This window comes from Oscillibacter sp. GMB15532 (genome assembly GCF_041020825.1).
In the GTDB taxonomy this organism is placed as follows: domain Bacteria; phylum Bacillota; class Clostridia; order Oscillospirales; family Oscillospiraceae; genus Oscillibacter.
On record NZ_JBEVTO010000004.1, the window covers coordinates 1 to 115,343 of the forward strand.

General features: G+C 57.3%; 101 protein-coding genes, 1 tRNA gene, 1 riboswitch and 1 other annotated feature (1 of these 104 running past the window's edge). Of the genes, 46 read left to right on the forward strand and 56 right to left on the reverse strand.

The window, feature by feature from the left end:
- Positions 1–257: 257 nt before the first annotated feature.
- From ABVS15_RS05755 to ABVS15_RS05770, 4 genes are all read right to left on the reverse strand, one after another.
- Positions 258–1,238, reverse strand: a complete 981-nt coding sequence (locus ABVS15_RS05755) for a 2-keto-3-deoxygluconate permease (RefSeq protein ID WP_369282789.1) — start codon at positions 1,236–1,238, stop codon at positions 258–260.
- A 151-nt stretch (positions 1,239–1,389) separates the two neighbouring features.
- Positions 1,390–2,319 (reverse strand): 3-hydroxyacyl-CoA dehydrogenase family protein, encoded by a 930-nt coding sequence (locus ABVS15_RS05760; protein WP_369282790.1) that lies wholly within the window; start codon positions 2,317–2,319, stop codon positions 1,390–1,392.
- 74 nt (positions 2,320–2,393) lie between these two features.
- A complete protein-coding gene (locus ABVS15_RS05765; protein ID WP_369282791.1) occupies positions 2,394–3,581 on the reverse strand; it encodes a UxaA family hydrolase in 1,188 nt (395 codons plus the stop codon).
- Positions 3,582–3,613: 32 nt separating this feature from the next.
- Positions 3,614–3,883 carry a UxaA family hydrolase gene (locus tag ABVS15_RS05770; protein WP_369282792.1) on the reverse strand — a complete coding sequence of 90 codons (270 nt, stop codon included), beginning with the start codon at positions 3,881–3,883 and terminating at the stop codon, positions 3,614–3,616.
- 349 nt (positions 3,884–4,232) lie between these two features.
- Between ABVS15_RS05770 and ABVS15_RS05775 the strand changes: the two genes are divergently transcribed.
- Both ABVS15_RS05775 and ABVS15_RS05780 read left to right on the forward strand, forming a co-directional pair.
- Positions 4,233–6,041, forward strand: a complete 1,809-nt coding sequence (locus ABVS15_RS05775) for a PrpR N-terminal domain-containing protein (protein ID WP_369282793.1) — start codon at positions 4,233–4,235, stop codon at positions 6,039–6,041.
- A gap of 547 nt (positions 6,042–6,588) precedes the next feature.
- Entirely contained in the window at positions 6,589–6,918 is a 330-nt protein-coding gene (locus ABVS15_RS05780) for a hypothetical protein (RefSeq protein ID WP_369282794.1), read from the forward strand.
- 256 nt (positions 6,919–7,174) lie between these two features.
- On the opposite strand, the gene ABVS15_RS05785 is transcribed toward ABVS15_RS05780, so the two are convergent.
- The 4 genes from ABVS15_RS05785 to ABVS15_RS05800 all read right to left on the reverse strand — a co-directional run bounded on the left by ABVS15_RS05785 (position 7,175) and on the right by ABVS15_RS05800 (position 11,751).
- On the reverse strand, positions 7,175–9,178 hold the full coding sequence (locus ABVS15_RS05785; protein ID WP_369282795.1) for an ABC transporter permease: 2,004 nt from the start codon (positions 9,176–9,178) through the stop codon (positions 7,175–7,177).
- Positions 9,171–9,938, reverse strand: coding sequence for an ABC transporter ATP-binding protein (locus ABVS15_RS05790; RefSeq protein WP_369282796.1), 768 nt, complete (start codon positions 9,936–9,938; stop codon positions 9,171–9,173). Before ABVS15_RS05790 ends, ABVS15_RS05785 begins: the two co-directional genes overlap by 8 nt.
- Positions 9,939–10,084: 146 nt before the next feature.
- Positions 10,085–11,068 (reverse strand): sensor histidine kinase, encoded by a 984-nt coding sequence (locus ABVS15_RS05795; protein ID WP_369282797.1) that lies wholly within the window; start codon positions 11,066–11,068, stop codon positions 10,085–10,087.
- Between the two features lie 2 nt (positions 11,069–11,070).
- Complete coding sequence (locus ABVS15_RS05800) at positions 11,071–11,751, reverse strand: response regulator transcription factor (protein ID WP_369282798.1); 681 nt, start codon at positions 11,749–11,751, stop codon at positions 11,071–11,073.
- A gap of 244 nt (positions 11,752–11,995) precedes the next feature.
- Positions 11,996–12,161: riboswitch (Lysine riboswitch) on the forward strand.
- Positions 12,162–12,271: 110 nt separating this feature from the next.
- On the opposite strand from ABVS15_RS05800, the gene dapA reads away from it, so the two are divergent.
- From dapA to ABVS15_RS05820, 4 genes are all read left to right on the forward strand, one after another.
- Positions 12,272–13,159, forward strand: a complete 888-nt coding sequence (gene dapA / locus ABVS15_RS05805; RefSeq protein ID WP_369282799.1) for a 4-hydroxy-tetrahydrodipicolinate synthase — start codon at positions 12,272–12,274, stop codon at positions 13,157–13,159.
- Positions 13,156–13,869: a 4-hydroxy-tetrahydrodipicolinate reductase gene (dapB, locus tag ABVS15_RS05810; protein WP_369282800.1), complete on the forward strand. Its 714-nt coding sequence runs from the start codon at positions 13,156–13,158 to the stop codon at positions 13,867–13,869. The genes dapA and dapB overlap by 4 nt, the downstream gene beginning before the upstream one ends.
- 75 nt (positions 13,870–13,944) lie before the next feature.
- A complete protein-coding gene (gene dapD / locus ABVS15_RS05815) occupies positions 13,945–14,640 on the forward strand; it encodes a 2,3,4,5-tetrahydropyridine-2,6-dicarboxylate N-acetyltransferase (protein ID WP_369282801.1) in 696 nt (231 codons plus the stop codon).
- Between the two features lie 145 nt (positions 14,641–14,785).
- Positions 14,786–16,318, forward strand: coding sequence for a sodium/proline symporter (locus ABVS15_RS05820; RefSeq protein ID WP_369282802.1), 1,533 nt, complete (start codon positions 14,786–14,788; stop codon positions 16,316–16,318).
- A gap of 138 nt (positions 16,319–16,456) precedes the next feature.
- Here the strand turns inward: ABVS15_RS05820 and ABVS15_RS05825 are convergent, their stop codons facing one another.
- From ABVS15_RS05825 to glnA, 5 genes are all read right to left on the reverse strand, one after another.
- Positions 16,457–18,214, reverse strand: a complete 1,758-nt coding sequence (locus ABVS15_RS05825; RefSeq protein ID WP_369282803.1) for an ammonium transporter — start codon at positions 18,212–18,214, stop codon at positions 16,457–16,459.
- 178 nt (positions 18,215–18,392) lie between these two features.
- The gene (locus ABVS15_RS05830) at positions 18,393–19,796 is read right to left on the reverse strand and encodes a glutamate synthase subunit beta (RefSeq protein ID WP_369282804.1); all 1,404 of its coding nucleotides are present in this window, start codon (positions 19,794–19,796) and stop codon (positions 18,393–18,395) included.
- A gap of 13 nt (positions 19,797–19,809) precedes the next feature.
- The gene (gene gltB, locus ABVS15_RS05835; RefSeq protein WP_369282805.1) at positions 19,810–24,342 is read right to left on the reverse strand and encodes a glutamate synthase large subunit; all 4,533 of its coding nucleotides are present in this window, start codon (positions 24,340–24,342) and stop codon (positions 19,810–19,812) included.
- 121 nt (positions 24,343–24,463) lie between these two features.
- Entirely contained in the window at positions 24,464–25,012 is a 549-nt protein-coding gene (locus ABVS15_RS05840; protein ID WP_369282806.1) for an ANTAR domain-containing response regulator, read from the reverse strand.
- 133 nt (positions 25,013–25,145) lie between these two features.
- The gene (glnA, locus tag ABVS15_RS05845) at positions 25,146–26,477 is read right to left on the reverse strand and encodes a type I glutamate--ammonia ligase (RefSeq protein WP_369282807.1); all 1,332 of its coding nucleotides are present in this window, start codon (positions 26,475–26,477) and stop codon (positions 25,146–25,148) included.
- A gap of 608 nt (positions 26,478–27,085) precedes the next feature.
- On the opposite strand from glnA, the gene ABVS15_RS05850 reads away from it, so the two are divergent.
- Positions 27,086–27,673 carry an FMN-dependent NADH-azoreductase gene (locus tag ABVS15_RS05850; protein ID WP_369282808.1) on the forward strand — a complete coding sequence of 196 codons (588 nt, stop codon included), beginning with the start codon at positions 27,086–27,088 and terminating at the stop codon, positions 27,671–27,673.
- A gap of 143 nt (positions 27,674–27,816) precedes the next feature.
- Here the strand turns inward: ABVS15_RS05850 and ABVS15_RS05855 are convergent, their stop codons facing one another.
- Positions 27,817–28,500 carry a FadR/GntR family transcriptional regulator gene (locus tag ABVS15_RS05855; RefSeq protein ID WP_369282809.1) on the reverse strand — a complete coding sequence of 228 codons (684 nt, stop codon included), beginning with the start codon at positions 28,498–28,500 and terminating at the stop codon, positions 27,817–27,819.
- A gap of 231 nt (positions 28,501–28,731) precedes the next feature.
- Between ABVS15_RS05855 and ABVS15_RS05860 the strand changes: the two genes are divergently transcribed.
- The 6 genes from ABVS15_RS05860 to ABVS15_RS05885 all read left to right on the forward strand — a co-directional run bounded on the left by ABVS15_RS05860 (position 28,732) and on the right by ABVS15_RS05885 (position 33,577).
- Complete coding sequence (locus tag ABVS15_RS05860; protein ID WP_369282810.1) at positions 28,732–29,421, forward strand: hypothetical protein; 690 nt, start codon at positions 28,732–28,734, stop codon at positions 29,419–29,421.
- Positions 29,422–29,459: 38 nt separating this feature from the next.
- A complete protein-coding gene (locus tag ABVS15_RS05865) occupies positions 29,460–29,672 on the forward strand; it encodes a 4Fe-4S dicluster domain-containing protein (protein WP_293010505.1) in 213 nt (70 codons plus the stop codon).
- 19 nt (positions 29,673–29,691) lie between these two features.
- Entirely contained in the window at positions 29,692–30,762 is a 1,071-nt protein-coding gene (locus ABVS15_RS05870; protein WP_369282811.1) for a 3-methyl-2-oxobutanoate dehydrogenase subunit VorB, read from the forward strand.
- A gap of 1 nt (position 30,763) precedes the next feature.
- Complete coding sequence (locus ABVS15_RS05875; RefSeq protein WP_369282812.1) at positions 30,764–31,513, forward strand: thiamine pyrophosphate-dependent enzyme; 750 nt, start codon at positions 30,764–30,766, stop codon at positions 31,511–31,513.
- Between the two features lies 1 nt (position 31,514).
- Entirely contained in the window at positions 31,515–32,051 is a 537-nt protein-coding gene (locus tag ABVS15_RS05880) for a 2-oxoacid:acceptor oxidoreductase family protein (RefSeq protein ID WP_369282813.1), read from the forward strand.
- 440 nt (positions 32,052–32,491) lie between these two features.
- A complete protein-coding gene (locus ABVS15_RS05885; protein WP_369282814.1) occupies positions 32,492–33,577 on the forward strand; it encodes a branched-chain amino acid aminotransferase in 1,086 nt (361 codons plus the stop codon).
- A 78-nt stretch (positions 33,578–33,655) separates the two neighbouring features.
- On the opposite strand, the gene fabG is transcribed toward ABVS15_RS05885, so the two are convergent.
- Positions 33,656–34,393 (reverse strand): 3-oxoacyl-ACP reductase FabG, encoded by a 738-nt coding sequence (gene fabG, locus ABVS15_RS05890; protein ID WP_369282815.1) that lies wholly within the window; start codon positions 34,391–34,393, stop codon positions 33,656–33,658.
- Between the two features lie 282 nt (positions 34,394–34,675).
- Between fabG and ABVS15_RS05895 the strand changes: the two genes are divergently transcribed.
- Positions 34,676–34,752: transfer RNA gene (locus ABVS15_RS05895), tRNA-Arg, on the forward strand.
- A 186-nt stretch (positions 34,753–34,938) separates the two neighbouring features.
- Here ABVS15_RS05895 and ABVS15_RS05900 read toward each other — a convergent pair.
- On the reverse strand, positions 34,939–36,399 hold the full coding sequence (locus ABVS15_RS05900) for a sigma-54 interaction domain-containing protein (protein WP_369282816.1): 1,461 nt from the start codon (positions 36,397–36,399) through the stop codon (positions 34,939–34,941).
- 457 nt (positions 36,400–36,856) lie between these two features.
- Between ABVS15_RS05900 and ABVS15_RS05905 the strand changes: the two genes are divergently transcribed.
- From ABVS15_RS05905 to ABVS15_RS05940, 8 genes are all read left to right on the forward strand, one after another.
- Positions 36,857–37,933 carry a TRAP transporter substrate-binding protein gene (locus ABVS15_RS05905; RefSeq protein ID WP_369282817.1) on the forward strand — a complete coding sequence of 359 codons (1,077 nt, stop codon included), beginning with the start codon at positions 36,857–36,859 and terminating at the stop codon, positions 37,931–37,933.
- A 136-nt stretch (positions 37,934–38,069) separates the two neighbouring features.
- Positions 38,070–38,570 carry a TRAP transporter small permease gene (locus tag ABVS15_RS05910; protein ID WP_369282818.1) on the forward strand — a complete coding sequence of 167 codons (501 nt, stop codon included), beginning with the start codon at positions 38,070–38,072 and terminating at the stop codon, positions 38,568–38,570.
- The gene (locus ABVS15_RS05915) at positions 38,567–39,850 is read left to right on the forward strand and encodes a TRAP transporter large permease (protein WP_369282819.1); all 1,284 of its coding nucleotides are present in this window, start codon (positions 38,567–38,569) and stop codon (positions 39,848–39,850) included. The genes ABVS15_RS05910 and ABVS15_RS05915 overlap by 4 nt, the downstream gene beginning before the upstream one ends.
- Before the next feature lie 29 nt (positions 39,851–39,879).
- Positions 39,880–40,605: an SDR family oxidoreductase gene (locus ABVS15_RS05920; RefSeq protein ID WP_369282820.1), complete on the forward strand. Its 726-nt coding sequence runs from the start codon at positions 39,880–39,882 to the stop codon at positions 40,603–40,605.
- A gap of 12 nt (positions 40,606–40,617) precedes the next feature.
- Complete coding sequence (locus ABVS15_RS05925; protein WP_369282821.1) at positions 40,618–42,183, forward strand: acyl CoA:acetate/3-ketoacid CoA transferase; 1,566 nt, start codon at positions 40,618–40,620, stop codon at positions 42,181–42,183.
- Positions 42,184–42,224: 41 nt separating this feature from the next.
- Positions 42,225–43,244 carry a zinc-binding alcohol dehydrogenase family protein gene (locus ABVS15_RS05930; RefSeq protein ID WP_369282822.1) on the forward strand — a complete coding sequence of 340 codons (1,020 nt, stop codon included), beginning with the start codon at positions 42,225–42,227 and terminating at the stop codon, positions 43,242–43,244.
- A 19-nt stretch (positions 43,245–43,263) separates the two neighbouring features.
- Entirely contained in the window at positions 43,264–44,394 is a 1,131-nt protein-coding gene (iolN, locus tag ABVS15_RS05935; RefSeq protein ID WP_369282823.1) for a 3-dehydro-scyllo-inosose hydrolase, read from the forward strand.
- A 68-nt stretch (positions 44,395–44,462) separates the two neighbouring features.
- Complete coding sequence (locus tag ABVS15_RS05940) at positions 44,463–45,683, forward strand: acetyl-CoA C-acyltransferase (RefSeq protein ID WP_369282824.1); 1,221 nt, start codon at positions 44,463–44,465, stop codon at positions 45,681–45,683.
- A 94-nt stretch (positions 45,684–45,777) separates the two neighbouring features.
- Here the strand turns inward: ABVS15_RS05940 and ABVS15_RS05945 are convergent, their stop codons facing one another.
- Together ABVS15_RS05945 and ABVS15_RS05950 are read right to left on the reverse strand one after the other, a co-directional pair.
- The gene (locus ABVS15_RS05945; RefSeq protein ID WP_369283018.1) at positions 45,778–47,049 is read right to left on the reverse strand and encodes a sensor histidine kinase; all 1,272 of its coding nucleotides are present in this window, start codon (positions 47,047–47,049) and stop codon (positions 45,778–45,780) included.
- A gap of 22 nt (positions 47,050–47,071) precedes the next feature.
- Positions 47,072–47,797: a LytR/AlgR family response regulator transcription factor gene (locus ABVS15_RS05950; protein WP_369282825.1), complete on the reverse strand. Its 726-nt coding sequence runs from the start codon at positions 47,795–47,797 to the stop codon at positions 47,072–47,074.
- 467 nt (positions 47,798–48,264) lie between these two features.
- On the opposite strand from ABVS15_RS05950, the gene ABVS15_RS05955 reads away from it, so the two are divergent.
- The 12 genes from ABVS15_RS05955 to ABVS15_RS06010 all read left to right on the forward strand — a co-directional run bounded on the left by ABVS15_RS05955 (position 48,265) and on the right by ABVS15_RS06010 (position 59,877).
- On the forward strand, positions 48,265–49,791 hold the full coding sequence (locus ABVS15_RS05955; RefSeq protein WP_369282826.1) for a DUF2207 domain-containing protein: 1,527 nt from the start codon (positions 48,265–48,267) through the stop codon (positions 49,789–49,791).
- A gap of 28 nt (positions 49,792–49,819) precedes the next feature.
- Positions 49,820–50,722, forward strand: coding sequence for a DUF4428 domain-containing protein (locus ABVS15_RS05960; protein ID WP_369282827.1), 903 nt, complete (start codon positions 49,820–49,822; stop codon positions 50,720–50,722).
- A gap of 183 nt (positions 50,723–50,905) precedes the next feature.
- Positions 50,906–51,211: a thioredoxin gene (trxA, locus tag ABVS15_RS05965; protein ID WP_369282828.1), complete on the forward strand. Its 306-nt coding sequence runs from the start codon at positions 50,906–50,908 to the stop codon at positions 51,209–51,211.
- Between the two features lie 12 nt (positions 51,212–51,223).
- A complete protein-coding gene (locus ABVS15_RS05970; protein ID WP_369282829.1) occupies positions 51,224–51,544 on the forward strand; it encodes a rhodanese-like domain-containing protein in 321 nt (106 codons plus the stop codon).
- Between the two features lie 4 nt (positions 51,545–51,548).
- Positions 51,549–53,243: an FAD-dependent oxidoreductase gene (locus tag ABVS15_RS05975; RefSeq protein ID WP_369282830.1), complete on the forward strand. Its 1,695-nt coding sequence runs from the start codon at positions 51,549–51,551 to the stop codon at positions 53,241–53,243.
- Positions 53,244–53,517: 274 nt separating this feature from the next.
- Positions 53,518–54,420, forward strand: coding sequence for a substrate-binding domain-containing protein (locus tag ABVS15_RS05980; RefSeq protein WP_369282831.1), 903 nt, complete (start codon positions 53,518–53,520; stop codon positions 54,418–54,420).
- Positions 54,421–54,446: 26 nt separating this feature from the next.
- Complete coding sequence (pstC, locus tag ABVS15_RS05985; protein ID WP_369282832.1) at positions 54,447–55,280, forward strand: phosphate ABC transporter permease subunit PstC; 834 nt, start codon at positions 54,447–54,449, stop codon at positions 55,278–55,280.
- The gene (gene pstA, locus ABVS15_RS05990) at positions 55,277–56,185 is read left to right on the forward strand and encodes a phosphate ABC transporter permease PstA (protein WP_369282833.1); all 909 of its coding nucleotides are present in this window, start codon (positions 55,277–55,279) and stop codon (positions 56,183–56,185) included. The genes pstC and pstA overlap by 4 nt, the downstream gene beginning before the upstream one ends.
- Before the next feature lie 5 nt (positions 56,186–56,190).
- A complete protein-coding gene (gene pstB, locus ABVS15_RS05995) occupies positions 56,191–56,940 on the forward strand; it encodes a phosphate ABC transporter ATP-binding protein PstB (protein WP_369282834.1) in 750 nt (249 codons plus the stop codon).
- Positions 56,940–57,602, forward strand: coding sequence for a phosphate signaling complex protein PhoU (phoU, locus tag ABVS15_RS06000; protein WP_369282835.1), 663 nt, complete (start codon positions 56,940–56,942; stop codon positions 57,600–57,602). Before pstB ends, phoU begins: the two co-directional genes overlap by 1 nt.
- Before the next feature lie 3 nt (positions 57,603–57,605).
- Entirely contained in the window at positions 57,606–58,289 is a 684-nt protein-coding gene (locus ABVS15_RS06005; protein WP_369282836.1) for a response regulator transcription factor, read from the forward strand.
- Positions 58,290–58,293: 4 nt separating this feature from the next.
- Entirely contained in the window at positions 58,294–59,877 is a 1,584-nt protein-coding gene (locus ABVS15_RS06010; RefSeq protein ID WP_369282837.1) for an ATP-binding protein, read from the forward strand.
- A gap of 169 nt (positions 59,878–60,046) precedes the next feature.
- On the opposite strand, the gene ABVS15_RS06015 is transcribed toward ABVS15_RS06010, so the two are convergent.
- Both ABVS15_RS06015 and ABVS15_RS06020 read right to left on the reverse strand, forming a co-directional pair.
- Complete coding sequence (locus ABVS15_RS06015; protein ID WP_369282838.1) at positions 60,047–61,012, reverse strand: 2-hydroxyacid dehydrogenase; 966 nt, start codon at positions 61,010–61,012, stop codon at positions 60,047–60,049.
- A 16-nt stretch (positions 61,013–61,028) separates the two neighbouring features.
- On the reverse strand, positions 61,029–62,030 hold the full coding sequence (locus ABVS15_RS06020) for a 4-hydroxy-2-oxovalerate aldolase (RefSeq protein WP_369282839.1): 1,002 nt from the start codon (positions 62,028–62,030) through the stop codon (positions 61,029–61,031).
- Between the two features lie 152 nt (positions 62,031–62,182).
- Between ABVS15_RS06020 and ABVS15_RS06025 the strand changes: the two genes are divergently transcribed.
- Positions 62,183–63,169, forward strand: coding sequence for a LysR family transcriptional regulator (locus tag ABVS15_RS06025; protein WP_369282840.1), 987 nt, complete (start codon positions 62,183–62,185; stop codon positions 63,167–63,169).
- A gap of 15 nt (positions 63,170–63,184) precedes the next feature.
- Here ABVS15_RS06025 and ABVS15_RS06030 read toward each other — a convergent pair whose 3' ends face one another.
- The 14 genes from ABVS15_RS06030 to ABVS15_RS06095 form a co-directional block, all read right to left on the reverse strand.
- Positions 63,185–64,681 carry a tripartite tricarboxylate transporter permease gene (locus ABVS15_RS06030; RefSeq protein WP_369282841.1) on the reverse strand — a complete coding sequence of 499 codons (1,497 nt, stop codon included), beginning with the start codon at positions 64,679–64,681 and terminating at the stop codon, positions 63,185–63,187.
- A 32-nt stretch (positions 64,682–64,713) separates the two neighbouring features.
- The gene (locus tag ABVS15_RS06035) at positions 64,714–65,148 is read right to left on the reverse strand and encodes a tripartite tricarboxylate transporter TctB family protein (RefSeq protein ID WP_369282842.1); all 435 of its coding nucleotides are present in this window, start codon (positions 65,146–65,148) and stop codon (positions 64,714–64,716) included.
- Between the two features lie 87 nt (positions 65,149–65,235).
- Positions 65,236–66,258 carry a tripartite tricarboxylate transporter substrate binding protein gene (locus tag ABVS15_RS06040; protein ID WP_369282843.1) on the reverse strand — a complete coding sequence of 341 codons (1,023 nt, stop codon included), beginning with the start codon at positions 66,256–66,258 and terminating at the stop codon, positions 65,236–65,238.
- 66 nt (positions 66,259–66,324) lie between these two features.
- The gene (locus tag ABVS15_RS06045; protein ID WP_369282844.1) at positions 66,325–67,353 is read right to left on the reverse strand and encodes an Ldh family oxidoreductase; all 1,029 of its coding nucleotides are present in this window, start codon (positions 67,351–67,353) and stop codon (positions 66,325–66,327) included.
- 1 nt (position 67,354) lies between these two features.
- Complete coding sequence (locus ABVS15_RS06050) at positions 67,355–67,909, reverse strand: HD domain-containing protein (RefSeq protein WP_369282845.1); 555 nt, start codon at positions 67,907–67,909, stop codon at positions 67,355–67,357.
- 450 nt (positions 67,910–68,359) lie between these two features.
- A complete protein-coding gene (gene aroQ, locus ABVS15_RS06055) occupies positions 68,360–68,785 on the reverse strand; it encodes a type II 3-dehydroquinate dehydratase (protein ID WP_369282846.1) in 426 nt (141 codons plus the stop codon).
- Entirely contained in the window at positions 68,757–70,007 is a 1,251-nt protein-coding gene (locus ABVS15_RS06060) for a shikimate kinase (protein ID WP_369282847.1), read from the reverse strand. Before ABVS15_RS06060 ends, aroQ begins: the two co-directional genes overlap by 29 nt.
- Before the next feature lie 3 nt (positions 70,008–70,010).
- The gene (locus ABVS15_RS06065; protein WP_369282848.1) at positions 70,011–71,147 is read right to left on the reverse strand and encodes a bifunctional chorismate mutase/prephenate dehydratase; all 1,137 of its coding nucleotides are present in this window, start codon (positions 71,145–71,147) and stop codon (positions 70,011–70,013) included.
- A gap of 16 nt (positions 71,148–71,163) precedes the next feature.
- Positions 71,164–72,243 (reverse strand): chorismate synthase, encoded by a 1,080-nt coding sequence (gene aroC / locus ABVS15_RS06070; protein WP_369282849.1) that lies wholly within the window; start codon positions 72,241–72,243, stop codon positions 71,164–71,166.
- On the reverse strand, positions 72,233–73,456 hold the full coding sequence (aroA, locus tag ABVS15_RS06075) for a 3-phosphoshikimate 1-carboxyvinyltransferase (RefSeq protein WP_369282850.1): 1,224 nt from the start codon (positions 73,454–73,456) through the stop codon (positions 72,233–72,235). Before aroA ends, aroC begins: the two co-directional genes overlap by 11 nt.
- Before the next feature lies 1 nt (position 73,457).
- Positions 73,458–74,531, reverse strand: a complete 1,074-nt coding sequence (gene aroB / locus ABVS15_RS06080; RefSeq protein WP_369282851.1) for a 3-dehydroquinate synthase — start codon at positions 74,529–74,531, stop codon at positions 73,458–73,460.
- A 94-nt stretch (positions 74,532–74,625) separates the two neighbouring features.
- Positions 74,626–75,462: a prephenate dehydrogenase gene (locus ABVS15_RS06085; protein ID WP_369282852.1), complete on the reverse strand. Its 837-nt coding sequence runs from the start codon at positions 75,460–75,462 to the stop codon at positions 74,626–74,628.
- Positions 75,463–75,467: 5 nt separating this feature from the next.
- Entirely contained in the window at positions 75,468–76,481 is a 1,014-nt protein-coding gene (aroF, locus tag ABVS15_RS06090; protein ID WP_369282853.1) for a 3-deoxy-7-phosphoheptulonate synthase, read from the reverse strand.
- A 311-nt stretch (positions 76,482–76,792) separates the two neighbouring features.
- On the reverse strand, positions 76,793–77,389 hold the full coding sequence (locus tag ABVS15_RS06095; RefSeq protein WP_369282854.1) for a zinc dependent phospholipase C family protein: 597 nt from the start codon (positions 77,387–77,389) through the stop codon (positions 76,793–76,795).
- Positions 77,390–77,677: 288 nt separating this feature from the next.
- Between ABVS15_RS06095 and ABVS15_RS06100 the strand changes: the two genes are divergently transcribed.
- From ABVS15_RS06100 to ABVS15_RS06130, 7 genes are all read left to right on the forward strand, one after another.
- A complete protein-coding gene (locus tag ABVS15_RS06100; RefSeq protein ID WP_369282855.1) occupies positions 77,678–78,040 on the forward strand; it encodes a CidA/LrgA family protein in 363 nt (120 codons plus the stop codon).
- Positions 78,037–78,726 (forward strand): LrgB family protein, encoded by a 690-nt coding sequence (locus ABVS15_RS06105; protein ID WP_369282856.1) that lies wholly within the window; start codon positions 78,037–78,039, stop codon positions 78,724–78,726. The genes ABVS15_RS06100 and ABVS15_RS06105 overlap by 4 nt, the downstream gene beginning before the upstream one ends.
- A gap of 71 nt (positions 78,727–78,797) precedes the next feature.
- On the forward strand, positions 78,798–80,273 hold the full coding sequence (malQ, locus tag ABVS15_RS06110) for a 4-alpha-glucanotransferase (protein ID WP_369282857.1): 1,476 nt from the start codon (positions 78,798–78,800) through the stop codon (positions 80,271–80,273).
- Positions 80,274–80,509: 236 nt separating this feature from the next.
- The gene (locus ABVS15_RS06115) at positions 80,510–80,776 is read left to right on the forward strand and encodes a TM1266 family iron-only hydrogenase system putative regulator (RefSeq protein WP_369282858.1); all 267 of its coding nucleotides are present in this window, start codon (positions 80,510–80,512) and stop codon (positions 80,774–80,776) included.
- Positions 80,777–80,791: 15 nt separating this feature from the next.
- On the forward strand, positions 80,792–81,814 hold the full coding sequence (locus tag ABVS15_RS06120) for an ABC transporter substrate-binding protein (protein WP_369282859.1): 1,023 nt from the start codon (positions 80,792–80,794) through the stop codon (positions 81,812–81,814).
- 85 nt (positions 81,815–81,899) lie between these two features.
- Positions 81,900–82,616 carry an ABC transporter permease gene (locus tag ABVS15_RS06125; protein WP_369282860.1) on the forward strand — a complete coding sequence of 239 codons (717 nt, stop codon included), beginning with the start codon at positions 81,900–81,902 and terminating at the stop codon, positions 82,614–82,616.
- Positions 82,613–83,185, forward strand: a complete 573-nt coding sequence (locus ABVS15_RS06130; protein ID WP_369282861.1) for an ATP-binding cassette domain-containing protein — start codon at positions 82,613–82,615, stop codon at positions 83,183–83,185. The genes ABVS15_RS06125 and ABVS15_RS06130 overlap by 4 nt, the downstream gene beginning before the upstream one ends.
- A 253-nt stretch (positions 83,186–83,438) precedes the next feature.
- Here ABVS15_RS06130 and argF read toward each other — a convergent pair whose 3' ends face one another.
- From argF to ABVS15_RS06235, 21 genes are all read right to left on the reverse strand, one after another.
- Complete coding sequence (argF, locus tag ABVS15_RS06135) at positions 83,439–84,422, reverse strand: ornithine carbamoyltransferase (protein ID WP_369282862.1); 984 nt, start codon at positions 84,420–84,422, stop codon at positions 83,439–83,441.
- 18 nt (positions 84,423–84,440) lie between these two features.
- Positions 84,441–85,841, reverse strand: a complete 1,401-nt coding sequence (gene argH / locus ABVS15_RS06140) for an argininosuccinate lyase (protein ID WP_369282863.1) — start codon at positions 85,839–85,841, stop codon at positions 84,441–84,443.
- Positions 85,842–86,009: 168 nt separating this feature from the next.
- A complete protein-coding gene (locus ABVS15_RS06145) occupies positions 86,010–87,233 on the reverse strand; it encodes an argininosuccinate synthase (RefSeq protein ID WP_369282864.1) in 1,224 nt (407 codons plus the stop codon).
- 270 nt (positions 87,234–87,503) lie between these two features.
- Entirely contained in the window at positions 87,504–88,226 is a 723-nt protein-coding gene (gene deoD / locus ABVS15_RS06150) for a purine-nucleoside phosphorylase (RefSeq protein WP_369282865.1), read from the reverse strand.
- 83 nt (positions 88,227–88,309) lie between these two features.
- On the reverse strand, positions 88,310–89,380 hold the full coding sequence (gene mtnA / locus ABVS15_RS06155) for an S-methyl-5-thioribose-1-phosphate isomerase (RefSeq protein WP_369282866.1): 1,071 nt from the start codon (positions 89,378–89,380) through the stop codon (positions 88,310–88,312).
- A 265-nt stretch (positions 89,381–89,645) separates the two neighbouring features.
- Entirely contained in the window at positions 89,646–91,361 is a 1,716-nt protein-coding gene (gene ilvD / locus ABVS15_RS06160; protein ID WP_369283019.1) for a dihydroxy-acid dehydratase, read from the reverse strand.
- A gap of 98 nt (positions 91,362–91,459) precedes the next feature.
- Entirely contained in the window at positions 91,460–91,921 is a 462-nt protein-coding gene (locus ABVS15_RS06165) for an HIT family protein (RefSeq protein ID WP_369282867.1), read from the reverse strand.
- Positions 91,922–91,925: 4 nt separating this feature from the next.
- Positions 91,926–92,951 (reverse strand): PfkB family carbohydrate kinase, encoded by a 1,026-nt coding sequence (locus ABVS15_RS06170; protein WP_369282868.1) that lies wholly within the window; start codon positions 92,949–92,951, stop codon positions 91,926–91,928.
- An 18-nt stretch (positions 92,952–92,969) separates the two neighbouring features.
- Positions 92,970–93,926, reverse strand: coding sequence for a bifunctional 4-hydroxy-2-oxoglutarate aldolase/2-dehydro-3-deoxy-phosphogluconate aldolase (locus ABVS15_RS06175; RefSeq protein ID WP_369282869.1), 957 nt, complete (start codon positions 93,924–93,926; stop codon positions 92,970–92,972).
- A 47-nt stretch (positions 93,927–93,973) separates the two neighbouring features.
- Entirely contained in the window at positions 93,974–94,933 is a 960-nt protein-coding gene (locus ABVS15_RS06180; RefSeq protein ID WP_369282870.1) for a C-terminal binding protein, read from the reverse strand.
- A gap of 15 nt (positions 94,934–94,948) precedes the next feature.
- On the reverse strand, positions 94,949–95,716 hold the full coding sequence (locus ABVS15_RS06185; RefSeq protein WP_369282871.1) for an SDR family NAD(P)-dependent oxidoreductase: 768 nt from the start codon (positions 95,714–95,716) through the stop codon (positions 94,949–94,951).
- A 46-nt stretch (positions 95,717–95,762) separates the two neighbouring features.
- Positions 95,763–97,007, reverse strand: a complete 1,245-nt coding sequence (locus tag ABVS15_RS06190) for an enolase C-terminal domain-like protein (protein ID WP_369282872.1) — start codon at positions 97,005–97,007, stop codon at positions 95,763–95,765.
- Positions 97,008–97,775: an SDR family NAD(P)-dependent oxidoreductase gene (locus ABVS15_RS06195; RefSeq protein WP_369282873.1), complete on the reverse strand. Its 768-nt coding sequence runs from the start codon at positions 97,773–97,775 to the stop codon at positions 97,008–97,010.
- Between the two features lie 38 nt (positions 97,776–97,813).
- On the reverse strand, positions 97,814–98,620 hold the full coding sequence (locus tag ABVS15_RS06200) for a 5-deoxy-glucuronate isomerase (RefSeq protein WP_369282874.1): 807 nt from the start codon (positions 98,618–98,620) through the stop codon (positions 97,814–97,816).
- Between the two features lie 161 nt (positions 98,621–98,781).
- Complete coding sequence (locus ABVS15_RS06205) at positions 98,782–100,062, reverse strand: TRAP transporter large permease (RefSeq protein ID WP_369282875.1); 1,281 nt, start codon at positions 100,060–100,062, stop codon at positions 98,782–98,784.
- Positions 100,059–100,571: a TRAP transporter small permease gene (locus tag ABVS15_RS06210; protein WP_369282876.1), complete on the reverse strand. Its 513-nt coding sequence runs from the start codon at positions 100,569–100,571 to the stop codon at positions 100,059–100,061. The genes ABVS15_RS06205 and ABVS15_RS06210 overlap by 4 nt, the downstream gene beginning before the upstream one ends.
- A 117-nt stretch (positions 100,572–100,688) precedes the next feature.
- Positions 100,689–101,750, reverse strand: a complete 1,062-nt coding sequence (locus ABVS15_RS06215) for a TRAP transporter substrate-binding protein (protein WP_369282877.1) — start codon at positions 101,748–101,750, stop codon at positions 100,689–100,691.
- A gap of 265 nt (positions 101,751–102,015) precedes the next feature.
- Entirely contained in the window at positions 102,016–102,723 is a 708-nt protein-coding gene (locus tag ABVS15_RS06220; RefSeq protein ID WP_369282878.1) for a FadR/GntR family transcriptional regulator, read from the reverse strand.
- 397 nt (positions 102,724–103,120) lie between these two features.
- Positions 103,121–103,564, reverse strand: coding sequence for a metallopeptidase family protein (locus ABVS15_RS06225; protein WP_369282879.1), 444 nt, complete (start codon positions 103,562–103,564; stop codon positions 103,121–103,123).
- Between the two features lie 35 nt (positions 103,565–103,599).
- Complete coding sequence (locus ABVS15_RS06230; RefSeq protein WP_369282880.1) at positions 103,600–105,759, reverse strand: Tex family protein; 2,160 nt, start codon at positions 105,757–105,759, stop codon at positions 103,600–103,602.
- A gap of 145 nt (positions 105,760–105,904) precedes the next feature.
- Complete coding sequence (locus tag ABVS15_RS06235; protein WP_369283020.1) at positions 105,905–107,386, reverse strand: DUF1846 domain-containing protein; 1,482 nt, start codon at positions 107,384–107,386, stop codon at positions 105,905–105,907.
- A gap of 477 nt (positions 107,387–107,863) precedes the next feature.
- On the opposite strand from ABVS15_RS06235, the gene ABVS15_RS06240 reads away from it, so the two are divergent.
- The 4 genes from ABVS15_RS06240 to ABVS15_RS06255 all read left to right on the forward strand — a co-directional run bounded on the left by ABVS15_RS06240 (position 107,864) and on the right by ABVS15_RS06255 (position 114,997).
- Positions 107,864–109,138: an adenylosuccinate synthase gene (locus tag ABVS15_RS06240; RefSeq protein ID WP_369282881.1), complete on the forward strand. Its 1,275-nt coding sequence runs from the start codon at positions 107,864–107,866 to the stop codon at positions 109,136–109,138.
- A gap of 97 nt (positions 109,139–109,235) precedes the next feature.
- Positions 109,236–110,654, forward strand: coding sequence for an adenylosuccinate lyase (gene purB / locus ABVS15_RS06245; RefSeq protein ID WP_369282882.1), 1,419 nt, complete (start codon positions 109,236–109,238; stop codon positions 110,652–110,654).
- A gap of 290 nt (positions 110,655–110,944) precedes the next feature.
- Positions 110,945–111,186, forward strand: a binding site (T-box leader).
- Positions 111,187–111,254: 68 nt separating this feature from the next.
- Entirely contained in the window at positions 111,255–112,835 is a 1,581-nt protein-coding gene (asnB, locus tag ABVS15_RS06250) for an asparagine synthase B (RefSeq protein ID WP_369282883.1), read from the forward strand.
- Positions 112,836–112,906: 71 nt separating this feature from the next.
- Positions 112,907–114,997 carry a glutamine synthetase III gene (locus tag ABVS15_RS06255; protein WP_369282884.1) on the forward strand — a complete coding sequence of 697 codons (2,091 nt, stop codon included), beginning with the start codon at positions 112,907–112,909 and terminating at the stop codon, positions 114,995–114,997.
- 57 nt (positions 114,998–115,054) lie between these two features.
- Here the strand turns inward: ABVS15_RS06255 and ABVS15_RS06260 are convergent, their stop codons facing one another.
- On the reverse strand, positions 115,055–115,343 hold the final stretch of the coding sequence (locus ABVS15_RS06260; RefSeq protein ID WP_369282885.1) for a stage V sporulation T C-terminal domain-containing protein. 1,910 nt of this gene lie beyond the right edge of the window; the window shows 289 of its 2,199 coding nt (coding positions 1,911–2,199); its start codon lies off the right edge, out of view; it ends in the stop codon at positions 115,055–115,057.

Genomic DNA, 115,343 nt, shown 5'->3' on the forward strand with positions numbered 1-115,343 from the left:
CCACTCCCACTTTTAACTGGATGCACGCATGGTGATAAGACGGATGATGCGGCCATTCATTTCATGTTCCTTGGCGGCCGCCTACTGGATTCTCATTCGGCGGCAGCATGGTTCGGAGCGCAGGCTGCTTAATCAATCCTGCCTGCTCATAACAATGCCCCCCTGATGTAGTTCTGTTATCTACATCAGGGGGGTGCTGCCTATTGCGCGTCTTTTCCGAAGAAATTCACGGCTTGGCAGGTATAAGGGGAGACTTGTTAATGGCCTGTCTTGGCACCGATCTTTTTGGCTTCCCACTCTGCGGAGGTGCCCCATTTTTTTGCGGCCCAGGAGGTCATCAGGGGAACCAAAATTACGGTTACAATTACAGCTGCGGCGCACTGAACAGTTGCCGCTTCGGCATAAGGCGCCAGAGAGGGAGCTGCCAAGGCGACTGCCGCGGGCGTTGCAACACAGTTGCCGGCGGCTGTGGCGATTGCAGCGCCGGCATAGCCCGGACGCTTGAGGATGAACTTATCGGCAAGGATGCAGACAAAGCCGGACCATCCCACGGTAATGAGGCCCAGAATGACCCCGGGAATGCCGCCCTTGATCAGATTGGACAGATTGATACCGGTGCCTAAGCAGAAAGCGAAGAAGGGGATGAGGACATTCAGGCCGGGCTTCAGGAACTCGGAAATGTCCTTGTCCAGGTTGCCCAGAATCATGCCAAGCAGGATGGGGGCAATGGCGCATGCCAGGCTTTGCAGAGGAATGTCTGCCATGCCGGAGGCGCCCACGGCGACTAAGGTCAGGAAAGGACCGTCGTTAATGTTCAAAATAGCCTGAGAAGCAGTATCCGTGTCATCGCCAAAGGTTCCAACCAGAGACATGAACAAGCCGCCGTTGGAATTGGTGACCGCACTGATGATGGCCAGAGTAGAGAGGCCCAGAATGCCTGCGGGGCCAAAGAAGGCGCCCACGGCCCAGCCGAGAACCGCGCCGGACAAAAACTTGGCAATCAGCAGGACAATGCCGCGTTTCAGGACTTGTCCGCCGTTTCTCAGTTGAATCTGCGAGCCGACGCAGAACAGGAATATTCCGATTGAGGTGTTGGTGCCGGCGCTGGACCACACGGCGGTGATGTAGCCGCCGGCCTGCAGCACCTGAGGCGCCACGGTGTTCATAATAACGCCCAGCAGCAGGGGAATGACCATCATTCCGCCGGGAACCTTTTGGACGGTTTTCAGAATTTTCATTACACAATCCTCCTAAATTGATTGACTTGGAAGGGGTCCGGTGAATTGCCATGCTTTAACACACTTGAAATGCCGCGCGGCAAAGCTGGTGGACGCGTGCTTCACCGCCTTGGATACAATGCCGGGAACAGTCGGAGCGAAAAACAAATGCTTATTCCGGCATGTCCCACTTGCTGACGGTTCCGAAAAACGGAACCTGCTTGCGGTATCTGTAATCATCAGCATCAATTTTGGACCAATCGTGCAGACCCTTACCTGCGGCCTTGCCCGTGTGCCCATCTTCCATGCATTTCTGGACGTACTGCTGAACATCGGTGGCTGCGCAGAGGTCGGGATAGACGTTTTTGGAAATGCTCGCCTCCAGCGCCAGGCCGACGTCGTCAAAGAATTCCAGCAGGCCAATGGAGGAATACCGCATGCTCAGGCACTGAAGTGCGGTGTCCACATCATCGGCGGTGGTGATTCCCTGCTCGATCAGGTAAATGGATTCACGGTACAGTGCCTGGTGAAAGCGGTTTACAAGGAAACCGGGCATGGTTTTCTTCAGCGTGACGGGCTTGCGGCTGAGCGCTTTGAGCATTGCGTAGGTCCGATCCAGAGTATCCTCTGAGTTCAGAGGATGTGTGACAACCTCTACCAGCGGGACCATATGAGCCGGGTTCAGCGGATGTACCACCAGCAGGTTCTCCGGGCGGGAAACCGTGGCGGCCAAATCGCTGGAGTTCAGAGAGGAGGTGCAGGATACGATGATCGCATTGGGAGCGGCATAGTTCTCAATCTCGGCATACACCTTGCTCTTTTGTGCGATATCCTCGGCTACGGCTTCAAAAATAAAGGTGCAGCCCTCAAGAGCCTCCGGCTTGTTTGTAATGGTCAAAAGGTTCATAGCCGCAGCCTTGTTCTTCTCCGAAGCAAGACCGTTTGCAATCAGGTCGTCCCAGTTTTGTTCCACCGCCTGCCGGCAGCGCTCGAGGCCGGACTCGGAACGCCCGATTACCACACAGGGAATCCCGTGACCGGTGACAAGAGTGGCTTCGCCAATTCCAATAACACCGGCGCCATATACAGCAATCTTTTCCATGATCGAATGACTCTCCCTCAATTAATAGACTTTAAACGAGAATGGTTGTTTACGCCGTGCACTTCCGTGCCAAATCAAAACGGAGATGTAGTGGACCAGACGCACATTGCCCCGCCATATCCGTTGGCCTCGGGACGGGTTTGCTTTCCGTTGCAGACATCCAGAAGGTATTCAATGCACTTTTCTCCCAGTTCCTCGGGAGTCATACCGTCGGTAACGATGGCACCGGCATTGATGTCCATATCGCCTTCGTCTCCGCCGACGGCATAGTAGGTCTTGCTGTTGGAGCAGATCTTGATGACGGGTGCGACCGGGTAGCCCAGCGGGTTGCCCCGGCCGGTGCTGAACATGAACAGCTGTGCTCCGCTGGCAAAGATGCCGGTGACATTGTCCGTGTCGTAGCCGGGACCGTCCATAATAATCAGGCCCTTGCGCTGGCCGACGCGCTCGGCGTAATCAATCACGTCCATCACCGTGGAGGTGCCGCCTTTGTGGACACAGCCGAGGGCCTTTTCCTGAATCGTAGTCAGTCCGCCCACCATGTTTCCGCGAGCCAGGGTCCGGGAGGTGTTGGCTCCCAGCAGGGTGCGGGTCCGCTCCTCCCATTCGTAGATCAGGCTTTTGACCCGCTCTCCCACTTCGGGAGTGATGGAGCGCTTGGCCAAAATCTCTTCCGTGCCGATCAGCTCCGGAATCTCACTGAGAATAGAGGTTCCCCCGTTGGAAACAATCCAGTCGGACACATAGCCGATGGCGGGGTTGGCAGTGATGCCGGAGAATGCGTCGGAGCCGCCGCACTCGGTGGCCAGAACGAGACTGCTGACGGGAGCCTCCTTGCGTTCCACCTTTTCTGCGTCAGCCACAAACTGCTCGGCGGCTTTTACGCACTTTTCAATCACCTTCAGCCCGCCGCCGTCTTCTTGAACGATGGCCGCGAAGACGGGCTTTCCGCCGCTTTCCGCTTCGATGCGCTTTCCAATCTCCTTGGCGTCGTCGGTCTCGCAGCCGACGCCGACCAGAATAGCGGCATAGATGTTGGGGTTGCAGCAAACGCCCACCAGAGTCTCGCGCCAGCGGTCAAACTCGCCCGGAGTGCTGCACCCGTCTGTGTGAATCATGGGAATTACCCCGGGTACGCGGGCGGCAATCTGATTGACAATTCCGTTGGCACAGCTGCAGTTGCCTACGGCAATGACATAGTTGCGGATGCCAACGCGTCCGTCGGGACGATGATATCCCATAAATGTTGTCGCATGAGCCATTGTAAACACCTCTTTCGATTCTTTGCAGAAGCTTACTTCATTAGTTTTTCGGAATCACAGTTGTGATCGTGAACGTGACGGCCCACAGGAATATCCTGCGTGGCATAGCCCATGATCTCACCGTACTTGATGATATAGCTGCCGGCCTCAATATCGACAAGGGCCAGCTTGTGAGGAAGCGCGATGGAATCAAGAGCGGTCACCACCAGGCCGTTGCCAAAATCGACTTCTTCGCCGGCATTCACATCTTGGACGACAACCCCCACGTTGTCTTTTGAGTTCAGACGGATACCTTTTTTCATGTGAATATTCTCCTTGATAAAATCTGATTTGCGTAAGACAAAGCGCTTCCTATCTTGCAGTATGCCCTGTATAGGAAGGAACTTGTGCTTGTGTTTGGGCGCGTCCTCTGCTAGACTATTTTAAATGATTGGTTTTATTATGAAGCTTTCCAAAATTCCTGTTTTATCCAAAAAGTGACGAATTGCTTAATTCAGCTGCTGACATATAACATTTTATCGTCATTTTATATCATTTCAACTTTGAAACAAGTAATATTTGATTCATAATGAAACATATTTAAGATTATTGATTTTTGGATTTTTGATTATTTTGCAAAACGATTCAAATTGCAACGAATGGAGGGGTTGGATGGAGCAGCAAAGGCTGCGTGCTCTGGCGGTGATACCGTACGAGGGGCTGAAAGCTCTGATGCAGAAGGTGTGCGAAACGGAGTTTCCGCAGATTGAACTTACGGTTTTGGTGGGGAATTGGAAAGAGGGAGTTGATCTCGCCCAAAGAAACTTTCATGAGGGATTTGATGTGATTATTTCCCGCGGCGGCACGGCGCTGCTGCTCCAGAATAAAGTGAATCTTCCGGTGATTGAAATACCGCTGACTGCCCTTGATATTTTGCGTGCGCAGCGCCTGACAGACGGACTGTCCAACCGGTATGCGATCGTCGGATTTCCCAATATGGCTCAAAATGCCATTGCACTTAATAAACTTTTCAATCAGGACATGGATATATACGCATACAGCCTTCCGGAGGACCCCAATCAACAGCCGGAGGATCTGTATAAACTGCTGGAACAGCTGCGAGACAAGGGGTACAGGGCAATTCTGGGTGACAAATCAGCTGCGGACGCAGCGCAGGCGCTGGGACTCAATGCCGTGATGCTCTCGTCGGGTATAGAGAGCATACGCGAGGTCTTCAATTCTGCGCTGCAGCTGTGCGGCAGTATCCGGGAGCTCAGGAATGCGAATCAGCTTTTAAAAAAGCTCTTACGAGAGCAGGCATACGAAACTGTGGTATTTGAGCAAAATCAAACCCTGTATTTTTCCACGTTGAGCGGACAGGACAATGAGGCCCTGGAAAATATGCTGCGCATGGAGATGGTAAATGTCCCGCGGACAGGGAGCTGTCGGTTTGCAAAAAATTTAGGCGGGGTGTTATATACAATCAAAGCCCAGTCCCTGCATAGCGGTGCCTCTGATTACACCGCTTTTTATGTAGCATCACGCAGGGTCCGTCCAACCAGTCAGGCTGGAATCCGTCATTGTACGGTAGCAGATTTGCAATCATTCACGCGGGAGAGCTTTTATAACATCATTGAAAACTCCGCGGGTTTACGAAGGGCCATAGAGTATGTGAACCTCTCCGCCTCGCCGGTTTTGCTGACGGGGGAGCATGGGCTGGAGATGGAATCTGCGGCAGCGGCCATTTGCCTTGGCTCCCGGCTAAAGGCCACGCCGGTTACCTTCATCGACTGTGCCCTGCTCAATAACCAGTCCTGGACATATCTTCTTAACCATCACAGCTCTCCGCTTATGTTGACGGGGTGGACGATTTACTTTCAAAATTTTGATGTGCTTTCTTCTGAAAAGCGTACCCAGCTCATTGGCAGCATTGCCAGCGCCAACCTCTGTGGGCGGGACCAGCTGCTGTTTTCCTGTACCTGCCCCCGTGGCGCAACCAATGCCGCGGCAGGGTATGAGGTGATGGAGAAGCTCTCCGCGCAGCTTGTGAATCTGCCGCCCCTGAGGGAGCTGCAAATGCAGCTCCCACAGATGGCAAATCTTTGCCTCGGCCAGCTGAATGCCAATCTTCCGGTGGAAATTTACGGCATAGAGGGGGCTGGAATACAGCTGCTGCAGGAATATGACTGGCCCCATAACCTTATACAGTTCCGCCGTATCCTCTCCACACTTGCGATTGCCGCGCAGGATCAGCTGATTCGCTCCGATGCCGTGGAGCGGCTGCTCAAGGAGGAAAGGCAAGCATCCTCCTTTGGGCAGGAGGTTCGGCACGCACCGCTGGATCTGAACGGAACGCTGGAGAAGATCACGCAGGAGGTGCTGCGGCTGGTTCTGGAGGATACCGGCGGGAATCAGACTGCCGCGGCGAAGCGGTTGGGGATAGCGCGCACGACCCTGTGGAGACTGCTGAAAAACCCATAATGGTTCGCGCCCACATGACGGGGGACGCCGTTTGGGATGCGTACAGGTGTAAAAAATTACTTCTCAAAAATGTGCGCTATTAACGAACTTTATCTTGCATTGTAGAATTTTATTGACAAGTAAACAGCGGATAACTATAATTGAACTAAGAAAAACTTGATGGCGGCTGTGCAGTCATCCCGAAAAAGACGGAATCGGCCGCTTGTGTGCTTTACATGCCAAGAAGGTTGCATAAGGGAGACGTCATGTACTGTGTGGCGGCTCATTTGGTGGTGGCTGGGCCGATATCCGGTGGATTTATACAAAAAGAGGAGGCGGACTGTCTTCTTTTTTTACGGCATATATAAAGAACGGTGTTCGGCAATGCCGAAAATTGGCATATTTGGAACAAGTTAGGATATTGGTGGCCCGATGCTCTTTGCCGTTGTGGGCCAACCGTATTTTAAATAACCAGGTCATGTGCTGTGTCGTGGGCCCTCTGTGCCGCCATGGAAGTTGCGGAGGCGGAGCGGCCGTATGTTGGAACGGATATGGGAAGGAGGCCATGATGAAGCTAAACCTAGTGCAGACAACCGAGCTTTGGATCAATGAAATTACCTTCAGCGGGGAAAATCTTGCCGATATGGCATCGGCGGTAGCCGACACACTGCAACTTGAAAAGGGGAACGTGCAGGTGGTGGACGTAGGCCCGGCACATATCATCTTTGAGGTATTGGCCGCCGGCGTACCCCAGGAAAACATTATTGGCAAGGAGACAGCCATTTTGGAAGCCTTGACCGCCCTGTCCGGGGTGAGCGTGACAGAAGGGACCTGTATCCACTCCAACAGGGTTTTGGGATTTATCTGCGCGGGAACGGAAAGTGCTCATCCGTGCTGAAACGGTCCTGCCGAGTGAAAGCTCAAAAGTTAGACTAATCTTAGCAGATGTTTTCCCCGATCTATGGCAGCACTGTCTTGCTAGTTGCCCATTTGTGTTTACACATAATAATACCCCCTGATGTAGGTTCGTTTTCCTACATCAGGGGGCTTTTTGCGGTTTGTGCGTTTTTGGGGGGCTAATTCACGCTGAATGGGTCTTTTTCATGGATTCCCGGTGACGCCCAAGGAACGCCGGGTGCTTAAAGAACCGGACGTCAGGCGCTGACTAGCTCATAGTAAGCCTTGGCTGTTGCGCGGTAGACCAACGCGTAAATCACCGCGAACACCGCCAGCGTCCCCGCGGTGCACCCCAGCACCAGCGGTCCGTTGTGCAGGGAAAAAAGCGTCAGCAGACGGGTCATGAGACTGAAATCAAACGCCACATGAACCGCCGCCACCGCCAAAGGGGCGAAAAACACCACCAATAGCTGGGAGTTGATGGACCGTCGGACGGTTTTCAGCTCCATCCCTACCTTCTGCATCACAAGATATCGCTCCCGATCCTCATAGCCCTCGGAGATTTGCTTGTAATAAATTATCAGGACGGCGGCCATCAGGAAAATGGTCCCCAAAAACACCCCGAGGAAGAAGAAACCGCCATTGAGCGAATAGTAATCCTGCCCGAAGCTCTCTCTGGTTTCAATGTTCAGCCGGGCCCAGTCTCCCGTGCCGGTGAAATCCAGCGTCTGTTCCAGCTCGTTTGGCTGCACGGCGCCCTCGTCCATAGCCCAAAAGCCGCGCCACTGCATGGGTTCCGTGTCCTGTGCGCCCAGAGAGGCCCGTTGGCCGTCATACAGCGCGTCAAACGTCTCGTCGGATACCACCATGTACAGCACATCCACCGCGGAGGGCTGGAATTCGGGTGGAGCAGGATACTGTGTGTCGGGCTTCGCCGCTGTCAGCGTCAGGTCGTCGGCATCGGAGAAGCGGAAGGTCAGGCTTCGTTTTTGCCCCGCCCCGTCTGCATACAGCAGCATGTCACCGTCGGAAAGCGCCGGAGCCTCCTTGCCGGTGACAGCGGCATAATCAGCGGGAGCCATAGCGCAAATCATGTTGTTGTAGGCAGAATTACCGCTTTTCACCTCCAGCGCACCGTTGTCTTCATGTACGCCGAAAGAGAGATAGCGATAACTGGAAACAGGCTCGACGGAGATTCCCTTTACGCCCAGCTGTTCGGCCATGGTTTTATAAAGTGCCTGCGGGTCAAAGGGATTCTCCTTCAACGGGTCATACTGAATCTCTGCCCGCAGGTTTCCGGGAAACTGCTCCTCCAGCGCCGCCTCGCTTCCCAGATACAGCGACAGCGTGCCCGAAATCATCACCAGCACCATGGTGGAAAGTACGCAGATATTGGCAAGGCCAACGGCGTTGCGCTTCATACGGTACAGCATTCCGGAAACGCCGATGAAATGGTTGATTTGATAGTAATACTGTTTATTGGCCCGCAGGGCCTTTAGCACCGCGATGCTCACGGCGGTAAACAGGCAGTACGTTCCGATGATGACCAGCAGCACCGCCACAAAATACATACCCAGCGCCGCCATGGCGGACCGGGTGGTGATGGCGATGGTATACCCTGCGCCCAGCGCAACAATGCCAATCACCGCCGTGATGACGCGAGTTTTCGGCTCCCGCTCTCCGGCGCTGCTTTCCCGCAGCAGCTCCGTGGGGTTTTGAACATGGATGCGGCGAAGATTGAGCAGCAGATTGAACAGCAATATGATTCCAAGCAGCCCAGCCGTCCCGGCAATTCCCTCGCCGGATACGTAAAAGCCGTATGCAATGTCCATCTGCATCAGGCGGCACAGCAGCAAAACCGCCAGCTTTTGCAGCAGCAGCCCCAGCAGCACGCCGCCCACAATACCTGCGGCGGCGGTATACGCCGTTTCAAGGCCGAGGACAATTGCAATATGCCGCTTGCCCATGCCCAAAACATTGTAAAGGCCCAGCTCCCGCTTGCGTCGCTTCATGAGAAAGCTGTTGGTATACGTCAGAAAAATCACGGCAAACACGGCGATGACAAAGGTGCCGATGCTCATAAACACGGAGAGATACATGTATCGGGAGCTGTTGGGCAAATCGGGTGCGTTTGCAAGGGCCAGCGCGATGTAATATGCCGCCGCCGTCCCGATGACGGTCAAAAGATAGGGGATGTAGAATTTTCCGTTCCGCGCCAGATTGACCAGCGCCATCCGCGGGTAGAAATGCCCCTTACTCATTTGCCTCACCGCCTTGCGCCAGCACCGTCAGCGTGTCGGAGATGCGGCCAAACTGCTGTTCCCGGGTGTTTTCCCCACGATAGAGCTGGTGATAGACCTCCCCGTCCCGCAGAAACAAAACCCGCTGGGCATGGCTGGCGGCCTTGACGGAGTGGGTCACCATTAAAATGGTCTGTCCGCCCCCGTTGATTTCCCCAAACAAATCCAGAAGCCGGTCGGAGGCCCGGGAATCCAAAGCGCCGGTGGGTTCGTCGGCCAGAACGATCTGGGGCTTTGTAATCAGCGCCCGGGCCACGGCGCAGCGCTGCTTTTGCCCGCCGGAAACCTCATAGGGATATTTACTTAAAATGTCCTTGATTCCAAGCTGCTCCGCCAGCGGCTTCAACGCCTTTTCCATCTCGCCGAACTCCTGCCGTGCCAGCACAAGCGGAAGAAAAATGTTATCCTGTAAAGAAAAGGTGTCCAGCAAATTAAAATCCTGAAACACAAAGCCCAGATTTGTCCGGCGAAAGGCCGCCATGTCCCGCTCCCGGATGTCGGAGACGGCCCGGCCTGCCAGCAACACCTCTCCGGAGGTGGGCTTGTCCAGCGCGGCCAGGATATTTAAAAGCGTGGTCTTTCCTGAGCCGGATTCCCCCATGATGGCCACGTATTCTCCCGGTTCCACGGAAAAGCTGACATTTTTCAATGCCTCCACCTGATTTCCGCCAAAGCGGGTGGTATAAATTTTTTGAAGATGAGATACTTCCAGAAGCGACATATGAAATTCCTCCTTTTGATGCTCTCATCTTAACAAGGTTTCCGTGGCCCAGCCATTGAATTCCCTTACAGTTTGGCCCGCAAGCTTACAGTTTTGTAAGTTTGCCCGTTTAAAGTCAATTTGAAGCCGCCAAAATGGGTAAATGACTATTCCTCCACCTGCCGTCCGTCGTGCAGCAGCAGGCGCACAATGGTCCCCACACCGGGCCGGGACACAATGGTAATTCCGTGGCCCAGATTTGTCAAAACCCGCCGGCTGAGATACAGCCCTATCCCCGTGGCTTTCCGGTCCTCCCGGCCATTATAGCCGGTGAAGCCCTTTTCAAATACCCGGGGCAGGTCCTCCGGACGGATACCGATGCCATTGTCCGCGATGGCCAGTGTCTCGCCGTCGGGATAGATGCGGACAGTGCCGCCCTCGGGCGTATATTTGATGGCGTTGGATAAAATCTGTCCCAGCACAAAGCCCAGCCATTTTTCGTCCGTCATAAGCGTCCGATTTGTCTCATGAAATTCCAGCGTCAGTTTTTTCAGGATAAACAGCCGCGCGTACCGGCGCAGACTTGCCCGGATGATTCCGTCCAGTTCGCAGCGGCGCAGAACATAATCCGTTGTGTCGCTGTCCAGCCGCAGATATCCCAGAACCATTTCCACGTATTCCTCAATCTTCAAAAGCTCCGCCGACAGGGCCTCCCGGTCCGTCTCTCCGCCGGACTGAAGCAGAAGCCGTCCGGCGGCAATGGGCGTTTTGATTTGGTGGGCCCACAGGGTATAGTAGTCCAGCAAATCCTGGCGGCTGTTTTCGCTTTGGGTCAAAAGTCGCGCCCGATGGGCACACACGTCGTTTAAAAGCGCCTGATAGTCTGCCTCCAGTGCGCTGCGGGGGCGGGGAAGAGGCAGAACCGTTTCATAAACGGCCTTTTTCAGCAGTTCCAGCTCCTTGTGGCGGTGGAGAAATCCGGCATAGCCCACCGCGAAAAACAGCAGGCCCAGCACGATGCATAAAAGCGCGGCGTACCCCACCGCCTCGGCGGGGTATGCATACAGCGACAAAACCCCGGCAAAAATGGCGGCGGATGCCGCCAGAAACAGCAGCAGCTTATACTGCCGTCTCAGATATTGTAGCAGCATCCTCAGTCCTCCACCAGATAGCCCGCGCCCTTTTTCGTGCGGATCAATGTTCCAAGGCCCGCCGCCTCCAGCTTTTTGCGCAGCCGGGCCACGTTTACCGTCAGGGTATTTTCATCCACAAACGCGTCGGATTCCCACAATCGGGTCATCAGACCCTCGCGGCTGACAATCCGGCCCCGGTTTTCCAAGAGCATCTGCAAAATTTTCAGCTCATTGCGGGTCAGCTCCACCTTCTCCGCCCCGGCGGTCAGCGTTCCGTCGGACAAATTCAGAACCGCCCCGCCGCAGGACAAAAGCTGGGCGGGTTCTCCGAAATCATAGGCCCGGCGCAGCAGCGCCTGCACCTTGGCGGTGAGGACGCTCAAATCAAACGGTTTTGCCAGAAAATCGTCTCCGCCCATGTTCATGGCCATGATCTGGTTCATGTCGTCTCCGGCGGAGGAGATGAACAGAATCGGGACCTTGGATACCCGCCGAATCTCCGTACACCAGTGATACCCGTTGAAAAATGGAAGAGACACATCCAGCAGCACCATCTGCGGCGCGGCGGCGGCAAATTCCGCCATCACATTCTGGAAATCCTTCACCCGGAGGACCCGATATCCCCAGCTTTCAAGATGCGCCTCCATAGCTCCGGAGATCACCGGGTCGTCCTCCACTATTAAAATACGGCAGCCGTTCAAATTCCGTACCTCCCTATGCGCTTGCCCGTCCCGCAGGGATTTTTGGAACGGCAAACCGCTGTGTTTTATGCGACCTAAAGACGCGTTTGCTCAAATACATAGTCTCAGGAGATAGTATAATCTATTTCCAATTTTAGCGCAACGCTTCACTTTTTGTCCGCCTGCCGCAGAATTTTGTGGATTTTTCCTCTCTGGGTCGGAAACTTGCTCTTGAATCCGGGCCGGAAAGATGCTATGATAACCCCAATAGGATAGAGGCGCGAATGAGACGGCGCTGCGGGAGCCGACAGGCAACGATCGCAGCGGAAGCGAATTCGCCGAACTGAATCGGCAGGTATGCCGTTTTGGTGGGTCCGGGGAGAATATCTCCGGGACTGTCCGTGGGAAACCGCGGGTGCGCTATCTGCTCACAGGGTACTTCCGCACGCTTTGTAGATTGGTGTGGGGGCGATTGTCGGTAGAGAGCGTTTTCTCTGCCGATTTTTTGTTGCTTAAACAATCAACGTATGGAGGAAACACTATGAAATTCGATCATGTACAGGGTTCAATCGTGGCCACGGTCACGCCGTTTCACGACGACGGGAGCGTCAATTTTGAGGTTTTGACCCAGCTTTTGGAGCGGCAGATTGCCGCCGGGACGGACGCCATTCTGGTTCTGGGAACCACCGGAGAATCCTCCACCATGACCCACGAGGAGGACGGCGCGGTGGTGGCCCACACGCTGAAAACGGTAAACGGCCGGGTTCCGGTGGTGGTGGGCAGCGGCTCCAACTGCACCGCTACGCAGGTGGAGTACGCAAAGCGCTATCAGGACATGGGGGCCGACGCGCTGCTGCTGATTACCCCCTACTACAATAAGACCAATGCCGAGGGCATGTATCACCACTTCGCCGACGTGGCGGACGCGGTGAATATCCCCTGCATTCTCTACAATGTTCCGGGCCGCACCGGCTGCGCCATCCCCGTGTCCGTGGTGGAGCGGCTGGCAAAGCACCCCAATATCGCCGCCATCAAGGAGGCCTCCGGCGATATGAGCTACGCCATGAAAATTGCCCACTGCATCGGGCCGGATTTTGCCCTCTATTCCGGAAACGACGACATCACTGTCCCCCTGCTTTCCATCGGCGGCAGCGGCGTGATCTCCGTGTACGCCAACGTGATGCCCAAGGAATGCCATGAAATTGTCACGGAATTTCTCCATGGCGACCGGGAAAAGGCGGTTGGGCAGCATCTGCGGTATTTGCAGGTGATGAACGATTTGTTTTTGGAGGTGAACCCCATTCCCGTAAAGACCGCTATGAACCTCATGGGCCTGAATGTAGGTCCCATGCGCCTGCCGCTCTATGAGATGAGCGGGGATGCAAAGCGGAAGCTGGAGGCCACCATGCGGGAGGCGGGTCTGCTGTGAAGCTGGTACTGATCGGACACGGAAAAATGGGGAAGCTGCTGGAGCAGCGGGCAACGGAGTTGGGCCACGAGGTGGTCGCCGCATTGGACCGGGAAAATCTTGCGCAGCTCGCCGCGCTTCCGGGGGCGGATATGGCTGTGGATTTTTCCCGACCGGAGACGCTGGGTGCGGTTGCCGCCTACGTCCGCCGCACCGGCACGCCTTTGCTCTCCGGTACCACGGGCTATACACCGAAGGAAATGGAGGAGCTTCGGGGGCTTGGAAGCGTTGCCCCGGTGCTCCACGCCGCCAATTTTTCTCTTGGCATTGCTGTGTTTCGCAGGGCGCTGGCTCAGGTTTCCGACACGCTGAAGCCTGCCTTTGACATTGAGATCGAGGAAACTCACCACAATCAGAAGGCCGACGCGCCCAGCGGCACGGCGAAGCTGCTTCTCTCCGCCATTGACCCCAACCGGGAATATACCCCCGTCTATGGGCGGGAGGGGAATACCGGTGCGCGGAACAAAAAAGAGATTGGGGTCCACGCCCTGCGGGGCGGCACCGTGGCGGGCACCCACACGGTTTCCTTTTTCGGCCCGGACGAGGAGCTGTCCATTACCCACCGGGCCGCCAGCCGCCTGATTTTTGTAAACGGTGCGCTCCACGCGGCGGGCCTGCTGGCGGGAAGGCCTGCGGGCTTTTATGTCCTTGAAGACCTGCTGTTCGGGTAATAAAAAAATTTTCAACCGGGCGGTGTGCATTTTGTGCAGGCCGCGCGGGAAGCCACTGGAAAGGAACGATAACCAATGAATGCACAGGAGATTATTGATTACATCGCAAATTCTGAAAAAAAGACCCCTGTGAAGGTCTATGTGAATACCTCTGGTCCGGTGGACTTTGGCTCTGCCAAGGTGTTTGGCTCCAACGGGAGCTACACTGTGTTTGGTGACTGGGCGGAGCTTGGCCCAGTTCTGGAGCAAAATAAGGCGAATATCACTGATTTGGTGGTGGAAAGCGACCGGAGAAATTCCGGCGTGCCCCTGCTTGACACCAGAAATATTTCCGCCCGCATCGAGCCCGGATCCATCATCCGCGAAAAGGTGGAGATCGGCGAGGGTGCGGTGATTATGATGGGGGCCATTCTCAACATCGGCGCCATCGTCGGTCCTGGAACCATGATCGACATGGGCGTGGTGCTGGGCGGACGGGCTACGGTGGGTGCGCACTGCCACATCGGGGCCGGCGCGGTGCTGGCCGGGGTGGTGGAGCCTGCCTCCGCAACGCCGGTAATCGTGGAGGACAACGTTCTGGTGGGCGCCAATGCCGTGATAATTGAGGGCATCCGCGTGGGCAAAAACGCGGTGGTGGCCGCCGGTGCGGTGGTGGTGGAGGACGTGCCTGAAAACGCCGTGGTGGCAGGTTGTCCCGCCCGGATTGTCAAAATGAAGGACGAAAAGACCGAGGGGAAGACTGCTCTGGTGGACGCGCTGCGTCGGCTGTGACGGCAGGGGACTTTCCGAATTCGTTCCAATTTAAAATATAGCCGGAATCCCGCATAAAAGCAATTTTGTGCGGGATTCCGTATTCCCTTTTAGAGGAAAATGTGGTATATTATAGAGCACTTGTGTGCAAAGGAGACTGGAAACTATGCTAAATACAGCAAATATCTGCATGATTATCTCGATTCTCGTCTATTTGATTGCGATGGTTGCAATCGGCGCGGCCTGCTCTAAAAAGAACAAGACCACGGACGACTTCTATCTGGGCGGGCGCAAGCTTGGCCCGCTGGTGACGGCCATGAGCGCCGAGGCCTCCGATATGAGCAGCTGGCTTTTGATGGGCCTGCCCGGTGTGGCGTACCTCACCGGCGTGGCCGACGCGGGCTGGACCGCCGTGGGTCTTGCCGTGGGCACCTATCTCAACTGGCTGATTGTGGCCCGGCGTATCCGACTGTATACCCATCGGGTGAACGCCATTACCATTCCGGAGTTTTTCTCCAAGCGCTTTGGGGATGAAAAGCGCCTGCTGACGGGAATTTCCGCTGTGGTGATTCTGATTTTCTTTATTCCCTACACCGCCTCCGGTTTTGCCGCCTGCGGAAAGCTGTTTAACAGCCTGTTCGGCGTGAATTATCTGGCGGCAATGATCATCTCCGGAATTGTAATTGTGGCGTATACCACCATGGGCGGCTTTCTCGCCGCCTCCACCACCGACTTTATTCAGAGCATTGTCATGACCGCTGCCCTGCTGATTGTGCTGCTGTTCGGCGTGAACGCGGCCGGGGGACTGGACGTGGTGATGGACAATGCCCGGGCCCTCCCCGGCTACCTGAGCATGGCGCTGAGCCACAGTCGCGCGGAAAACGCCGCCGTTCCATACAGTCTGATTACCATTATCTCCACCTCGGCCTGGGGCCTTGGGTACTTTGGAATGCCTCACATTCTGCTGCGGTTCATGGCCATTGAGGATGAGCGGAAGCTGAGCCTCAGCCGCCGGGTCGCCACCGTGTGGGTGGTGATTTCCATGGTGGTGGCCATTTTCATCGGCATCGTTGGCTATGGCGTCACCATGGCAGGCGGCATTGGCTTTTTGGAGGGCTCCGCCTCCGAAACCATCGTGGTTCGCCTGTCGGGCCTTTTGTCCACCTTTGGTATTCCGGCGGCTTTGCTCGCCGGTGTGGTGCTGGCGGGAATTTTGGCCAGCACCATGTCTACCGCGGACTCCCAGCTTCTGGCGGCGGCTTCCAGCGTGTCCCAGAATTTGCTGGACGAGTGCTTCCATGTCAAAATGAGCGAGGGCAAAAAAGTGGCCGCCGCCCGACTGACAGTGTTGGGCATTTCGCTGATCTCCATGATTTTGGCGCGGGACCCCAACAGTTCCGTGTTTGGCATCGTGTCCTTTGCGTGGGCGGGCTTCGGCGCGGCCTTTGGTCCCGTGGTGCTGTCCGCCCTGTTCTGGAAGCGGGGCACCTGGCAGGGGGCGCTGGCGGGCATGATTTCCGGCGGAAGCATGGTTTTTGTGTGGAAGTACCTGGTGCGCCCCCTGGGCGGCGCATGGAACATTTACGAGCTGCTTCCTGCATTTTTGACGGCCTGTGTCTTCATCGTCATTGTCAGCCTTGCAACCCGGGCTCCCGGCCACGAGATTACCGACGAATTCGACGCCGTGAAAGCTATGTAATATGTCACCGTTCCCAGCGGACGGAAAGCGGTTTTTGAGGAACCATGAAAAGGCGATTAAACGGCAGCCGCCCGGAGCAATTGCTCCGGGCGGCTGCCGTTTAGAAGGGGGTGTGTGTATATTCCGCGGGGGAAAGGCTCAGCCGACGTCATCCTGCAAAGCGTCGTAGCCCTCCTCACCGGTGCGGACCTTGATGACATTCTCCACATCGTAGATAAAGATTTTACCGTCGCCGATGTGGCCGGTGTACAGCGCCTGCTTGGCGGTGGACACCACGAGGGAGACAGGCAGCTTGCACACCACGATGTCTACCTTCAGCTTTGGCCGGACATTGACCTCCATTTTCACGCCGCGATAGTATTCGCTGGCGCCCCGCTGCTCGCCGCAGCCCATAACATTGGTGCAGGTCATGCCGGTGATGCCGATGTCGAACAGGGCGTTTTTCAGTGCGTCAAATTTGCCCTGATTGCAGAGAATTTCAATTTTGGTAATTTTGACTCCGTTGGGAGCAACCGGGACGGCGTCTCCGGCTGTGGGAGTCACCAGTTCCACGGGGACGGCCTCCCGCACGGGGACGCTGCCCAAGGGGGCATCTTCATCGTAATCGCTGCGGACAACCGTGAAGTCGGCATAGGCGCTGAGCAGGCCGTGCTCAGTGGAATCCAGCCCCTCCAGCTCATCCTGCCGGGGGACGCGCAGGCCGATGGTGTGCTTGATAAGCTGGAACATGCAGGTCATGGTGACAGCCACCCATGCCGCCACGGCCAGAACGCCGATGAACTGCACCAGAAGCTGGGCAAAGCCGCCGCCGTAAACAAGACCCAGCCCCGCGCCGGGGGTCAGAATCTCCGCGTCTGTATAGGGGTCGAAATATGCGAACACGCCCACCAGCAAAGTGCCCACCGCGCCGCAGCAGCCATGAACGCCCACTGCACCCACGGGATCGTCAACCTTCAGCTTCTGGTCAATGAACTCCACGCCGTATACCACGGTGAAGCCTGCGATGATGCCGATGAGGGCCGCACCGGTGACGGTGACGGTGGAGCATCCGGCGGTGATGGCCACAAGACCTGCGAGAGAGCCGTTCAGCGTCATGGACACGTCGGGCTTGCCGTATTTTACCCAGGTAATGCACATGGCGGTCAGGGTTGCGGTGACGGCCGACATGTTGGTGGTGACAAAGATGCGGCCCACGTTCTGGGTCAGCCCGTCAATGGCGAGAGAAGAGGCGGGGTTAAAGCCGAACCAACCGAACCACAAAATAAACACGCCCAGACAGCCCAGCGTGATGGAGTGGCCGGGAATGGCGCGGGACTTGCCGTCCTTGCCGTATTTTCCGATGCGGGGCCCCAGAATCATTGCACCGATAAAGGCGCTGAGCCCGCCCACCAGATGCACGGCGGTGGAACCCGCGAAATCGTGGAAGCCGTATGCCCCAAGGCCGGACAAAAGTCCATCGGGCGTTCCCAGCGTGCTGAGCCAGCCGCCGCCCCAGATCCAATGGCCGGAGACGGGATAGACGAACAGGGAAATGATGACGGAGTAGACGAGATAGCTCTTAAACTTTGTCCGCTCCGCCATGGCTCCGGAGACGATGGTGGCGGCGGTGGCACAGAATACCGTCTGGAAAAAAAGAAAGGTCCAATCCGTGTCTGCCGCCGAGGCCACCCCGGGCGAACCCATCACGCCGGGAATCAGCTCCGCGCCGTACATGATGCCAAAGCCGATCAGCCAGTAGACAATGGTTCCGCAGACAAAATCCATCAGGTTTTTCATGCAGATATTGCCTGCGTTTTTGGCACGGGTAAACCCGGTTTCCACCATGGCGAAGCCGGCCTGCATGAAAAAGACCAGCGTGGCCCCCAGCAGGACCCATAGTGTGTCGATAGCGCTCATAGTTTTTCCTCCTCTGTTTGCACACAACTGCAAAAATTGGCAAAGGCGCCGGAGAGCGGTCAGCTCTCTCCGGCGCCTTTGCCAGTTAAGTTGGTATGACTTTACTACGAAAACGAATGTGCGTCAATTGGCGAATCCCTCAAGAAAATTAGCATACTGCATAAAAAGTTCTGCAATATTATACACTTTGGACAAGGTTTGTGTATCCGCTTAAAAATTGGTCTACCTCTGCGGCAACTGTGCGCCCTTCCGCGATGGCCCAGACCACCAGTGACGCGCCCCGGCGCATATCCCCGGCCACAAAGACCTTTTCCACGTTTGTAGAAAAACGGCGCGCATCCGTGAATGCGGCGTCACTCTTTTCCACGCCGAAGGCACGGCAGATATTTTCTGCACAGCCGGAAAAGCCGGTGGCCCCAATCAGAAGACCGCAGGGAAGCGTGTCGCCCTGCGCGGTGACGACGGCGGTCAGCGCTCCGCCTTCTTCGGTGACAAGGCTTTTTACCTGCGTAGCAAAACGCCGGGGATCTGCCCCGAATACCGCGGCGGCTTCCTCGTGGGCATAGTCCGCGGGAAGACTGCAGTCGGCGGCAAGATAGTCCTCCTTCGGGCGGCGCACCAGTTGGACGACGGATTTGCAGCCCTGCCGCAGGGCAGTTGCCACGCAGTCGGAGGCGGTGTCCCCCGTGCCGATGACCACCACGTCTTTGCCGCTTGCAAGGGCGCTTTCGGAAACTTCCAGATGAAACGCCTGCCGCTCCACGGCGGCTTTTAAATACTCTGTGCCATAGAGAACGCCGGACAACTCCGCTGTGTCAAGGCCGAGGGGGCGGGGCTGCTCCGCGCCGCAGCAGAGAATCACTGCGTCATATTCCTCCGTAAGCCGGCGGGCCGTTTCGGGTTTTGCCGCGTCCACACCGGTGACAAAAGACACGCCCTCGTCGGTCATCAGGCTGACCCGCCGCAGCACCACGGACTTGGGCAGCTTCATGTTGGGGATGCCGTAGGTCAAAAGCCCGCCGGGCTGGGCCTCCCGCTCAATGACGGTGACGGAATGGCCTCGGTGATTGAGCTGGTCGGCCGCCGCCAGCCCGGCGGGGCCGGAGCCCACCACGGCGATTTTCTTCCCGGACCACTGGGGCGGGCGGCGGCGCTTCATGCCACCGGAGGAAAATGCGTCCTCAATCACACACAGCTCGTTGTCCCGGATCGTCACCGCGTCGCCGTACAGTCCGCAGATGCACGCGTCCTCACAGGGGGCGGGGCAGACCCGCCCGGTAAATTCAGGAAAGTTGTTGGTTTTGAGAAGGCGGCTCAGGGCGTGCCCCCGGTTGCCGGACCAGAGCATGTCGTTCCACTCCGGAATCAGGTTGTGGAGTGGGCAGCCGAAGACCGCCCCTTCGTAAAGCATCCCCGCCTGACAGTAAGGCGTGCCGCAGTTCATGCACCGCCCGCCCTGCTGGGCGCGCACGCCGTCGGGCTGGGGGAGGTGAAATTCGTCCCAGTCCTCCGCCCGCTCCAGGGGAGGGCGCTGAGAGTCATTCTGGCGGAGATAGTCTAAAAATCCGGTGATTTTACCCATATGTAGTCTCCCTTCATGCCTGCGTCCGGGCATAGAATGCCTCTATTTCCGCCTGCTGGCGGCTGATGCCCTTTTCCTCCCGCTGAGCGATGGCCCGGAGCATCCGGTCATAGTCGATGGGCATGACCTTTTTAAAGCAGGGAATATAGGACTGGAATGCCGCCAAAATCTTTTTGCCCCGGGGAGAGCCGGTGGCGGCCACGTGCTCCTCGATCAGGGCGCGAAGCTCCTGAATGTCGTGGGCCTCGGTCAGCGTGTCTGTCAGCACCTGCTCTTTGTTCAGACGCAGGTACAAATCGTGCTTTTCATCCAGCACATAGGCCACGCCACCGGACATTCCCGCCGCGAAATTTTTCCCGGTGGGACCGAGAATGACCACGCGGCCCCCGGTCATATATTCACAGCCGTGGTCGCCCACGCCCTCCACCACCGCCACGGCGCCGGAATTGCGTACGCAGAACCGTTCGCCCGCCATACCGTTGATAAACACCCGCCCCGCCGTGGCCCCATAGAGGGCCACGTTGCCGACAATCACGTTTTCTCCGGGCTTGAAAACACTATTTTTAGGGGGATAGAGAATCAGCTTGCCGCCGGAAAGACCCTTTCCGAAGCCGTCGTTGCAGTCGCCCTCCAGTGTCAGCGTCAAACCCATGGGGATAAACGCGCCGAAGGACTGCCCGCCGCCCCCGCGGCAGGTGACGACATAGCTGTCGTCTGGCAGGGAATTGCCGCACCGAGAGGTAATCTCGGAGCCGAAAAGCACGCCGAAGGACCGGTCGGTGGACGACACATTCAGTTCCAGCCGTCCACCGCGCTTGCCCTTCAGGGATTTTCCCAGCTTTTCCATCAGAATGCGCATATCCGCGGTCTTTTCAAGGCCGAAGTCATACACGTCCTCCGGGTTGAAGTGGGGGACCGGGCCGCCGGGAGGATTTGCAAGCAAGCCGCCCAGCTCCAGAGCTTCTGCCCGATGGGTGACAAGCTTTTCCCGCACCTGCAAAAGGTCGCTGCGGCCCACCAGTTCGTCCACGGTGCGCACGCCGAGCCGTGCCATCAGCTCCCGCAGCTCCCGGGCCACAAAGTACATAAAGTTGATTACATATTCCGGCTTTCCGGAGAACCGCTTGCGCAGGACGGGGTTCTGGGTGGCGATGCCTGCGGGGCAGGTGTCCAGATTGCACACCCGCATCATGCAGCAGCCCATGGTTACCAGCGGAGCGGTTGCAAAGCTGAATTCCTCCGCCCCCAGCATACAGGCGATGGCCACGTCCCGGCCGGTCATCAGCTTGCCGTCGGTTTCAATGACCACGCGGCTGCGCAGCCCGTTTTGAATCAGGGCCTGATGCGCCTCCGCAACGCCCAGTTCCCACGGAAGGCCCGCTCCCTGAATGGAGCTTTTGGGAGCCGCGCCCGTGCCACCGTCGTGGCCGGAGATGAGCACCACCTGCGCCCCCGCCTTGGCAACGCCGGAGGCGATGGTTCCAACTCCCGCCTCGGACACCAGCTTCACACTGATACGGGCGCGGCGGTTGGCGTTTTTCAGGTCGTAAATCAGCTGCTCCAAATCCTCAATGGAGTAAATATCGTGGTGGGGCGGGGGAGAGATCAGCGTCACACCCGGGGTGGAGCAGCGGGTCTTGGCAATCCAGGGATAAACCTTGGCCCCAGAGAGGTGGCCGCCCTCGCCGGGCTTGGCTCCCTGCGCCATTTTAATCTGGATTTCCTCCGCGCTGCAAAGGTATTCGCTGGTCACGCCAAACCGGGCGGAGGAAACCTGCTTGATGGCGGAGTTTCGGTCGGTGCCGTAGCGGGCGGAGTCCTCGCCGCCCTCGCCGGAGTTGGACTTTCCGCCAATGCGGTTCATGGCGAGCGCCATGCACTCATGGGCCTCCTGAGAGATGGAGCCGTAGCTCATGGCTCCGGTTTTAAAGCGCCGGACAATAGAGTCCTCGCGCTCCACCTCGTCGATGGGGATACCGCCGCCCTCGTCAAACCGGAAATCCAGCACGCCCCGCAGAGTATGGGGCTTGTCGGCCCGGTCTACCTCGGCGGCGTATTCCTTGAATGTATCGTAGCTTCCCTCCCGCGCGGCCTTTTGCAGCAGCAAAATGGTGCGGGGGTTATACATGTGGTCCTCCTTGTCGGGGCCGGAGCGCAGCTTGAGTGCTCCGGCGGAATCCAGCGTGGTGTCATAGCCAAGGCCCAGAGGGTCAAAGGCCCGGTTGTGGTTCCACTCCACACCCTCGCCAATCTCGGCAAGACCCACGCCCCCCACCCGACTGACGGTGTTGGTGAAATACCGGTCGATGACGGAGCGGTGGATGCCCACGCACTCAAAAATCTGGGCGGACTGGTAGGACTGGATGGTGGAGATTCCCATTTTGGAGGCAATTTTTACGATGCCGTGGAGAATGGCGCTGTTGTAATCGCTGACAGCGGCGCCGGGGTCCTTGTCCAGAAGCCCCACCGTCACCAGCTCCGCCACGCACTCCTGCGCCAGATAGGGATTGACGGCCTGCGCGCCATAGCCCAGCAGCGCGGCAAAATGATGCACGTCCCGCGGTTCCGCACTTTCTAAAATAATAGACAGTGCGGTGCGCTTCTTGGTGCGCACCAGATGCTGCTGAAGCGCCGAAACCGCCAGAAGGGAGGGAATGGCCATGTGGTTTTCATCCACGCCCCGGTCGGAAAGAATCAGGATATTCGCCCCTTGGCGGTAGGCCCGGTCGCAGTTGATAAACAGGCGGTCCAGCGCGTGCTCCAAGGGCATGCCGGGGTAATACAGCAGGGAAAGCGTTTCCACATGAAAGCCGGGGCGGTTCATGTAGCGGATTTTCATTAAGTCCACAGAGGTGAGAATGGGGTTGCGGATTTCCAGCACGGTGCAGTTTTCCGCCTGCTCCTGCAACAGGTTTCCCCCCGCGCCCACATAAACGGTGGTGTCCGTGACGATTTCCTCCCGGATGGCATCCATGGGCGGATTGGTAACCTGCGCGAAAAGCTGCTTGAAATAATTGAACAGGGGCTGGTGCTGTTCGCTGAGCACGGCCAGAGGCGTATCCACGCCCATGGCGCAGGTGGGCTCCGCCCCGTCCCGCGCCATAGGGAGGAGAGAGTCCTTCACCTCTTCATAAGTGTAGCCAAAGGCCTTGTACAGCCGGTCCCGCAGCTCCTGCGGGTGGTGCTCCACCTGCCGGTTGGGAATGGAGATGTCCTTGAGGTAGACCAGATGCTGGTCCAGCCATTCGCCGTAGGGCCGGCGGCGGGCATAATTTCCTTTCAGCTCGGCGTCGTCCACCAGCCGTCCAAGGGTCAAATCCGCCAGCAGCATCCGTCCAGGCTGCAAACGGGACTTTTTCACGATTTTTTCTGCCGGGATGTCCAGAACGCCGACCTCGGAGGAGAGAATCAGCGTCTCGTCGTCCGTCAGATACCAGCGGCAGGGACGAAGACCGTTCCGGTCCAGCACCGCGCCCACTGTGTCCCCGTCGGAAAAGACGATGGCGGCGGGGCCGTCCCAAGGCTCCATCATGGTGGCGTAATAATGGTAAAAGTCCCGCTTTTCCCGGTCCATCCTGCGGTCGTTGGCCCACGGCTCGGGAAGGCACATCATGACCGCCTGAGGCAGAGGAATGCCGTTCATCATGAGAAATTCCAGCGTGTTGTCCAGCATGGAGGAGTCGGACCCGCTCTGGTCCACCACGGGGAGAATTTTGTCCATGTCCTCCTCCAGGACTGACGAGTACATGGTTTCCTCCCGGGCCAGCATCCGGTCCACATTGCCCCGGATGGTGTTGATTTCTCCGTTGTGCATGATATAGCGGTTGGGGTGGGCACGTTCCCAGCTGGGATTTGTGTTGGTGGAAAACCGGGAATGCACCAGCGCGATGGCGCTTTCACAGTCCTGGTCCGAGAGGTCGGGATAAAATTCCCGAAGCTGTCCCACCAGAAACATTCCCTTATAGACAATGGTGCGGCTGGAAAAGGAGGGGACGTAGGCTGCAACGCTGGACTGCTCGAAGACCCGCCGGGCAACATACAGCCTGCGGTCAAAGTCCAGTCCCTGGGCGCAGCCCTCCGGGCGCTTTACAAAGCACTGGCAGATGTGGGGCATGCAGCTTTGGGCCTTTTCACCCAACACGTCCGGGCGGGTGGGAACGTCCCGCCAGCCTAAAAATTCCATGCCCTCCTTGGCGACAATGATCTCCAGCATTTTCTGCGCCTGCGCACGCTTGAGCCGATCTGCGGGGAGAAACAGCATGCCAACGCCGTAATCCCGCTCCTCGCCCAGAGAAAAGCCCTCCTCCAGCGCGGCCTTTGCCAGCAGCCTGTGAGGAACCTGAAGCATCAGGCCCACGCCGTCTCCGGTTTTTCCCGCCGCATCCTTTCCAGCGCGGTGCTCCAGCTTTTCCACGATTTTCAGCGCGTCGTCCACCGTGCGCCAGGTTTTTTCACCCCGCAGGCTGACCACGGCGCCAATGCCGCAGGCATCGTGCTCAACAAGGGGGTCGTAAAGGGGCGTGTGCCGCTGGGTAGGGTCAATCATGGAAAACAGCTCCTATCTGTCGATAAAGTGAGCCGCAGGGTGGATTGCTCCCCCCGCGGCAGTTTACAAAATGCACCTTGGGCGATACCGGGACAGTGTTCGGCGGAGAAAACGCAGGGCTTTAGCCTGGGCCGCGGGTATAGGCTTCTATCATCAGCTGCGCGGTTTCCGCCAGCTTCATGCCTGCATCCATGCTGCGCTTTTGCAGAAAACGGTGGGCCTCGCCCTCCGACATGCGGTTAATATCCATCAAAAGCTCCTTGGCCCGGCGGATGAGCCGCTGCTCCGGTTCGTCCCGCAGCGGGGCGGGATGGCGAAGTTTGGCTGCCCGAAAGGCCAGCAGCAGCTCCAGCGAGGTAAAGAAATCCGCCTTGCGGGCGGGGGAGGCCAGCTTGAACAAGTTTTCCCCCTCGCAAAAATCCAGGTTTGCGGCGGTGGACACCACCAGAAGGGCACTGACGCCCCGGAGGGAGGTTGCCAGATCGTTTGCCGTCATATCCCGCAGGCGAAAGCCGCAGATGATGGACGCTCCGCCGAGCTTTCTGGCGGCGCGGATAGCCTCGGCTCCCGTGGCGCAGCAGGAGGCGGGGGTATAGCCGCCCGATTCCAGCAGCTGCACGGTGCGCCGCTGCGCTTCCTCGTTGGAAAACGCGACGATGATTCCGGACATGGCTTCCATCCCTCCTCTCCCGGGCCGCAGGCCGCGCTGATTTTTTGCCCGACAGGCGCAAATCCTCCGCCGGGGCCGCGTACATGAAAAGCAACTGCCGGTATACCCGGGGTGCTTTACAGGCCGGGGAAAATCAGTAGGTCACGAGATATTTGCCCAGCTCCCAGGCTGTGACCTGCGTGCGGTATTCCGCCCATTCCCGCTGCTTTCCGGCAATATACTGTCCGGTGACGTGAGGCCCCAGCGCGTCGGTGACGACACGATCAGCCTCCATGGCAAAAACGGCCTCCTCCAGTGTGGCGGGGAGATTGGCGATGCCGTGGCGGCGAAGGGAGTCCGCATCCATGGTGTAAAGGTTTTCTACCGTCTCCTCCGGCGGTGTCAGCTCCCGTTCAATTCCGTCCAGTCCCGCTGCCAGACACACGGCCAGCGCCAGATACGGGTTGCAGGAGGGGTCGGGACTGCGCAGCTCCACCCGGGTATCCTGCCCCCGGGGAGACGGAATGCGGACCAGAGCCGAACGGTTGGACGAAGACCACGCAAGGCAGTTGGGAGCCTCGTAGCCGGAAACCAGCCGCTTATAGGAATTGACCAGCGGGTTGGTCACGGCACAAAAGCCATCGGCGTGGGCCAAAAGTCCGGCAATAAAATGATAGGCCAGAGGGGAAAGCTTTCTTGCATCCGTTTCGTCGTAAAACGCGTTTTTCCCGTCACGGAACAGGGACATGTTCACGTGCATGCCGCTGCCCGCCGCGCCGAAAACCGGCTTTGGCATAAAGGTGGCGTGAAGCCCGTTTTTCTGCGCCATGGTCTTTACCGCCAGCTTGAAGGTCATAATCCCGTCGGCGGCTTTCATGGCGTCGGCGTATTTCATGTCAATTTCGTGCTGGCCGGCAGAAACCTCGTGATGACTGGCCTCCACCTCAAGGCCCATTGCCTCCAGCGCCAGACAGATTTCCCGCCGGGTTCCCTCTCCGTGGTCCAAAGGACCCAGATCGAAGTAGCCCGCCTGATCTCCGGTGACGGTGGTGGGGTTGCCCTCACCGTCGGTCTGGAACAGGAAAAACTCCATCTCCGGCCCCACGTTAAAGGTAAAGCCCATATCCGCCGCGCGCTTGACCACCCGCTTTAATACGTTTCGCGGGTCCCCGGAAAACGATGCGCCGTCCGGGTTGTGAACGTCGCAGATCAGCCGGGCCACCTTCCCGTATTGGGGCCGCCAGGGCAGCACCGCGAAGGTGTTGAGGTCCGGCCAGAGACACTGGTCGGATTCCTCAATGCGGACAAAGCCCTCGATAGAGCTGCCGTCCAGCATAATCTGATTGTTCAGCGCCCGCTCAAGCTGGGAGACGGAGACGGCCACGTTTTTCATCTGGCCGAAAATATCCGTAAACTGCATGCGGATGAACTGAACGTCCTCCTCCTGTACCATTCGGAGAATATCTTCCTTGCTGAATCCGCTCATAAAAACAGTCTCCTTTCAACTGAAAGCCTGCATTTTTTACATGGTTCTTCACAATAGCGCAATAAAGTGCGTAATATAAAAAGAACGCGGCAAAACCCCTGAGGGTGCCCCGTTGCGCTCTCTTGGTGGGAATTATAGCGGCGAAACGCCCCTTTGTCAACGATTTTGCCTTGGATGACGGAAAGAAAATGCGCATTTCATGGCTTTTTCTAAAACCGGAAGTTTCCACAAAAAAACTTTGTGCAATTTCATATGCCTTACAGGCTGTTTTTACCAAACGGACATTTATATCCGGACCGCACACGTTTTTCCGGAAAAGTGCTTGGAGGAAGCTTTGAAATTTGTACGGAGCCAAGCAACACGAAACAGGGCGGCGGCGTATTTGGCAGAACAGGGGCAGTGGGAACGGCTGGGCGGGACTTTGCTCCCGCAAGACAGGCCCGCCCGGCTGGAGGAATCCGGGCCGTACCAAGAATTTTTGGCTGCGGCCCGTCGCTCTTGACGGCGCACGCGGGGGACGGTATACTTAAAATAACATACTGTAAAAAGTGGCCTTTCGGCGAGGATGCATACATGCCCTCCCAGAGAGGAACGTCAGGAGGCATTTTGTGAAACAGGCATTGTATATCGACTGCTGCATCCGGGGAGAAGCGTCCCGCACGAGGAAACTGGCGGAGGCATTTTTCGCCGCACTGCCGGAAGCTTGGCAAGTGACTACGGTAAACCTGATGAAAGAGGATTTTCGGCCTTTGTCCGGCGAGTTTTTTGAGCGGCGGGAGACGCTGTTAAAATCCGGGAAAACGGACGATCCCCGGTTTGACCGGGCGCGGGAGCTGGCGGCGGCGGACCTGATCGTAATTGCCGCCCCGTTTTGGGACATGAGTTTTCCCGCGCTGCTGAAGGTCTATATTGAAAACGTGTCGGTGGAGGGCATCACCTTTCGCAGCACGGCGGAGGGATTGAAGGGACTGTGCGCGGCCGAGCGATGTGTGTTTCTCACCACCCGGGGCGGGGCCTATCCCGCCGGGGACCCGTTGGAGCAGGCGGTGCCCTATCTTCGGGCTATTCAGATGTTTTTTGGCATAGGCGATCTGACCTGTGTGGCGGCGGATGGGCTGGACTTGGACGGCGCGGATCCGGAGGCCCTGCTGGCGAACGCCTGCGCAGAGGCGACGGCCCTTGCGCGGACGCTTTAATCCGCGGATTTACCTAAAGGCAAGGCTCTGCAAGAATGTTTAAAAAGGCGAAAGCGCCTGCCCCGGCATTGCCGGGGCAGGCGCCTTTTGCTTGACAGGGAACAGTTGGGGACATGGCTGGCGGAAAATAAGGCTTCTGTCCGTTATACCCGCAGGATCTGAATCAGATGCTTCATGTGGATGCTCATGGCGTAGCGCGCGCCCACGTCGTCCCGGCGCAGCAGAAAATCCACAATCAGCCGGTTGTCCGCCACGGCGGTTTCCTGCATGTGCTTCTGGTTCTCCGAAATCTGCATGATCTCGCTCACCGCGTCGTTGATGATGGGATAAAGGCGGCGCATGTATTCATTGTGGGACGCGCGGATGATGCTCAGGTGGAAGTCCTGATCCGCGGCGGGCCAGTCTCCCCCGGAGGCAGCAATCTGCTCCATCCGCTCCGCCTTGCGGCGGATTTGGTCCAGCTCCTCGTCACTTGCCCTCTGGCAGGCCAGCGCCACCGTAGCTGGCTCAAAAATCAGGCGCATTTCAAACAGGTCCCTTGCTCTGGTCCGGGACCGCAAGTCCGTCAGCGCCGTCATATCTACCGGGAAACGTGGCAGCTCCCGAGCCACAAACGTCCCCTTGCCCCGCTGAATTTCCAGCACGCCCTGCGCCACCAGAAAGGAAATCGCCTCCCGCAGCGTGGTGCGGCTGACGCCTAAAAGCTCGCTCAGCTCGTTTTCATTGGGCAGCTTGCCCCCGGTTTCATAGCGGTGCTCCTCCGCGATCATGTCCATCAGCCGCTCCGCCGCCCGCTGGGACAGCTTTGCCTTTTTCGGTTCCTCCATGAAAGTCCTCCTTCGCCCCTGTGGGGGCGTATTTCGTTTTTTGAAGTGCTGCCGATTTGCCCCAAAGCCTTTCATTTGCATCAAAATTCTGCGAAAGGATCGACAGTAATTCGGCAAAAAGCACAATAACTTCCCTTGACATCTCCGGTTGAATCGGTTATACTGACATCATACAACGCATACGATAATAATACAACTCTTTTTTGAAATATTGAAAGCGAGGGGGCCGTTTTGATTCTGACATCCGATCAGGTCTGCTCCAGCCGCGTCGTGCTCGTCTGCGGGCATTACGGGACGGGAAAGACCGAGTTTGCCGTGAACTATGCGCTGGGGCTGGCCCATGAGGGGCATGCCACCATGCTGGCGGACGTGGACATTGTGAACCCCTACTTCCGCTCCAGAGAGCGGAAAAAGCTTTTGGAGGGGGCGGGGATCCGAGTAATTTCCTCCTCTCAGGCGTGCAGCGACGCGGACGTACCCGCCCTTCCGGCAGAGCTTTTGACCATTTTGGAAAACCGGGAAATCCGGGGCGTGTTGGACGTGGGCGGTGACCCGGTGGGCGCGCGGGTGCTGGCCCGGTTTCAGCCCAAGATCATTGCGGAGGATTACAATCTTCTCTTTGTATTGAACGCCAATCGGCCCGAGGTGCGAACGGCGGAGGCCGCCGTGGCCTATCTTCGCAGCATCGAGGCCGTGACGGGCCTTGTGTGCGGCGGGATTGTGAACAACACCCACCTGTGCAGCGAGACGACACCGGAGGAGATTCTCAGGGGCGCGGAGCTGGCGGAGGCGGTTTCCCGGGAAACCGGCATACCCGTTGTGTGCCATGTGGCGGAGCGGCGATTCACCGACGAGGAGAGTCTCGCGGGCCTTAAGCTGTTTCCCATTGACATCTATATGAAAAAACCGTGGGAGCTGTAAAAGGCTCCCAACAACATGAAGGGAGGCAAATGAGTATCATGGCAGCAAGGGTAACATTTGACCGGGACCGGTGCAAGGGCTGTGAGCTGTGCGTTTCCGTGTGTCCCAAGCACATCGTGGCGATTGACATGGACGTCATCAACCGCAAGGGCTATCACCCCGCCGGGGTCGTGGACATTGCGGCATGCATCGCCTGCGCGAGCTGTGCAAAAATCTGTCCGGATTCCGTGATTACCGTGGAAAAAATCTAACGAAGGAGGTTGAATTTTCGTGGGAAAAGAGCTTTGGAAAGGAAATGAAGCGATTGCAGAGGCCGCCATTCGCGCGGGCTGCGACTGCTTCTTCGGGTACCCCATCACTCCGCAGAGCGAGATTCCGGAATATCTCTCTTTGCACATGCCGCAGCACGGCAAGGTATTCGTTCAGGCGGAGTCCGAGGTGGCCGCCATCAATATGGTGTACGGGGCCGCGGGCGCCGGAATGCGGGCCATGACCTCCTCCTCCTCCCCGGGTATCTCCTTAAAGCAGGAGGGAATTACTTATCTTGCGGGTGCGGAGCTGCCCGCCGTGATTGTCAACTGTATGCGCGGCGGCCCGGGCCTTGGCACCATCCAGCCCGGACAGAGTGACTATTTTCAGGCCACCCGCGGCGGCGGCAACGGCGATTACCGCACAGTGGTGCTGGCCCCCGCCAACATTCAGGAGGCCGTGGACATGGTGCAGGAGGCGTTTGACATCGCCGACCAGTACCGCAATCCCGTGCTGGTGCTGGCGGACGGCATGATCGGCCAGATGATGGAGCCCATCGAGTGGCGTGAGATTCCCAAGCGCAAGCTTGCGCCCAAGGACTGGGCCGCCACCGGCCGCAAGGGCCGGGCGCATCACAACGTCATCAACTCCCTGTACATCGACCCCAACGAGTGCGACGACTTTAACGTGGAGCTTGCAAAGAAGTATCAGGTCATTAAGGAGAACGAAGTCCGCTGGACCGGCAAGGACGCGGAGGATGCCGAACTTCTCATCACGGCCTACGGCACGCCCGCCCGCATTGTCCTCACGGCATTGGAACAGCTTCGCACTCAGGGGATTAAGGCGGGGCTCTTCCGTCCCATTTCGCTGTGGCCCTTCCCGGAGAAGGCACTGCACGATCTGGCCCTGCGGGACAATGTGAAGGCGATTCTGGACGTGGAAATGAGCATCGACGGTCAGATGATCGAGGATGTGCGCCTGAGTGTGGAGGGCCGCAGGCCCATCTCCTATCTGGGCCACGCCGGCGGCGTGATTCCCACTGTGGAGGAAATCGTGGAAGCGGGCAAAAAGGCCCTGAAGGAGGCGGAATAACATGGCGGTTGTCTATCAAAAATCCAAGGGACTGACGGACGTGGAGTTCCACTACTGCCCCGGCTGCACCCACGGCATTATTCACAAGCTGGTGGCCGAGACAATGGAGGAGATGGACCTGCTGGATACAGCCATCGGCGTGTGTCCCGTGGGCTGCTCCGTGTTCGCCTATAAGTATTTTAGCTGCGACATGCAGGAGGCTGCCCACGGACGGGCTCCCGCCGTCGCCACCGGTATCAAGCGCACCCATCCCCACCAGCCGGTGTTTACCTATCAGGGCGATGGGGACCTTGCCTCCATCGGTACGGCGGAAATTGTCCACGCCGCCATGCGGGGCGAGAAATTTACCACCATTTTCATCAACAACGCCATTTACGGCATGACCGGCGGACAGATGGCCCCCACCACCCTCATCGGGCAAAGAGCCACCACCTGCCCTCAGGGCCGCACCCGGGAACAGGCCGGTATGCCCATCCGCATGGCGGAGATGCTCTCCACACTGGACGGCTGCGTCTATGCTGAGCGGGTCTGCGCCACCGATATTCCCAACCTGAACAAGGCGAAGAAGGCCATTAAAAAGGCATTCCAGCTTCAGATGGAGGGCAAGGGCTTTACTTTCGTGGAGGTGCTTGCCACCTGTCCCACCAACTGGGGCATGACACCGCTGAAATCCATGGAGTGGCTGAAGGAGAACATGGTATCCTATTATCCTCTGGGTGTGCTCAAGGATACCGGCACGGAGGTGAAGTGAGATGAAAAAGGAAATTATTATTTCCGGCTTCGGCGGGCAGGGCGGCCTTGCCATCGGCAAAAACCTGGCAGAGGCCGGGATGGCCGAGGGGCTGAACGTGACGTGGGCCCCGTCTTACGGGCCCGAGATGCGCGGCGGCACGGCCAACTGCTCCGTGGTGCTGTCCGACAAACCCGTGGGTTCCCCCGTGTTCAACCATCCCACGGAGCTGATCGCCATGAACGAGCCTTCCCTTGAAAAATTCGAGGCGGGCGTGGTTTCCGGCGGCGCCGTGTTTGTGAACAGCTCCGTGGTCACCGACAAGGTGACTCGCCGAGATTTGACGGCGTATTACATTCCCTGCGGGGAAATTGCCGATCAGGTGGGCAATGCCAAGGTGGGCAACATGGCCATGCTGGGAGCGTATGTGGCCGCCACCAAGATTTTGAGACCCCAGGCCATCGAGGCGATGATTGAGGAGATGTTTACCGGGGCCAAGGCCAAGCTGGTTCCTCTGAACATCGAGGCCTTCCGTCGGGGTATGGCCTGCGTCGGATAACGCGGTTTTGTGTAAAATGAACGTCCCCCGTCCGCTGGGTTTCCGGCGGACGGGTGGGCGGGTATCCCGCCCCGCGCCTGTTCTGTGCATTTTAACAGTTGACTTTCCCCCGCCGGTAGCGTATAAATAATTTAATATTCAAACGCGATGAACGGGAATTGCCGTCAGGAACGCCGCCTTCAGAGAGCTGCCGCACGGTGCGAGGCAGCGGACGCGGCCTGATTGGTCTGGCCCGGAAGCGGCCCGCCCAAAGAAAGGTTTCTCCAGTAGGCGGCGACGGGGCCTCCCGATACAGGGGCGGTGCGCGGAAGCGTACATAAGAGGCCGCGTTGCGGCAAAGAGAGTGGTACCACGGAAGTTTGGCTTTCGCCTCCCTGATTTCAGGGGTGCGAGAGCCTTTTGCTTTATCGGTTCAAAATAAAAGTAAGGGAGAATTTTAAATGCTGAACATCAAGATCACAAAGACAACTTCCCCCAAAGCAAAGCCTGCGGACGAATCCAAGCTGGGCTTCGGAAAGACCTTTTCCGACCACATGTTTATTATGGACTACACCGAGGGCCAGGGCTGGCACGATGCCCGCATTGTGCCTTACGCGCCTCTCTCCCTGGACCCCTCCGCCGTGGTGTTCCACTATGCACAGGAGTGCTTTGAGGGCCTGAAGGCCTATCGTACTACCGAGGGCAAGATTCAGCTCTTTCGCCCGGACTGCAATGCCCGCCGCATGAACAACACGCAGGAGCGCCTGTGCATGCCCACCATCCCCGAGGAGGACTTTGTGGAGGCCATCCGCGCGCTGGTGGAGGTCGAGAAGGACTGGGTTCCCCATTCTGAGGGCGCGTCGCTGTACATCCGTCCCTTTACCATTGCCACCATGGCCCAACTGGGCGTCCACGCATCCACCACCTATCAGTTCATCATCATCTGCGCCCCTTCCGGCGCGTATTACGCGGCGGGGCTGGCTCCTATCGACATCTACGTGGAGGACACCTATGTCCGTGCCTGCCCCGGCGGCACCGGCTTTACCAAGTGCGGCGGAAACTACGCCGTGTCTCTGCTTGCCGCCAAGGTGGCCGAGGAGCGGGGATACAGTCAGGTGCTGTGGCTGGACGGCGTGGAGCGCAAGTATGTTGAGGAAGTGGGCGCCATGAACATCTTCTTCAAGATTGATGGCAAGCTCTATACCGCCGAGGCGCAGGATAAGGACGGCACCGTGCTTCCCGGCGTCACCCGCCGCTCCATCATCGAGCTGCTGAAGGACTGGGGCTATGAGGTTGTGGAGGGCAAGCTGGCCGTTGAGGATCTGATGCAGGCTGCCCACGAGGGCAAGCTGGAGGAGGTCTTCGGCACCGGCACCGCCGCCGTTGTCTCCCCGGTCAAGAAACTGGATTATGAGGACCAGTCTGCGAAGATTGGCCACGGCGAAATCGGTCCCCTGACCCAGAAGCTGTACGACACCCTTACCGGCATTCAGTGGGGCAGAATCCCTGACACAAAGGGCTGGATCGTTCCGGTCTGCGACGCCTGATTTACACTTGATGTCCAAATGTCCCGCCCGGCTGCAAAAGCAGCCGGGCGGAGTGCTTTTGCAGTGTGAAGCCTTTCTCTATCCGGTGAAGCCGCCGTCCACCGTGAGAATCTGTCCGGTGATAAAGGCTGCTTCGTCTCCCGCCAGAAACGCCGTGGCGGCCGCGACATCCTCCGGTGCTCCCAGACGGCCAAGGGGCGTTTGCGCGGCAAGGTCCGCCATTGTCTCCGGTCCGAGGGTGCGGAGCATGTCCGTTTCGATGCAGCCGGGAGCCACTGCGTTTACCCGGATGTTGGACGGAGCCAGCTCCAGCGCCAGTGAGCGTGTAAGTCCGATCACGGCGGCCTTTGTGGCGGCGTAGACCGTCTCGCACGAAGCGCCCCGCAGGCCCCAGATAGAGGAAATGTTGACGATGCTGCCCCGCTTTTCGTGGAGCATATGGGGCAGGGCGCGGCGGATGGCGCTGCGCATTCCTCCCACATTCACGGCAAAGGCCCGGTTCCAGCTTTCGTCGTCTGCGTCCTGAAAAAGCCCTGACGGTGGGGCGATTCCCGCGTTGTTAATCAACGTGCTCACCGGCCCCAGCGTAGTTTCTATGGCGTGGAACATCGCGTCCACCTCGCCGGAATTCGCCATGTCCGCGCCAAACGCGGCGGCGCTGCACCCGGCGCGGCGCAGCTCGTCGGCCAGCGCCTCCGCAGCCGCGCGGCTGTGTTGGTAATTGATGGCCACATTATAGCCCTGCTGCCCAAGCCTTCGGGCGATTGCCTGACCGATTCCTCGGCCGCCTCCTGTCACCAGCGCCACGTTTGTCATGCCTGTTTGCTCCTTTACTCCTGCCCATACGGGAGGCAGGACTGTGGTTTGCGGGCTGGGCGCACTGAAGTGGCGCCTTGTCTGCCTGCCAATATTATAAATGCTTTTTCCCCGGACTGCAACGGCCTTTTGGTCTGGACTTCCGGGCTTTGAAGCTTTTTTTACGGTTTGGACACGGGAAAGGGATGCCAAGCGCGGCAAAATCGTGTCGGGCTTTTCAATTGACAGCGGGGCGGAAATCGGGTAGAATAGCAGGCGGTTCCATTCCTCTGCATTTTATATGTCTCCGTAGCTCAGCCGGATAGAGCATCCGCCTCCTAAGCGGAAGGCCGGCAGTTCGAATCTGCCCGGGGACGCCACGAGCACTGCCGAAAGCCTTGATTTATCAGGAGCTTTCGGCTTTTTTCTTTTGTATTCCCGGAATTTGCGGATACCATTAAATTTTTACAGACAAAATAGTTACCGTGACTATGCTTGTTGGCAGAAAGAGCACGCTCCCACTGGCGGGAGCGTGCTCTTTCTAAATATAAACAAGACTTTCCGTGTTATTCCGGCTTCACGCCGAGGTGCTTAATTTTTCGTAAAATCGTCGGCTGGGAGACGCCCAGCGCTTCCGCCATCTTTCGGCTGGTTCTGTATTTCTTTGCGGCGTTTTCCAGAAGCTGACGCTCGTAAGCGTCCATCATATCCTGTAAATGCGGCATTTCCTTGACCGGGGACACGCGGTCCCCGTTGATGGCCATTTCGATGTCCTCGCCGGTAATTTCACTTTGGTCGCCGATGATCACCAGCCGTTCCACCGTGTGCTCCAAATCCCGCACGTTTCCCGGCCACTCATAGGCCTCCAGACGGGTAATGGCTGAAGGCTCGAAAAATTTGCTGCGCTTGTATTTCTCGTTGGAACGGTTTAAAAACGTGCCTGCCAGCGCAACAATATCCTCCCGCCGCTCCCGCAGGGGCGGGATGTTAATGGACACCACGTTCAAGCGATAGTAAAAATCCCGGCGGAACAGGCCGTCCTCCACCATCTTTTTCAAATCCTTGTTGGAGGTGGCGATGACCCGGATATCAATTTTTACGATTTCGTTTCCGCCCACACGGATAATTTCCTGCTCCTGCAATGCCCGCAAAAGCTTTGCCTGCATGGTGAGCGGCAAATCCTCAATTTCATCCAAAAGAACCGTGCCCTCATTTGCCAGCTCCAGAAGGCCGATTTTGCGGGTGTTCAAGGCGCCGGTAAAGGCGCCCTTTTCATATCCGAACAGCTCCGACTCAAAAAGGGAATCGGGAATTGCGGAGCAGTTAATACGGATATACGGCTTGTCCCGCCGGTTGCTTTTGGAGAAAATGTCCCGGGCGACCACCTCTTTGCCGGTGCCTGTCTCACCGCTGATGAGAATGGTGGCGTCCGAGGAGGCGGCCTGACTGATCAGGTATTTCACCCGCATCATTTCAGGAGAGCTGCCAATGAACGAGGAACCGAACTGCAAGGTTTTAAGATACTCTAAGTCCTGCGCCATTTTGCCCAGCTTGCTTTTCAGCATCATCGTGTCGGTTAAATCCCGCACAATGGAAATTACAAAGTCCAGCGCGCCGCCATCTTTGAAAATGGGGATGCAGACATATAAAACAATTTTTCCGTTGCTGGCAAGCTTATTGATGCCCGTTACCGCGGTTTTCTTTTCGATGGCATACAGGGACAGCCGCGGCGCGTCCTTCACGTTATACTCCTCCAGCCCGTTTTCGTTGAGACTGTGAAGAAGCGTATTCACATCTGTATCATCGTAGCCGAGAAAGACATTGACCTTCTCGTCGAAAATGCCCGCATCCCACAAATCGTCCACGGTTTTTCCAAGTATGTCGTCACGATGAATCCCTAAAATTTCCCGACAGGTGTCATTTGCCTCAACAATCCGTCCGTCAGGCATTACGATGTAGGCTGCGTCGCCGGTGTACTGAAACAGCAGCATACACGCCGCCACCAAGTGCCAATTCGACTCCTGCATAGGAATTTCTCCTCTCGGCGATTTTTTTCTATTCTAAATGATTGGGATTTGTTTTGCAAGACGGCAGGGGTTGAAAATAAAGAGTTGATACGATTTTGTATCAATTGTAATTATAATTCTGATTTACAGTCCTTTCGGAGCTGATGCTTTTTTATTTGATAAATTACAAACCCCTTGAAAATAGGAGAGAAATACATGCTTGTGCAGGCGATGATACATTTCTATATCACCGCCGTCGGCATTTATCATATTTGTTTCGCAGGAAAATCAGCATAACGGCATCTTTGCGCTGTTTTCCTTCCACATATAAAGATGCTTTGTGAGAGATAAACAGAAAGGAACTCCCTTAATTGATATTTTAAACAAAGAAAAAGCCCTGCTCAAAAAGTGGCACAGGCATTGCTGTATCCATTTGCAGAGCAACGCCCCAAATGGAGAAAACAGGAGGAGTTTCAATATGAAAAAGAGAGGCTTAAGTTTCATTCTTGCACTGTGTATGGCGCTTACTCTGGCCGCCTGTGGCAGCGGCAATTCCGGCAGCACTACCCCGTCTTCATCCGGCAATAATGGCCAGACTTCCGTTTCCGGCAGTACAGGCGGCTATCCCAAGTACGAGTGGACTGCCGCAAACGTCTTGGCTGAGGACTCTGTTTACGGCGTCGCACTGCATCAGTTCGCAGACCTGATCAATAAAAAATCCGACGGCGCAATTACCGTAAAAGTATTTGACGCCGGTACGCTGGGCACCGAGAAGGAGTGCATGGAAGGATTGCAAATGGGCACCGTCGACTTTGAAGTGGCTTCCACCGCAACCTGTTCTAACTTTACAGCCTCTCAAACCATCTACGATTTGCCTTACCTGTTCCCCAACTCCATAGTGGCCCGACAGGTTTTGCAGGGCGAAACCTGTCAGGAAATTCTGGCAGAGCTGTCTAATGCTTCTATCAAGGGCCTGACCTATTTTGAAAACGGCATTTATGCCATCATCTCCAAGCAACCCATTCAGGACCTCAGCGACATGAGCGGCAAGAAAATCCGGGCCATTGAATCCAATTTGCAGACGGATACATACGCGGCCCTCGGTGCCACCGGCGTGGCCATTGCATGGGGAGACTGCTACACCTCCCTGCAAACCGGTGTATGCGACGGGATCTCCTCCACCACGATTCCCAATATGTATTCCGCAAAGTTTTATGAAGTTGGCAAGCATATCACCAAAACCAACCATGGATACAGCCCCTGCCTTTTTGCCATGAGCCAGACGCTGTGGGACTCTCTGGATGCGGACACGCAGGCGCTGATTATAGAGTGCGCCAATGAGGCCCGGGACTATCAGTACAGATACATTGACGCGATGCTCACCTCCTTGCAGGATGAGTTGGAAGATGGCGGCGTCACATTCTATGACATCGATACCGCCGCGTGGGGCGATGCCTGCGCACCGATTTATGAAAAGTACGTCGGCACCGGTACCGGCCAGATTAATCCCGATCTGGTTTCCGCAATCCAGAGTGAGGTCGCTGCGATTTCCTGATTGCGGGCCTGTACAGAGTAATGCAGGGTGGGATGTTTCCCGCCTTGCCCGGGTGGAATTTTATAAAAGCAGAAAGAGAGAAATAATTTAAGGAAAGGAGTATTCCCGTTCGGCAAGCGCCGTTCGGGGATGGTGTATGCTTAAAAAAATTGATCGCGCTTTAAACATTGTGGAAAGCGTAATATGCGGCATTATCTGTGGGGCCATGCTGGTGATTACCTGTATGATTGTCATTTGGCGCTACATTCTGGTAGCTCCGCTTCCCTGGGGGGAGGAGGCTGCCAGATACCTGATGATTTGGTTCGTATTCTGGGGCTGTTCCATTGCCGCCAAGGGAGAAAATCACTTGGGCGTAGAGGCATTTGTCTCCATGCTGCCCGCAGCGGCGCAGTGCATTTCTATCAAAATAAAGTATGCCATCACGGTGGTGATCTTTGGCGTTTTGTTTTTGCTCTCCTGCCGGATGTTTGTGCAGTATGGCTCGACTGGGCAGGTTTCCACCATCCTGCGTATCCCCATGAACATAGTCTATTCCTGCGTGCCCATCGGCCTGTTTCTGGGCACCTGGCACTACATCGTTCATTTTCTGATGCACCTGCATGACAGGCCCGAAGACAGGGAGGTGGAGAGCGTATGATTACGGCGGCGTTATTCGGCGGGTTTCTGATCTGCATGTTCTTCAGCGTGCCCATTGCGCTCTGCCTTGCCGGCGGCGGCATTCTGGCGACGATGGTGGGTGGAACCGTGGACCTGTTTGTCTGCGCGCAGAGACTGTTTGCCTCGATCGACAGCTTTACCCTCATGGCAATCCCGTTTTTCATGATTGCGGGCAATCTCATGTCCTCCGGCGGCATATCCAAGCGCCTTTGCGATTTTGCAAACTCCCTGATTGGCTGGCTTCCCGGCGGCCTTGCCTGCGCATCCATTTTGTCCTGCATGATTTTCGGCGCGCTCTCCGGCTCGCCCACGGCGACCACGGCGGCCATCGGCGGCATTTTGGTGCCTGCGCTGATTGAAAACGGCTATTCCAAAAAATTTGCGCTGTCCACCATTGCGGTGGCCGGGCTGCTGGGAACAATTATTCCGCCCAGCACGATTATGATCACCTATTCGTCCTGTACGGATGTGTCCATCGGCTCCATGTTTATGGGAGGCATTCTTCCCGGCGTTGCGCTGGGTATTTGCATGATGGTGATTGCGGTGAGCTACGGCGTAAAGCATAAGGCGGAAATCACTCGGATTCCTTTCAGCGTTCGCCGGGTGGGACGGACCTTCGTTCGTGGCATTGGCGCGTTTTTAATGCCGGTCATTATCCTTGGCGGCATTTATACCGGGATTTTTACACCCACCGAGTCCGCAGCCATCGCCTGCATTTACGGGCTGATTGTCGGTATCTTCTTTTACCGGGAGCTGAAGGTTGAAGACTTGAAGAAGGTGCTTATTGACTCCGCGTCCTCCTCGGCCATGGTCATGATCATCATTGCCTGCGCCGGTATTTTCGGTATGGTCATGACCCGCGAGCAGATTCCGGCCAAGGTGGCGGCTGTGCTGATCAGTGTGGCCGGGAACAAGTATGTATTCCTTCTGTTGGTGAACATTATGCTGCTGATTGTGGGCTGCTTCCTTGAAACTACGGCGGCGATCTTGATTATTGCGCCGGTGCTGCTTCCGGCGGTTGCGGCATTTGGCATCAATCCCATTCATTTCGGCATCATCGTGTGCGTAAACCTGGCAATCGGCTGCGCAACACCGCCTCTGGGGGTAAATCTGTACGTTGCGGTGGGGCTTACCCGCGACAAGGTGGACATGGTGATCAACAGGCACCTGCTGAACTATATTATTGCCTCTGTTTTTGCGCTCTTAATTATTACCTACTGCGAGCCGTTGGTTATGTTCTTTCCGAACATGATGGCTTAAAGCACGGACTTGGAAAGGACATGGCCATTATGGACAGGTTAAAAGGAAAAGTTGTTGTAATTACCGGCGGCGCAAGAGGCGTTGGCTACTGCATGTGCCAGCGCTTCGCGCAGGAAAACCCCGAGATGATTTACTCCGTCGACATGGCGGAGGGCGGCTACAAGCATCCGCTGGTGCGCCCGGTGAAGCTGAGCATTACCGACCGCGCGGCTCTCGCAGCCTTTGCTTTGCAGGTGAGAGAGGAGTTTGGTCATGTGGACGTCCTTATCAATAACGCTGCTATTACCAGAGACGCGATGCTTTATAAAATGACGGAGGAGCAGTGGGATGCGGTCATTAATGTGAATTTGAAGGGGACCTTCAATATTACGCAGGCCCTCGTTCTCTTTATGCGGGAGCAAAAGACGGGCTGTATTCTCTCCATCTCCTCCGGCAGCGGCGTTTACGGCAACATCGGCCAAACCAACTATGCCGCCACAAAGGCGGGCCTGATTGGAATGACCTACTCGTGGGCAAAGGAGCTGAATCTCCACGGGGAGCAGATCCGCTGCAATGTTTTGGCGCCCGATAACATTGAAACCGAAATGGCAAAGACCATTCCGGCAAAGATTTTGGACCCCCTGATTGCCCGCACGCCGCTCAGGCGTATGTGCCAGCCCGTTGAGGTTGCCAACACGGCGCTGTTCCTTGCCAGCGAAGAAGCGTCCTTCATTAACGGGCAGGTGGTTTGCGTAAACGGTGGCCTGCGGCTGTAAGGCGGTACATCCATGCTGAATGAAAAATTTGTATCGGCTGAGCAAGCCGCCGGAGCAATCCCCGACGGGGCCTATGTGGGGATTGGCGGTTTTCTGGGAATCGGCTCGGCGGAGGAAATCAATGTTGCCATTGAAACCCGTTTCCTCGCGGAGGGACACCCCAGAGAGTTGACGCTGCTGCATACCGGCGGCGTCGGAGACGGCAGGGACGCAGGAAACAATCACCTTGCCCACGAGGGACTGGTAAAGCGGCTGATTGGCGGCCACTTTGCAAGAATTCCAAAGCTTGGCGCCATGGTGGAGCAGGAAAGAATCGAGGCATTTAATATTCCGCAGGGCATCCTCTCCCATCTCTATCGCGAAAGTGCGGCTATGCGCCCGCGGCTGATTACCAAGGTGGGGCTTGGAACCTTTGTGGACCCCGATTTGGACGGCGCCAGGGTCAACGGCATTACGACGGGGACCATGGTGGATAAGGTGGAAATCGACGGCGAGGCGTATCTCAGCTACCATGTTCCACCGGTGACGGTTGCAATGATTCGCGGCACCACAGCCGATGAGCAGGGCAACATCTCCTTTGAAAATGAGCCGCTGACACTGGAGGGAATCTCCATTGCCACCGCTGCGAAAAATCATGGCGGCATCGTCATCGTGCAGGTGGAGAAGGTGGTAAAAAAAGGCGCAATCCTGCCCCAGAATGTGCGGATTCCCCACATTCTGGTGGACTACATTGTGGTGACCACGAAGCCGGAGGAATATCATCGGCAAAACTACGGCACATATTTTGACCCCCGTTTTACCCGCAGCGACATTGTTGTAGAGGGAACGGCGGTGCGCACGCCGATGGGGATTCGCAAAATCATCGGACGGAGGGCGGCCATGTGCCTTGACAGGAAGATGCAGGTGGTGAACTTCGGAATTGGCATCCCCGAAACGGTGATGGCCGTTTTAAATGAGGAAGGACAAAGTGGGCGCTTTACCTCCATCATCGAAAGCGGGGCCATCGGCGGCGTTGCCCTGGGCGATATGAATTTCGGCTCGTGCATCTGTCCTGACGCGATTATCGACCAGCCCTATATGTTTGATTTTATTGACGGCGGCGGTCTGGACATGTCGTTTTTGGGGCTTGCCCAGTGCGACGACAGAGGAAACATTAACGTATCCCGCTTTGGCACAATGGTGACCGGCTGCGGCGGCTTCATCGACATTTCCCAAAACGTTAAAAACATGGTCCTTTGCGGCACTTTTACCGCAAAGGGACTGGAAACCAGAATCTCCGAGGCGGGTGAGTTGGTCATTAGGAAAGAGGGAAGCTCCAAAAAGTTCATTCAGTCCTTGCAGCAGATTACCTTCAATGGCGAAATTGCAGCCAAAGACAGGAGAAATATCCTGTTTGTAACAGAGCGGGCGGTTTTAAAGCTGACGCCCGGGGGACTGATGCTCACGGAAATTGCGCCGGGCGTTGACCTTGAACGGGATGTGCTGGGACAGATGGAGTTTGCACCGCTGATTGCACACGACCTTAAAACCATGGACCCGCGGATATTCCGAGAGGAAGCAATGGGTCTGACGTTTTGAGACTGGAGAAAAGAAACTATGAGAAAAGGAGGTGTTAAGGCGTGAAATGCTTACAGGTAACAGCTCCCCATCAGATGCGGATTTTTGAGCGCGAAGTGCCTGCTCCGGCAGAGGGGGAGGCGCTGCTGAAGGTGCTTTACGGCGGTATTTGCGGCAGCGATCTGGGATTATACCGCGGCAGCATGAATGATTACGCCACATACCCCCAAATTCCCGGTCATGAAATTGCGGCGGAAATATTGGAAATCGGCAGGAATGCGCAGGGGCTTGCGCCCGGCATGCTGGTGACGCTGAATCCCTATTTTAACTGCGGAAAATGCTATTCCTGCCGACGCGGCTATGTCAATTGCTGCATGGAAAACCAAACCATGGGCCTTGCTCGTGAGGGGGGCTTTTCCGAATATATCACGATGCCGATAGAACGGCTTTATTCCGGAAACGGACTGGGACCGAGAGCCTTGGCGTTGGTTGAGCCGTTTTGCATCAGCTATCACGCGGTCAAGCGGGGAAGGGTCACACCCGGCGACCGGGTTCTGATTGTAGGTGCGGGGACCATTGGAATGGGTGCCTTGCTGGCGGCAAAGCAATTGGGCGCGGAGGTCTATGTCTGCAATGTCTCGGAAAAAAAGCTGGAGCTTGCGCAACAGTTGGGTGCGGACGGGGTGATTTTCAATAATGATCAGTCCACCTTCCGCGAAAAGGTGGACGCACTCACCAATGGAGACGGCTTTGACGTTGCCATCGAAGCGGCGGGACAGCCCTCCACCATGCTCAACTGTATTGAGGCCGCGGCTCATCGCGGCCGCGTGGTGGAGGTTGGAATTACAAGCAGACCCACGGAGCTGATTTTTAACATCATTGAGAAAAAGGAGCTGGAGATTTACGGCAGCCGCAACGCAACCGCCCGGGAGTTTACGGAGGTGATTTCGCTTGCGTGCACCGGAAAAATCAACCTCGAAACCCTTGTTACCGGTGAATGCACGCTGGAGGAGGCTCCGGTCATGTTTGAAAGTCTGGATAAAAGAGTCGGGTTTAACCTGAAAACTCTTATCAAATTTTAATATAACGGAGGAAACACCTATGTCTACCACTGGAAATCTGAATCCCCAGGGCAAATGGCTCACCACAGAGCTTCCTGAAATTGTGTTCGAGGACACCACGGTTGGCCGCCTGAAAAAGCGCATCTGGGATGCGCCCATGTCCGAGATTGACCGCATCCTGACAGCGGAATACGGTATTCCCGCGCCCTCCGGCTTCGGCACGGCGGGAACCTATATCCAGAATACGCCCCGCTCCAAGGTCTGCGAGCTGCGCAAAAAGAACGACGTGGTCATTGTACCTATCGGCTGCACGGAGAACCACGGCCTGCACGCTAACAGCGGCTTGGATACCTTCATGGTCAGCCAAATCTGCGAGGGCGTAAAGCGGAAGTCTATCAGGGATGGACGCGAGGTGGCGCTGGCCTTCCCGCCCCTGAACTACGGTGGGCATCCCTATCATCATGTGGGTATGGCGGGCACCGTGATCATCCCTCAGCAGACCGTGCAGGAAATGCTGATTTACACCATGCTGGGCCTTTGGGACGACGGCTTCCGCAAAATTATTCTCGTCAACAACCACGGACATCACTGGATGATTGAGGCCGCCATTCAGGAGTTCTTCAAGCGATTCCAGCTTCCCGCGTTTGTCACGCTGGTGGACTGGCACCGCGTTGTCCGTGAGTTCTTTTATGCCCAACCCAATAAGGACGATTTTGTTTCCTCCCAGTTCGTCCATGCGGACGAATCCGAGACTTCCGTGGGCATGCTGCTTTTCCCGGAGATGCTGGACCTTACAAACGCCGTGGATACCGAGCCCAAGAGCCTGATGCTGGCGGGTCACTATGACACCGCCTGCGATGCCTATCGCCGCCCCCACTCCTGGGTGGAGGTGCAGGGCAACAACGCCATGGAGTGCTTCGGCACGCCCGAGGGTGTTGTGGGGTATCCCCGGCGGGCCACCGCAGAAAAGGCCAAGCGCCCTGTGGCCTGTATTTGCGAATACATCACGCTGCTGATGGACGAGGTTTTGGCGGCCTATCCCGCCGGGAAAGTGCCTGAAATGATGACGCTGCGGTCTGCCGAGGAACTGGCCGACTGCTTCAAGGAGCCTTTGAGCGAGGGCTGGAAGTCCGTTCACGCGCTGAAGAAGGTCGGCGTGTTTAACGACTGAGCGGTCTTGGAGAAGACGGGCGCGATACGCGCCCGTCTTTCCTGTTTTACTTGATTAGGAGGAGATTTATGCGAAAGGTATATATCATCGGCGGCAAGCGCACCGCCATCGGAAAATTCCTGGGAAGCCTTTCCACTGTAAAGCCCGGCGACATGACTGCACAGGTGATACGGGCCTTGGTAGAAGAAACCGGCGTGGAGAAAGGGGACATTGATGAGGTGATCATTGCCCATCAGCATTCCGCAGGGCAGGGGCCGTCTATCGCCCGGCGGGCGCAGCTTGAAGCCGGCATCCCTGATTTTGTACCGGCCACAACGGTGAACATGCAGTGCGGAAGCGGTTTGAAGGCACTGATTTTCGGATACAACGCCATTCAGGCGGGGGAAGAACTCGTGCTGTGCGGTGGGGTGGAAAACATGTCGCAGGTTCCGTTTATTCTCACCGACAAGGTGCGCAAGGGCGTGAAAATGGGAAATGCCGCCGTGAGTGTGCAGGATTCCCTTTACTGCGACGGCCTGATTGATCAGTTCAACGGCTATCTCATGGGCATGACGGCGGAAAATGTTGCCGCAAAAAAGGGCGTGACTCGGGAGGAGCAGGACCGCTTTGCCGTGCGCTCGCAAGGACTCGCGCAGCGGGCCATTGAATCCGGACGCTTTAAAGAGGAGATTGTGCCCATCCGCTATCAGGATCACCGGGGCAGGGAATATGTATTTGACACGGACGAGAGTAACACGCCCGATACCGCGTATGAGACGCTGAGTAAGATGCGCCCCGCCTTTAAGAAAAAGGAAGAGGGCGGCACCGTCACAGCGGGAAACGCCTGTCAGTTGAACGATGGCGCGGCTGCAATTCTGCTGGCAAGCGGGGACGCGGTGGAGAAAAACGGCTGGAAGCCCATTGCAGAAATTGTTTCTTCTGCCACGGTTGGCATCGACCCGGCGATTATGGGGCTTGGCCCGGTGAAGGCCGTCATAAAAGCGTTGGAGCAGGCGGGGATAAGTCTGCGGGACGTGGACCTGATAGAGTTGAACGAAGCCTTTGCCGCCCAGTCGGTGGGCTGCATCAGAGAATGGAGCGCCCATTACGGCATGACTGAGGAAGAAATTTTGGAGAAAACCAACGTCAATGGCGGCGCCATCGCACTGGGCCACCCGGTGGCTGCCTCCGGCGCCCGCATTCTTGTTACATTAATGCATGAGCTGAAAAAAAGAACGCGGACCTATGGACTGGCGACACTTTGTGTCGGCGGCGGCATGGGGACGGCAGTGGTAATCAAACGCTGCTGAAAAAACAGGCACTCACCGAACGGATCGTCGGTGAGTGCCTGTTGCTTTTTGCACCCGTGTGCATTGATGGGCGAAACGCCATGCCCCTAAATGCTCATGCAGTTGCCTGAAAGATAAACCATCCATCCTTGACGGAAAACTGAAATACACCGCCATGCTTTTCCACGATATGTACCATGCTTTTTGTGCCGAAGCCGTGCCCCTGCTCTTTTGCAACAGGCAGGCTTTCATAAAAAACCGGCTCTGTTTGATAGCTGTTGCGGATGTCGATGCACAGCTTTGTGTTTTTGGAATATATCCGCAGGCTGATACGGCGCTTGCCGCACTCGGAAATGCTTTCGCAGGCTAGGACGGCGTTTTCCAAGGCGTTTGACAGGAGGGAGCAAAGCTCTGTGTCACTGAAGGGAAGCGCATCGGGCAGATGTGCCTCCACCGTCAGCAGAATCTCCGCATGGGCCGCTCTGGCAGCAAAGGCGGATAAAATCAGGTTGACGGTTTCGTTTTCACAAAAGCGGGTGGGCGTAATGGCATCCATATCGGATTGAGCGGTCCTGAGATATTCTTTGATTTCTTCGATGTGTTCCTCAGCGGCCAACCCTTGTAAAAGGGAGAAATGGTGGCGCATGTCGTGCCGATAGGCGGCGGCATTGTTTTGAAGCTGCCGCAGCGAGGCAAATTCCGTCTGTGCCACCCGAAACTGGGCGTCCAGCATGTCCCGCTCCCTTTGCAGGGCCGCCTGCTTTTGCGTCTCGGCGTAGTAGAGAATGACAAACACAAAATAGAAAATGGAAATCATCGAGGGCATAAACTGCACCGCCCATTCCGCACCGCTGTAAAGCACGTCGGTATAGATGGTGGTGATATAGTCGAACAGATAGTAAAAAAGGGGAACGCCGCCTAAAAGCAGGCAGGATTTGCAGGATTTTTCCATGAGCTGGCGAACGGATCCGGCTACATACGTTTTCAGAAAATAGTAAAACAGGAATATCGCGGCAATATAAAAAATGTGGTCTGCAAGCCTGCTTTTCAAGATGGCGCCTGCAAGGAAGCCCGCCCAGCGCGGCGTCTGACAGCAAAGATAGCCGGAAAGCACGCTGGCGGCGGATATAAGCCAGGGGCGCTTATAGTACAGGGAGAATATCACGATCAAGGGCAGGTGAATGATCACCGGATACAGCTTTGACGTTAAATCCAGGCCAAAAAGCCACCAGCTGGCCGTTTGGCAAACAAGAAAGAGAACGCAGAGAAACACCGTGGAGCGCCTGTTTTCCCTTGTGGGCGATATCCCCGCAAAAAGACTCGACACCGTGATGCCAAAGACCAGGGAAAATCCAAAGCGGAGAAGTCCTATGACCGTTACCACCATGTTAAAACACGCCCCCATTTCCTTATTCTCGCTCCATTTGATAGGACAGATACTGCTGCCTGATTTCCCGGGCCTTTCCTTGGGCAATGGGAACAGAGGAAAGGGACTGCAAGGTTAACCGATGATTTTCAACGGTATCGATGTATTGCATATTCACGAGATAGGAGCGATGGGGCTTTATAAAGCATGTATGCCTCAGCAGCTTATCGCAGACGGCGGAAAAAGGCTCCGTGCATTCGACGACCCTGCCAGAGCGCAGGTGATAAAGCACGCTTCTGCCGAGGACCTCTGCAAAGGCCAGATTGGAGATCAATATTTTTTGAAGCCCCTCGCTGCTCTTTACAATCACCGAGTCCTCTTCTTTTTTCGAATGCAACTGCTCCAGCAGTTCGTCAAAGGTGAAAAACAGTTTTTCCTTTGAGATGGGCTTGAGAACATAATTAATGGCTTTCACCGAGTAGCTCTCCAAGGCAAATTCAGGCGACGAGGTAAAAAACAAAATGGGGGCGGTTTTGTCAAATGCGCGGATTTCCTTTGCTACATCAATGCCTGTAAAGCCCGGCATAATAATATCCAGGCAATATATATCAAACCGTTTGCCCTTTTCAAGAGCCGAAACCAGCTCAAATCCGTTTGGAAAAACGGCATGCTCACAGCTTAAATTTTTGGATGCGCTGTACAGGTTAATCAGCCGGACCATATTGGTCAGCTCGTCGAGGTTGTCGTCACAGATCGAAATTTGCAGCATAAGCATCCCTCTTTTCCTGCGCAATTCTACTTTTCCAAACTGATTCTACCATAAAAATCAAATTTCTGAAACGATGATTCATGTCAAAAAAATCATGTTTCGTGCGCCGATTGGTTTTGTTGGCAAATATTTGATAAATTGGGTGCCGGAAAGCAATCTAAAATACAGGACCCGGAAGAAAGCGGAGAATTTGAAATGAAAAGGGGACCGGTACTTATAATGGCGCTGAGCCTTGCAGCCTGCGGAGAAAGCGTAAATTCTGCTGATAAGCCTGATGCCACAGCCTCGTCAGGCATTCCCGGCTCATCGGATGCCGCCGATTCCGGCAGCATTTCGGAGGACAACATCAAACTTGTAATGTCCACTGTAAAAGCTGAGCAATAGCAACGACCGCAGGCGGGCCGCGGGATGAAGGCGCGTTTATCAAGCCATCAGGCGGAAATACCCGGTATGAAATGAGGTTCCTTATGCGAAAAACAGTATGCACGCTGCTTTTATGCCTTGGCATGTCAGAGGCCTGCCTGGCTCCCGCGTCAGCGGCAAATCAGGTGAATACCATGGATGTTCAGGCGGTTATTGATGAGGCTGGCTCCATGCAGGTGACGCAGGTATGGGAAGGCAAGTCCCATGAGGGAACGGAACACTATATTCCCATGAATGCGCCTGAGTATCTCACAATCAGTGGCTTGCAGGTTTCGGATGCAGGGGGTGCATACAGTGACCGGGATGGGGGCAGCTTTGGATTTGTAAACGACGGAATGAATACCACTCCCACAAATGTGAGAGTTGAAATCCCGCTGGCCGACCGTACCCCCATCACAGATAAAATTGCGGATATCTGGGGCTTTGGATATCGGGGACAGGTGAAGTTTTCAGACGGCGCCATCTTTGCCTATACGGAAAGTTCGCTCTATCCAGAAAACCATGTGACGGTGCCGTTTTCTCTTAAAAAGGGGATATTGTCCCCTGCGCGGAAGGAATCAGGCGGCTTTGAAGCGGTCAAACAGACGGCGCTTGAGGGCAGCGATTATGCTTCTGTTTCTGGTGGCGAGAATGGCGCTCTCTTTGACATGCTTTTAGGCTTCGCGATTCTCGTGTGGGTACCTATTGTGCTTGTGGTATTTTTCCGCCGCCGCAGTAAAAAGGGCAGGGCAAAAAAGCTGAACCAATTTGCAGAGCGATTCGGCTATTTCCGGGACATTCCCAACGGGGGAAATCTAAACGCCGCCTATGCAATGGGGAGACGGTTTGACGCGTGCGAGGACGGCGCGATTCTCGCCACGGGAATGCTGCGCCTGATTCAGCTTGGCTGCCTGGCTCCTTTGGAAACGCAGGAGGTCGGCTTCGTGGGCAAGACGAAAGAAACGGTCAGCCTGCGGCTCGCGGGCGGCAGGCATGACGTCATGAACGAGTATGATGAGTATCTCTATACGATGCTGGAAAGCGCCGCCGGGGTGGACGCTGTTTTACAGGCCAAGGAGCTCACGCGATTTGCGGACCGGAATGACAAGCTTCTGCGGGCCTACCTGCAAAAATGCGCCGCCGCGGGCGAAGCCTATCTAAATGAAAAGCACTGCCTGAAACGGTGGGTCATGCCCGGCAAGCTCACCGATCTGACGCCCGCCGGGGAGCGGGAGCTGGGCGAGCTGCTGGGTTTGAAACGATATTTGACGGATTTTTCACTGGTGGCAGAACGGGGCGTTGGAGAAATCCCGATTTGGCGGGAGCTTTTGACCTATGCCATGCTGTTTGGCATTGCTGATCGGGTGGCCGAGCAGATGAAAGCGCTCTATCCGCAGATTTCCGACCAGTTGACCGAGTACAGCCAAAGCATGACCGCCGCTTATTCCTGCCACTATTTGCTTTACACGACGATGAAAAGAGCCGAGCAGCAGCGAGAGCAGGAAAGACGTGGGGGCGGCGGAGGTGGGTTAGCCTCCCTTGGCGGGGGCGGCGATTCCATCGGCGGCAGTTCGGGTGGCGGGACAAGATAATTATTAATTACATACGGAGGAAATGAATATGGTCTTATTTTCTAAAAGGCCCCCTTGCCCCATCTGTGGGAGTAAAATTCCGCTGATTTTTCCGTGGAAAATTGAGGGGGAGTACGTGTGCAACGCCTGTCATGGCAAGCTGGATATCGACCCGGAGAGGCAAATCAATCTGTCAATGCATGATTTTCGGGAATATTTGATGTTTTACGAGCAGAATCAGCTATTGAAGGACCAGTTCTTGATTGACCAGCGGATTGACTTCGGCCTATGGGACCCCAAGGTGATTTTCGATTTTAAAAATAAGCTGTTCTGCATCAGCGAGGTCCCCGACAAGACTGTTTTTGAGGCCGATCAGCTTAAGTCCTTTGTGATTAAGGAAGACAGAGTACCCCTGTTTGAAGGCTCGGCGACCGGCATTTTGCGGTATCCCAGCACTGTGCCCGGGCGTGCCATGGCGTTGGCGCCGCAGGTTGCTCAATTCATCATAAATAAGCAGATGGCCTGCACCCCTGACCGGATGGACGACGGGAAGGAAAACGGATCGGCGCATACGCAGTATTTTAATATGCAGGAGCCCTTTCGGGCGTTTCATGTGGAACTGCATTTCGAGCATCCCTATTGGTCGGTCCTGAGATGCGACATGGACGGCCCGCGATTTTCAAACGAGCTCCCCGATGTGAGCGACTATCTGTGCGATTACCAGCACAGCGTGGAGGAAATTGAAAAGCTGGTGGCTGCGCTCCAGGCGGTGTCTTTCCCGGACGCAGCCGAGCGGTCCGCCGGGCCCGGCGCGGCGCAGGAAACGCAGGCCGTCCCCGCATCCCCTGCCAATGCAATTGGGGAAATCAGAAAAGACAAGGGACTGATGAAGGACGGCACCATTTCCCAGCAAAATTTTGACGAAAAAAAGCGGCAGCTCATGGGGATTTGACCCCGTCGCATTTAAAAATAATAGCGACCGCGCCCCGCCCCTATTGGGCGGGGCGCGAAGTGCGCTTTTGGGGCCGGGGCCACTGTGGGGCAGAGCGTTTTTGGGAAAGTGATTTAATCACTGAAAGGGATTAAGAAACCTGCTATGATGACACCATAATAAAAAACATAGGGGGAAACAAATATGTCAGTCATGAATATTACGAAAAATAACTTCCAGGAGGAAGTCGTCCGAAGCGATAAGCCCGTTCTGTTGGACTTCTGGGCCACCTGGTGCGGCCCCTGCCGCATGGTAAGCCCTATTGTGGACGAAATTGCAAGTGAGCGAGGCGACCTGAAAATTGGAAAAATCAACATAGACGAACAGCAGGAGCTGGCCTCCGCCTTCCAAATCATGAGCATTCCCACGCTGGTGATGGTGAAGGAGGGCAAGGTGGTCAACCAGATGATCGGCGCCCGGCCCAAGAGCCAGATTCTTTCCATGCTGTAAAGGAGAAGTGTGATGGGATTTTTTGATTTTTTGAAAATGCCGGACATCAATACCGGCGTACAGCAGTTTCACTCCACGCCCAACGCGGTTCTGCTGGACGTGCGCACCCGGGAGGAATATGCCGCAGGCCGGATTCCTGGCAGCAAAAACATTCCGCTGGACCAGCTGCGCATGACGGCAAGGGAAGTAAAGGACCACGAAACGCCGTTGTTTGTATACTGTCTCAGCGGGGCGCGCAGCCGTCAGGCCATTCCTGCCCTCCAGCACATGGGCTATGCAAATCTCACCAATATCGGCGGTATCAACAGCTACCGGGGAACGGTGGAACGGTAAGCCCATGAAGGTTGTAATTATCGGCGGCGTGGCGGGCGGGGCCACAGCTGCGGCCCGCATCCGCCGTCTGGATGAACAGGCCGAAATCGTGGTGTTTGAACGGTCCGGCTATGTGTCCTATGCCAACTGCGGCCTGCCCTACTACGTGGGCGGAATCATCGATGACCCGGAGGAGCTGACGCTGCAAACCCCTGAGAGCTTTTTGGCCCGGTTCCGGGTGGATATGCGGGTACGCCATGAGGTAACTGCGATTCATCCGGAGCGCAAAACCGTCTCCGTCCGCAAGCTGGAAAGCGGAGAGGAATTCGAGGAATCTTACGACAAGCTGCTTCTGGCCCCCGGCGCAAAGCCCACCCGGCCGGAGCTTCCCGGCGTGGGCCTGCGCAAGCTGTTTATCCTGCGCACTGTGGAGGATACGCTGCGTATCCGGGAGTTTGTGGAGCGGGAGGTTCCCAAATCCGTGATTCTCTGCGGCGGCGGCTTCATCAGTTTGGAGCTGGCGGAAAATCTGCGGGAGCTGGGGATGGACGTGACCCTTGTCCAGAGGCCAAAGCAGGTGCTCAATCCGCTGGATGAGGATATGGCGGCGTTTCTCCACGCGGAGCTGCGCAAAAGGGGCGTGAAGCTGCTGTTGGGGCAGACCGTGGAGGGCTTTTCGGAAGCGGACGGCGGTGTAAACGTGCTGCTGAAGGGGGAGGAGCCGCTTCTTGCGGACATGGTGGTGCTGGCCATCGGCGTGACCCCGGACACCCGCCTTGCAAGGGACGCGGGGCTAGAGCTGGGAATGAAGGACAGCATCGCGGTAAACGACCGGATGGAGACTTCCGTCCCGGGGATCTATGCCGTGGGTGACGCGGTGCAGGTGAAGCAGTACATCACGGGAGAACACGCGGTGATCTCTCTGGCGGGTCCCGCCAACAAGCAGGGCCGCATTGCGGCGGACAATATCTGCGGCGGGGACAGCCGGTATTTGGGCGCGCAGAGCTCCTCCGTCCTCAAGCTGTTTGGTTTGACGGCGGCAGTAACCGGCATCAACGAGCGAACGGCAAAAAAGGCCGGGATTGACTGTGACAAGGTGGTGCTCTCTCCGCTGAACCACGCGGGGTATTACCCCGGGGGTACGGTGATGACCGTGAAGGTGGTGTTTGAAAAGGAAACCTATCGGCTGCTGGGTGCCCAGATCGTGGGCTGTGACGGCGTTGACAAACGCATTGACGTGCTGGCCACCGCTATGCACGCTGGGCTGACGGCGCTGCAATTGAAAGACCTGGACCTTGCCTATGCGCCGCCCTATTCCTCCGCCAAGGACCCGGTCAATATGGCAGGCTTTGTGGTTGACAATCTGGCAAGGGGCACGGTAAAGCAGTTTCACTGGGATGAGGTGGACGCACTGCCAAGGGACGGCAGCGTGACCCTGCTGGATACCCGCACGGCGGAGGAATACGCCAGCGGGCACGCGGAGGGCTTTATCAACCTTCCGGTGGATGAGCTGCGGCAGCGGATGGGAGAGCTTCGGCGCGATAAGCCTGTGTATGTTATGTGCCAGACCGGGCTCAGGAGCTATCTCGCCTGTCGGATTCTGAGCCAGAGCGGCTATGACTGCACTAATTTCTCCGGCGGCTATCGGCTGTACGGCGCGGTTATTGGCGACCGTGCCGCCGCCCGGATGGCACACCCCTGCGGAATGGAAAAGCCATAAACAGCCGCCCGCCCCAAATTTGGGGCGGGCGGCTTTCCTGTGAGCTCCGCAGCATGTAAACCGGCAAACCTTGTCCCTGCATAGGGCTAGACCCGCAGGCCTATTTTATCTGCAAAACCGAATACGGACACGCCCCATTTTTTATTTTAAGAAAAAGCGGGGTTTTACATAGTTTTTACATAACGCCGCATTTGCTTTTAACTCCCGCTATGTATGCTTAGGCTGTACTCACAAAGACTAACAATCAAGAATACGCAATATGGAGGAAAGACAGATGAAAAGAACGATTACCATGTTTCTTGCGGCGGCCCTCGCGGCGGTCAGCCTGGCGGGCTGCGGTGGACAGCCTGCGAAAACCGATGGCGGCAGTACGCCCGCCACGGACAACGCGAAAGAGTCCCTTGGTGAAATCACCGTGGTTTCCCGTGAAGACGGCAGCGGAACGAGAGGCGCGTTCATTGAGCTCTTTGGCATCGAGGTGAAGGGCGAGGACGGCACCAAAAAGGATATGACCACCAAGGAAGCCGTCATTGCCAACAAGACCGACGTGATGCTGGGCAATGTGGCGGGCGACCCCGCCGCCATCGGCTACGTTTCTCTGGGGTCCCTGAACGACTCGGTGAAGGCTCTGTCCATCGACGGTACGGTAGCCAGCGCCGAAAATGTGAAAAACGGCACATATTCTATCGCAAGACCCTTTAACATCGCAACCAACGGTGAAGCCACCGGACTTGCCAAGGATTTTATTGACTTCATTCTCTCCGCGGAGGGTCAGCAGGTTGTTTCCGGCAGCTATATCGCCATCGATGCAAACGCGTCTGCCTATGCGGGAACAAAGCCTTCCGGCAAGATCACCGTGGCCGGCTCCTCCTCTGTCACACCGGTGATGGAAAAGCTAAAGGAAGCCTATCTTGCCATCAACTCGGGCGCGGAGATTGAGATTCAAATGACGGACTCCACGGCCGGAATGACCGCCGCTATGGAGGGCGTGTGCGACATCGGCATGGCCAGCCGCGAGCTGAAGCCCGCCGAGCTGGAGAAGCTTACCGGCATCTCTATCGCGCTGGACGGCATCGCTGTGGTGGTGAATCAGGAAAATCCCGCCGACAACATGACCAGCGCGCAGGTGCAGAGCATCTTCACCGGAGAAACCACCTCCTGGGATAACGTAAAATGAAAGGGCAGCGTTTGAGGGAAAGCCTCATGCGGGCAGTATTCATGGTGTCGGCCCTGACCAGCATTCTGGCCGTGGCGCTGATCTGCCTGTTCCTGTTCGCCAACGGAATACCGGCCATTGGAAAAATTGGCTTGCCGGAGTTTATACTGGGGAGGGAGTGGTCGCCCAGCGACACTCCCCCCGTCTTCGGCATTTTCCCCATGATTCTGGGCAGCATCTACGTAACGGCGGGAGCGGTCGCCATTGGCGTGCCCATCGGAATTTTTACCGCCGTGTTTATGGCCAGAATCTGCCCCAGGCCGATTTACAGAGTTTTAAAGCCTGCGGTGGATCTTCTGGCGGGCATCCCGTCGGTCATCTATGGCTTTTTTGGAATGGTGACCGTTGTTCCCCTAGTGCGGGAGCTGTTTGGCGGAAATGGCAAAAGCATCCTGTCTGCCTCCGTGTTGCTGGGGTTGATGATCCTGCCCACCGTCATCGGCATCACGGAGAGTGCCATCCGCGCCGTACCGGAGGAGCTGTATGACGGAGCCGTGGCACTGGGCGCGAACCACCAGAGAGCGGTGTTCCGCGTGCTGCTGCCTGCCGCAAAGTCCGGCGTGCTGGCGGGGGTGGTGCTGGGCATCGGCCGCGCCATCGGCGAGACGATGGCGGTCATTATGGTGGCGGGCAATCAGGCCCGCATGCCCGCAGGCATTTTAAAGGGCATCCGTACCCTGACAGCCAATATTGTGCTTGAAATGGGCTATGCCGAGGGGCTGCACCGGGAAGCGCTGATCGCCACCGGTGTTGTTCTGTTTGTCTTCATACTGCTGATCAACCTGTCGTTCTCGGCGCTGCGGGGGAGGGGTGAGAAATGAGATATACCCTGATTAACCTGTTCTATAAGGTCGGCTCCCCGCTTCGCCAAATGGTGCGCCGCACTATGGCCTTTTTTCGCAGGCTTACCCGCAGGATTGAGGATGCCGTTTTTCGCTTCTTTCCATGGCTGGCGGCCATATTCACTTTCGGCGCGTTGCTGTTTCTCATCGGGCACATTCTGGTCAACGGGATTCCGTATCTCCGGCCGTCCCTATTTGCGTTGAAGTACAACACGGAAAACGTTTCCCTTCTGCCCGCGCTGGTTACAACGGTGTTTATGGTGTTGCTCTCCTTGCTCATTGCCGCGCCTCTGGGGCTGTTCACCGCCATCTATCTGGTGGAATACGCAAAGCGGGGCAGCCGTCTGGTGCGGCTGGTGCGGGTGACGGCCGAGACACTTTCGGGCATTCCCTCCATTGTATACGGCCTGTTCGGTTCGTTGTTCTTCGTGTCGTGGCTTGGCTGGGGATATTCGCTGCTGGCGGGCACCTTAACCCTCTCCATTATGATTTTGCCTCTGATTATGCGCACGGCGGAGGAGAGCCTGAAGGCCGTGCCGGACACATACCGGGAGGGCTCCTTCGGCCTTGGGGCCGGGCGGCTGCGCACGGTGTTTCGAATCGTGCTGCCTGCCGCCGCGCCGGGAATTCTGGCGGGAGTGATTCTTGCCATGGGACGCATCGTGGGTGAAACCGCTGCCCTGATTTACACGGCGGGAAGTGTCGCCCAGATTCCCAACAGCCTCCTGGCCTCCGGACGGACGCTGGCCATTCATATGTACGCTCTTTCCAGCGAGGGGCTGTATACCGGGCAGGCTTACGCCACGGCGGTTGTTCTGCTGGTGCTGGTGGTGGGCATCAACGCGCTGTCGGCCGCGCTGGCAAAAAGAATCGCAAAGGGATGAGAAACATGTTAAAATTTCAACTGGAAGACGTGCAGTTATGGTATAATGACTTTAAAGCGCTTCACGGCGTCAACATGGACATTGAGGAGAAGGAGATTACGGCCTTTATCGGCCCTTCCGGCTGCGGAAAATCCACGCTGCTCAAGTGCCTCAACCGCATGAACGATTTGGTGGAGGGCTGCCGTATTACGGGAAAGCTGTTGCTTGACGGCGAGGATATCAATGCGACGCAGGACGTGAACCGTCTGCGCCGGCGGGTGGGCATGGTGTTTCAAAAGCCCAACCCCTTTCCCATGAGTATTTACGACAATATTGCCTTTGGCCCACGGACCCACGGCGTGACCTCCCGGCTGAAGCTGGACGGCATTGTGGAAAAGGCCCTGCGGGACGCGGCCATCTGGGAGGAAACGAAGGATCGGCTGAAAAAAAGCGCCCTGTCCCTTTCCGGGGGACAGCAGCAGCGGCTGTGCATCGCCCGGGCGCTGGCGGTGGAGCCGGAAGTTCTGCTGATGGACGAGCCCACCTCCGCGCTGGATCCTATCTCCACCTCAAAAATCGAGGAGCTGATGGCGGACCTGAAAAAGAAATACACCGTGGTGATTGTCACCCATAACATGCAGCAGGCCACCCGCATCTCCGACAAGACGGCGTTTTTCCTGCTGGGCGAGCTGATTGAATACGGTGAAACCGAGCAGGTGTTCTCCATGCCGAAAGACCAGAGATGCGAAGACTACATTACGGGGAGGTTTGGATAATGCGCAGCAGATTTGACCGGCAGCTGGAAACCCTTAACACCATGCTCATTGAGATGGGTATGCAGGTGGAAACGGCCATTGCCGCCTCCATCGAGGCGCTGAAAAAGCAGGACACGATTCTTGCGAAAAAGGCGATTGCGGCCGATACGGAAATTGACCAGCAGGAAAAGGACATTGAGGCCATGTGCCTCAAGCTGCTGCTTCAGCAGCAGCCGGTGGCGAAGGATCTACGGCTGATTTCCGCGGCGCTCAAGATGATTACCGATATGGAGCGCATTGGCGATCAGGCGGCGGATATCGCCGAAATCTCCATTTTCCTCTCGCAGGCTCCCTACGTTAAAACCCCCGAGCACATTCCCCAGATGGCGGCGGCCACCGCCAAAATGGTCACTGAGAGCATCGACGCCTTTGTAAAAAAGGATTTGGAGCTTGCAAACCGGGTGATCGCCGATGACGACGTGGTGGATCGGCTGTTCGACGCGGTGAAGGGCGACCTGATCAAGCTCATGAGTGCCGACAGCTCCAGCGGCAGTCAGGCCATTGATTTGCTGATGATTGCGAAATATCTGGAGCGCATCGGCGACCATGCCACAAATATCGCGGAATGGGTGGTGTTTTCCATCACGGGAAAGCACGAGGATGCCGCGGGATCGGAAGGGTAAATCATGCAAACGGTCTTTCTTGTGGAGGATGATGAGGATATCCGCGAGCTGACGGCCTACGCGCTGGAAAACGCTGGCTTTGCCTGCACCGGCTTTGAAGACGGGGACAGCTTTTGGGAGGCGCTTTTAGCGGGTGCCTCCCTTCCGGACATGATTCTGCTGGATATTATGCTTCCCGGGGAGGACGGGCTTTCCATTTTGAAAAAGCTCCGGGACCACCCCCGGTACGAATGCATTCCCGTCATCATGCTCACGGCGAAAAGCGGCGAGGCGGACAAGGTGCGGGGCCTGAATTTTGGCGCGGACGACTATATCGCAAAGCCCTTTGGCGTCACAGAGCTGATTGCCCGCATTCACGCGGTTTTGCGCCGGGCCGCGTCAGCCGAACGGGAAAAGGGCCTGCTGACCTACGAAAATCTTATGCTGGATAACGAGCGGCACACTGTCACGGTGGACAGCGAGGGTGTGGCCCTGACCTTTCTGGAATTTGAACTGCTGCGCTATCTGCTTTTGAATGCGGGGCTGGTTTTAAGCCGGGATAGGCTGATGGACGCGGTGTGGGGCTACGATTACAAGGGCGAGAGCCGGACGGTGGATGTGCACGTCAAATCCCTGCGGCAAAAGCTTGGCCCCGCGGGGGAGCATATCAAAACGGTTCGGAACGTCGGCTATAAACTTGGGGAGTGAGGCTGTGAACAAACGGATATTCCGCTATATGGGCCTGCTCATCATCCTGACGGTGGTGGTGTTCGCCGCGCTTTGGGGGACGATTCTCACAGGCCAGTTCGGCGTCCAGATTAAGGAGGGGCTGCAAACGCTGCGCGTCTCCGTGATCGACCCAAGCGGGACAGTGCTGTTTGATAACATGGCCGACCCGAAGTCCATGGAATCCCACCTGAACCGCCCGGAGGTGGCCGAGGCCCTGGAAACGGGCAGCGGAGAGGACCAGCGGCTTTCGGGTACGCTGGACGAGAAAACCTATTACTACGCCGTGCGGCTGGAGGGCGGAAATATTCTGCGTCTGGCGCTGACCACCGACAGTCTGGCCGTGCTGCTTTTCCGGTTTGTCCCTGTTCTTCTTTTGTGCCTGATTTTAGCCGCGTGCCTTTCCTTTGTGGTGGCAAGGAGACTGACCAGAAGACTGGTGGCTCCCATCAATAATCTTGATCTGGACGCGCCGGACCTCTCCGGCTATGACGAGCTGTTGCCCCTGATGGAAAAAATCGAGACGCAGAAGCAGGAGCTGTCGCTCCAGCTTGCGGAGATTGAAAGCCGCGCCGCCACCATCACGGCCATCACCGGAAACATGCGGGAAGGGCTCCTGCTGCTGAACGCCGAAGGCCGCGTACTGCTGGCAAACGACAGTGCCCTGCGGATTCTCGGCGCGCGGGACGCGGTTCGCAAAAGTCTGATTGAGCTTTGCCGGGACGCGGCTTTTCTGGAGCGGGCAAGCGCCTGTCTGGCGGGAGAAAAGGGGGAAACCTCCCTGCGGCTGGACGGACGGTTTTACAGTGTGTATTTCAATCCCGTTCTGGACGGGGAAGCCCTTGACGGCGCAGTGGTGTTGTTTATCGACGTGACCGAACGGTATGCCTCGGAGCGCCAGCGCAAGGAGTTCTCTGCCAACGTGTCCCACGAGCTGAAAACGCCCCTCACGGCCATTGCCGCCCTGTCCGAACTGATTGCCGACGGCACGGCAAAGGACGCCGACGTGCGGCCCTTTGCAGGGAAAATTCAAAAGCAGGCGCGCCGCCTGATCGACATGATTGAGGATATTATTCGCCTTTCTGAGTTTGACGAGGAGGGCGTTCCCCGGGAATTTACCCGCTTTAACCTATACTCCGCGGCGGAGGCAGTGATCGACAGCCTGGGAGAAAAAGCCGCAGAGCGAAGCATCGCGGTGAAGCTGCTGGGGGACCCGCATATGTCCGTGACTGCCAATCTCCGCATGACGGACGAGCTTTTGTACAATCTGGTGGATAACGCCATCAAATATAACCGTGAGGGCGGCAGCGTGACAGTGGAGCTGTCCGAGGATGTGCAGACTGTGCGCATTTGCGTCCGGGACACGGGCATCGGAATCTCCGAGGAGCATTTAAGGCGGATTTTTGAGCGCTTTTACAGGGTGGATAAGTCCCGCTCTAAAAAGACCGGCGGTACGGGGCTGGGCCTTTCCATTGTCAAGCATGTGGCAGAGCTTCACGAGGGCCGTGTGGAGGTGGAAAGCGAAGAAAGCAAGGGAACTTCCTTTACCTGCGTATTTAAAAAGCCTTGAGGGATAAAAAATGCGGACAGCCAAAGCTGTCCGCCAATAAGCCTGGTTTCATTTGGAGCTTTGCCGCGGGATTTTGAGGTCCCGCGGCAAAGCTTTTTCTCGTAATCTTTTCCGGGAGCGTTCGCAGGGCGGATCGTTGCCTGAGGGAATCCGGGAGAGGGCAGGAAGCTTACGCCAGATATTCTCGGTTAACCACATGTGCCGGTTCCTTGCCGGCTGCAAAACTTAGAATGTCCTTTACCAGCATGGGAATGATGATATCGCCGATATCGGCGGTTCCACCGGCCACATGAGGGGTCACAATAATATTCGGGTCTTTCAAAAGCACGTGATCTCCGGGAAGCGGCTCGTCTTCCACCACATCCAGACCGGCACCGGCCAGCCTTCCGTACTGCACTGCCTCGGCCAGTGCATGGTCATCAATCAATCCCCCGCGGGCAGTGTTGATGATGATGGCCCCGTGCTTCATTCGTTGAATCTCCGCTGCTCCGATTATATGGCGGGTGGATTCCAGAAGCGGAATATGAAGCGAAATAATGTCAGAGGTTTCAAGAAGTGTTTCCAGAGGAACAAAGGTCATATTGTGGGCCTGCTCTGTGGCGCTGGGCAGGCGGAACACATCATAATACTGCACGGTTGCACCAAAGGACTGAACCTTGTCCGAAACCTGCCGACCAATGTTGCCGCCGCCGATAATCCCCACCCGCTTGTTGTTCAGGCAAAAGGAGCTGTTTAAAAAAGTGTTCTTGCTCCACATGCCGCTTTTCAGGCTTTCGGCGTGGCACAACAGCTTACGCCCCACGGCCAGCATCAAGAGAACGGCCAGCTCGGATACGGCGTTGGCGTTTGCCCCGGGCGTGTTGGTAACTAAAATTCCGCGACTGCCTGCTGCTTTGATGTCTACCGAGTCAAATCCTGCGCCCCAGCGCAGAATCATTTTCAATCTGGCATTTCTCCGGATTACTTCTTCGGGGGCCTTGAAGATCCGCAGAATCATAATCTCTGCGTCTGTCATGGCGTCATAGTCTTGCTGGCTGCCCACCGCGCTTAAATTAAACGCATCCTCCGGAAGCAGGGCCCGCAGCGATTCAAAGGTGCCATCCGGATAATTTCCCGCTAAAATTACTTTTATCATGCTACTCCTCTCTGCCTTACTGCAAGCTATTTGCAACCCGGGCAATGACGGCGTCAGAGGGGGCCTTCTGATCAATAAGAGATACCTCCGTAATCAACCGATATAGGTTCACCTGCTTTTCCGCCGCCGCGGCCTGAAACTTCTTCACAAAGCTGGAATGACAGCCTGACAGCCCCAGCGTTAAATCCAGCGGAGAGACGGGATTGTGGTAATGATGCGCCTCCATGGCGGGTTGCAGACGCCGGTCAATGAAGTCCATCATTCCATACAGGTCGATCTCCCGCATCTGACCAAGGCGCTGCATAATTGCCACACACTGTTCGGTCGCCAAGTTGCCCGCGCTGCGCGCCATTCCCATCAGTCCGCAGTCCAGAATGGTGGCCCCGTTTTCATAGGCGGCGATGGCATTCGCCGCAGACAGCCCCAGATTGTTGTGCCCGTGGAACGCCACGGGAATGGATACCGCCTTAACCAGCTCTCTGGTATACGCTGCCGCCTGACTTGGCAGCATGGTCCCCGCGGAATCCATAATGGTGATTTCGTCCAGGCCGGCAGCTTCCAGCTTTTTTCCCTCCTCCGCCAGCTCACCGGGGGTAAGCAGATACGCCTTCATCAGGGAATAGAAGGCCTTCATGCCATAGTTCCGGATTCCTTGAATCGACTGGAGCGCCGCGTCGGCATCTCCGGCGTCCGCACCTACCCGGAGAAAGGACAGGCCGTTTTCCTTGGCCAGTGCCACGCTTTTTTCCCGATAGCGTTTAGCATTGAGGAACATCCCCAGTTGGGAGCCCCGATTCAAATACTTTTTAGCAATCTCCAGATAGGTTTGATCCGTCTCTGCATCGGTAAAGCGGGCCACCTCATAGGCCCCGATTCCACCGGCGTTGCCAAGCTCAATGATGGGAACCCCACAGGCAGTCAGGCCATCCAGCATCATGTCGGTCAATTCAGCAGAAAAACCCTTTCCCACGACGTTAGCCCCGTCGCGCAGGGTACAGTCCATTAAAATTACACTCATGTTCGAGCCTCCCGCTCTTATTTGTAAATACGTTTTCCTTCGGCCTCTTTTCTCCTTTGCAATTTTATGATATGATCCTTATTGAACAAGATTTTCGGTTGATTTATTACAAAATGAACAATAAAAAGATTGTGTCAGGAGGATGGCCGCGCATGAATATCAGAAGTATTGAATATTTTTTAGTGACCACCGAGGAAATGAATTTCACCCGTGCGGCAGAACGGCTTTTTATCAGCCAGCAGGCGCTGAGCAGCCACATCAAACGTCTGGAGGATGAGTATCACGTCCAGCTGTTTGCGCGCCGCCCCACGCTCCACTTGACGCTGGCAGGGCACCAGATGGTTTTTTACGGCAGGCAGATATTGGCCTCAGAGGCCAAACTGCGCGCGGCTTTTTCCGATCTGGATAAAAATTGCCGGGGCACCTTGACAGTTGGAATTTCCCGCTTGAGGGGAGATGTTTTTTTCCCGCCCATCTGGAACTATTACCACCCTTCGCACCCCAATATTTCCATCGAGCTGGTGGACGGCAACAGTGCAAAGCTGGACGAGCTGCTCCAAACAGGAAAAATTGACCTGTACATGGGGGTTGATATTCCCTCCAGTCCAAACCAGTGCCGCATCCAGCTTGCCCGGGAAAAAATGCAGTGCTGCATGGCCCAAACGCTTTTGGAGCAATACCGCCCCGACCAGTGGCGGGAATTTTTAGAGGAGTTCCGTGCAGGCATCGACTTGACCCGGATTGTAGACATGCCCTTCATTACCCTTCGCCGGAACAATCGCCTGCGCAAAGGCTTAGAGCAATTCTTTGCCCACGAGTTCAGTCCCCGCTATGCCTTTGAAAGCGACCAGCAGGAGCTGATCTATGAGCTGGCCAAAAGCGGCGCCGGAGTGGGGCTGGCTTCTCCCGTTATTTTTTACCAGCATATGCGTGAAATCAAAGGGCTGGGGCAGGCATTTCATGTGTTCCCCGTTATCAATAACATTCCGGAAAACATTCTCTATCTGGTTTACCGGAAGGATTTTCCCCTGCCTCAATACGCCATGGACTTTATTCAGGTTGCCTGCATGGTACTCAAAACGTATTCTCACACCATTCTCCACGGCGGCATCGGGGGCGTGGATTGCGAGCTGTCCTGAGTTCACCCGCTGTATTTACCCGTTTTTTTGCTTGCCCCGGATATGGGATGCCAGCGGCCCCGCGATGGACAACACAATCAGCGCCATCAGCACAAGGCAGATGGGACGACCCAAGTAGTAGCCCAGCACGTTCCCCTTAGACATCACCAGAGACAGCATCAGGCCCCTCTCCGCGGTACCGCCCAGAATCAGGCCCAGAATCAGTGCGGCGGAAGACAATTCAAACTTGTTCATGAGGTAACCGAGGAACCCAAAGAAGATGGTGATAAACACATCAAACATGGAGGCGTTAATGGCATAAGCCCCGATCAGTGCCAGAGACACCACCACGGGCATCAGGATAGAGTTTGGAATTTTTGTCACATTGACGACGTAGCGGGCGATTGCCAATCCCACAAATACCATAAGGATGTTGGACAGCGCAAACCCGATGAGAATGGAGTAGGTGGTGGGCGCCTGGGTGGTAAACAGCCGCGCACCCGGAACCAGTCCCTGAATCAAAAGGCCGCCGAGAATGATGGCTGCGTTTGGGCTGCCCGGAATGGACAGCGTCATCAGAGGAATCATGGAGCCGCCGGTTACGGCGTTGTTTCCGGTTTCGCAGGCGGCCAGCCCCTCCATGGACCCGTTCCCAAATTCCTCCTTATGCTTGGAGTGCTTTTTTGCCTGATCATAAGAAATCCAGGAACCAATGTTGCCACCCGCGCCGGGCAGGATCCCTACCACAATGCCGATGACAGAGGATACAATCCACGTCCACGCATAGAGAGGGAGCTCTTTCAGCGTGGGCAGCATCTTTTTGCCCAATGTGACATTGCTTTGCTCAAGGATGGACTTGTTGGCATTTCGATAATCCTCGCAGTTGCTCATGACCTGAGCAATGGTAAACAGACCAATCAGAGCCGGAACCATCTGAATTCCATTCATCAGGCGATCCGAGCCAAAGGTATAGCGCAGAGTACCAGTAACCGCATCCATTCCCACCGTGGCGAGGAACAAACCGACCAACCCCATCAAAAGCCCCTTGAGAATGGAATTTCCGGCAAGGCTTCCAATTACAGTCAGGCCAAAAATGGAAATTAAAAAGCTTTCAGGCTCGCTGAACTTCAGGCTGACCATGGCCAGAGGGGGAGCGATGACCAGCAGCGCAATGGCGCTGGACAGTCCGCCGATGCCGGAGGAGAGCATGGACATGCCCACTGCCTCCAGGCCGCGCCCCTGCTTTGTCAGGGGATATCCCTCGATGGCGGTGGCAGCGTTGGCCGGGGTACCGGGAGTGTGGAGCAGAATCGCGGAGATGGAGCCGCCGGTCATGGCCGATGTATAAATAGCCATCAACATCACCAGCGCAGCCACCGGCTCCATGGAATAAGTAACAGGCAGAAGCAGGGCGATGGCCATACCGCCGCTCAGACCCGGCATGGCGCCGACCACCATGCCGCCAATGACGCCCACAGCCAAGCCAATCCAGACCTGAACGGAGCAAAAATTAGATATGATCTCTTGAATCAAGCGAATTCACCTCATCTTTTTACGTTCGCATATCACGGCATACGAAGCTGCAGCTGGACAACAAACAGGATATAGACAAACAATTCCAGCCCTACGGTTACGCCAAAGATTGCTTTCCAGTTGCGCTGTCCCAGAAAGAACATGCCAAGGGGAAGAAAAATTGCAGTGGAGACGAAATAACCGGTGAAATTCATCAAAACCGCATACAGAACAATTGCCAGAAGGGCGAGCATGGGCCCCGCGAGTCCTTCGGAGAAAATGCGGCTCTGCCCTGTTTTCAACTGCGTCAGCTTCAACCCGTGAACCACCACCATGGCGGACAAAATCAAAATGCCAATCAAAATCGCTTTGGGCCACGTGGCCGCATCCGGGTTGCTGAATTGCCCCGCCATGGCAAAAAAGATCATGGACAGAACGATCAGCACCCCTCCGATCCAAACATCGGCGTGTATATTCTTTAACTTCATGCCTTATCTCCTCTTTTCAGAACAAAAGGCCCCGCCGTATAAACCGTTTTGTTTCATACGGCGGGGCCGTTTTAAAAGGGTAATTGATTAAGACCAGCCCAAAATTTCGGAGAACGTGGCCATTTGCGCTTCCTGCTCCTTGGCGTAGGCGGTGTATTCATCCCCGCCCAAATAGTTTACGGCCTGGCCCAGAACGGCCATTCTTGCTATAAACTCGGGGTTATTGATGCAGTTGTCCATAGCCTGTATCCAGCGGTCATAAACAGCCTGATCCACACCGGCAGGCAGGGCAAAGCCGCGGTCGGAGGGAGAGGTCACATTGTACTCGGGCATTTCTTCATTAAATGTAGGCACGTCCGGCAGCAGGGAGGAGCGCTCCGTGGCAAATACGCACAGGATATCCACCTCGCCGTCCTGATAGGCTTGCAGCGTCTCACCAATGGAGCCCCAGCCCACATCGATGTGTCCGCCCAGCAGGGCCGCATAGGTATCGCTCCAGCCGGACTGATGAACTTCGGTCAGCTGCAATCCGTCAATCTGGCTCATCAGGCTTTCCGCCAGCAGATGCTTGTTGGTGCCCACGCCGTTGTCGCCGGCCAGCAGCTCATTGCTCATGCCGTATTCAATAAAGCTCTTCGTGTCGGTAAAACGGGCGTCTCCCGCCTTTACCACCAGACAGCCCCAGTCACTGATCTCGTTTGCCACCAGCGCAAAGCTGTCCAGATTTTCGTCCCGATTCTGCTGGGGATCCAGATAGCCGGAATAGACGGTTGGAATGTTCATCTGGGCGATGGTGTATCCGTCGGGATCGGCCTTCAGCAGCTCGTTCCAGGCAATCCAGCCATTGGCGCCGGTGGAGTTTACCACGGTGATGCTGACGCCCAGATCTTTTTCAAGATAGGGAGCCAGAGTCCGGACAGCCAGATCCGAGCCGCCCCCTGCGCTCCAGGGTACCAGCATGGTGATGCTCCGGTTTGGCGTCCACTCACCGGGGGCACTGCTTCCACCCGTAGAGCCGGAAGACCCTGAGGTGCCCGACGTGCTGCCACAGCCTGTGAACAGCGCTAGGCAAATTGCCGCCGCTGCGGCCAAGGCAATGATCTTTTTCATGTTTATCTCCTCTTCTTTTTTTGCTTTTTATAAGCAAGGGAAGCCCCTGCAATATAACCGGTTTATTCAGGCTCCGTATTTTTGGTAGTTTTGCTCCAGCGATTCCGCTGTCTGCCGCAGAATCCGAATGGTTGCCCCTGAAGCCGCAAGACAATCTGCCTCGGGCTCCCCGGGAATGTAAATGCGTGAAACGCCGGGACGCTTTCTGCTGCTGCGCAGAGTGTCAAACCATTCCTGCGCCCGGTCGGCAAATTCGTCCGGCGAAAGGAAATGGGCAATGTCAAGGGCGGCGGCAAAATGCCCGGTGCCGGAAGGGCAATCGGAGCGAAACAGAGAGCTGCTCTCGCCGGAAAGAGCTGCGCCAGACAGCAAAGCGCACAGCATGTCCACCACCATCGCCAGCGCATAGCCCTTATGTCCCGCCATGGGCAATAGAATTCCGCGAATTGCAGCATGAGGATCGGTGGTGTCGTGCCCATCCTCGTCCAGTGCCCAGCCCAGAGGAATCGCATCGCCCTTTTGGGCATAAATCCGAATCTTTCCCTTGGCCGCCGCGCTGGTCGCCATATCGGCGCAGAAGGTCATTTCCCTTCCCGGAAAGGCGACTGCAAAGGGGTTTGTCCCAAGAAGCAGGTCCATCCCGCCAAAGGGCGCCATGGTGGGACCGGCTGCGGAAGCCACAAACCCGACGCAGCCTTGCCGGGCCAAGCTTCTGGCATAGTAGGCTGCGGTTCCGAAGTGATTGGAGCGACGGATGGAGGCGATTCCTACGCCGAAGGTTTTGGCCAGCGCCTCACAGGTATCGACCGCTTTGGTCATAACGACCTGCCCCAATCCGTTTCCGCCGTCTATCCGGGCGATGGCGTCCCGGACCGTAACCTGAATCTCAGGCGCCGGAGCAATCGTTCCCTGAACCAGCCGCTCCACATAGGCGTTTAGCCGCATTAGTCCGTGGGACTCCACGCCGCACAGCTCTGCATCCAGCAGTGCGTCCACCGTCTGTGCGGCGTCAGTACCGGGAACCCCCACGCCCATAAGGATTGCCAGGGACTTTTCCTTTACCTCTGCCACCGGAAGTGCTGCCATCTCATTCATCTCAGAGCTTCTCCAGTCCCTTGACTGAGCACTGGAATACAAATATGTCAATGGCACGGACAAACTCTGATTCGGCCGTCTGGTAAGACTTGTCTCCCTCAAAGGAGTGGGTGGCAATCAGGTGGATGATGCGGTCAGGAAGACCCGCTTTCCCTGCAATTAGCGCTCCGGACAGGGGATGGCGCAGCAGGTTGAAATTTGCACTGTGGGACACCGTCCCGTTTTGAATGGAGAATTCGGTCAATTTCCCGATATCGTGGAGCAGTGCTCCCGCCACCACAATGTCCCGGCTGAACGGAACGCCGTGCCGCTCGTGGTATTTGTGCAGCGCATCAAATTCCATGATGCACAGGTTTGTGACATCGTTGACGTGCTCGACCCAGGAGACGTCGCAATCCTTCCAGTTCAGCGTAACCGGACACAGAGAAATCGTGCCCTCACTCCAGCCGCCCTGTTCCATGGCCATACGCATGGCTTCCAGCGATTGTTCCCGCAGCCCCTCATCCGCAATTTCCAAAAAAGGGGGAAATAATGACTTAATCCCTTCGTGGTCCATTTCAGCCTCCTCCGTATGTCTCTCAGATTTGCGTTCGGTTCTCTATAAATTCGGCAAATTATGATTCGGATTTCTTTGCACTTTTGGTTGTTTTTCATGCTATCACTTTCAAACTACAATGTCTAACAAAAAAATTTTTGAAAATTGACAATATAAACATTGTTAATGATACCGCTTTTTATACACTATGCCTGGTTTGCGGGGACCCTGTGTAAGCGAAGGCCTATGACTCTGCGGGTACAGGAAGCCGTATGTTCAAATTTCAAAAAATACATGTAAAAGTGCCCTGCCGAAAAACGGCAGGGCACCCTGAATGATTTACAGCTCAGTCTATGAAGTGCACACCCGCCCTTAAACTCCTGTGCTGATTCGGATAAACGGAATCGCTCTATGGGATCTAATTCCGGAATGGGGGTGTGTTCGGTAACTTTGAACGAAGGTACTTCGATCTTATTTCCCGCAGAGAAAGCGTAGCGCATCCGCATAGCCCCGCATGCCCCGGCCCTTGATTGTTTCGACGCAGGCGGAGCGAATGTAGGAGACGGCGCGAAACGGCTCCCGGGTGTCCGGGTCAGAAATGTGAACCTCCACCGTGGGAATGCCCACGGCCTTTACAGCGTCCAGCAGCGCCACGCTGGTATGGGTATAGGCGCCGGGATTGATGACAATGCCGTCCATCACGCCGTAGGCCCGCTGGATGGCGTCCACCAGTGCTCCTTCGTGATTGGACTGGTAAAATTCCAGCGAAACGCCCAGTGCGTCTGCCTCCTTTTGCAGCATGGAGCAAAGGTCGTCGTAGGTTTCGTGGCCGTAGATTTCCGGCTCACGCACGCCCAGCATATTCAGGTTAGGTCCGTTGAGAATCAGAATCCGCACAAAAATCCCTCCAGATGGCGGCGGCGGACTCCGCCGCGCTGCCGTTATTGTCAATACGTATGTCCCGGAACCGGCGGTATAGCGGTTCCCGCTCCGCCGCCATGGCGGCAAGGTCCGCGCCCTGCGACAGGGGACGGCCTGCCGTGGGCAGCGTTTCAATGGCCCGGTCAAGCTGATAAATGCGGCCGTTCTGGCGGAGAAGTCCGTAATTTTCGGCATCTTTCACAATCCCGCCGCCGCAGATGATAACTTTCCCGCTCTCGGCGCCAAAACGGGCCGCTGCGGTTTGTTCCAGCGCACGGAAGGCTGGCTCCCCGTCCTCGGCAAAGATGGCGGGAATAGATTTCCCGGCGGACTTTACAATCTCCACATCCAAGTCCACCGCTTCCCGTCCTGTCAACTTTGCCAGCGCCCCGCCCACGGTGGATTTGCCGCAGCCCGGCATCCCGATGAGGACCATGTTTTCCATTCTTTGGCGCAGCAGGGCCAAAATTCGCCGATTTTCGGCAGGATCAATGCGCTGGTTGAAGAAAAGTTCCTCCGCTGCGATGGCCTGCGCCACCAGCATGGGCAGTCCGTCGGAGCAGGGAAGGCCCAGCGCCTCCGCCTGAAGCAAAAGGGCAGTCCTGCGGGGGTTATACACCACATCCAGCACGCCCTGGCAGGCGGAAAACCTTTCCAGGTTTACAGGGGCTGCGCCGGTGTTGGGATACATGCCAACAGGCGTGGTGTTTATCACGATTTCCCCGTCGGCGTGGTGGCTGAGGGTTTCATAGTTGCTTGGGCCGCTCCGGGTGATAACTGCAATCTCCCGCGCTCCGGCGGCCCGGGCGGCGGCCTGCGCGGTGAGGGAAGTTCCCCCGCCGCCGAGGATGACCACCTTGCGGCCCTTCAGCTCTACCCCTGCAAGGTCGGCCATGTATAAAAAGCCGGTGATGTCCGTGTTCCATGCGTACAGCTTCCCATCCCGGCGGACGATGGTGTTCACGCTGCCAATTTCCCGGGCCGCGGGGTCAATCACGTCGCACAGGGGCATCACGTCCCGTTTGTAGGGAATGGTGACGTTTAGGCCGCCGATATCGGGACGGGAGAGAAAGCCGGGCAGCTCATGGGGTTCCAGCTCAATGAGGCGATAAGCCCCATTGCCCGCTGCCGCATGGATGGGGACGGACCAGCTATGGCACAGCGTCCGGCCAAGTAAGCCGTAAATCCTCTCGGACATGGCTTACACTTCCGAATAGTTGCCAAGGAAGTGGAAGCTCTGGCTGCTCCGCTCAATCTCCTCCAGCATGGGGAGCACTGCGGGGTCCTTGACCGAGGCCTCCAGCTCGATGAAAAAGATGAACTCAAAGTTCCGGCCCGTCACGGGACAGCTCTCAAGCTTCGTCATGTTGACGCCAAGGGTGGCGGGCTTGGAGAGAATGTCGTACAGCGCGCCGGGCTTGTTCTCGCAGGCAATAATCAGGCTGATGCGGTCGGCCCCGGCGTAAATGGCGGGGTCCTTGGCGATGCAGATGAAGCGGGTGTAGTTATTTTCGCTGTCCTGCACGTCCTCGTTCAAAACGCTCAGGCTGTACAGCTCCGCACAGGCGTGGGAGGACAGGGCCGCCACATGGGGGTCCTTCCGCTCTGCCACCAGCTTGGCGGCGGTGGCGGTGTTGTCGCAGGGAATCACCCGCACGCCGGAAAGGCTCTCCAGAAAATGGCCACATTGGCCCAGGGCCTGCGGGTGGGAATAGATTTCCGTCAGCTCGTCGGTTTTCGCGCCCGGAAGGCCCAGCAGCTCGTGGCGGATGCACAGGCGGGTGCTGCGCACAATGGACAGCCGACGGCGCTGGAGTAAATCGTACACCGCCCGGACGGAGCCATTGGAGCTGTTTTCAATGGGCAGTACGCCGAACCGGCACAGGCCGGACTCCACGGCGGAAACCACCGCTTCAAAGCTCTTTACATAGACGATGGTGCCCCGGGGCAGCAGGTGGTCACAGGCGGCCTGAGAGTTGGCACCCTCCATGCCCTGACAGGCCACAAGACCCGTCTGGGGAAAGATCTCAGCTCCCGCCGCAAGGGACGCGCGCACCTGCGCCGCCACCTGTGTCGGCGCGCTGAGCAGCTCCGCCTGTCGGGCGCGGGAGAGGTGGAACAGCGTGGTGAACAGCTGATGGGCGTAGCGCTCCTTGTCTCCTGCCTCCGCCATTATCCGGGCAAGGATTTCCCGTTCTCTCGTGCGGTTAGAGATAGGCAGTCCCTGCTCGTTCTTGACGGCGGCCACGGATTCGGAAAGCTCCATGCGCTTGAGAAAGAGCTTCAGCAGCGCCTGATCCACCGAGTCAATTTGTTCGCGAATTTCAGAAAGTTCCATATTGAGGGCCTCCTTATTAATTTTGCTCCAGAAGAATGTCCAGCAGTACCGTGGCCACGGCGGCCTCCACTACGGGGACGGCCCGGTGAGCCACGCAAGGGTCGTGCCGTCCCGATATGACCAGCTCCGTCTCCTCCATGCGGTTAAGGTCCACGGTCTGCTGCGGCTTGGAGATGGAGGGGGTAGGCTTGAATGCCGCCCGCACGGACAGGGGCATTCCGTTGGTGATGCCGCCTAAAATTCCGCCGCTGCGGTTGCGGGTGGTTTCCACCCGCCCGTCATGAATACAGAACGGATCGTTATTTACACTGCCCCTGAGTGCGGACGCTTCAAATCCAGCGCCGAATTCCACGCCCTTCACGGCGGGAATGCCGAACAGCACCGCCGCAAGGCGGCTCTCCATTCCGTCAAACATCGGCTCCCCCAGCCCGGCGGGCAGGCCTACGGCGGCGCATTCCACTACACCGCCAACGGAGTCCCCCTCCTGCGCGGCAGCCATAATGGCCCCCTGCATCCGCTGACCCCGTGCGTCGTCCAGCACAGGGAAGGGTTTGGCGGCAATTTCTTTAAACAGGGCCGGCGCGGGCAAAAGCGGAAAGGAAACGTCCGTTTCTCCCTCTACGGAGAAAAGATGCGCCCCAACATAGATGCCTCGCCGGGCCAAAATCTGCTTTGCAATGCCGCCCACGATGCATAAAGGCGCGGTGAGACGGCCCGAAAAGTGGCCCCCGCCCCGCATATCCGCATGACCGGCCCATTTGACCCATGCGGTATAGTCCGCGTGGCCGGGACGGGGTGTATTCGCAAGAGCCGCATAGTCTGAGGAGTGCTGATCTCGATTTTGAATCACGGCGCAAAGGGGAGCGCCGCAGGTCATGCCGTCCTGTAAGCCAGAGAGAAATTCGGGAACGTCTGTCTCCTGCCGGGAGGTGGAAAGGGCGTTTTGTCCGGGCCGTCTCCGGGCCAGAAAGCGGGCAAGCTCCTCCAAATCCACTCGCTCCCCAGCGGGAAGACCATCCGCCACCACGCCGATGGCTTTTCCGTGGGACTGGCCGAAAATGCTTACGTGCAGGCGGTTTCCAAATTCAGACGACATGTGCGTCACCTCCCAGAGCCGAATAATCCTCGAAAAATGAGGGGTAGGATTTGTTCACTGCCTCCGCTCCCAGAATGGTGACGGGCCCGGCACAGCGCGTGGCGGCAATGGCCGCGGCCATGACGATGCGATGGTCGCCCGCTCCGTCCACCGTGCCCCCGGAAAGTCGGGGAACGCCTTGAATCGTGAGACTGTCCGCTCCTTCCGCTGCATCGCCCCCAAGGGCGCGGAGCAGGGCAGCGGTGGTTTTCAGCCGGTCGCTCTCCTTCAGGCGAAGGCGGGCGGCGTTGGTAAATCGGCAGGTTCCCTGCCTCACCGCTGCCATGACCGCCAGCGGCGGCACCAGATCGGGGCAGCCGGACACATCGATCTCCACATCGCCGGGCTGGGAAAGCTGTGCGGCGTATTCCGCCGCGACCCGGTCGCCCTGAGAGGATTTGGGGTCCAGCCCCTCAAGCCGCAGGGTACTGCCCAAGACGTTTGCCGCGTACCAGAAGGCGGCCTGGGACCAGTCGGACTCCACCGTGGCGTCAAAGGAGTGAAACCGTCCGGAGGAGACTGTCCAACGCCGCTGGGTGGGCTGGCTGAGCACGCGGATTCCGGCGGCGCGCAGGGCCTGCACAGTCATGGCAATGTAATCTGCGGATTCTGGCTTTGTGGTGGAGACAATTACGCTGTCCTCCTTCAACAGGGGCAGGGCGAACAGCAGCCCAGTGAAAAATTGGCTGGAGACGTCGCCGGGAAGGCGGTACTCCCCGCTCTCCAAAGTCCCCCCGACGGTTAAGACACCGTCTTGCAGAGAATAAAAAATACCCTTTTCGTCAAACAGATCGAAATACGGCGCTTGGGGCCGCTCCATCAGCCGTCCTCTGCCGGTAAACACGCCGCCCCCGGTCATGGCAAGCGCAATGGGAATGAAAAAGCGGAGGGTGGAGCCGGATTCCCCGCAGTCAAAGCGGGGGGTCCCATCGGTGGGGACAATCGGGCCGCAGCCGTGGATGCGGAGAGAGGAGGACCCGGCCTGTTCCCATGAGCAGCCAAGCGCCTCCATGCAGCGGAGGGTGGCCTCGATATCCTGGGACAGGGCCACGTTGCGAATCACGCTGGTGCCCTCCGCCAAAGCCGCGGAAATCAGCAGACGGTGGGCCATGGACTTGCTGGGGGGCGGCGTAACCGTGCCGCGCAGAAGGGCTGGGGTAATATGCATATCCATTTCAGCAATTCTCCCATCCGGCGGCGAAAATGGACTCCAGTTCCTCCACGGGAACGGATTTCATCTCGCATTTGCCGATTTTTTGAGGGATGACCAGAGAAATCTCTCCGCCCCGGCGCTTTTTGTCCGCAAGAGCCGCCCGGGCCAGCGCGGCGGGGGAATAGTCCGTCCCGGTGGGTAGATTATTTCGCTGTAGGGCGGCGCAAATGCGCGCCGCGCAGGGCTCCTCCGCCCAGCCAAGAGCCTCGGAGGCACGGGCGATGATGGCAAGGCCCGCCGCCACGGCGTGCCCGTGGCGAATGCCGTAATTACTGCATGCCTCGATGGCGTGCCCGGCGGTGTGGCCCAGATTCAGCGTGCGGCGCACACCGTTATCCAGTTCATCCTGTTCCACCACGGTGGCCTTGAACGCCACACACCGGGTAATAATTTCCTTCAGGTTTCTGAAAAGATCGTCCGTATCCGTCAGGCTGAACAACGCCTCGCCGGAGAGTACGCCGGTTTTAATTGCCTCCGCCGCCCCGTCCGCCAGTTCGGTGGGGGAGAGGGTTTGCAGGCAGTCGGTGTCGCACACCACGGCGGAGGGCTGGAGAAACAGTCCCGCCAGATTTTTTCCGTGGCGCAGGTCCACGGCGGTTTTGCCCCCCACGGAGGAATCTACCGCTGAAAGAAATGTGGTGGGCAGCTGGATAAACTTCACGCCCCGGAGATAGCATCCGGCGGCAAAGCCCGCCATGTCGCCGCACACACCGCCTCCAAGAGCCACCACGCAGTCGCTGCGGGTGAGCTGCTCCCCGGCCAGAAATTCCAGAATTTCCGAGAGGGTGGAGAGGTTTTTGTGTTCTTCCCCGGCGGGGAAAACGTGGGCGCAGACGGAAAAGCCCGCCGCCTGAAAATATTCCTCCACCCGGGCAAGGTAGAGTTTCGCCACGGTGCTGTCTGTGACAATGGCGGCGCGGCAGGGGGTCAGCACCCCTGCGGCCAGCTCGCCGCATTGGGCCAGAAGGCCCGGGCCGATAGACACGGTGTATTTTGGCTTGGTATTTACCAAAATGGTTTGGATAGTGGATTCCATAGCGTCCTCCCATGGGGCTGGGCGGTTCCCCTGTAAAAAAGGTAGAGCCGCGCCGTCAGATTTTTCAGCGGACTGAAGCGGGACAGGCTCAGGCTCAGTTCCCACCGGCGGTGGCTTTCAAGTCCCGGCCCTCCCGCAGCAGGTGCGCAAGCTGGTCCGCATCCCGGCTTTTCAGCGCGCCCAGATAGTCATTCAGATGCCCGATGAGAATATCCAGCTCCTCGGTGAGGTAATCGGCATTGTCCATGAACAGCTCGGTCCACATGGCCTCGTCCAGCCGGGCAACGCGGGTCATGTCCCGGAAGCTGCCTGCGGAAAAGCCCCGCCGCTTCTGGGCCTCCGGAGACTTGATATAGGCGCTGGAGGCGATATGGGCAAGCTGGGAGGTGTAGGCGATGATGCGGTCGTGCTCGTCGGGGTCGGAAAAAGTGAGGCTGGCAAAGCCCACGTCCAGAAAAAAGGCTTTCAGTGTCTCCAAAAGCTGCATATCTGTCCGCTTGTCGGGAGTGAGAATCATAGAGGCCCCGTCGTACAGCCGGTCGGAAGAATTTACGAAGCCGCCCCGCTCCAGCCCTGCCATGGGGTGTCCGCCGATATAGGCGAATTCGTATTTTTCCGCAAGAGGCGCGATTTTACCCACAACCGCCCGCTTCACGCCGCAAAGGTCTACTAGAATGGCGGATTTGGAGATGTGCTCTGCGTGGGCTTCCACCCACGCCACCGCCGCACCGGGGCGGACGGCGGCCAGAAGCAAATCGCATTGGGGAATCTTTTCCTCCGTCAGCGTCCCGTCAATCGCGCCGCAAAGACGGGCAAGGGTCATTGTCTCCGAATCCGTATCCAGCCCCCAGACGTTGTGGGCCGTGCGGGCCTTAATGCTTTTGGCCATGGAGCCGCCCATCAGCCCCAGCCCAATGATTCCGACGTTCATGAGGCTCAGCCCTCCAGCTCGGCGCAGAAGGCGTGCATTTTGTGCAGCTTCCGGGCCAGCACGTCAAAGGTGTCCGGCTTGAGGGACTGGGCCCCGTCGCACAGAGCGTGGGCGGGGTCGTTGTGCACCTCAATCAAAAGGCCGTCCGCCCCGGTGGCCACCGCGCCCACGGCAAGGGTGGGCACCAGCCAGCTCTTGCCGGTGGCATGGCTGGGGTCGATGATGATGGGCAGATGGGAAAGCTTGCGCAGCACGGGAATACAGGCCAAATCCAGCGTGTTGCGGGTGTAAGACTCGAAGGTGCGCACGCCCCGCTCGCAGAGAATCACGTTCTGGTTGCCGCTGGCCATCACGTATTCGGCGCTCATCAGCCATTCTTCATAGGTGGCGGACATGCCGCGCTTGATCATAATGGGTTTGTCCAGCTTTCCAACCTCCTTGAGCAGGTTGAAATTCTGCATGTTCCGTGCGCCAATCTGAATCACGTCCACATCCTCGAACAAAGGAATCTGGGAAATGTCCATCAGCTCGGAGACGATGGGCAGGTCTGTTTCCTCACGGGCGGCCTTTAAAATTTCCAGGCCGTCCGCTCCAAGGCCCTGGAAGGAGTAGGGAGAGGTGCGGGGCTTGAACGCGCCGCCCCGGAGCATGGTGGCGCCGCTGGCTTTTACGGCCCGGGCGATGGCAATGACCTGCTCTTCGCTTTCCACGGAGCAGGGACCGGCCATAATGGTCAGGGTGCCGCCGCCGATTTGCGTGTTGCCCACCTTTACCACGGTGTCCTCGGGATGGAATTTTCGGTTTGCGTTTTTGTAGGGCTCCTGCACCCGCTTTACATCCTCTACGATATCCAATGCCGAGAGAAGGTCGATGTCCAGCCGGGAGGTGTCGCCCACCAGGCCCAGAATGGTGTGGGACTCGCCAAGGCTGGTGTGGATGGTGATGCCTTTATCCTGAAGCCAGCTAATGAGATTCTCCAGCTGTTCGCGGTTGGGATTGCTTTTCAGAATGACGATCATGATGGTTTCCTCCTTAAATTGGTACAAAAAAGACCCGCAGCCGATTAGGCTGCGGGTCGTTTATGTACTGATACGGTTCCGACAATATCAGTCACACATACACTCGTTTTCAGCCCAACCAAAATAAGCCTTACCATAAAAGTAGGTAAAGCTAAAGTAGCGGTATTCGGCTGTGAGAGCACGTATAGACATTGATTGTCTCCTTGTTGTCACACTTTAAATTACTGAAAGCATACCACGCTCTTCGCAAAAAGAACAGAGGTAAAATAACCAAACAAATATAAAATATCTGCGGCCATTTGACGGATTAATCAAATTTGGGCCGGGACAGGCTGTGGCAAAGCGCGGATTTCCGGAATGGGCTGGGGCGGAACGCTGGTCATCAGAAGGGTTGTGGCCTGCGTAATGTAGCGCACGTCGCGGCCAAGGTCCGATTCCCGGTCCATGTACTGGCGGTGAAGCTCTTGTAAACAGCCGTTCAGCTCGCATCCGGCGGAAAGCGCGGAGCCAAGGCCCTCCTCACTCAGATAGGCACACAGATATTCCCGCAGCGCATCCTCGTACCGGTGGTGCTCCAGAAGGGAGTCGGGATAGTGCTCGTTATGGGGATAGGTAAACGCGTCCGCCAGATAGTGGGTGAGCTTTCCCAGCGTGTAATACTGCCAGCAGGTCCAGCTTTTTTCGCGGCGCTGAAGACGGACAATACGGCGGGCAATATACAGGTCCGAATTCGTATAATTATGTCCGCGCAGCTTGTGGCTGCGGATGGAGCCCTTGATATAGGAGAGGGGGTTGCAGTCCGGCTGGAAGGAGCCGAACAGAAAGGCAAGCTCAAAGCGCCTGCGCTGAAATCCGTTCCGCGATTCCAGAAGACTTGCGGCCAGAAGCTTGTGGCTGCGTTTTTGCAAAGAGCACCTCCGATCGGGGGACTGCGGCAGTGAGCCGCACCCTCTGAAAAGTGTCTTTACTATATCACGGCAACTGCCGAAATTGCAAGTGTAAAAATATGAAAAACGTGTAAACAACGGGTGCGCCGCGGCCCGTACTGTGTCAAAAGTTACGAAGCGCCGGCCTGAGAAGGCCGCAGGCTGTGCCGTTTGCTGAAAATGGAGCAGGGGGCAGGGTTTTGTTTGACTTTTTTGTGGGCACGGCTGTATGATAAATTCATTGCGATAAAGAACAGAGAGGACAAGAGAATGAAGATATTAAAGCAGGTGGGCATTTTGTTCGGCCTGTGCTGGGCGGGCGTGTTGATTGAAAAGCTGCTGCCCATCACCTTTCCCGCCAGTGTGATCGCGCTGGTACTGCTGCTGGCGCTGCTGCTGGTGGGGGTGGTGCGGGTGGACCATGTGCAGGAAAAGTCTGATTTTCTGCTGGGGAACCTGCCCTTCTTTTTTATTCCTGTGGCTACGGGCATCATGCAATATAAAGATGTGATCCTTGCAAACGGCGTGGCCTTTGTGGTGATTTGCGTGGTGAGCCTGGTCGCCACCTTTGCCGCCACTGTCTGGGCCGTGACGCTGACTATGAAGCTGATTGACAGGAGGAACGGGAAATGATGGAGTTGACCGCGTCTCCGTTTTTTGGTGTGACGCTGAGCATTGCCGCCTATTGGGTGGGCATGTCCATTCAGAAAAAAGTAAACAAGGCCTACTGCAACGGGATGCTGATTGCCGTAACAATGGTGGTTCTCACGCTGTCGGTGTTTCACATACCTTATGAAAACTATTATGTGGGCGGCAGCCTCATCAATCTGTTCCTTGGGCCCGCCACGGCCTGTCTGGCGGTTTCCATCTACACGAAAAAGGAGCTTTTGAAAAAATATTGGCTGCCGGTTCTGGCGGGGTGTACTGCGGGAGCAGTGACCTCGATTGTCTGTATCTACGGGCTTTCCCACCTGTTCGGGCTGAACCGGGAGATGATAATGTCCCTGCTGCCAAAGTCCGTTACCATGCCCATTGCCGCTGCGGTGGCAGAGGGGAACGGAGGCCTTGTCCCCGTGGCGGCAGCGGCGGTGGTGGTCACCGGCATTTTGGGAAATCTCATAGCGCCGCTGTTGATCCGGGTGTTCCGCGTGCGTAATCCGATGGCGGCGGGGCTGGGCATCGGCGCGTGCAGCCATGCGGTGGGCACCGCCAAGGCGCTGGAAATCGGGGAGACAGAGGGAGCCATGAGCGGCCTTGCCATCGGCCTTTGCGGGTTGATTACGTCCCTTTTGTCGCTGCTGTTCGGCCTGCTGCCCTGAAGCAGCGCGCTTGGGCGAAGTATGGCCACCGCAAAAACCGGTGGATTTGAAAAGAAAGCGAGGAATGCTTCATGCCGCAGCGCACCGCAGGCATTCTGCTGCCGATTTTTTCCCTGCCCTCGCCCTACGGTGTGGGATCTCTGGGCGAAAGCGCCCGGGAATTTGTGCGGTTTCTCCACCGCGCGGGCCAGTCCTGGTGGCAGATTCTGCCCGTGGGTCCGGCGGGGAACGGGGACTCTCCCTATCAAAGTGCCTCTGCCCACGCCGGGAACCCCGCGTTCATTGATCTGGAGTTGCTGGCGGGGGAGGGACTGCTGACAGCGGAGGAATTGGCTTCTGCCGTCCGGGGAGACGAGAAAGCGGTGGACTATCCCGCCGTGAATGGGGACCGCAGTCGCTTGCTGCGTCTGGCTTTCTCCCGGGATGGGGCTGGACGGGAAAAGACAGCGGAGTTCGCCGCCCATCAGCCGTGGCTGGAGGACTACGCGGTGTATCAATCCGTGAAGGATGCGCTGGGGAGGCTTCCGTGGTACGAGTGGCCGGAGGAGGGTCTGCGCCGCCACGAAGGGTTGGCCATTGCCCGCTGGCGAGAAATGCACCGGGAGGATTGTGACTATCAAATCTGGGTCCAGCAGGTGTTTTCGGAGCAGTGGAGCGCCCTGAAGTCCTTTGCTAATGGGCTGGGAGTGAAAATCCTTGGCGATCTCCCCATTTACGTGTCCCTGGACTCCGCCGACGTGTGGGCGGAGCGGGAGCAGTTTTTGCTGGACGGAGAGGGCCGCCCTGCCGCCGTTGCGGGGGTTCCGCCGGACTATTTTTCCGTCGAGGGCCAGCTTTGGGGCAACCCGCTGTACGACTGGGCTCACATGCACGCCGACGGCTTCGGCTGGTGGATTCGCCGTGTGGAGCGGGCCGGGGAGCTGTTTGACGCCATTCGAATCGACCATTTTCGGGCGCTGGCAAGCTATTGGGTTGTCCCTGCCGGAGCTGCCTCCGCCAGAGAAGGGCATTGGGAACCGGGACCGGGGATGGCGCTGGTGGGCGTTTTCACGAGCTGGTTTCCCCAGCTTCGGTTTGTGGCGGAGGATTTGGGGATTTTGACCCCGGATGTGGAAACCCTGCTGGCGGAATCTGGCCTTCCGGGGATGCGCGTGCTGGAATTTGCATTTTCCGGTCCGGATAACCGCTATCTGCCCCACAACTGCGTCCCCGGGTGCGTCCTTTACACCGGAACCCATGACAACGCGCCCCTCGCCGGATGGGAGCCAAGTGAAGAAGAGCTGGCCTACGCCAAGCGGTATTTGGGTGCGCAGAGCAGGGAGGACCTGAACCGCAGACTTCTGCTGGCGGGGCAGGCCAGCGTGGCGAATACCTTTATTGCCCAGATGCAGGACTATCTGGGGGACTCGGGCCGGGTCAATGTCCCCGGGACGGGGACGGGAAACTGGCGCTGGCGGCTTGGCCCCGGCGAGGCCTCCGACGCGCTTGCGGACGAGGTTCTCCAAATGACCGAAGACGCGGGCCGATGCCCGTCTCGTCCCTGTTGACGGGAAGAAAAAAGCGTGATATGCTGTGGCTGTAAACGGAAAGATACGTTCTGACCGTCTACCGGATAGAATAATTTTTTCATCTGAGCGGCGAGGATACGTTCCAAGCCGGAAGACGGAGGAAAACGCGCGCGGATTTCCGCGCGCCGTCGTCGTGCGTTCTCCCCTCCGTCTTTGGCGGAGGGGATTTTTTCTGTCTGGTAAGGCGGCACGCATATTGGAAAGGAGCTGGTTTTTTGGAGAGCCGCGTGGCGGTGGTTGCCATTTTGGTTCGGGACCCGGACTCCGTGGAGGCGCTGAACGGTCTGCTCCACGAATTTGGGGAGTATGTAGTGGGGCGTATGGGCGTACCCTATCCTAAACGGGGAGTGAATATCATCTCCGTGGCGGTGGACGCGCCTCAGGCGGTTACGTCCGCCCTGACGGGAAAAATCGGAAGATTGAAGGGCGTCACCGTCAAAACCGTATACGCACCGGTGGAAGAGCCGGGAAATATTGAATAAAAAGGAGCAAAACCAATGAAACAAACAAAGCTTTTTGGACTGCTGCTGTCCGCCGTTCTGTTGCTGGGACTGGCGGCCTGCGGGGAAACGGGCGCGAACTCAGCGGGGTCTTCGGGTGCGGCGTCTTCTCAGGCGGCGGAGCCTGCCGCCTATTCCATTGCCGCACTGAAAGGTCCTACCGCCATGGGCCTTGTAAAGCTGATGAACGATGCGGAAAGCGGCGAAGAGCTTGCCAACGACTATACCTTTTCTCTGGCTGCGTCTCCTGACGAGGTGTCCCCGAAGCTGATTCAGGGGGAACTGGACATGGCCTGCGTCCCGGCGAATCTGGCGGCAGTGCTGTATCAAAAGACCGAGGGGGAAATTGTGACCTTGGCGGTGAACACGCTGGGCGTGCTCTATATTGTGGAAAAGGGCAATGCGGTGCAGTCCCTTGACGATCTGAAAGGCATGACCATTGTATCGGCGGGGAAGGGCGCAAGCCCGGAGCAGGCCCTGCGGTATCTGCTGGATAAAAACGGGGAAAGCCTTGACGGAGACGTGATTGTCGACTGGAAATCCGAGCACAGCGAAAGCGTGGCGGCGCTGGCCTCCGGTGCGGCAACGGTGGCGCTGCTGCCCCAGCCCTTTGTTACCGTGGCCCAGACCAAGGTGGAGGGTCTGCGGGTGGCGCTGGACCTGAATGAAGAGTGGAACAAGCTGGCGGATGACGGCAGCGGCCTTGTCACCGGGGTCATCGTGGCTCGCAAGGATGTGGTAGAGGAAAATCCGGGCGCGGTGAAGGCGTTTTTGCAGGAATACGCCGCGTCTGTTGACTGGGCAAACGAAAATGTTTCCGAAGCGGCGGAGCTGATCGGGTCCTACGGCATTGTGGACGCGGCGGTGGCGGAAAAAGCACTGCCCTATTGCAACATCGTGTGCATCACCGGCGGGGAGATGAAGGAGAAGCTTTCGGGCTATCTTGCCGCCTTGCTGGAGCAGAATCTCCAGTCCGTAGGCGGCGCGCTTCCGGAAGATGCGTTTTATTTCGGCGCGTAAGCGCGCTGCGAAGACCGTGGACTCCCTTCGGGGGCACGGAGAAACATCCGTCCGCCCCCAAGAAAGGGGCGGACGGGTCTGGGCTGTGATTTTCTGGCTGGCGGTGTGGCAGGGGGGGGCCATGGCGCTGGGAGAGCGGCTGCTGCTGCCGTCCCCGGCGGAGGTGCTGGTGTGCCTTGCCCGGCTGGGAATTACGACAGGCTTCTGGCGCTCCGTGGTCTGGTCCGCTGCCCGGATTCTGGGCGGATTTGCGCTGGCCTGCGGGCTGGGAACGCTTTTGGCGGGCCTGTCCGCGCGGTTTGGCTTTATCCGGGCGCTGCTGTGGCCGTTTGTCGCGGCCGTGAAGGCGGTGCCGGTGGTGTCCTTCATCATTCTGGCGCTGGTGTGGCTTCCCTCCCGGCAGTTATCCCTGTTTATCTCCGCGCTGATGGTGTTTCCCACGGTATACTTAAATGTGCTGGAGGGCGTGGACCGCACGGACACGGCACTTCTTGAAATGGCGCGGGTGTTTCGCGTTCCTGCTTCCCGGCGGCTGCGGGATATTTACCTGCCGCAGATTTTGCCGTGGTTTCGCTCCGCCTGCGCGTTGGGACTGGGGCTTTGCTGGAAGTCCGGCGTGGCGGCGGAGGTAATCGGGCTTCCCGCCGGGTCGGTGGGGGAGAAGCTGTACAACGCAAAGGTCTATTTTGAAACGCCGGAGCTGTTTGCATGGACGGCTGTGATTGTGGCCCTTTCCATGCTGTTTGAGCGGCTGGTGCTCCGGCTTCTGGACAGGATTGACGCAAGGAGGGTGAAGGGATGACGGTGGAAATCCGGGACGTTTCCAAATCCTACGGAGATGCGCGGGTATTGCAAAACGTAAGCCTGACGCTGGAACCCGGCGTCACCTGCCTGGCGGCGCCCTCCGGCGCGGGGAAAACTACGCTGGTGCGGATTCTTCTTGGATTGGAGCAGCCGGGCAGCGGCTTTGTCACGGGGCTTGAGGCGGCCCGCCTGTCTGCCGTGTTTCAGGAAGACCGGCTGCTGGACCGGCTGGACGCGGCGGGAAATCTCTGCTTTGTTCTGGGCAGGGACTATGATGAAACACAGGCGGCGGTGCTGCTGGGCGAACTGGGGCTGGGAGATGCGGGCGGCAAGGCCGCCGGGGAGTATTCCGGCGGAATGAAGCGCCGTTTGGCGCTGGCCCGGGCATTGAGCGCCCCCTTTGACTTCCTGGCGCTGGACGAACCGTTTACCGGGCTGGACGGCGAAAACCGCAAACGCGCCATCGACTGCATCCGCCGCCGGACGGCGGGGAAGACGGTGCTGGTGGTGACGCACAATTCCGAGGACGCGGTGGGGCTGGACGCGAGGACTGTGAAACTGGAGTAATCAGGCGCGATTTTTCAAAGACGGAATCTCCTGCCATAGGGGAGATGCGTACCTGCGGGACAGAAAGACCCCTCCGGCGGAAATGAAAATCTCACATAAAAAAGCCGCTCCGCCGCAGTTTCCTCCGGGTAAGAAGTTTCTCTCCGAGGCTCGGCGGACGCTGGAGATGTCACAGAAGAAAGAACATTAAGAATGGCGCGGCCTGAGGGCCGCGCCATTCTCGTATATCCCATAAAATTTTTCCGGAAGGTGCTTATTTCATCAGGAGGTACATGACCGCCTTGATGGTATGGAGGCGGTTTTCCGCCTCGTCGAAGACAATGGACTGGGGGGATTCAAACACCTCGTCGGTGACCTCCAGATCTTTCCGCCCAAACTTTTCGCCGATCTCTTTGCCGATTTTCGTTTTGTGATCGTGATAGGCGGGCAGGCAGTGCATGAATTTGCACTGGGGGCCGGCGTTGTCCATCAGGGCCTGATTGACCTGATAGTTTTCCAGCTCCGAAATGCGCTGGGCCCACTTGGCCTCCGGTTCGCCCATGGACACCCACACATCGGTGTAAATCACGTCCGCGCCCTTGGTGGCCTTTATGGGATCGGCTTCCACCTCGATCACCGCGCCGGTTTCTGCCGCGATTTCTTTGGCCTTTTCCAGCAGCCACGCCTCGGGAAGGTAGTCATCCCGGGCGCAGAGCACCAAATGCATCCCCATTTTCGCGCAGCCGATCAGCATGGAATTACCCATGTTATAGCCCGCGTCACCGATGTACACCAGCTTTACCTTTTTCAGATCGCCAAAATGCTCCTGAACGGTCAGGAAGTCCGCTAGAATCTGGGTAGGGTGGGCCTCGTTGGTCAGTCCGTTGAACACGGGGACCCCGGCGTGCTTCGCCAACTCCTCCACCAGCTCCTGCCCAAAACCGCGGTACTCAATGCCGTCGTACATCCGGCCAAGGACCCGGGCGGTGTCGGCAATGGATTCCTTGGCCCCGATCTGGGACCCGGAGGGGTCCAGATAGGTGGTGCCCATCCCCAAATCCCGCGCCGCCACTTCAAAGGCACAGCGGGTACGGGTAGACGTTTTCTCAAAAATCAGGGCGACGTTTTTCCCCTCCAGATAACGGTGGGGGACCCCGGCCTTTTTCTTGGCCTTCAAGTCGGCTGCGGTGTCCAAAAACTCTTGGATTTCAGCTGGCGTAAAGTCCAGCAGCTTTAAAAAATGAGTGTGTCCTTTCACGGTTCATCTTCCTTTCTTTCATTGCGGTGCGGCGCTTGTGACGGCGTGGGCCTCGACAAAGGCCTCCACCGCCTGTATCTGCCGGGCGGTTTCCTCAGGGGCAGGCCCGCCGTAGCAGGACCGTCGGGACATGCAATTTTCCAGCTTCAGCGCGTCGTACACATCCTCCTCAAATAAGGGCGAGGTGGCTTGCAGCTCCGAAAGTGTCAGTTCCTCCAGTGTGATGCCCCTCTCGGTGCACTGGGACACGAGCTTGCCCGTGACGGTGTACGCGTCCCGGAAGGGCATTCCCTGCTTGGTGAGATAGTCGGCGCAGTCTGTGGCGTTGATGAAGCCCCGGCCTGCCGCCGCCCGCATATTGTCCGGGCGGACGGTCATGGTGTCCAGCATGGCGGCAAATACAGGGAGGCACAGCTCCACCGTGTCAACGGCGTCAAACACCGGTTCCTTATCCTCCTGCATATCCTTGTTATAGGCCAGAGGCAGGCCCTTCATGGCGGTGAGCAGGCCCATCAAATCGCCGTACACCCGCCCGGTTTTTCCTCGGACCAACTCTGCCACGTCGGGATTTTTTTTCTGGGGCATGATGCTGGAGCCGGTGGAATACGCGTCGTCCAGCTCGATGAACTTGAACTCCCAGCTGCACCAGAGAATGACCTCCTCAGAAAAGCGGGAGAGGTGCATCATCAGGATAGACAGAGCCGAGAGTAGTTCCAGCGCATAATCCCTGTCGGAAACGCCGTCTAAAGAGTTGCCCATGGGCGCGTCAAAATCCAGCGCTTTGGCGGTTTGCCAGCGGTCGATGGGATAGGTGGTGCCCGCCAGCGCGCCGGAGCCGAGAGGACACTCGTTCAGGCGCTTGTTGCAGTCCTCCAGCCTCGTTACGTCCCGGGAAAGCATCGCCGCGTAAGCCAGCAGATGGTGGGCAAAGCTGATGGGCTGCGCCCTCTGCAAATGGGTGTATCCGGGCATCACGGTGGTTTGGTGCTCTTTGGCCTGCCGCGCCAGCACCGACTGCAAATTCAGAAGCTCAGCGATGATGACGGGAATCTCGTGCCGGACATACATCCGAAAGTCCAGTGCCACCTGATCGTTGCGGCTGCGGGCGGTATGAAGCCGCTTGCCCGCGTCGCCGATGCGGGCGGTGAGCAAAGCCTCCACATTCATGTGGATGTCCTCGTTGTCGGGGGTAAACGTCACCGTCCCGGCCTCAATATCCGCAAGGATGCTTTTCAGGCCCTCTGCGATGGCGGCTGCGTCCTCGGAGGAGATTACGCCGCAGCTTGCCAGCATCTGCGCGTGGGCAAGGCTTCCGGCGATATCCTCCCGGTAAAGCCGCTGGTCGAAGTGGATGGAGGCATTGAAGTCGTTGACCAGCGTATTGGTTTCTTTTCCGAACCGTCCGGACCAGAGCTTCATAAAGGTTTCTCCTTAATAGAAATCGGGGGGAGGAACAGCTCCCACCCGATTTCAGTAATTTAAGAGGGGTCCGCCGGGCCGGGGGACCGCCCCGGTTGCTCCCGGCGGATATTATTTTTGCCGGGGCAGGCAAAAATAAACGAAAGATTAATCCGCGGGGCGCCCAGCTTACAGCTTGTTCCGCTCCCGCAGCGCCTGCACCGTGTCCGGCAGGCCCCAGAGGTTAATAAAGCCTGTGGCATCGTTCTGGTTGTAGTCGCTCTCCTCGAAGGTCACCAGATTTTCGGAATACAGGCTGTGGGGAGAGGTGATTCCGGCGTTGATAATGTTGCCCTTGTAGAGCTTCAGCTTCACCTCGCCGGTGACATACTCCTGCGTCTTGTCGGCAAAGGCGCTGAGGGCCTCCCGCAGGGGGCTGAACCACTTGCCGTTGTAAACCAAATCCGCGAAGTCCACCGCCAGCTTCGTCTTCATATGGGCGGTGTCCTTATCGACGGTGATGGTTTCCAGTGCCGCGTGGGCATGGTAGAGAATCGCGCCGCCGGGAGTTTCATATACGCCGCGGTCCTTCATGCCAACCAGACGGTTTTCCACGATATCCAAAAGGCCGATGCCGTTTTTGCCGCCCAGCTCGTTGCACTTGCGCACAATGTCGCTGCCCTTCATGTTTACGCCGTCCACGGAGACGGGCACACCCTTTTCAAACCCGATGGTCAGATAGGTGGGTGCGTCCGGCGCCGCTATGGGGCTGACGCTCATCTCCAAAAAGCCCGGCTCGTCGTACTTCGGCTCGCTGGCGGGGTCCTCCAGGTCCAGGCCCTCGTGGCTTAGGTGCCAGAGGTTTTTGTCCTTGGAATAGTTGGTTTCCCGGCTGATTTTCAGGGGGACGTTGTGGGCCTCGGCATAGTCGATTTCCTCATCACGGCCCTTGATGTCCCACTCACGCCACGGGGCAATAATGGGCATTTCCGGAGCAAAGCGCTTGATGGCCAGTTCAAAACGGACCTGATCGTTGCCCTTGCCGGTGCAGCCGTGGCAGATGGCGTCCGCCTGCTCCTTTTCCGCAATCTCCACCAGCCGTTTTGCGATGATGGGGCGGGCAAAGGCGGTACCCAGCAGATACTGCTCGTAATTGGCCCCCATTTTCATGGACGGGAAAATCACCTCATCCACCATCACGTCGGTCAAATCCTCAATGTACAGCTTGGAAGCGCCGGTCTTTTTTGCCTTTTCCTCAAGGCCGTCCAGTTCGCTGCCCTGCCCCACGTCGGCGGAGACGGCAATGACCTCGGCCCCGTTGTAGTTTTCCTTCAGCCAGGGGATGATGATGGATGTGTCCAGACCGCCGGAATAGGCCAGCACAATTTTTTTGATGCTCTGTTTATCTTTCATGACGGAAATCCCTCCATGTATAATGTGAATCGCTTGGTGGATTTATTATACGCCTGAAAAGAATATTTATTCAACTGGCACTCTGCACAAAAATTGCACGCCAGTTGCATACAATTTTAATAATTTACCGTAAAATTTAAAAAAATTTGAATATTAAATGTAGATATACAATAAAAATAAATTTTTATTAAAACGGAAATGAAATAGCATGCGCGGAGGTATGGATTAATCCATACCTCCGCGCATATAAAGTCGAAAGTTTTCCGCCTCTTAGTCCAGGGACCGCCACGCCGTCTCCAGCGCGATTTCCATCATCTCGTGGAAGGAGTCCTGCCGCTCCTGCGCAGACAGGGCTTCTCCCGTGAAAATATGATCCGAGATGGTGAGGATGGACAGCGCCTGCTTTCCCGCCCGCTGGGCAGTCCAGTACAGGCCCGCGGTTTCCATCTCCACAGCCAGAATGCCGAATTTGCGGTATGCATCCCCGGCCGCGGCGTTGTCGTTGTAAAACTGGTCGGCGGTGAACACCTGCCCCACGTCCGTCCGGACGCCCAGCCGTTCCGCTTCCGCCACCGCGTCCTTTAAGAGAGAGAAGCTGGCGGTGGGGGCCAGCTGGCCGGGAAATCCGTATTGGTCGGCAAAATGGGAGTTGGTGGACGCGCCCAGAGCGATCACCACGTCCCGCACACGGACGTTTTCCCCGATGCCCCCGGCGGAGCCGATGCGGATGATGGAGTCCACGTCATACATATGATACAGCTCGTAGGTATAAAGCCCGATGGAAGGCACACCCATGCCGTGGCCCATCACGGAAATACGCTTGCCCTTGTACTCGCCGGTATAGCCCAGCATTCCCCGGACCTCGTTGAAGCACACAGGGTTTTTAAGGTAATGCTCCGCCACGAATTTGGCCCGCAGCGGATCCCCGGGCATCAAAACTGCCTTGGCAATTTCACCGGGGTTCGCCTCGTTACAGGCAGATGGAGTGGCCATAATTGATTCCTCCTTGTATTTAAACTAGAGAATAATTCAATTTGTTGTCAAAAGTCCCCGAATACAGAGGGTTCTTACGCTTTTTAGCGGAAGAGCGCCGCCAGTGACTTTGTGTATGGCGGACGGCAAATGCCCTTTTCCGTCACGATTGCGGTAATCAATTCATGGTCCGTTACGTCAAAGGCAGGGTTATAGCACTTTATTCCCGACGGGGCCATGGGTTTCTCGTACCACAGAGAGCGGATTTCTTCCCCATCCCGCTCCTCAATGGGGATGTGGGCCCCGTCGGGGCAGTCCATGTCTACGGTGGAGGTGGGGCCGAGAACGTAAAAGGGAATCCCGTAATGTTTTGCCAGAATCGCCACGCCGGAGGTACCGATTTTATTGGCGGTGTCGCCATTGGCGGCCACCCGGTCGCAGCCCACAAGGCAGGCGTTCACCCAGCCGTTTTTCATGACAATGGAGGCCATGCTGTCACAAATCAAGGTCACATCCACGCCGGAGCGCTGCAATTCGTAGCTGGTAAGCCGCGCACCCTGCAAAAGCGGGCGGGTTTCATCGGAGAAAACCCGGAAGCGCATGCCCCGCTCTGTCCCCAGCAAAATGGGACCCAATCCCGTTCCGTATCGGGAGGTGGCAAGGGGACCGGCATTACAGTGAGTCAAAAGACCGTCGCCGTCTTTCAGCAGGCTCAGGCCAAATTCCGAGATGGCGTTGCATTTGGAGATATCGTCCTGATGAATCTCCACCGCCTTTTCGTACAGCGCGTCCAGAAGCTGCCCCCGGGGGCTGTCTGCATGCTCCAAGGCAGTGCGGAGCATCTGACGAATGGCCCAGTTGAGATTCACCGCCGTGGGGCGGGAGGCGTTAAGATACACGCCGTAGTCGCTGAGCTTTTTCAAAAATACCTGCCGATCCTCGCCCCGGATGGACTTGGCCAGCACATACATGCAATAGCCTGCGCACACGCCGATGGCGGGCGCGCCCCGGACCTTCAGCGTCCGGATGGCATCGTACATCTCCTCTGCGGTTTGAAGGCGAAGCTCTCGTTCCTCGCCCGGAAGTAAGGTCTGGTCCAAAATGTAAAGGGCTTCCGCTTTTCGGTCGTAGCGGATGTTTGCGGGAATTGTGCCCTGAAACACAGTCTTCTCCATAGATTAAAAATCTTCCTTCCCTCAAGACATCCCGGAATAAGCCGGGTTTTATCAAGCGCCGAAATGCGTGCCCGGCATATGCGGGACACGGCCCACACGGCCGTGTAGACCGTGTGGTTCTACTTGTGAGAATAGCAAAAATAAGAGTAAATGTAAACATAAAAGTGGGCTTCTGCCTATGAGCTGGGATCAAACCGGCGCGTTTAAAAACCGAGGGACGCAGACTGAATTCTGCGCCCCCCGGTTTTTTGTATCCGCATAGCGGTTATTTCATATTGCCGCCCTTCATGGGAGACTGGGCATGCTCGGAAAAAAGACGGAGCACACCGCTTGAATAGCGAGGGGGCATGGGAGTCCATGCCTGTTTGCGGCGCTCCAGAATTTGCTGGATTTCCTCCGCCGGTTTTTTTTCTCCGGCCACGCCCACGATGTCCAGCTTTCGCCCTGCCACGTCAATGTGGATCAGGTCCCCATCCTCCACCAGCGCGATGGGGCCGCCCTCAGCGGCCTCCGGCGAGATGTGGCCGATGGCGGGGCCTCTGGACGCACCGGAAAAGCGTCCGTCGGTCAAAAGGGCGATAGAAGAGGCAAGCTCGGGGTCAGAGGAGATGGCCTCGGTGGTATAGAACATCTCCGGCATCCCGCTGCCCCGGGGGCCCTCATACCGGATGATGACCGCGTCTCCGGGCTGGATTTTATGAGACAAAATGGCCGCGATGGCGTCTTCCTCGCAGTTAAAGGGTCGCGCAGTGAGGACGGTGTCAAACATTTCGGGAGGTGCTGCAGTGTGCTTGATGACCGCACCGTCGGGGCAGAGACTGCCCCGGAGGATGGCGATGCTCCCGTCCCGTCCAAGAGGACGGTCATAGGGGCGGAGGATCTCCTCGCGTTTTACACCCGTTTTTTCAAGCAGCGCGGCACAACGTTCATAATAGCCGTTTGTGCGGCACTCCTCCAGATTTTCGCCCAACGTCTTGCCTGTGACGGTCATGACATCCAGATGGAGCAGCGACTTGATCTCCTCCATGATGGCAGGCACGCCGCCGGCATAGTAAACGTATTGCGCCGGCCAACGGCCGGTGGGGCGGATATCCAGCAGAAAGTGCATGCCCCGGTGGAGCCGGTCAAACGTCTCGGCGTCCATTTCCACGCCAAACTCCTGCGCTATGGCGGGCAGATGCAGCAGCGCGTTGGTGGAGCCGGAGATGGCGGCGTGGACCATCACCGCGTTTTCAAAAGACTTCCGCGTGACGATTTCCCGTGCCTTCAATCCCTGCCGGGCCAGCCAGACAGCCTGCTGGCCCGCTTTGCGGGCGGCCTCCGGAAGGTCGGGACTGGTGGCGGGCAGAAGCGCGGTGCCGGGCAGCATCAGCCCCAGCGATTCCGCCATGATCTGCATGGTGGAGGCGGTGCCCATGAAGGAGCACGCGCCGCAGGAGGGACAGGCGTTTTGTTTATAATAGGTGAATTTCTCCTCGGAGATTTCACCCCGCTCAAACATGGCGCTGTACGTGCCGATTTGCTCCAGGGTCAACAGGTCGGGACCGGCCTCCATTACGCCGCCTGTCACCACAATGGAGGGCAGGTTTATCCGCCCCATGCCCATCAGATGCGCGGGCAGACCCTTGTCGCAGCTTGCGATAAACAGGCCGCCGTCAAACGGCGTGGCGTTGGCGTGAATCTCGATCATGTTGGCGATCATATCCCGGGAGACAAGGGAATAGTTGATTCCGTCGTGTCCCTGCGATTCGCCATCACAGATATCTGTGGTAAAATAGCGGGCGCCAAAGCCGCCGGCTTCGGCAATTCCTGCCCGGGCAGCCTCCACCAGCCCCATCAGGTGGGCGCTGCCGGGGTGGCTGTCGCCGAATGTGCTTTCGATTATGATTTGCGGCTTGGAAAGGTCCTCGGGCTTCCAGCCCGCGCCCAGACGGAGCGGGTCCAGCTCCGGTGCGATTTTCCGAAGCCGCTGGCTTGTCAGTTCACTCATGAATGACCTCCTGGATAGAATTGCGCCCTGTGCGCAGGCGGTCCGGCGAAGTGTTCCGCCGAGCCGCCTGGCACAGGGCGACGAGCATATTAGGCGAAACGGTGCTCCGCCGCCGGAAGTCCGCGCCGTGAGGCGGCGGCATCCAGAGCGGCCAGAAGCGCGCGTCCCGTCTCCTGAAAATCCGAGGAAGAAAGCGTCACTGTGGGAATGGAGTCCGTAAACGGTCCGCCCCACTGAAGCCCATCCCGAATTTTGGGGACCAGATGCACATGGAAATGGCTAACATTGTCGCCGTAAATGGCGTAGTTGATTTTATCGGCCCCGGCATAGTGGGAGACGGCCTCGGCTACTGCCGCAACCTCGGCAAAAAAGCCGTCCCGCTGAGCGTCGGAGAGCTGAAAGATTTCGTCGTGATGCTCCCGGAGCGCCACGATGCAGCGGCCCCGGTGCTTCTGGTCGTTAAACAGATACACATCCGACCAGGTCATTCCGGCGAGAGGGGTCATCAGCGCCAGCAGGCGCTCGTCCTTTTCACAGTAAAAACAGCTCACGGGCTTACCTCTGCACCCGTCCGGTGCCGTCGCCGCCCATCAGCTTCTCCACGTCGGACACGCCCGCGCGGTTGAAATCGCCCAGAATGCTGTGCTTGAGGCAGGAGGCCGCCACGGCGAACTCCAAAGCCTGCTGTCGGTCTTCATAGTGATTCAGACCGTAGAGCAAGCCGCCGGCAAAGCTGTCGCCGCCGCCAACCCGGTCCACAATGCTGCGGATTTCATACTTTTTGGAGACGTAGAAGTTCTTGCCATCGTTCAGGCAGGCGGCCCAGTCGTTCCAGTCGGCGCTGTGGCTCTCCCGCAGGGTAATGGCGATCATCTTCATGTTGGGATATGCGGCCAGGACCTTGTCGCCCAGTGCCCGGTACTTGTCCCGGTCCAGCGCGCCGGACTCCACCACCACGTCGGTGGTGATTTCCAGAGACTTCTGCACGTCCTCCTCGTTGGCCACGGCCACGTCCACGTAATTTGCCAGCTCCCGCATGACTTCTGCGGCACGCTTGCCGTATTTCCAAAGGTTTTTGCGGTAGTTCAGATCACAGGAGATGGTGATTCCGCGCGCACGGGCGGCCTTCACGCTCTCCAGAGACAGCTCCATAGCGCTCTCGGAGATGGCGGGAGTGATGCCGGTGATGTGGAACCAATCCACACCGTCAAACGCACTGTCCCAGTCGATGTCGCCGGGCTTTGCCAGCGCGATGGAGGACTCGGCGCGGTCATACACCACCTTGGAGGGGAGCTGATTTGCGCCGCTTTCCAGATAATAGATGCCCATGCGGCCCGGGCCGCGCTGGATGCGCCCGGTATCCACGCCGAAACGGCGCAGCTCCGCCGCGCAGGCATCGCCGATGGAGTTTTCGGGCAGAACCGTCAAAAAGGCGGCGTCCATGCCGAAGTTGGCAAGGGACACGGCCACGTTTGCCTCGCCGCCGCCGAAGGTGGCCTCCAGAGCCGGAGACTGGAAAAACCGCTCCTGTCCGGGGGCCTTCAGGCGCAGCATAATTTCACCAAATGTCAGAAATTTCATAAACGTTTCCTCCCTGTGTTACTTTTGCAGCAGATGCACGGCGAAGCCGCCGAATTCCTGCTCCAGATATACGGTGACCATCGTCTCACCCTTGTATTTTGCGGTGCTTTCGTTCAGGCGGAAGCCGCGCTTTGAAAGCTCTGCCGCTGCCCGGGAAATGCTGTTGGTACGCACGGCGATATGGCCATTTTTCCCCAGATACATGGACTTCATCACTTCTACGGCAGAACCGGCAAAGTTAGAGCTGTTGCCTTCCTTCACGGCAAAGCCAAAGGCGCTCTCAAACTGCTGGCAGACCTCCAGAGAGGTGTTCGGGTCCTCAGTGTTGACGCCTACATGGGCCAGCTCAAAGCCCAGCGCACCCAGGCGGGCCTCGGCGCACAGGGCGGTGATGCGGTCAAAGCGCCCGGCGGCAATATCCGCCTTGTCGCACAGCCAGCTTCCGCCCACGGCGTGAATGAAGGGAGCTGCCAGATATTCGCCCAGATTCTTTGCGTTTACACCGCCGGTGGGAATGAACCGAATCCCTCCGAAGGGGCCGGACAGGGATTTCATGGCGGGCAGTCCGCCATAGACACTGGCCGGGAAGAACTTGACGACCTTCAGCCCGTGGGCCATAGCCGCCATAATCTCGGTGGGAGTGACGCAGCCCGGGGTGATCGCCACGCCGTTTTCTACGCACCATGCCACGACCTCTTCGCAATAGCCCGGGGCTACGATGAACTGCGCTCCCGCCTCCACGGCGGTTTTGCACTGCTCCAGCGTTACCACCGTGCCCGCGCCCACCAGCATATCCGGGCACTCTTTTGCCACGGCGGCGATGGAGTCCCGCGCGGCGGCGGTGCGGAAGGTGATCTCCATGACATCAATGCCTCCGGCCAGCATGGCTTTTGCGGTGGGAACGGCGTGAGCCGCGTCCTCAAGAACCACTACCGGAACCACGCCGGCCTGATGCAGTCTTTCCAGAATTTCCATAATATCGCGTTCCTTTCTTTCTGAGGCACGTCCTGATGGACGCAGCCTTACAGAGTATTGACGGGGTATCGGGGGGCTTTCCCGGTGAGAACGTCGATGGCGTTTTGCGCAACCTTCGTCTTGAGCTCCTCCACGCCCTCCATGGTGCTGTAAGCAGTGTGGTCGGTCAAAACCACATTGGACAGGCGGCAGAAGGGAGAGTCAGCCCCCAAAGGCTCATGATTGTGGGTATCCAGACCGGCGGAGAGAATCGTCCCGCGCTCCAGCGCGTCCAGCAGGTCCGCGTCGTTTACCAGGGGGCCGCGGCTGACATTGATGAGGATGGCGGTGGGTTTCATCTTTCCAAGTGCCTGAGCGTTGATCATGCCCTCTGTTTCTTTATTGACATGGAGATGGAGAGAGATGATATCAGACTGTGAAAGAACCTCGTCCAGCTCCGCTTTCCGCACGCCCAGCGCTGCCAGTTCCTCTGCGCTTACATAGGGGTCATAGGCCAAAACCTCGCTCAGGCCGAAGCCGGACACCTTTTGAATCAGCGCCCGGGCGATGCGTCCCGCGCCGATGACGCCCAGCGTCTTGCCTTTCAGGCGGAAGCTGGTGCCCTGAAGGTTCCAGGCGCCCTCTCTAATCCGGCGGTCCCGCATGGGGATGTGGCGCAGGCAGGAGAGCATCAGCGCCAGCGCATGGTCGGATACATCCTCCATGCAATAGTCGGGGACATTGGTGACCTGAATTCCGTGGGCGGTGGCTGCGTTCAGGTCCACGTTTTCAAAGCCCACGCCGTAACGGCTGATTATTTTGCAGCGCTTGAGGCCCGCCACAGCTTTGGCGGTCATGGGCGCCAGATCCAGCAATATGGCGTCAGCGTCGGCGCACTGGGAGATTAGATCCTCTTCGGTTTCGCAGTGGCAAAGCCGAAGCTCCGCACCGATTGATGCGAGCATCTTGCGTTCAATTTCATAGCTTGCGTGCCGCTCATCGCTGACACAGACGGTATACGTTGTCATGTGTTCCTCCAATGCTTATTTCACCAGATATCCGCCGTCCACGGGGATGACCGCGCCGTTGAGGTAGTCGGAGGCGCGGGAGGCCAAGAAGATGGCGGTGCCCTTCATATCCTGACCGGTACCCCAGCGGTGGGCGGGAATGCGGTCGGTAATCTCCTGATAGCGGGGGTTTGTGGGATCGGTGAGGGCAGTGTTCATCTCTGTGTCCATATAGCCGGGGGCAATACAGTTGACATTGATGTTCCGCCCTGCCAGCTCGTTGCACATGTCCTTGCTGAACTGCGCCACGCCGCCCTTGGCTGCCGCATAGGCGGGCACGGTGAAGCCGCCGAAGAAGGTCAGCATAGAGGCAATGTTGATGATTTTCCCGGAGGGCTCGGTCTTCTTCAAAAATTCACGAGCCGCCAGCTGGGAAAGGGCAAACGGGGCGGTAAGGTTCACCTCGATCACCGCGTTCCAGTCCTCGGCAGGAAACTGCTCGCAGGGGAAGCGGCGCTGAATGCCTGCCGCGTTAAGCATAATATCCAGTCCGCCAAGAAGCTCCACGGCCTTGTAAAAGCCCTGCTCCCGCTCTTCGGCGTTGGCCAGGTCCACCTTCAGTCCGTGGCAGTTGAAGCCGCGGGTGCGGAATTCCGCAGCAACGGACTCCGCCTTTTCGGAGGAGCCAAAAATCACCACGGAGGCTCCGGCCTCCATCAATCCCTCGGCCATGCCGTGGCCCAGTCCGCGGGTACCGCCGGTGACGATGGCACGACGACCGGTCAGGTCAAATAAATTTGTCATTAAAAACGATCTCCTTTAAAAATCGATTTGTGTTAAAAAAACATTGTCAGGGAGCCTGAAGTGAGCCGTCCCCGCGCCTTGTGCGGGTCCACGTCGTCACTGCCGCCTCGCAGGGAAATTTCTTGGCGGCTTCTTCATCCAGATCAACCCCCAAACCGGGGAGGTCACTGGGATAGACGTATCCGTTGTCCTCCGTCAGCGCGCCCGGGAATACCTCCATCAGCGCATCCTTGGGGCCGCGAAGCTCCTGAATGATAAAGTTGGGGGGCTGTGTGCCGGACCACTCCTGAATGCCGAAGTTCTCGGCGGCAAGGTCCAGATGAATGTTGGCCGCGTGGGCCACAGGAGACATGTCTCCCGGCCCGTGCCATGCGGTGCGCACGCCGAACTGTGATGCAAAAATCTGAAGCTTGCGGGCGGGCGTAATGCCGCCCAGCTGGCTGATGTGACAGCGGATATAGTCGATGAGCTGTTCCGTAATCAGCGGCTTCCATTCGGCAGGATTGTTAAACAGCTCGCCCTGTGCGATGGGCGTGCTGGTCTGCCTGCGAAGCTGGCGCAGCCAATCCGTCTGTTCGGTGGACACCGGGTCCTCCAGATACATCAGATGAGCAGGCTCCAGCAGTTTTGCAAGCCGGATTGCATCAATGGGCTGAATGCGGCTGTGAACGTCGTGAACAAACTGCAAGTCGTCGCCCAGACGCTGCCGCAGAGAAGAGAACAGCTCCACAGTGTTTCGGATATACTGCTCGGCGTTCAGATAAACGCCGTCGGGTGCGCCGTGGGGCGCGGAGGCGGGGGCAGAACCGTATTCGCCGCCATATCCGCCGCACTGACAGCGCAGATGCGTAACGCCCTGCGCGCGGTATTCCGCAATGCGGTCACACAGCTCCTCCAGATCCCGTCCCTCTGCGTGACGGTAGATGGGGATTCCCTCCCGCAGCCTGCCTCCGAAGAGCTGGTAAACAGGCATCTTTGCCAGCTTGCCTTTGATGTCCCACAGAGCCATGTCCACGCCGGAAATGGCGTTGTTACTGATAGGGCCGCTGCGCCAGTATGCGTTATAGTGCATCATCTGCCAGAGCTGGTCGATGTTGGACACGTCCTGCCCCACCAGCAGGGGGCGCAGGTATTCCTCCACCACTGTGCCCACCGCCAGATGGCGGTAGGCAAAGGTGGCACAGCCCAAGCCGTAAAGCTCCGGCTCGGAGGTTTCTACCTTGATGACGACCAGATTAATGCCCTCGGGTGCGGTGTAAATCGTGCGGATATTACGAATGGTAATGGGCATTTACTTCACCAGATATCCGCCGTCCACGGGGATGACCGCGCCGTTGAGATAATCGGAGGCGCGGGAGGACAAAAAGATGGCGGCGCCCTTCATGTCCTCGCCGGTGCCCCAGCGGTGGGCGGGGATGCGGTCGGTAATCTCCTTATAACGGGGGTTTGCGGGATCGGTGAGGGCAGTGTTCATTTCCGTATCCATATAGCCGGGGGCGATGCAGTTGACGTTGATATTTCTCCCCGCCAGCTCGTTGCACATGTCCTTGCTGAACTGCGCCACGCCGCCCTTGGCCGCCGCGTAGGCGGGCACCGTGAAGCCGCCGAAAAACGTAGCCATGGAGGCGATGTTAATGATTTTTCCAGCGGGCTCGGCTTTCTTCAAAAACTCCCGGGCTGCCAGCTGGCTCAGGACGAACGGGGCGGTGAGGTTGACCTCGATTACCTCGTCCCAATCGGCCTTTGGAAACACCTCGCAGGGATGACGACGCTGAATGCCTGCCGCATTGATCAGGATGTCCAGCCCGCCAAGAAGCTCCACGGCCTTATGAAAACCCTGCTCCCGCTCCTCGGCGTTGGCCAGATCCACCTTCAGTCCGTGGCAGTTGAAGCCGCGGCCGCGGAATTCCGCAGCAACGGATTCTGCCTTTTCAGTGGAGCCAAAAATCACCACGGAGGCTCCCGCCTCCATCAATCCCTCGGCCATGCCGTATCCCAGCCCCCGGGTACCCCCGGTGACGATAGCACGGCGGCCGGAAATGTCAAACAGATTGGTCATACTTGAATTTCCTCCTGTTAATTGTTAAATGTGAGAGTTCAGGACTGGAAGTTTTCCAGAGCCGGGTCCAGAACAGCCAGGTCATAGCGGCGGCTGGGCTGAGAAAACGCTGCCAGCACCCAGAAATACGCGTTGCGTGTGCCGGGGCAAGCCACGGTGGGATGATAGCCGGCGGGGGCCTGCACCATCGTGCCGGAGTGGACAGTGTGGGTCACAATGTCCTCCACCCCGCCGCTTTCAAGATAGCTGATATGCAGGCCGAAGTGAGGCAGGGGCATGTCGAAATAACAGTAAACCTCTTCCAGATCCCGCTCGTGCTGGTGCGGAGGCCAGCTGGTCCAGGCACCCTCTCCACCCCAGGTGAGTCCGCAGATCAGCTTGGAGGCAGAATCCTGATGGGACAGGGTAAACATAACCTCCCGACGGCCCACGCCGCTGCCGTGAATCTGGTGAATATCACCGATGGGCAGGCTTAAGTCGAACGACCGGAAAAACGGCGCGCCCACGCCCTCATACTTCGCCGCGGCGATATAGAAAATGCAGTTCTCCAGCGCGGTGATGCGGATGGAGTCGCCGCCGGGAAGGTAAAAGGCGTCGAATTTTTTCATGGTCTGATTCAAAGAGGAATGGTCAGACAACTTTGCGGAGCCGTCAATTAAAACCGGGTTCATTTCCAGAGCCTGTGTCTCCAGTACATAAGAATCTCCGGCGTTGAGATTCAACCGATAAATCTGCGCTTCGCGGCACTCGCAGGTCTCAGGAGTGACAACTGCATGAAAACCAGGGGCCTCGGGGGACTGGACGCTCCAGCGTTCCATCCGCTCCTTATTGGATTGATTGCGCATAATAAAACCTCCATTTTAATTTTACTGCAAAAAATCATCAGACAAATTAAAGAGTTTGTGTTCAAAAAAACAGCCGGTTTACACGCGGCTTTCACAGAGGAACCGACCCTTTACGGCTGCCGCCGTGCTTTATCGCGGCGGCAGCCGTATCGGAATCAGTCTTATATCAGGCAGGTGCTGAACCAGGGGAAGAACACCGTCAGGAAGAAAACGGCGACATATCCGATCAGGAAAGGAACCTCGGCCTTGGCGATCTGGCCCATGGGCAGCTTGGTAACCGACGTGGCGGAGAAGATGTTGACGGCCACGGGCGGAGTCATGGTGCCGATGACGTTGGACACGCACACGATCATACCGAAGTGGAGCGGATGGATACCCAAGCTCTGGGCGATGGGCCAGAGCACGGGGACCAGCAATACACAGATGGCGGTGCCTTCCATGAATGTGCCGAAAATCAGCAGGATAATGGCGACAATCAAGCAGAACAGCGTGCTGCTAAGGTGCATATTCACTACAGATTCAACCAGGCTGCTGGAGAGGCCGGAGAAGGTAAACACCCAGCTGAAGGCCGTGGAGGCGGAGATGATGAAAAGAATCATCGCCGAGCTCTTGGCAGAATCATACAGAATGTCAATCAAGTCAGAGAACTTGAGCTCGTGATAGAACAGGGTTCCGGCAATCAGCGCCCAGATGCAGGCAACCACCGAGCTTTCAGTGGGAGTGAGGATGCCGGAATAGATGCCGCCCAGAATGATGATAGGGGTGAGCAGGGCGGGGATAGCGTCAAAGAAAATCTTCAGAATGTCCTTGCCAGTATGATGCTCATTCTGCGTGGGCCAGTTTTCCTTCTTGGCATAATACAGCACCAGGCCGATCAGCACGACGCAGATCAGGATGCCCACCAGCAGACCCTGCTTGAACATGCCACTGACGGACGCACCGGTGAGCGTGCAGTAAATCACCATGATAATGGACGGCGGAATCACGGGGCCCAGACCGCCGCTGACCACCAGCAGTCCCGCCGTGCGGGGGCCGGGGTAGCCTGCCTTTACCATGTCGGCATACAGCATAGAGCCGATGGCAATAACGGTGGCGGGAGCAGAGCCGGAAAGGGCGGCGAAGAACGCGCAGGCCAGAACCAGCGCCACGCCCATGCCGCCCTGAACGCGGCCTACCAGAATGCTGGCAAAGTTGACGATCCGGCGGGAGATACCGCCTTTGGTCATCAGGTTGCCGGCCAGCACGAAGAACGCGATGGCCATGATGGACACGCTGTCAAGACCGGCATAAAAACGCAGGGGGATGGAGGTGGTGGTGGCGGGGGCCATAATATCCTGAGCAAAGATAATCATCGCCGTGGCGGAGATGCCCAGGGAAATAGAAATCGGAACGCCGATGAAGAGGCATACGATAAATACGCCGAATAAAAGTACTCCGGTCATACCTGCTCCTCCGTTTCTCCAAATTGATCGGCAGGCTTTGTAACCATTTTTGCCAGCGTGCCCAGCTGCACCAGCGTCATAATAGAGAAGCCGATAACCAGCGCCATATAGGGAATGGCCATCGGCCAATTGAGACTGGTGGTGGTCACGTTGCGGGCGATATTGGTCTGCACATTGATGATGGCGCCCCGGGTAACCATCGCGGTAAAGGCAATCAAAACAACCTGCGCGATAATATCAAGCACTTTGCGCAGCTTGCCGCTAAATTTGCTGATGATTGCCGTCACGCGCACCTGCGTTCCATCTCTCAGGCCGGCCTCTGCGCCCAGAAGCACCATATACACCATGGAAATGCGGGCCAGCTCATCAAGCCATGAAACGGTGGCACGAAAAACGTTTCGCGCCAGCACGCTGCCGAACATGGTGGCCACCATGATTACGAAGGCCAACACCATCAGCAGCCGCTCGGATCGGTCTAGCCAGCCGAGTATTTTCTTGAGTGAATTCATCTGCCGTTCTCCTTTTTCTCATATCTGCGTTGCAATGGAAAACCGCTTCCGATAGCCCCGGATAGCTCGGGCAACCGGAAGCGGTTTCTGATTTATCTCATAAGAGCCTTGAAAACATTAAGCGTTCTTAAACGCAGCTCTATCCGCATCCAGCGCGTCCAGCCAAGTCTTGTCGAAGGAAATGCCGTTGGCAGAGTCTGCGACAAAGGCAGCGTAGCGATCCTTCAGGGTCTGGATGTCGCTTTCGGACAGGTCATAGAAGGTGACGCCCTTTTCGGTCAGCTTGTCCACGGCGTCGTTGTTGTAGTCCACCAGATACTGCCACTGATCGCTGCAGCCCTCGGTGACACCCTGCATGAACTCATCCATCAGGCCCAGATCTGCGACCTTCTGATAAGCGTAGTCGCTCATGCACAGCATGATGTAGCAGAAGTAGTGGTTAGACCAGGTAACATAGGGTGCGACCTCATAGTAGTTGCCGGCCCAGTTGTTGGAAATGGCGTTTTCCACGGCGGACACGGTTCCCTGCTGCAAAGCAGTGTACTGCTCAGTGGCAGACATGGGAGTGGCCACGGCGCCGAAGCTGTTCCACATGGCGGTCTGCAGGTTGGAGCTCATGGTGCGGATCTTCAGGCCCTGCATGTCGGCTGCGGACTGAACGGGATCCTTGGAGAAGATGTTGCGGAAGCCGGATTCCATCCAGCCGATCATATGCATTCCGGCGGCTTCGACACCCTCGTTGAACAGTCTGCCGGTCTCGCCGGTCATGGCGTAGTTGGCTTCCTCAGCGCTCTCCCAGAGGAAGGGCTGCTCCAGAGCGGCGCACTCGGGGAAATAGTTCTCCAGCACGCTGTTGGCGCAGGTGGCAATGTCAATTTCGCCGTTGGCGCAGCTTTCAATCGTCTCAGCCTCGCTGCCCAGTGTGGCGCCGGCGTAGACCTGAATCTGAATCTGCCCATCCGTGTACTGATTCACCAGCTCGGCCACCCGCTTGGCACCGGCGGCGTAGTTGGTGTTTTCACCATCGGTGAGCGCGTATTTCAGGGTAAGCTTTGCTTCTCCGGAGGAACCGGAAGAGGCGTTGGAGGCGGCGGAGCCGGACGGGGCGGTGCTTCCGCAGCCTGCCAGCATGGTCGCCGTCATGACGCCTGCCAGCAGCATCGAGAGACACTTTTTCATTTTCACAATCTCCTTCTTAAATCCAAATTAACATCAATGAACGCGGTCTAATCATCAGATGTATTTTGTGGTAAAACAGTATCATCCAGACAAGCCAACGTCAAGTGTTGTCACAAATTTCACAATAAATTCATCCTTTTCACTGTTGTGAGGACATATTTTTGTGCGCTTTGCCATTAATACATCTGATCATTGACGAAAAAGATTTGGGGATGTGACCCAAAATGGCGATGCGTCCAGTGCGGGGTTGTAATCCGAAATACCGCTATTTTTTCCCCTGGTTGGCGTCAAGATGTCTGAGAATGGATTCGCGGTTGGTATTCAGATGCAGGATCATATCAAACCGTGCGCCCATGGGGTCGCACCGGGAGATCGCGTCCACAATCTGCCGGTGCTGGATAATTGTCTGTCTGCGGTTTTCGTCGTTGGTGGTTGTGATGATGACGTTGACGGAGGAGGTGATAATGGGGATTAAGTTGCGCAGTACGTCATTTCCGCTGCACTCTGCCAAAAACCGGTGAAACTGGGCATCTACAACGGAATAATCTTCTCCCGCGTTCACCAGATCCTCCATTTTTTGACAATATTCATACATCTGCCGAACCTGCTTCGGCGCAGACTTACGCGCCACCATCTGCGCGATCTCCGGTTCCAGCATCAGGCGGATATCCAGCAGCTCAATGGCCAGCTTCGGGTCATTTCCCATAAAGGTGAGCCCGAGCGGGTCCTCGGGAACTCCGTTTTTGTCGGACACAAAGGTACCCGAACCTTGACGTACATGGAGAATATTGCGGGCAACCAGCCGACGCGTAGCCTCCCGCAGGGTGCTTCGTCCGACCTTCAACTGCTGGGCCAGCTCATATTCATTAGGGAGTCTGTCTCCTGATTTCATATTATTGCTCAAAATCAACTGAATTATCTCATTCACCGCCGTATCCACCAAAGTTTTTCCGGCTGTCTCGTTTGTTTCCATCTTCTTTCCTCCTTGAATGTCCTTTGGACTGAGTGCGCGCGATACGGCATTGAAGCGCCGGAACCCTTGCTGTGGCCTGCTGTTCCGGAAAATGGCGGCAGGCAAAAAATCCTGCGCAGGCGGGGACCCGTCACTGGCTGTGCCTAAGATTACGGTTATTATAAGCTATTATAATATGTCAGACAGCTTTTTACAAGCAGATGCAAAAAGGCGGAGCCAGATTTGAAAGATAAAAATTAAAAAAAGGTCAGATGTATGAACTGCCGCAGATGCGGCACAGAGCGGCTTAAAACGGTGCACTTTTTCTTTTGTAAAGGAAAAAGACGGGCAGACCCGGCACGTCCTGCCGGGTCCGCCTTGGCTTTTTTAAAAAACGGCGCGGCTTCTGAGGCCCACATCAGGGCTGCTGCGTGGAAGTGCCTCTGTCCCCGTCGGTGAAGCGGGGGCCTTTTTTTGCCCGCGCCTCGTATTCACGGCGGAATTCCGCCATCTCCTCGTCGTCCCGGTCGTCCAGCGCGTGAAGACCGCCAAGACCCTCCATATGGTGGGTCAGCTCGTGGGAGAGGGTGGTGCACAGCTCGTCCTCCCAGTCTTCCTCTGTCCAGTCCTCAAGCTTTGCGAGGGCGGCAAAGGAACCGTAATAAAGGTCAATGTATTTTCCGAGACAGTCATCGCAGAACTGGCCCATGATATACAGCTCACTGCCGGGAAACTCCGGGTCCTCCAGCTCCTCCTCCAGCAGATTCACGCCGCCGTTGAGGCCCTGAAACAGCGCTTGGGGAAACTGCTCCGCGATGCGATCCAGCAGGTCCCCTGTTTCGTCAAAGGTCAATAGCTTCATGGAACATCCCCCTTGTCGGTTTGTCCGACAACCGATTATTTTGCCTGCTTCATGGAAAGGGAAATCCGCTTTTTCTTTTCCTCAACTTCCAGCACAACCACCTTTACCACGTCGCCGACGGACACGGCCTCGGAGGGGTGACGAATAAACCGGTCGCAGACCTGAGACACATGGACCAGTCCGTCCTGATGGACGCCGATGTCCACAAACGCGCCAAAGTCGATGACGTTGCGCACCGTGCCGGTGAGGATCATGCCGGGGCGCAGGTCCTTGATGTCCATCACGTCTGTTCGCAGAACGGGCTTAGGCAGCTCGTCACGGGGGTCCCGGCCCGGCTTTTGCAGCTCCGATGCCACGTCCCGCAGCGTGGGCACGCCCACGCCGCACTCTGCCGCCGCCTTTTCCTCACCATAGGCTTTCAGGCGGACGGGCAAATCCCCCAGCGCACCGGCGGAAACGTCCGCCAGCGTGTAGCCAGTGATTTTGAGCAGCTTTTCCGCGGCGGCGTAGCTCTCCGGATGGACAGAAGTGTTGTCCAGCACGTTGGCGCTCTCCGGCACCCGCAAAAAGCCAGCGCACTGCTCAAAGGCTTTGGGACCCAGCTTTGATACCTTTAAAATCTGCTTGCGGGCGGTGAACGCTCCATTCTCCTCCCGGTATTTTACCACGTTTTTGGCGGTGGAGCCGGTCAGCCCTGCTACGTAACCCAAAAGCGATGCGGATGCGGTGTTCACGTCCACGCCCACAGCGTTTACGCAGTCCTCCACCACCGCGCCCAGCGCCTCGTCCAGCTGCTTCTGCGGGCAGTCGTGCTGGTACTGGCCCACGCCGATGGCCTTGGGGTCAATTTTCACCAGCTCCGCCAGCGGGTCCTGAAGCCGTCGGGCGATGGACACGGCGGAGCGGAGATTTACATCGTACTGGGGAAATTCCTCTGCGGCCAGTTTAGATGCGGAGTACACCGAAGCCCCTGCCTCGGACACAATCATATAGCTGAGATGGCGGCCCATGTCCGAAAGCTTTTGAATCAGCTCCACGGCCATTTGTTCCGTCTCCCGGCTGGCGGTGCCGTTGCCGATGGCGATGTGCTCCACGCCGTGGGTAACCGCCATGCCCGAAAGCTTGGCAATGGCTTCGTTTTTCTGGCGCTCGCCAAAGGTGGGGTAGACCACGGCGGTGTCCAGCACCTTGCCGGTACCGTCCACGATTGCTACTTTACAGCCGTTGCGGTATCCGGGGTCCAGCCCCATGGTGACACGGCCCTTTACCGGCGGCTGCATCAAAAGAGGCTTTAGGTTCAGGGCAAACTGGCCGATGGCCCCCTCGGCGGCCCGGTCAGTAAGCTGACCGCGTATCTCACGCTCCAGAGAGGGGTATAACAGCCGGTCCCACGCGTCGTCCGCGGCGGCGCGGACAAAGGCGTTTGCGGCGGAGCCGGGGCGCACCACCTGACGGCGCAGCGTCACCAGCGCGGCTTCCCGGTCCAGCTCCAGACCCACCTTCAGCATCCCCTCCCGCTCACCCCGGTTGATGGCCAGAATCTGATGGCCCTGCATCCGGGAGATTGCTTGGGTGAAATCGTAATACAGGCGATAAACCGTGTCCTCCGTCGTGGCTGCCGTGCTGCGCAGGTTTGCCTGCCGCAGCAAAAAGCCCCGCAGGACCTTGCGGACCTCCGCGTCATCGCTGACAAGCTCTGCCACAATGTCCGACGCGCCTGCAAGAGCGTCCTCCGCCGTCTCTACGCCCTTTTCCGCGTCGATATACTCTGCGGCGGCTGTCAGCGGGTCGGGACAGTCACGCCCCTGTGCGTACAGCAGCAGGGCAAGGGGTTCCAGCCCCTTTTCCTTTGCGATGGTGGCCCGGGTGCGGCGCTTTTGCTTATAGGGCCGGTAGAGGTCCTCCACCTCTGCAAGGGTTTTGGCGCTGTCGATGGCGGCGGATAGCTCCTCCGTCAGTTTGCCCTGCTCCGAAATGGCGGCTTTTACCGTCTCCCGCCGCTCGGCAAGGCCCCGGAGGTAGGTCAGCCGCTCATCCAGCGTCCGAAGCACCGTGTCGTCCATGGCGCCGTGAAGCTCCTTGCGGTAGCGGGCGATGAAGGGAATCGTGTTTCCCTCGTCGATGAGCTTTACCACATTTTCCACGTACCGGGGGTCCTGCTTGAGTTCTTCCGCCAAAAGTTGAATGATCTCCATAAAGTGTCCCTTCTCAAATTGTTTTGCGGGGGCGTTGCCCGCCCCGGGATTGTCCGGCTTGGTCCGCCGCCTTTATGGGGCAGTTTTCTCCGCTGGCCGGAACAGGCGCTTCTCCGCATGGGGGAAGCGCCTGAAAAGATGCAGATTATTTATGATACAGCTTTCCGCTGCCGAATTTCGGCTCGCAGCTCACCTGAATGCCCAGCCGCCGCAAAAGCTGCTCGTCCACGGGGGAGAGAATCACGGTGAAATGGGCCTCTGCGTCCCGCAGCTTGGGAAGCTGCTGCTGGGCCAGCTCCGCAAGGGGATTGGTCAGGGCGGAAATGGTCAGCGCCAGCAGTACCTCGTCGGTGTGCAGGCGGGGATTGCGGTGGGCGAGATACTCTGTTTTCAGGCGGCACACCGGCTCCAGAACCTGAGAGGAAATCAGCTCAAACTGGTCGCCAATACCGCCCAGCGCTTTTAGTGCGTTTAAAAGCAGGGCCGACGCGGCCCCCAGCGTGGCGGAGGTTTTGCCGGTAATAATGCGTCCGTCGCTCAGCTCCATGGCTCCGGCTGGCGCGCCGGTGGCCTCGGCTTTGGCGAGGGCCGCACCCACGGCGGGGCAAAGCTCCGGCGTCACGTCCGCCTGATTCATCAGAAGCTTTAGCTTGCGCACGGTTTCCGCGTCGCCCCGGCCCCGGGCCTCGTCCGCTCCGGCGGCGTAAAACCGGCGGAGAATTTCCCGCCGGGAGGCAAATCGGCAGGCCTCGTCGTCCACGATGCAGTTGCCTGCCTGATTCACGCCCATGTCCGTGGGGGATTTGTAAGGGGAAGTCCCCTGAAGGCGGCGGAACATGGCGTCCAGCACAGGGAAAATTTCCACGTCCCGGTTGTAGTTCACCGCCGTGGTTCCGTAGGCCTCCAGATGAAAGGGGTCGATCATATTCACGTCGGACAGGTCTGCCGTAGCGGCCTCGTAGGCCAGATTTACCGGGTGCTTTAAGGGTAGATTCCAGATAGGAAAGGTTTCAAACTTTGCATAGCCCGCCTGCACGCCCCGCTGGTTCTCATGGTAAAGCTGGCTGAGACAGGTGGCCATTTTCCCACTGCCGGGGCCGGGGGCCGTCACCACCACCAGAGAGCGGGTGGTTTCTATATAGTCGTTTTCCCCCAGCCCTTCGTCGCTGACAATGCGATCCACGTCCGAAGGATAGCCCGGAATGGGATAGTGGAGGAAGCACCGTACACCCAAAGTCTCCAGCCGGCGGCGGAAAGCCTCTGCGGCCACCTGTCCCTCCCAGCGGGTAATGACCACGCTGCCGACGTACAGCCCAAGGGAATGGAAGCTGTCGATCAGGCGGAGCACGTCCTCATCATAGGGGATGCCCAGATCCCCCCGGATTTTATTCTTCTCGATGTCTCCCGCTGCGATGGCAATGACGATTTCCACGTCCGCCGCCAATTGCTGGAGCATCCGCACCTTGCTGTCCGGTGCGAAGCCCGGCAGTACCCGGGAGGCGTGGTAGTCGTCAAACAGCTTCCCCCCAAATTCCAAATACAGCTTTCCTCCAAAATCGCCGATCCGGCGGCGAATATGCTCCGACTGGAGCTTTAAATACAGCTCGTTGTCAAATCCGATGTGCACCATAGTGTGGTCCCCCTCCGCTTATCCCCCAAAAATTTATATCAGTCCGAATTTTCCTGCAAACAAAAGTTTGCAATAAAAAAAGTCATATTTTCGATTGTCCCCGCAGGGAACGAGAAACATGACCTGAATCGGACAGAATGTCCACAATGCGGACATTCTACCACAAACGGCGCCGCTTGAAAAGCGCCGATGCCCCTTTTTTCACCGGAAAGCGCGGGGAAATGGTTTACTTTGACGGGCCGGAGGGGTACAATAAAAATGCGGTTTCGGCCCGCGGGGAGAGCGCCCGCTTTCCTCTCCGTGCCGGGGGAGTAGGGAGATTTCAAAAGCCGGTATCTTTAAAATTGATATCGGCCATTAAAAACGAACCCTTTACTTATGCCCGCGCCTTCTGTATAATCAAAAACGTTGTGGGTCTTTTGAAAAAGGACCTGTCCGATAGGTATAAATGAAACTTTTGGGGAGGCTTTCGCTATGGCAAACTGCGCGATTGTAGGCATTAACTGGGGCGACGAGGGGAAGGGCCGGATGGTGGACCTGATCACCGACCGTTACGACGTGGTCATTCGCTACCAGGGCGGCGGCAACGCCGGGCACACCGTAGTGAACGAATTCGGCAAGTTCGCACTGCACCTGCTGCCCTCTGGTATTTTCCGACCGGGTGTGGTGAATATTCTGGGCAACGGCGTGGCCGTGGACTGCGAAAGTCTGTGGACCGAGATGGAGGACATCCGGAGCAAGGGCGTGTCCATCACTCCGGAGAATCTGAAAATCAGCGACCGGGCGTCTTTGCTGCTGCCGTGGCACCGTCTGCTGGACGGGCTGGAGGAGCAACGCCTTGCTGACAAGAAATATGGCTCCACCAAGCAGGGGATCGCCCCCTTTTATTCCGACAAATTCCAGAAGAAAACCGTGCAGGCAGGGGAGCTGCTGTATCCCGCCCGGCTGAAGGAGCACCTTGCGTCGCTTTTGGAGTGGAAAAACCTGACCATTGAAAAGGTCTACGGGGCGAAGCCCTATACCATGGAGGAGCTGATGGACTGGATTGGAGACTTCGGCGAAAAGTTGAAGCCCTTTATCTGCGACACCGGCGCATTTTTGCGCGAAGCGCAGGCGCAGGGCAAGAGCTTCCTGTTTGAGGCTCAGCTTGGTTCCCTCAGGGACTTGGATTACGGTATTTATCCCTACACCACCTCCTCCAACGCCATCGCGGCCTATGCCCCCGTGGGCTCCGGCGCGCCGTGGGCAAAGATTGACGAGGTGGTGGGCGTGGTGAAGGCTTATTCCTCCTGCGTGGGGGAGGGGCCCTTCACCTGCGAGTGGTTTGGCGAGGAAGCCGAGCAGCTTCGGGAGGCCGGTAACGAATACGGCGCGAAAACTGGTCGCCCCCGTCGGGTGGGGCCCATCGATCTGGTGGCCACGCGGTATGGCGTGGAGGTGCAGGGTGCGACGAACATTGCCCTGACCAAGCTGGACGTGCTGAGCTATTTGGAGAAAATTCCCGTGTGCGCCCACTATGAGCTGGATGGGCAGCAGACCGACGCGTTTCCCTTCCCGGCGATTCTCGACGAGGCAAAGCCCGTGACGGAGTATGTGGACGGATGGAAGTGCGACATTTCCGGCGTGCGCCGGTGGGAGGATTTACCCAAGGCTGCGCAGGACTATGTGCTGCTGGTGGAAAAGGCCATCGGCTGCCGCATCGGCTATGTCTCCGTGGGCCCGGAGCGGGACTCCATTGTTATCCGGTAAAACGAACCTTGCGGGGAAACCCGCTGTATCCCCGGGGAGGGAGACGACCTCCGGGCGTCTCCCTCTTCCCGACTTCACTGTGAAAGGCTGACACACTATGAGCAAGGAGCGCTATGAATCCCCGCTGGCGTCGCGGTATGCATCAAGCTATATGCTGCGCCTGTTTTCTCCCGACACGCGGTTTCAGACCTGGCGAAAGCTGTGGGTGGAGCTGGCCCGGGCGGAGCGGGCCCTTGGCCTGCCCATCACACAGGCGCAGGTGGACGAGCTTGCCACCCATGTGAGCGACATTGATTACGACTGCGCCGCCCAGCGGGAAAAAGAGGTCCGTCACGACGTGATGGCCCATGTGTACGCCTTTGGACAGGCGGCGCCCTCCGCTGCGGGCATTATCCATCTGGGAGCCACAAGCTGCTATGTCACTGACAACGCGGATTTGATTATTTTCCGGGACGGGCTGAACTATCTCCGGGGAGAGCTTTGCGCGGTGCTGGAAAATCTGGGCGATTTCGCGCAGAAGTATAAGGCCATGCCCACGCTGGGCTACACCCACTATCAGCCTGCCCAGTTGGTGACGGTGGGCAAGCGGGCCACCCTCTGGATGCAGGATTTGCTGTCCGATTTGGAGGAGTTGGACTTCGTTCTTGCGGGCATGAAGTTTTTGGGGTGCCGGGGTACCACCGGTACGGAGGCAAGCTTTCTGGACCTGTTTGACGGGGATGGAGACAAGATTGACGAAATGAACCGGCTGCTCTGCGCCGCCTTCGGCTTTGGCGAGTGCTTTGCCGTCTGCGGGCAGACCTATCCCAGAAAGCTGGACAGCCGTATTTTAAATGTCCTTTCTTCCATCGCCCAGAGCTGCTATCGCTTTGCCAATGACCTGCGCCTGTTGCAGCATGACCGGCAGGTTGAGGAGCCCTTTGAAAAAAACCAGATCGGGTCTTCCGCCATGCCTTATAAGCGCAATCCCATGCGCGCGGAGCGCATCTGCTCCCTTTCCCGCTATCTGATGGCGGACGCCATGAACGCCCCTATGACCGCAAGCGTACAATGGCTGGAGCGGACGCTGGACGACTCTGCCAACCGGCGTATCTCACTTCCTGAGGGATTTTTGTGCGCCGACGCGATTTTGCGCCTGATGGCCAACGTGACGGACGGTCTGCATGTCAATGAAAAAATTGTTGACAAAGCGGTGCGGGAATATCTGCCCTTTATTTCTACGGAGAACCTGATGATGGAGGCTGTGAAGCGCGGAGGCGACCGCCAGCAGCTCCACGAGGTGATCCGGGAATGCTCCATGGCCGCCACGGCCCGGATGAAGGAGGGCGAGCCCTGCGATTTGCTGGAACGGCTGGCAGGGGAGCCGGTGTTCGGCATGACAGCGGAGGAAATCGCCGCGGTGCTGGACCCCGCGCTTTACATCGGACGGTGCCCCCGGCAGGTGGAGACGTTTTTGGAGAAGGCGCGGCCCGCCTTTGCCGGGGCTTCCGGCGAGCGTGTTGAAATCAGTCTGTGACCGGCAGCGGGCCGCGCCTTTTGGGAAATTTCCCGAAACGCGGCCCGCCGATAGCAGATTTCTTTTGCCACCAAGGAATTTCTAGGGGCCCCGGCTGCAAAAAATATTTGGTAAAGCGACAGATGTCCTCCGTATAGCGTACTTTTCCGGGCGCTGTGACGCAATGTTTAGAAAAAATGCAGGAGGCTGTCGGAGATATTCGTTTAATTTGACGTTGACAGCGGCGCTTTGGGATGGTAAACTTGCTCCATTAAAACCGCAGCGGTTTTATTTAAAAACTGAAAATATCAACAAAGGCGTTGATGGAGAAAAGTACCGCGGAAAATCGGTCAAAGTGAGCAGGCGGCAGTGGGAAGCCTGCACAAGAGTCCGCGCGAAGAACACTCCGGAGCTGCGATCTGAACGCGGGGACCCCTGCTATTAGGAAAGACGAGTTGCGACCGTTAAAGCGCACGGGCTTGTTGGAGCCTTGAAGGTGACTGTTTTACAGTAAGTTAGGTGGCACCGCGGATAGCAGCTATTCGTCCTAAAATTTTAGGATATAGCTGCGTTTTTATACGCTCTTCTAAGGGAGAGGTAGAAAATCCGGAGGTGCTTTTTATGTGTTCAATTATGGGTTTTTCAAGCAAAACATTGACGGAGGAAGCGGTGAAAGCGTACTTTGACCGCTCCGTGGACCGGGGGCCGGACATGAGCCGTGTTTCCGAAACGAAGTCCGGTTATCTGTGTTTTCACCGCCTGGCCATCATGGGCCTGAACGAGGCGGGGATGCAGCCCTTTCAGCTTGAGGGGGATCAGGCGGTGTGCAACGGCGAAATCTACGGCTTTCGCCCCATCCGCAAAAAGCTTTCCCAGCGGTATACGTTTAAAAGCGGCAGCGACTGCGAAATTTTGCTTCCCATGTTCCACGAATACGGACTGTCCATGTTTGCCCGGCTGGATGCAGAGTTTGCGCTGATTATTTATGATTCCGCAACGGATTCCCTGATTGCCGCCCGGGACCCCATCGGCATCCGTCCCCTGTTCTACGGGTACGACGCGGGCGGTGCGATTATATTTGCCAGCGAGGCAAGAAATCTGGTGGGCCTGTGCGCCGAGATTTGCCCCTTCCCTCCGGGACACTATTATGCCTACGGCAAGTTTATCCGGTTTGCGGACCTGACGGAGGTAACCTCCCGTGTCCGGGGCGATGTGGACACCGTTTGCCGGGGAATCCGCGACAGGCTGATCGCCGCCGTGGATAAGAGGCTGGACGCGGATGCGCCGCTGGGCTTCCTTCTCTCCGGCGGACTGGACTCCTCTCTGGTGTGCGCCATCGGTTCTGTGGTTCTGGGCAAAAAAATCCGCACGTTTGCCATTGGGATGGATCAAGATGCGATTGACCTCAAATACGCACGGGAAGCGGCTGATTTTCTGGGCGCGGACCACACCGAAATTTACATGACCCGGGAGGATGTGCTTGCGGCGCTTCCGGAGGTCATCGCCCTTCTCGGCACCTGGGATATTACCACCATCCGGGCCAGCATGGGCATGTATCTTTGCTGCAAGGCAATCCATGAAAAGACAGACGTTCGGGTCCTGCTCACCGGCGAGATTTCCGACGAGCTGTTCGGCTATAAATACACAGACTTTGCCCCCTCCGCCGCTGCGTTTCAGCAGGAGTCCCAAAAGCGGATTGAGGAACTTTATATGTACGATGTGCTCCGGGCCGACCGCTGCATCGCGGACAACTCCATTGAGGCCCGCGTTCCCTTTGGCGATCTTGGCTTTGTGAAATACGTGATGGCCATTGACCCTGCTATGAAGCTCAACACCTATGGAATGGGCAAGTATCTCCTGCGCCATGCCTTTGAAAACGACCACCTTCTGCCCGAGAGCATCCTGTGGCGGGAGAAAGCGGCCTTTTCCGACGCGGTGGGCCACTCCATGGTGGACGACTTGAAGGCCTATGCCGAGACGGTTTACACCGACGAGGAATTTGAGCGGCAGCGGCGTAAATATGATTACTGTATGCCATTTACAAAGGAGAGCCTGCTGTACCGGGAGCTGTTTGAAAAGGCGTATCCCGGTCAGGCCAAAATGATCAAGGATTTCTGGATGCCAAACAAGGCGTGGGAGGGCTGCGATGTAAGCGATCCCTCCGCCCGCGTGCTCTCCAACTACGGACAAAGCGGAACGTAAGCAATTCGGGGCCTCTGCCCCTAATTTCCATAAAATCGGCGTATCACACAGAAAACAGGAGGATGAATGCTATGACTACCACACCGACCGCCCTGCCGGAGCTGTTCGGCAGCCTTGTTTTTAATGAGGAAACCATGCGCCAGCGCCTGTCCCCTGCATCTTACAGTGCGTGGAAAAGGTGCATTACCGACGGCACCTCTCTGGATATCTCCATTGCCAACGAGATTGCCGAGTCCATGAAGCAGTGGGCCGTAGAGCACGGAGCTACCCACTTTACACATTGGTTCCAGCCCATGACCGGCGTCACTGCGGAAAAGCACGACAGCTTTGTGGCCCCCATTGGCGGGGGAAAGATTGTCATGGAGTTTTCCGGCAAGGAGCTGGTCCGGGGAGAGCCGGACGCGTCCTCCTTCCCCTCGGGCGGACTGCGGGCCACCTTCGAGGCCCGGGGCTACACCGCATGGGACCCCACGGTGTTTGCCTTTATTAAGGACGGAAGCCTTTGCATCCCCACGATTTTCTGCTCTTACTCCGGCGAGGCGCTGGACAAAAAGACGCCCCTGCTTCGTTCCATGAACGAGGTGAGCCGTCAGGCAGTGCGCATTCTGCGCCTGTTCGGCGACACGGAAACCCGCCGCGTCACACCCCAGGTGGGGCCGGAGCAGGAGTATTTCCTCATCGACAAAAAGGGCTATGCCCAGCGGCAGGATTTGCGGTTCTGTGGACGGACCCTGTTTGGGGCAAAGCCCCCCAAGGGACAGGAGCTGGAGGACCATTACTTCGGCGCCATCCGTCCCCGCGTGGCCGCATTTATGAAGGAGCTGGATGAGGAGCTGTGGAAGGTGGGGGTGCTTTCCAAGACCAAGCACAACGAGGTGGCCCCCTGCCAGCATGAAATGGCCCCCATTTTCTCCGACGCAAACACCGCCTGTGACCATAACCAGCTGGCCATGGAGATGATGAAGCGGGTGGCTGACCGCCACGGTCTGGTCTGCCTGCTCCATGAGAAGCCCTTCGCGGGCGTCAACGGCTCCGGCAAGCACGACAACTGGTCGCTTGGCACCGATACCGGGAAGAACCTGCTCAAGCCCGGCTCTACCCCCAGCCAGAATGCCCAGTTCTTGCTGTTCCTCGCGGCCTTTATCAAGGGCGTGGATGAATATCAGGATATACTGCGCTCCACCGTGGCCTTCGCGGGGAATGACCACCGTCTGGGTGCGCAGGAAGCGCCTCCGGCTGTGGTGTCCGTCTTTTTGGGCGACGAGCTGAACGCTGTAGTGGAATCCATCATCAACGGCACCGCCTATACGGACGCCGGAAAGCGGACGCTGGAAGTGGGCGTGGATGTGCTGCCCGCCATCCGGCAGGACAACACAGACCGCAACCGCACCTCTCCCATGGCGTTTACGGGCAACAAGTTTGAGTTCCGCATGCTGGGCTCGTCCCAGTCCATCTCCGGGCCCAACATCGCGCTGAACACCATCATGGCGGAGGAACTGGAGCAGTTTGCCGACCAGCTTGAAAAGGCCAAGGACTGCACATCTGAGCTGCAGGCGCTGATCCGCAAGACCTTTACCGAGCATCAGCGCATTATTTTCAACGGCAACGGCTATGAAGACGCCTGGATTCAGGAGGCGGCGCGGCGCGGCCTGTCGAATTTGGTGTCCACTCCCGATGCCCTGAAGACCTACACCGCGCAAAAGAACATGGATTTGTACATCAAGCACGGTATCTACACCAAGAGCGAGATTGAGGCCCGGGCGGAGATTCACATTGAGAATTACGCCACTACCATCTCCATTGAAGGGAAAATCATGGCCGACATGATTCGGCGGCAGATTCTTCCCGCTGTCTCCTCCTACGCTGGGGAGCTGTGCCGCCGCGCGGCCGACAAGAGCGCCATGGGTGCGCCCCACAAGTATGAAACGGACATTGCGGCAAAGATCGGGACGCTTGCCGACGGCCTGCTGGAGGCTGTGGAGCAGCTGGAAAAGGACATGGGCAAGCTCCACGCCGACTCCAGAGCGGCAATGGATTATGCCCACGACACCATTTTTCCCGACATGGCCGCCGCGAGAAAGCTTGCCGATGAGCTTGAGACACTGACGGATCGGGAATACTGGCCCTTCCCCGTGTACGGCGACCTTCTGTTCTATATTTAATTGAAAAAGCTGCGCGCCGGGAAGCGAATTCGCTTCCCGGCGCGTATTTTTTTGTATTTAGCTCTCCATGTGCTTGCCCATAAACGAGGCAATGGTCTGCGCCAGCTTATATTCCGTTTCCGAGACGGGAATCATGGGGCCCTGACCGACAAACACTACCGCACCCAGCAGATCGCCCTCCGACAAAATGGGGGCGGCCAGCAAAACCTGAAACTTCTCAACAGAGTCGCTTACCGGTATGGTGGGCTGGGCCGGGTCTGCCTGATAGACCTTGCGGGTTTCCATCTGTTCCTCCAGCTCCGGGGAGATGTGCTTGCCCATCAGCTCCCGCCGCCCGCCGCCGGCC

Coding starts and splice junctions, on each gene's coding strand:
- ABVS15_RS05755 (WP_369282789.1), bottom strand. CDS start 1,238: ATGAAAATTCTGAAAACCGTCCAAAAGGTTCCCGGCGGAATGATGGTC.
- ABVS15_RS05760 (WP_369282790.1), bottom strand. CDS start 2,319: ATGGAAAAGATTGCTGTATATGGCGCCGGTGTTATTGGAATTGGCGAA.
- ABVS15_RS05765 (WP_369282791.1), bottom strand. CDS start 3,581: ATGGCTCATGCGACAACATTTATGGGATATCATCGTCCCGACGGACGC.
- ABVS15_RS05770 (WP_369282792.1), bottom strand. CDS start 3,883: ATGAAAAAAGGTATCCGTCTGAACTCAAAAGACAACGTGGGGGTTGTC.
- ABVS15_RS05775 (WP_369282793.1), top strand. CDS start 4,233: ATGGAGCAGCAAAGGCTGCGTGCTCTGGCGGTGATACCGTACGAGGGG.
- ABVS15_RS05780 (WP_369282794.1), top strand. CDS start 6,589: ATGAAGCTAAACCTAGTGCAGACAACCGAGCTTTGGATCAATGAAATT.
- ABVS15_RS05785 (WP_369282795.1), bottom strand. CDS start 9,178: ATGAGTAAGGGGCATTTCTACCCGCGGATGGCGCTGGTCAATCTGGCG.
- ABVS15_RS05790 (WP_369282796.1), bottom strand. CDS start 9,938: ATGTCGCTTCTGGAAGTATCTCATCTTCAAAAAATTTATACCACCCGC.
- ABVS15_RS05795 (WP_369282797.1), bottom strand. CDS start 11,068: ATGCTGCTACAATATCTGAGACGGCAGTATAAGCTGCTGCTGTTTCTG.
- dapA (WP_369282799.1), top strand. CDS start 12,272: ATGAAATTCGATCATGTACAGGGTTCAATCGTGGCCACGGTCACGCCG.
- dapD (WP_369282801.1), top strand. CDS start 13,945: ATGAATGCACAGGAGATTATTGATTACATCGCAAATTCTGAAAAAAAG.
- ABVS15_RS05820 (WP_369282802.1), top strand. CDS start 14,786: ATGCTAAATACAGCAAATATCTGCATGATTATCTCGATTCTCGTCTAT.
- ABVS15_RS05825 (WP_369282803.1), bottom strand. CDS start 18,214: ATGAGCGCTATCGACACACTATGGGTCCTGCTGGGGGCCACGCTGGTC.
- ABVS15_RS05830 (WP_369282804.1), bottom strand. CDS start 19,796: ATGGGTAAAATCACCGGATTTTTAGACTATCTCCGCCAGAATGACTCT.
- gltB (WP_369282805.1), bottom strand. CDS start 24,342: ATGATTGACCCTACCCAGCGGCACACGCCCCTTTACGACCCCCTTGTT.
- ABVS15_RS05840 (WP_369282806.1), bottom strand. CDS start 25,012: ATGTCCGGAATCATCGTCGCGTTTTCCAACGAGGAAGCGCAGCGGCGC.
- glnA (WP_369282807.1), bottom strand. CDS start 26,477: ATGAGCGGATTCAGCAAGGAAGATATTCTCCGAATGGTACAGGAGGAG.
- ABVS15_RS05855 (WP_369282809.1), bottom strand. CDS start 28,500: ATGGAGGAACCGAAAAAGGCAAAGCTGTCCCAGCGGGCGGCGGAGCGG.
- ABVS15_RS05865 (WP_293010505.1), top strand. CDS start 29,460: ATGGCAGCAAGGGTAACATTTGACCGGGACCGGTGCAAGGGCTGTGAG.
- ABVS15_RS05875 (WP_369282812.1), top strand. CDS start 30,764: ATGGCGGTTGTCTATCAAAAATCCAAGGGACTGACGGACGTGGAGTTC.
- ABVS15_RS05880 (WP_369282813.1), top strand. CDS start 31,515: ATGAAAAAGGAAATTATTATTTCCGGCTTCGGCGGGCAGGGCGGCCTT.
- ABVS15_RS05885 (WP_369282814.1), top strand. CDS start 32,492: ATGCTGAACATCAAGATCACAAAGACAACTTCCCCCAAAGCAAAGCCT.
- fabG (WP_369282815.1), bottom strand. CDS start 34,393: ATGACAAACGTGGCGCTGGTGACAGGAGGCGGCCGAGGAATCGGTCAG.
- ABVS15_RS05900 (WP_369282816.1), bottom strand. CDS start 36,399: ATGCAGGAGTCGAATTGGCACTTGGTGGCGGCGTGTATGCTGCTGTTT.
- ABVS15_RS05905 (WP_369282817.1), top strand. CDS start 36,857: ATGAAAAAGAGAGGCTTAAGTTTCATTCTTGCACTGTGTATGGCGCTT.
- ABVS15_RS05910 (WP_369282818.1), top strand. CDS start 38,070: ATGCTTAAAAAAATTGATCGCGCTTTAAACATTGTGGAAAGCGTAATA.
- ABVS15_RS05915 (WP_369282819.1), top strand. CDS start 38,567: ATGATTACGGCGGCGTTATTCGGCGGGTTTCTGATCTGCATGTTCTTC.
- ABVS15_RS05920 (WP_369282820.1), top strand. CDS start 39,880: ATGGACAGGTTAAAAGGAAAAGTTGTTGTAATTACCGGCGGCGCAAGA.
- ABVS15_RS05925 (WP_369282821.1), top strand. CDS start 40,618: ATGCTGAATGAAAAATTTGTATCGGCTGAGCAAGCCGCCGGAGCAATC.
- iolN (WP_369282823.1), top strand. CDS start 43,264: ATGTCTACCACTGGAAATCTGAATCCCCAGGGCAAATGGCTCACCACA.
- ABVS15_RS05940 (WP_369282824.1), top strand. CDS start 44,463: ATGCGAAAGGTATATATCATCGGCGGCAAGCGCACCGCCATCGGAAAA.
- ABVS15_RS05945 (WP_369283018.1), bottom strand. CDS start 47,049: ATGGTGGTAACGGTCATAGGACTTCTCCGCTTTGGATTTTCCCTGGTC.
- ABVS15_RS05950 (WP_369282825.1), bottom strand. CDS start 47,797: ATGCTGCAAATTTCGATCTGTGACGACAACCTCGACGAGCTGACCAAT.
- ABVS15_RS05955 (WP_369282826.1), top strand. CDS start 48,265: ATGCGAAAAACAGTATGCACGCTGCTTTTATGCCTTGGCATGTCAGAG.
- ABVS15_RS05960 (WP_369282827.1), top strand. CDS start 49,820: ATGGTCTTATTTTCTAAAAGGCCCCCTTGCCCCATCTGTGGGAGTAAA.
- trxA (WP_369282828.1), top strand. CDS start 50,906: ATGTCAGTCATGAATATTACGAAAAATAACTTCCAGGAGGAAGTCGTC.
- ABVS15_RS05970 (WP_369282829.1), top strand. CDS start 51,224: ATGGGATTTTTTGATTTTTTGAAAATGCCGGACATCAATACCGGCGTA.
- ABVS15_RS05975 (WP_369282830.1), top strand. CDS start 51,549: ATGAAGGTTGTAATTATCGGCGGCGTGGCGGGCGGGGCCACAGCTGCG.
- ABVS15_RS05980 (WP_369282831.1), top strand. CDS start 53,518: ATGAAAAGAACGATTACCATGTTTCTTGCGGCGGCCCTCGCGGCGGTC.
- pstC (WP_369282832.1), top strand. CDS start 54,447: ATGCGGGCAGTATTCATGGTGTCGGCCCTGACCAGCATTCTGGCCGTG.
- pstA (WP_369282833.1), top strand. CDS start 55,277: ATGAGATATACCCTGATTAACCTGTTCTATAAGGTCGGCTCCCCGCTT.
- pstB (WP_369282834.1), top strand. CDS start 56,191: ATGTTAAAATTTCAACTGGAAGACGTGCAGTTATGGTATAATGACTTT.
- phoU (WP_369282835.1), top strand. CDS start 56,940: ATGCGCAGCAGATTTGACCGGCAGCTGGAAACCCTTAACACCATGCTC.
- ABVS15_RS06005 (WP_369282836.1), top strand. CDS start 57,606: ATGCAAACGGTCTTTCTTGTGGAGGATGATGAGGATATCCGCGAGCTG.
- ABVS15_RS06015 (WP_369282838.1), bottom strand. CDS start 61,012: ATGATAAAAGTAATTTTAGCGGGAAATTATCCGGATGGCACCTTTGAA.
- ABVS15_RS06020 (WP_369282839.1), bottom strand. CDS start 62,030: ATGAGTGTAATTTTAATGGACTGTACCCTGCGCGACGGGGCTAACGTC.
- ABVS15_RS06025 (WP_369282840.1), top strand. CDS start 62,183: ATGAATATCAGAAGTATTGAATATTTTTTAGTGACCACCGAGGAAATG.
- ABVS15_RS06035 (WP_369282842.1), bottom strand. CDS start 65,148: ATGAAGTTAAAGAATATACACGCCGATGTTTGGATCGGAGGGGTGCTG.
- ABVS15_RS06040 (WP_369282843.1), bottom strand. CDS start 66,258: ATGAAAAAGATCATTGCCTTGGCCGCAGCGGCGGCAATTTGCCTAGCG.
- ABVS15_RS06045 (WP_369282844.1), bottom strand. CDS start 67,353: ATGAATGAGATGGCAGCACTTCCGGTGGCAGAGGTAAAGGAAAAGTCC.
- ABVS15_RS06050 (WP_369282845.1), bottom strand. CDS start 67,909: ATGGACCACGAAGGGATTAAGTCATTATTTCCCCCTTTTTTGGAAATT.
- ABVS15_RS06060 (WP_369282847.1), bottom strand. CDS start 70,007: ATGTCCGAGAGGATTTACGGCTTACTTGGCCGGACGCTGTGCCATAGC.
- ABVS15_RS06065 (WP_369282848.1), bottom strand. CDS start 71,147: ATGGAACTTTCTGAAATTCGCGAACAAATTGACTCGGTGGATCAGGCG.
- aroC (WP_369282849.1), bottom strand. CDS start 72,243: ATGTCGTCTGAATTTGGAAACCGCCTGCACGTAAGCATTTTCGGCCAG.
- aroA (WP_369282850.1), bottom strand. CDS start 73,456: ATGGATATGCATATTACCCCAGCCCTTCTGCGCGGCACGGTTACGCCG.
- aroB (WP_369282851.1), bottom strand. CDS start 74,531: ATGGAATCCACTATCCAAACCATTTTGGTAAATACCAAGCCAAAATAC.
- ABVS15_RS06085 (WP_369282852.1), bottom strand. CDS start 75,462: ATGAACGTCGGAATCATTGGGCTGGGGCTGATGGGCGGCTCCATGGCC.
- aroF (WP_369282853.1), bottom strand. CDS start 76,481: ATGATCGTCATTCTGAAAAGCAATCCCAACCGCGAACAGCTGGAGAAT.
- ABVS15_RS06100 (WP_369282855.1), top strand. CDS start 77,678: ATGAAGATATTAAAGCAGGTGGGCATTTTGTTCGGCCTGTGCTGGGCG.
- ABVS15_RS06105 (WP_369282856.1), top strand. CDS start 78,037: ATGATGGAGTTGACCGCGTCTCCGTTTTTTGGTGTGACGCTGAGCATT.
- malQ (WP_369282857.1), top strand. CDS start 78,798: ATGCCGCAGCGCACCGCAGGCATTCTGCTGCCGATTTTTTCCCTGCCC.
- ABVS15_RS06120 (WP_369282859.1), top strand. CDS start 80,792: ATGAAACAAACAAAGCTTTTTGGACTGCTGCTGTCCGCCGTTCTGTTG.
- ABVS15_RS06130 (WP_369282861.1), top strand. CDS start 82,613: ATGACGGTGGAAATCCGGGACGTTTCCAAATCCTACGGAGATGCGCGG.
- argH (WP_369282863.1), bottom strand. CDS start 85,841: ATGAAGCTCTGGTCCGGACGGTTCGGAAAAGAAACCAATACGCTGGTC.
- ABVS15_RS06145 (WP_369282864.1), bottom strand. CDS start 87,233: ATGAAAGATAAACAGAGCATCAAAAAAATTGTGCTGGCCTATTCCGGC.
- deoD (WP_369282865.1), bottom strand. CDS start 88,226: ATGGCCACTCCATCTGCCTGTAACGAGGCGAACCCCGGTGAAATTGCC.
- mtnA (WP_369282866.1), bottom strand. CDS start 89,380: ATGGAGAAGACTGTGTTTCAGGGCACAATTCCCGCAAACATCCGCTAC.
- ABVS15_RS06170 (WP_369282868.1), bottom strand. CDS start 92,951: ATGAAATTTCTGACATTTGGTGAAATTATGCTGCGCCTGAAGGCCCCC.
- ABVS15_RS06175 (WP_369282869.1), bottom strand. CDS start 93,926: ATGGAAATTCTGGAAAGACTGCATCAGGCCGGCGTGGTTCCGGTAGTG.
- ABVS15_RS06180 (WP_369282870.1), bottom strand. CDS start 94,933: ATGACAACGTATACCGTCTGTGTCAGCGATGAGCGGCACGCAAGCTAT.
- ABVS15_RS06185 (WP_369282871.1), bottom strand. CDS start 95,716: ATGACAAATTTATTTGACCTGACCGGTCGTCGTGCCATCGTCACCGGC.
- ABVS15_RS06190 (WP_369282872.1), bottom strand. CDS start 97,007: ATGCCCATTACCATTCGTAATATCCGCACGATTTACACCGCACCCGAG.
- ABVS15_RS06195 (WP_369282873.1), bottom strand. CDS start 97,775: ATGACCAATCTGTTTGACATTTCCGGCCGCCGTGCTATCGTCACCGGG.
- ABVS15_RS06200 (WP_369282874.1), bottom strand. CDS start 98,620: ATGCGCAATCAATCCAATAAGGAGCGGATGGAACGCTGGAGCGTCCAG.
- ABVS15_RS06205 (WP_369282875.1), bottom strand. CDS start 100,062: ATGACCGGAGTACTTTTATTCGGCGTATTTATCGTATGCCTCTTCATC.
- ABVS15_RS06210 (WP_369282876.1), bottom strand. CDS start 100,571: ATGAATTCACTCAAGAAAATACTCGGCTGGCTAGACCGATCCGAGCGG.
- ABVS15_RS06215 (WP_369282877.1), bottom strand. CDS start 101,750: ATGAAAAAGTGTCTCTCGATGCTGCTGGCAGGCGTCATGACGGCGACC.
- ABVS15_RS06220 (WP_369282878.1), bottom strand. CDS start 102,723: ATGGAAACAAACGAGACAGCCGGAAAAACTTTGGTGGATACGGCGGTG.
- ABVS15_RS06225 (WP_369282879.1), bottom strand. CDS start 103,564: ATGAAGCTATTGACCTTTGACGAAACAGGGGACCTGCTGGATCGCATC.
- ABVS15_RS06230 (WP_369282880.1), bottom strand. CDS start 105,759: ATGGAGATCATTCAACTTTTGGCGGAAGAACTCAAGCAGGACCCCCGG.
- ABVS15_RS06240 (WP_369282881.1), top strand. CDS start 107,864: ATGGCAAACTGCGCGATTGTAGGCATTAACTGGGGCGACGAGGGGAAG.
- purB (WP_369282882.1), top strand. CDS start 109,236: ATGAGCAAGGAGCGCTATGAATCCCCGCTGGCGTCGCGGTATGCATCA.
- asnB (WP_369282883.1), top strand. CDS start 111,255: ATGTGTTCAATTATGGGTTTTTCAAGCAAAACATTGACGGAGGAAGCG.
- ABVS15_RS06255 (WP_369282884.1), top strand. CDS start 112,907: ATGACTACCACACCGACCGCCCTGCCGGAGCTGTTCGGCAGCCTTGTT.